Here is a 115,343-nt window from a genome sequence, read left to right as displayed (position 1 = left end):
ATATTTAATCTCCGCGTGTAAGCGAGAGCTCTTCTTTTGCAAATCGCTGATTATTATTGGCTGTGTATTTTATTTTTATGGGTGAGCTATGAAGCTGTGTGGAACTTCTCTAATTGGCAGTAAGGCTGTTGTTGGTAGCGAAGCTGTGTTCAAAGCAATCGATCCAGCTACCGGCGATACACTTGCGCCGGACTACAGGGGGCTTAGCCGTACCGAGGTCGCTCAGGCCTGCCAACTGGCTTGGGCCGCTTTCGCTCGCTATCGCGAGAAGTCGTTGGAGGAGCGCGCGACGTTTCTGGAAACCGTCGCCGTCGAGATCGAGGCTCTGGGCGACGCCCTTGTCAAGCGTGCCATGGCCGAAACCGGTCTGCCCCAGGCGCGCATCGAGGGTGAGCGCACCCGCACTTGTGGCCAGCTGCGACTGTTCGCCTCCACAGTACGCGCCGGCGAGTGGCTCGACGTGCGCATCGATCCGACACTCCCGGACCGCCAGCCTATGCCCCGTGTCGACTTGCGCCAGGGCCATGTGGCCCTGGGGCCGGTGGCGGTGTTCGGCGCCTCCAACTTCCCGTTGGCGTTCAGCGTGGCGGGAGGTGACACCGCCTCGGCGCTGGCCGCCGGCTGCCCCGTAGTGGTTAAGGCGCACTCCGCCCACCCCGGCACCTCTGAGCTGGTGGGTCGCGCCGTGCAAGCTGCCGTCGCCAAATGCCAACTACCCGAAGGGGTGTTCTCTCTGCTGTTCGGGTCAGGCAAGGAGATAGGCCAGGCGCTGGTCGCCGACCCGCGCATCCAAGCGGTGGGCTTCACCGGCTCGCGTTCGGGCGGCCTGGCGCTGCTGCAAACCGCACAGAACCGCCTCCAGCCGATCCCGGTCTACGCCGAGATGAGCTCGATCAACCCAGTGTTCCTGCTGCCCGAGGCGCTCCAGGCTCGCGGCAAGGAGATCGCCGAGGGCTTCATCGGCTCACTGAACATGGGTGCAGGACAGTTCTGCACTAATCCTGGGCTGGTGGTCGCCGTCAAGGGCGAGGCATTGGACATGTTTAACACTGTCGCCGGTGAAGCGGTCAAGAGTAGTGCCGGGCAGACCATGCTCACGCCGGGCATTCACGCCGCCTATGTCGATGGCGTGAGCCAGCTTGCTGGAGAAGCCCGCGAAATCGCTCGCGGGGCATCCAGTGAGGAGCCTCATCAATGCCAGACCGCACTGTTCGCCACTTGCGCCGCCGACTTCCTGGCCAAAGAGGACTTGCAGGCTGAGGTGTTCGGTGCTGCCTCGCTGGTGATCGAGTGCGAAGATATGGCCGAGGTATGCGCCGTGGCCGAGCATCTGGAGGGACAACTTACAGCCACGCTGCAGATGGATGATGGCGACCTGGACGCCGCCCGAGTGCTACTTCCGGTACTTGAGCGCAAGGCCGGCCGTGTCCTTGCCAATGGCTGGCCGACCGGCGTCGAGGTGTGCCACGCCATGGTCCACGGTGGCCCATTCCCCGCGACCTCGGATTGCCGGACTACCTCAGTGGGCAGTGCGGCCATCCACCGCTTCCTGCGACCGGTGTGCTATCAGAACCTGCCTGAAGGCTTGCTACCCTCGGCACTCAAGGAAACCAACCCACTGGGTGTCCCCCGTTTGGTGGATGGCAAGCGGGGTTAATTCCTAATTTCACAGCCGGTTAGGACCCTTTGGCGGCCATCGAGTCGCCATTTTCATCGGGTGAGCCTGGCATTGCGCTTAGCGATACAAACTCGAATGACGCAACGTGCGCACCAAGCAAGGAAGGGTAAATGCGAAGGGGCCGTCACACCCTGGTTCTCAATCTGATTGTCGGCGGTTTCTTGTCCAGATTGACGCGCTACACTTACAGTCTGCGCCGAAGCGGACCGAGCTGCGAGTTCTACTCCAACTAGCTTGACAGTGGGGTCTCCTGGACAACAGGTAATGCTGTTCGACTATGACGCCAGCTGCGCTGGGCGCGCACGGGGCAAGTTCATCGTCGCTCAGAAGGTGCAACCTAAGGGCTAGACCATCAAGGCCGATTTGGCGCTCAACTAGATCACGCCGTGGAACAGCAGGCCAAGGGACTCAACCCCGAGGCACGCCGGACGCTGCGTGAGCAGAAGAGTTGGCCGTTGATCATCCAACTACACACCTAGCTCGATAAATCGATCAAGCAGATGCTGGCCAAGAGTGCCCTGGGCAAGGCCTTGCACTATCTCGATAGTCAGTGGAAACACCTGATACGCTTCCTCGAAGATGACCTGATCCCGCTGGACAACAGCCCGGCGGACAACGCCATCCGCCCCTTCGTAGTCGGTCGCAAGAACGGGCTGTTCAGCCACACGCCGAGCGGTGCCCAAGCCAGCGCGCGATCTAAAGCCTGATCGAAACGGCCAAAGCCAAGTGCCTCTCGCCCTAAAAATACCTGCAGTTCGTATTCGAGACGCTGCCCACCCTCGGCGAGGATAGCGATCTTGACTCCCTCCTGCCCTGGCGCTGGAAGGCCACTCTACCTCTCTGATTCAATTCAGAACAGATGGGGTACGTTGACAGTTTGTGAAAGCATTGGTAGTAAAACTAAGCCGTTACTTGACAAACATAATCCCGTATTCCGCGGGGTTGACCACACCCTCCAGTTTTCCTATTTGCGAGAAATCTTTGGTAGTTAAGACGCTGTCAATGTTTGTGTCTTTAAATGCTAAATTTTTGATGACATGAACTTTTTGTGGCATCCCTTTGGCATCAATATCAATGATCCAAGCCAGGAATCCGCCTGAGAATTTCGAGAGACTTCCGATCGGGTAGAGCCCGTATGTTTGTATATACTCGACGAGCACGGTCTTATCAAATGCCTCAGGGACATCATTGACCCAACGGTATGCATCGAGAGGCGCCCGAGCTGGGATACCGTTGCGCTCATGTGTCAGTTTATTAATTACTTTGATTACCGACACGAGTCTCGCCAGTTCCGAGAGTTGCTTATCTCGTTTGCTGCCTGGATAGCCGGATCCATCAAGGCGCTCGTTGGTATTTTCCAATACATCACGACAGATCGGGCTTGGCGACCAGCCCAGTGCCTGTAACTTGCTCAACAACGTCGCCACATGTCCCTTCAAGATGCTTTTTTGGTAAGGCTTCATATGGGCCTTTAGGGATGGAAGCTCTTCACTGACCAGCAATGGCTTGCCCATATTGTGTAACAGAGCCCCCAGGACGGCCTCACGCACTTGCGGTGAGTGTGGGTCCCTCAGCAGCATCATGTCGGCTAATTGACCGGCCACCTGGACGGCATGACGCACCCAATCCGGCTCGTTGCGCAGGAAGGCCAAAGCGTAGAGAAGGGCCTTGCGGTCCTGTGTCACCAGATACAGCAATGTGTCTGCACAGTCGTAGAGAACTTCCTCGGGGAAGAGATCGCGAGTTTTCATGTACATCAGCCCAACTTGGAGCTGATTGGCAATCTCCAGCACTCCTCGCTGAACGGGGGGTTGATGTGCACGTTTCTGACGCTCCTGGTCTTCGCGTTGCAGAATTTTCTTCTCCTTGGCACCCGGGATGAACAAGGGGGAGTGACTAGCTATCGTGTCATTGACCCCCGCTCGGTAAGCGGCCTCACGCTCCACTTCCGACACGTAGTGAAACAGAGCTTCAGACTGTAGTGTAGTCAAGTTGATGAACTGAAAACCCACGGCCGCATGGCCATGGTTTCCGAATGGGCGCATATGTCGGACACACACTTCTGCAAAGAAGCTCGCACCGTTGGGAAATTCCAACGTGATCCCCGGTAGGGCCTGCTCCACGCTGATTGCAACGCTATCGGCGATGTCAATATCGATCATGCAACCACCTACGGACAGGTTTCGTAGGCGCCCGGATATGCTGAGTTCATGAAGGTACACTTCGACACTGACCCGAGCATGCATCCCTAAAATAAAGGGAATACGAATTGATCCGCGGCTCTCCTGTATGAAAACTGACTCCGGTAGCTGGCACTCCAGACGATAGGACGTGCTGTCCGTTTTCAGGACCCGGGCCACCACGTTGCTGATGCTGTAGACCTCGCGCTCACCGGTATCTGGAGATTTCATGGCCTCGAGATCGAAGTTCAAGCAGCCGTTGCTGATATACTGCTCGATGTCGGAGCCACTGTACTCCGCTTCCAGCACAAGCTGGCCAGCATTGAGGTCTAGCTCAGCAACCTCCGCTGGCAGGGCAAAGGGAGCGATCTTTGAAAACACTGATAGCTGGTGCTTGTGCTGAAGAAGCGAGCGAATCACTTGAGCAGTAGGGTTTTCAGAGCGTGAAGCAGTGGTCATGGACGTTACCAGCGAAGAAATTCATTAGGTGAGTAATAAATACTTCTTTTGATAGGGTCAATAGCGTTTACAGCCTTGGGATCACTTTTTTTGACCTGTCGTAAGGAGCATCGTCTTTCTTTCAATTGACCGGCCAGAAAGCTCGGCTTGCATTCTTGCGGATCAGCCATGTGGAGCATTCTTTTGGCGCGCTTAAGTTATTGTTTTAGATTGACATTTTTTATATGCTCTAACATGCGAGCAAATGCCACCATGTTCAAATGGGTGGGGACCATCTCTGTGATGCCATTACCGTATGCCGACAGGCAGGCGGTCGGGTAGTGTCAGCAGGTCCTTCCACGGCATGGGCCTGGCGAAGAGAAAGCCTTGCAGCATGTCGCAGTCTCGGCGAATCAGATCTTGCTGCTGTTCAGGCTCCTCGACACCTTCGGCGACCACCGCCAGATCCATGTGGTGAGCCATGGCGATGATGCCTTGAACGATGGCGGCATTGCTTTGATTGGTAAGAATGTCACGAATAAAGGCCCGGTCCAGCTTGATCTTGTGGATAGGCAGATCGCGCAAGTAGCTGAGGCTGGAAAAGCCGGTGCCGAAATCATCTATGGTGACCGTAATGTTCATCCCACCTAGCGTATGGATCATCTCGATGGCCTGGTCGGCGCCTCCCAGAAGAATACTCTCGGTCATCTCCAATTCAAGCAGCTCGTGCGGAAGACCTGTCTCGTCCAGAATGCCTCTCACTTCATCAAGGAACCCGTCACGGCGGAACTGCAGCGACGAAATGTTGACGGCCACCGGGAACACTCGCTGGCCTTTGGCGTGCAGGTCAGCCAGGGTTTGGCAAGCCTTCCGAAGCACCCAGCGGCCCAGGGGGATGATCTGACCGGTCTGCTCTGCGATTGGAATGAATACCCCGGGTGACACCAGACCATGTCTTGGATGGTGCCACCGGACGAGAGCTTCGACGCTTCGAATCAGGCCAGTGACAGCATCGACAATAGGCTGGTAATAAAGCTCGAACTGGTCCTCACGCAGTGCGGTAGGAAGATCATGACGCAGCAGCGCGTGCACGTTGCTGTTTCGCCTTTCACGACCTTGATACCATTGCCAGGTGTTGCGTCCCTGTTGCTTTGAGGCTTCCACTGCCATGTCTGCGTACTGCAGCAATTCATGAGCCTGATCAACGCCTTCATCGCTACTGGCAATCCCAATACTGGTGCTGATGTACAAGGCGCGTCCTTCGATCTCGAACGGGCGTTCCAAAGCTGCCAGGATATTCTCAGCGGCGGTTGTCGCTTCATCTCGAAACTTGAAGCCAGGCATCAGGAAGGCGAATTCGTCCCCGGTAATACGGGCCAGGGTGTCGTTAGGGCCAAGCAATTGACGAAGACGGTCGGCCACCGCCATCAGCAGCTGATTGCCAACAGGGTATCCTAAGCCGTCATTGATTGCCTTGAACCCATCGAGGTCGAGATACATCACCACCAGCAAGCTCTGGTTGCGATGACTCAAACGGAAGACCTGTTCGAGGCGCTCTTCCAGCGCCGTCCGGTTGGGCAGGTCAGTGAGCATATCGTGGGTAGCCTGATAGGCGATCCGGGCTTCCTGGCTACGCTCTCGGGTAATATCCACCATGGTGCCAATGAAGTGGGTGCAGCGGTTTGTCTCGTCGAAGACGGGGCTGATAGCCAGCCGATTCCAGAACGGCGTGCCATCCTTGCGGTAATTGAGCAGCGTAACTTGAACGTCAGTACAGGTCGACAGGGCTAGTCGGATCGCCTCGACGTCGTCAGGGTGGGTTTCGTTGCCTTGCAAGAATCGACAGTTCTTACCGAGTACTTGGTCCAAGGTGTATCCCGTCAGGTGGCAGAAGGCCTCATTGGCATAGACGAGTGGCATATCTGGCTGGGTGGCATCGGCCATGAGAACCCCATTGGGGCTGGCCTCGATGCCCCGCTGAAGCAGGCGGAGTTCGGCTTCCTGACGCTTTCGCTGAGTGATGTCATGGCAAACGCCGTAAACACCCACGATTTCTCCATCGACCGTTACTGGGAAGTTGGTAATTTCAAGGTAGTATGAGTGGCCGTCGGCATGGGTGCCCACGGTCTCGTACTGGCGTGATGAGCCCGCCTTGGCTGCATCGAAGGCCTCTTGGGTGAACTCGCGGTAGTCAGCATCGACGAACTCGTTGAAGTGACGGCCAACCAAGGCCTTTTCGGGATAGCCAGTGATCCACTCAAGAGCTGTATTGCCGCGCTGGAATCTACCCTCGAGATCGAACTCGAAAACGCCATGGGGATGGTTCACGAACAGCGAGCGGTGCCACTCGGCCAGCGTGCGGTGATGATGGCTGTCGCGATCCCTGACGATTGCCAGGGCGATCAGGGCTGCGGCTTGGCGAAGTCGCCGCTTGCTCAATTCGCTGGGAGCGCTGGACTCCTCGAAATACGTGCCGAACGTGCCCAGCAACTCGCCCTGTGCGGTGATCACTGGGCTTGACCAGCAGGCACGGAGTCCCTCGGCAAAAGCCGCGCTGCGGAAGGACTCCCAACGTGAATCAGTCTGAATGTCTTCTGTGATGACCTGCCGGCGCAGATAGGCGGCCGCCCCGAAAGATGCTGCCGCCGAGCCGATGGGAACATTCTGGAGCCGCTCGAAATAGTCTTGAGAGAAGCGATGACTGGGGTACAAGCTGAGGGAGCAATGTGCCGGGTCGAAGCGCATGAAGGCCACCACCGCACCAGGGAACTGGATGCCGACCCAATGAGCAATCGCATCCAGGATCTGCTCTAGTGGCGCCTGCTGGGCGATCAGTTCGTGGATGTCTTGCTGAGCTTCCAGCAGGGTAAAGTCGTCAGTCACGCCAAGGTCTCCCTACACCCCCCCACCCTAGATTTGTTAGGAGGCTTAATTTTTTCTTAGGAAATGGTGGAGGATTTGAACTGGCTAGGCAAGATTAATGTTGTTGTCTACGGTAGCTCCATGCAGAGCTTTGCGATGGCTGAAATGGTCCCCGAAACTCGGACCGGAGCTAATGCTACCTCCAACAACGTTCTTTTCTTATGTGGTGGTGCGCCAAGCGGCAATGCCGTGAAAGGTCGTCTGCGCGTTTACCGGACTGTCGATTGCGTGGTGTCTCGTTCGACGACTGGGTGCGAAAGCAAACCAGGAGGATGAGTTGATGCGTAAAGTGATTGTCGGCGCCATGGTTTCACTGGATGGCGTCATGCAGGCACCCGGCGGGCCGCAGGAAGACCCGACCGGTGGCTTCCGCTACGGCGGCTGGGTCGCACCGCTGGTGGACGAGGTGTTCGGAGAAGAGATGGATAAGCTGTTCCGTCAGCCGTTCGACCTGCTGCTTGGCCGCAAGACGTATGAGATCTTCGCCGCGCACTGGCCGTATGCGGAGGAAGGGTCTGATGATTTCATCGCCAGAACCTTCAATTCGATCAAGAAGTACGTGGCGACCCGAAAGGGCCTGGATTTGACCTGGAAGGAGTCGGTGGCCCTCAGTGACGCGGCATCGGATGTCGCCAGGCTGAAGCAGGAAGACGGACCGGCACTTCTCACCCAAGGCAGCACTGCGCTGGTCCAGACGCTGCTGAAGCGCGACCTCGTCGATGAAATCAATACGTTCACGTTCCCCGTCGTCTTAGGGAAGGGCAAGAAGCTGTTCGATGATGGGGTGAAGCCAGCAGCGTTCGAGCTTGCGGCCAGTCGAGTGTCGCCCAACGGCATTGTGATCGCGAAGTATATACGCGAGGGCGCGGTGAAAACGGGGGACTTTGCCATGGACCCGCCAACTGCGGCGGAGGTCGCGCGGCGCGAGAAGGTGCAGCGGGAAGGTTAGCGAGTGATTAGCCAGGCGCGGTCGCCGAAGCGTCGGACCGGAGCTAAAGCTACCTGAAACAGCGCATTTTCCTATGTCGTGGAATTGTTGGGTAATTTTGCGCTAATAAAAAGCCCGGCCGCTGGGGCCGGGCGAATCTTTGACGCTTCCTTATCAAGCCTACCCTGGGAATCCTTCCCAAGCTTCCTTGGTTTCTGAGCGTTCCGTCGCTCGGCCTTCCATGTTGGGGCTTTCCCTTGCCCTGTACATACAAAGTAGCAGCCCCGAGCCGATATCGAGTTAACCTGTGATAAGGAATCATGTAAGAAATCGTCTGTTTAATGCTACGAATGGTTAGCGCCGAGGTCAGCCAGATACGGGGAAACAAAAAAGCCCGGCCTTGCGGCCGGGCTGGATCTTCGCTTCCTTACATCCGCCTCGGGCATCCTTCCGACCCGAGCATCCCTGGATAGTCGAGTCTTCCTGACCCGGTCGTCCCTGGCTGAGCCTCCGTGCTCAGTACACCTTCACTGTGCCTACTGTTTCAGCCTTCCGACGTTAACCTGCGGCAAGTAGCGTGTAAGACATTGCCGATAGAATTTGTAGGAAATGGCCTACAAGGCCCTCGATCCAATTTCCTGTTATTCGGCTCAGGTGCGTCCCAGTGGCTCTCCTATCGGTTGCGGGTGGGCGCGCAGCAGCCAGGAGGCGGCCGCTACGCCGGCCAGGCCGAAGAGGGCGCCGGGCAGGGCGCCGAGGGCCAGGCTGACGATGATACCGCCGAGTAGTGCAGCCCCACCGGCCAGAATCGCCGGAGTGCCGGTGGCGGAGACCACGCCGCGCTTGCGGCTCATCTCGAAGGACACCACGGCGACCAGACCGGGGCGACAGCGACGATGCACAGCAGGAGCCACAACAGGCGGCCGAGCCAGAAGCCGACCTCGCCCGGTATGCCGGCGTCGATGGGCAGGCCGAGTCGCTCGCCCAGCCAGGCTGCCGGCAGCTCGGCCAGCTTGTGCCAGAGGTAGAGCGGCATGCCCAGGGCGCCGAGGATAGTCACCACCCTGTCGACTCGGCGGCGCTCCAGCAGGCGGCGCACGGGACCTTCGCAGGCGAGCACCGTGCCTACCTGGACCCACATCACGCCCACCAGGGCCAGGGTGGGCGGAAGCAGGTTGCTGGGCACGCCGAATTCACCGTCGACCATGGCGACGGGGTAGCCCGAGGCCACCGCGGCTGCCAGCCACAGCAGCCCGAACAGCAGCAGGGCGAGACCGCAGCCCAGGCCGGAGAAGCGGCCGCGCTTCCAGGCGATGCCGAGCTGCTGCGGAAACAGCCAGACGAGAATGGCATTGAGCCAGCCGATGCCGCCGCCGTTGGCGGTGACGCGAGTGCCCAGCTCCAGCAACTCGCCGGGGGCAGTGATACCGGCGCGCAGGAGATCCACCAGGGCGGCAAGCACTAGCAGTCCCGCCACGGCCTTGAGCCCCCAGCGGCGGTCGGCCCAGACGCTGAGCGGCAGCAGCGCCTGCACCCCCAGCAGCATCATCAGAAACCAGAGATGGACGGTCAGCGAGTGGTTGAGGGGGCCGAGCAGGCGCCCCCCGGTGTAGGCGGCGACGATGACGAAGGCCACCAGCACCGCCAGGTAGGTCACGGTGGGGCGCGCCAGGCCAAGCGCCCTGCCTGCCCACCAGTGCAGCTGGCGATGGCCCTGTTCCAGCCGGCGCTGTGCACCGTCGGCACTGACCGCGGCCGAGACGAACACGAACAGGGGGACCACCTGCAATACCCAGGTGAGTACGCCGGCGCCCGTCCACACCAGCAACAGGTGATCGGTGGTGGTCATCAGGCCGTTGTCGAGCCGGGGCAGCGTGGCGATCCAGTGGCCGAACACGACGACCAGCAGCGCACCGGCGCGCAGGGCATCGGGATAGCGATCCCGGGCGGCCTGAGGTTCGCCGTCGTTTATCGTTGTCGAGTCCAATGCCTGAGGCCTCTGTGTCATGACATTTGGTTTCCATTCGATTGGCCCTTGCAAATACAGGGCACTTGGTTAATATGGTTATCGAACAGTGTTTCCTAACATCTTCCACGAAACGCCAGCGCCTTGCAAGAGTGTCGTGAAAGACGCTGAAACAGAGGAATTGCCATGGATACCCACACGCTGCTGATCCATGTCCTGCTCTACGTTTTCCTGCCGCTATGGGGCATTGCCGGCTTCGTCGACTGGTGCTGTCATCGGGCCACGCGCATCCAGGAAACTTCCGGGCTGAAGGAAAGCCTGATGCACTCGGTCATGGGCATTCAGGTGGGCATTCCCATCCTCATCTGCCTGCTTTATCGCATCAATGTCCTGGTCCTGCTGATCTGCCTTCTGGCCTGGGTGCTGCATGAAGCGGTAGCCCACTGGGACGTTCACTTCGCCGCGCCGCGACGGCATATCAGTATCTGGGAAATGCATGCCCACACCTATCTGGGCAGCCTGCCGCTCTACATGCTGGCGATGATCCTGGTGATCAACTGGCCGGTCATGCTGGATCTGATCTCCTTCAACTGGCAGGGCCAGATGCAGCTGGTTCGAGTGGATGTACCCCACGGCGGGGAGCGCTACCTGCCCTATTACCTGACTTTCATGGGGCTGCTGTGCATTGCGCCCTACATGGAAGAGAACCTGCGTTGCCTGCGCCACTACCTGAAGAACAGGGGAGAGCCCGCATGAGTGTCTATATCACCAGCACCGGCCACTACCTGCCGGGCGAGCCCGTGGACAACGAGCGGATCGAGGCGGTTCTCGGCATGGTGCATGGCAAGCCGAGTCGCCTGAAGCGCCGTATCCTGCAGTCCAACGGCATCCTCCAGCGGCACTATGCCATCGACGCCGACCACAACACCCTGATCAGCAACGGCGAGATGGCCGCCCGGGCGGGGCAGGCCTGCCTCGACCAGAGCTACCTGAGCAAGGCGCGGCTCGACATGCTCAGCGTGGCCACCAGCCAGGGCGATCTCGTGCTGCCGGGGTTCGGCAGCATGGTTCAGGCGGAGCTGGGCGTGGCCGGCGTGGAGCTGCACAGCAGCCACGGTATCTGCTCCAGCAGCATGATGGCGCTCAAGGCTGCCTACACCGGCTTGAAGGCCGGGGAGCACGGCAATGCCCTGGTGATCGCCAGCGAGCTGGCGTCACGGCTGTTCAAGGCCAGCCGTTACGAGGCGGTCGCGCAGCAGGTCGATTTCAATGCCGAGTTCCTGCGCTGGATGCTCTCGGACGGCGCCGGGGCGCTGCTGCTGGAAAACGCGCCGCGACGGCGCTGCTTTCGCATCGACTGGATTCGTGGCATTTCCCATGCCGATGCCTATCCGGTGTGCATGAGCGTCGGGCGCTCGCCCGGCGGCGATGAGAGAAACTGGCAGGACTTTGCCACCTATGCCGAGGCGGAGGCCGCCGGTGCCCTGCTGATTCGCCAGGACGTTCGGTTGCTCGACAACATCGTCAAGCTTGGGGTGGATGGGCTGCTGCGCTTGATCGACGAAAAGCGGGTAGAGGTCGAGCGAGTCGATCACGTGCTCTGCCATTACTCGTCGCACTATTTCCGCGGCAGGATATTCGACATGTTGACCCAGGCCGGCGCGGCCATTGCCGAAGAGAAGTGGTACACGAACCTCTATACCCGGGGAAACACCGGCTGCGCCTCGCTGTTCATCATGCTCGACGAATTCCGCCGTACCCAGGCCTACGAGACCGGCGACACCATCCTCTGCATGGTGCCGGAAAGCGGTCGCTTCAATAACGTCTACATGCAACTGACGGTCGTGGAGGAATAGCCATGGAAAGCAAGGTCACTACCCAACTGGGCCAGGAGTGCCTGCAGGGACTGATGCGCGTCTGGTTCGATTTCGAGCGCCAGCTGGGCCGGGTGCCGGTCATTCAGCGCCTGGAGCGCGGCAGGTTTACCCGGGAGGACTATCGCAATCTGCTGCTGCATCTGCGCCAGCAGGTGATCGAAGGGGCGCGCTGGATCACCCGGGGCGCCTCGAGCTTCGAGCGGGACTACGCCGACGTGCGCTCGGAGGTGATCGGCCATGCCAAGGAGGAACACCGCGACTACGAGATGCTGGAGGCGGATTTCGTGGCGGCGGGTGGCGAGCCGGGCGAGATTCGCGAAGCGCAGCGCAATGCCGGCAGCGAAGCGCTGCACGCCTTCATGATGTACCGCGCCAGCCAGCCCAACCCCGTCGACCTGATCGGTGCCATGTGGATCATCGAAGGGCTGGGGCAGAAGATGGCCGGCGACTGGGCCCGGCGGATCGACGAGGCCACCGATGGCGATGGCCGTTACACCCGCTTCATGCGCTATCACGGCGAGAACGACGACGCCCACCTGGACAAGCTCTACTCGCTGATCGACCGGGTGTGTCGCACGCCGGAAGACCAGCAGTCGATCCTGCGCACCGCGCGGGTGGTGGCGCGGCTCTACGCCCTGCAGCTGGAGGAGGTCGACCATGGCTGATGCCCGGCACAGGCCACGCAGCCCCTTTCTTCGCGCGCTGGAGTTCGACGACTCCCTGCCGATTCAGCCCGAGGCGGTGCGGCTATGGCTGAACGACATCGAGAGCCCGACGCGCTGGTCGCTGCGCCCGCTGCTGCAGTTCCTGCTGGCGATGCTGCTGCATCTGATCTGGTTCGTGAAGCGCCTGCCGCTGCCCCAGTTTCGCGCCCATGGCCTGCTGCAGCGGCTGATCTGCTGGTTCTGCACCCACTTCGTCAGCCCCAGCGCCAACCAGCTGATCCTGCGCCACTTCGCCACCGAGTCCAATATCCTCAACTTCCTCATCGACAACAGCCCGGAGGTGACGGTCGAGCCCCTGGGGCTCTACCCCCGGCGTATCGGCGACATGCTCGATGCCAGCTTCGTCAAGCACGACCAGGAGCTGTTCCGGGTGATCGAGGAGATGGGCCACTGGCAGCAGCGCCCGGCACCGCTGGCGCCGGAGGCCATCGACTGGACGCACTGGCGCCCCCTGGAGGATGACGCCTTCGAACTGCCGCGACGGCGCACCCAGGTGCTGGACTTCGAAAGCGCCCATGCCCTGTTCATGTGCCTGTTCTGCCTGCTGCTGACCCGCGAGGAGTATCGCGACGCCATCAACGGCTTCAACCTCGACCAGTCGATCGCCATCCGCATTGGCCAACTGATCGGCGACCCGAGCCTGGCGGAGATGGCCTACAACAAGTATCCCCACTATCTGGTCGGCCCCTGGAACCTGGGCCAGCGTTTCCTGATGCACGGCTTCTTCACCGAATATCTCTATGCACGGCTGGAGCGGCTGCGTTGTCGGGCCTAGCCAGTCGTACAGTTCCCCGGCGTCGGCTACGCTGTTAGCGTCATGCTGTCGGCCTCTTACCAGAAAAGGAGTTTGTTGATGATCACGCTGTATGGCTTCCCCAATTCCCGTTCGCTACGGGCGGTCTGGGTGCTTGAAGAACTGGGGGTCGAGTATGACTACCGCCATGTCGATATGGTGGCGGGCGAGGGGCAGGGCGAGGCGCACCTGGCACGGCATCCCGACGGCAAGGTGCCGGTGCTGGAGGAGGGCGAGCTGACGCTGTTCGAGTCCACGGCAATCTGTCGCTACCTGGCCGAGCGTAATGGCGAGCCGGATGGCCTGCTGCCGGCCTCAATCGAGGGGCGGGCCCGGGTCGACCAGTGGATGAGCTTCGTGGTCAGCGAACTGGAGCAGCCGCTATGGACCCAGGCCAAGCACAAGTTCGCCCTGCCGCAGGAGCAGCGGGTGCCGGCGGTACTGCCTACCGCGGCCTGGGAGTTCCAGCGGGCGCTGGCGGCGGTGCAGCGTCGCTTCGACGGGGAGGGCTGGCTGGTCGGGGATCGGTTCAGCGTGGCGGACGTGCTGCTGGCCCACACCCTGAGCTGGGGCGTGGCGTTCAAGCACCGCCTGCCGGAAGGGCTCAACAACTACCGGCAGCGCTGCATGTCGCGCCCGGCGCTGGCCAGGGCCATCGAGCGCGAGAAGCCGGTGGCCGAGTCAGAGTGAAGGCGCAGTCGTACAGTAGGGAAACGATAAAACGAAAACCGGGCCTGCCAAGGCCCGGTTTTCGTTTGACTTCACTTGATGGCGACTGGGTTCATCGGAGAGCCGGAGCCCTGCATCATCTTGAGCGGCGCGGCCACCGGCTGGACGCAGTGGATCAATCGAACAGTATGATCTGCCGTACCGCCTTGCCTGCCGCCAGCTTCTCGAAGCCGTCGTTGATCTGGTCCAGGGTCAGGGTGTCGCTAAGTAACTTATCCACAGGGAGTCTGCCCTGACGGAACAGGGCAATGTAGCGGGCGACATCGCGGACCGGCACGCAGCTACCGACATAGCTGCCCTTCAGGGTGCGCTCTTCCGCCACCAGGCTGACTTGCTGAATGGCAACCTTCTTGTCGGGGTGTGGCAGGCCGCCGGTCACCGTAATGCCGCCCCGGCGCGTGACCTGATAGGCGAACTCGAGGGCTTTCTCGGAGCCGGCCATCTCGATGGCACAGTCGACGCCACCGTTGGTCAACGCCTTGATCTTGTCGACGCAGCCCTCTTCGCCGCTGTTGAAGGCATGGGTGGCGCCCAGTTCCCTGGCCAGCGCCAGCTTGTCCTCATCGAGATCGATGGCGATCACTTCGGAGGCGCCCGCCACCAGCGCGCCGAGCACGCTATTGAGCCCGACGCCCCCGAGGCCGACGACGGCGACCGTGTGGCCGGCCTTGATCTCGGCCGAGTTGATCGCCGCACCGACCCCGGTCAGCACCGCACAGCCGAACAGCGCGGCGTGATGCAGGGGCAGGTCGGGGTCGACCTTGACCAGGGAGTGGCGGGACAGCACCGCGTGGTCGGCAAAGGCGGAAACGCCGATATGGTGATGGACATCGGTACCGTCCGCCCGGTGCAGGCGGCGCTCGCCGCTGGCCAGGGTGCCGGCATTATTGGTCTTTGCCGCCGGCTCGCAAAGGGCGGGGCGCCCTTCGGCGCAGGGCGAGCAATGACCGCAGCTGGGCACGAAGACGGTCACCACGTGATCGCCGACCTGCAGGTCGTGTACCCCGTTACCCACGGCCTTGACGATGCCGGCGGCCTCGTGGCCCAGCACCATGGGTACAGGGCGCGGTCGGTTGCCGTCGATGACCGAGAGGTCGGAATGACACAGTCCGGCGGCCTTGATCTGCACCAGGACTTCGTTGTCGCCGGGCGGGTCCAGTTCCAGCTCTTCGATCACCAGCGGCTGGTTGCCCTGATAGGGGCGCTTGGCGCCGGTGGCCTGCAGTACCGCAGCACGTATTTTCATGGCTGACTCCTTGTTGTTGTCAGGCTGAGGTGTTCTTGTGCTCAGACAGAGTGTTGGTGGCTCGCAGAGGCGGCGGACGCCTTGCGTCCAAAGGCGACGGCACCCCGCTCGATGCGCCAGGTCTGGTCGACCAGGCCGGCGGAATGGCTGTCGTCGGACTCCGCGATCAGCACCGTCAGGCCTTCGCCGCGCAGGTCGCCGATGACAGAGGTAAGTCGCTGTGCCAGTACCGGCGCCACGCCTTCGAAGGGCTCATCGAGCAGGATCAGTTCACGGCCGGGAATCAGTGCGCGGCCCAGGGCCACCAGCTTTTGCTGGCCGCCGGAGAGCTGTAGCGCCTTGCGCTCACCGAAGTCGGCGATTTCCGGCATCAGCGAATAGACCCATGCCAGCCGTTTCTCGCCGTCGCGGATGTGATTGGCCCATGCCGGCATCAGCAGGTTTTCGGTCACCGTCAGCTCGGGGATGAGCCGGCGGTCCTCGGGCATGTAGCTGATCTGCAGCTTGGCGCGCCGATGGGGAGCCAATTGAGTCAGTTCCTCTCCCTTGAAGCGGATGGAGCCGGATGTTGCCGGCAGCAGGCCCATGATGGCGCGGATCAGGGTCGTCTTGCCGGCACCGTTGTGACCGATCAGGCCGGCCATCTGCCCGGTGGGAATGGTCAGGTTGATATCTCGCAGAATGGCGATGCGATCGATCGAGACATTGAGGTTGGCGATCTCCAGGCTCATGTCAGACGTCTCCCTGTTCGGTTGCCGTGCGGGTGTGGCGCCGCTTGCCGGTGACGAGCGTCTGTACCTGTTCGTCGGCCAGCACCTCCTCGACCGGACCATCCTTGATCACCACGCCGCTGGCGAAGGCCATCACCCGGGTGACGTATTTCTGTACGATCTCCATGTCGTGCTCGACGAAGAGCACCGTCAGGCTGCGCCGCTTGACGATTTCCATCACCGTATCCATCAGCGCATGTTTCTCCTCCATGCTGACCCCGCTGGTGGGCTCATCCAGCAGCAGCATCCTGGGGTTACCGAGCATGGCAATGGCGATGTCGAGCAACTTGCGGGCCCCTTGGGGCATGGCGGTGACCATCTCATCGCGATACCGGGTGATGCCCATCTGCTCGAGGATGTCGTCCGCTGCGGCAAGCCGCTCGGCGGTGCGGACCGGCCGCAGCATTTGCAGGTGGTCGTTCTGGGCGGCCGACAGTGCGATGGCCAGGTTGTCGATCACGGGGAGTTCGAGAAAGAGCTGGGGAATCTGGAAGGAGCGAGCCAGGCCCTCGCGCATCAGCTTGCGCGGCCCCAGGCCCTTGATCGGCCGGCCATTGAAGAAGATGCTGCCTTCCGAGGGCGGCAGGTAGCCGGTGACCATGTTGATGAAGGTGGTCTTGCCGGCGCCGTTGGCACCGATCACGCCGACAATCTCGCCCTGGGTAATGGTCACGTTGATATCTTCTGCGGCCGTCACCGCGCCGAAGTAGCGGGAGAGCCCTTGTGTCTTGAGAATCTCGGTCATGGGGCGGTTCTCCTGTGGCGGGTGAACAGGCTCCAGATCCCCTTGGGCAGGAACAGGATGATCAGCAGCAGCACGATGCCCAGGATCATTTGCCAGGTGTGGGGCATGAACTCCACCGCGTAGGTGCGCACCAGGGCGAAGAGCATGGCGGCGATGAAGGCCGCTGCCACATGGCCGGTACCGCCCAGCAGCGCGATGAAGACGAATTCACCGGAAATCGTCCAGTAGGCCATTTCGGGATCGACGTGGCCGGCAGCCAGTGCCGTCAGCGAACCGCCTATGGCACCGATGGCCGCGGCCAGTACGTAGTTGATGTAGAGCACCTGGCGGCGTGAGATGCCCATGTATTCGACGCGGACCTCGTTCTCGCGGATGGCCTCGCAGGCCAGGCCGATGCTGGACTGGAAGAAGCGATTGAGAAACAGCGCGACCAGCAAGCCGAGGACCAGCGCGAGCCAGAACACGCCCATGCCGGACTGCGGCACCCAGCCGAGCAGGGACCACTGCACCACGCTGAAGCCGTCGGTGCTGCCCAGGTTGTGGCTCTTGACCAGTACGCCGAACAGGATCATCGAGAACGCCATGGTCAGCATGGCGAAGAATATCTCCCGGTAGCGGGTCAGCAGGAGACCGAGAATCATCGCCAGCGCGGTCGAGGCCAGTACGCCCAGGAGAATCAGCAGCAGGGCGTCCTGAATGCCCCAGAAGCGCCCCCCCATGCCTACCGCATAGCCGCCGATACAGAAGAACAGCCCCTGGCCGAAAGAGACCAGCCCGGAGCGCATCAGCATGACCACACCCAGTACCACCAGCGCCTTGGCGACTGCCAGCGTGGTGGTGAAGACCAGCCAGTTCGGGCTCATCAAGCCGGCCAGGCCAATGGCCACGGCGGCGGCAATCATCAGGGCTTCGGATTTCTGGAGACTCATCAGATTTTCCTCGCGATTGCCTGGCCGAACAGGCCGTTGGGCCGAAAGATCAGGACCCCGGCCATGACGGCGTAGATGATGAACAGCTCGAACTGGGGCATGGTGTGGATCGAGGTGGCCCGTGCCAGCCCGACGATGATGGCACCCGCCGCCGCACCGGTAATGCTGCCGAGTCCGCCGGTGACCACCACCGCGAAGGCCAGCACGATCACCTCGATACCGATACCCGGCACCACGGAGATGATCGGCGCGGTGATACCACCGGCGACCGCGCCGAGGGTGGCGCCGATCATGAAGGTGATGGTGAACATGCGGCGCACGTTGACGCCCATGGCTTCCGAGACTTCCCGGTCATGGATGATGGAGCGCAGGATCTTGCCGGTGTTGGTGCGCTCCAGCCAGAACCACAGGCCAAGGCCGATGACGGCGGAAAGGCACAGCACCATGATGTCGTAGCCGGAGACCGTCAGGACGTCGATCTCCACTCGCCCCATGGCGGCGTAGGGCTGCCAGGCGAAATAGGGGGTCGTGCCCCACAGCAGCTTCATCACATCTTCGAGTATCAGCAGGATCGCGAAGGTGACGATCAGCATGAGTATCTCGTCGCGGCCGTACATCAGCCGCAGGATGCCCCGCTCGATCAGCAATCCACTGATGGCGCCGATGAGCAGGGCGCAGCTGGCCAGAATGGCGAAGGCCATCCATAGCTGGCTGCCGCCCCCGGCGTAGTACCAGCCGATGGCCGAAGCCGCTGCATAGGCGCCCAGGGCATAGAGGCTGCCGTGGGCCATGTTCAGAATCCTCATGACGCCATAGATGACGGTCAGGCCTGCCGCCACCAGGAAGAGCCATGAGGCATAGATGAAACCATCAATCAGTATTGCCCAGACCGTTAACATCTCGCGTGCTCCTGTTATCGGTTAGGAAACGCTGCGGGTACCCGGCGCCATGCCTGCCGGTCGTCGGGAACGTGACGAGGCAAGAGTCTGGCGTACCGAGTCGGGTGCAGTGATTCCCGGGGGCCGGCAACCCGAAGGTTGCCGGCAGGGGAGAGTGTCAGTCGCACTGGGCGCCGGGGAACCCGGCTTCGATCCACTCCTGGGCGTTCTGGCCATCCGGCGCGGAGACGCATTCGCCGCGGTAGGAGCGCACGTTACGCAGCTCGGCACCTTCGCCGGGGGTGTAGTGGTACTCGCCGTAGAGCATGTCCTGCATGGCCTGGTGGCCACCGGCCAGGGCCATGCGCACGGTGCCGCTGACGGATTCGAACTCGGCCCCTTTCAGGGTGCTGGCAAGCTGCTCGCTGGTGGGTACCCCGTCGGCACCGGAATTGTCGGCGGCAAACTTCAGGGCAAGGATGGCCTGGGCCATTTTCGAGGAGGGGTAGCTGGGCTTGGTGCCGTGCTCGGCTTCGTAGGCTTCGTTGAACCACTCGCTCAGCGCGTTTTCCGGCATGAAGGCACCGAAGGGGCCACGTCCGCCCAGGATGGTGCCGTTGGGGGCCTGGCCCTGGAACCGGTGCAGGCCGGATTCACCCGTGGTCAGGATGGCGGTTGCCTGGCCCAGCAGGCCACGGGAATTGGCCTGGGAGACGAAGGACTCCATGTCGCCGCCCCACATGCTGGAATGGACGATCTCGGGCCGGCGGGTCTGCAGGGCGGAAATCTCGCTGCCGTAGCTGCCGGAGAAGAGCTGTGGCGTCTGGTTGTTGACGATGTCGGCGTCCGGCATCAGCTGCTCCATGGAGAGCGTGAAGTCGAGCCAGGAGTCCTGCCCCCAGGCGTAGTTCTGCTGGATGCCGGCGACACGGGTGACGTCGGGGTGGAGGTCCAGCAGATAGCGCGCCGCGCCCACGTTGTCGGCGACGGCATCGAGGCCGGTGCGGAAGAAGTAGGTGGGGTTGTCGAGTTCCTCGAACATGCGCGGGGTGCCGCAATCGAAGGCGATGGTGAAGGTCCGCAGCTCTTCTGCCACGGGGCCGACGGCCAGGCAGTCGCCGCTGGAAATATAGCCGATCACCGCATTCACGCTCTGGCGCTGCACCAGGTTGCGGTACTCCTCGACCTGCTGGGTGGGGCCGCCGGCTTCGTCGACGACCACGGATTCCAGTTGCAGGCCGTTGATGCCCGGGGTGTCGTAGGGCGGGGGAAGCTCCCCGGCGTTGATCGCCTTGATCACGGTTTCCGCCGCCTGGGCGGCGGGAACGCCAAAGGGCCCCGAGGCGCCGCCGGAGAGGAAGGTGACCAGGCCGACCTTGAAGGTCTCTTCTGCCTGGACTGTCGCGCTGATACCCATCATCCCCGCCGAGGCGATGGCCGCGGCGGTGGTGGTGCTGAGCAGGGTACGCTTCCAGCGTCCGGGTTGAGTGGCGTGCTTCATGGTTCTACTCCTTGATTGTTGTTGTGTGCCATGTGGCGTTGCTGCGTTCTGCGGTGCGTCGTTGTCTCGCAAGGTGCGGGTGGTACGTGAAGGAAACGGTGGAGGGGCTAGCCACCACCGGGCGTGCCGCGTCGTCTCTCGACGAGAGCCGGCGAGGGTTTCAGGGACTCGGCGTCGTAGACTTTCCAGTTCCCCAGCTCCACCTGGGCGGGGGGATAATCCTGGCTGGGCACCGGCGTGCCGATGGCCTGGGCCTGGATGATCTGGTGGGTCTCGGCGTCGATGTAGGAGACGTAGCCTTCCGGGTCCTTGGGCAAGTGGATCTCCAGGCCTTTCAGCGCCTCGACCATCGCCTCGGTGTCGGTCACGTCACCGGCCAGGGTGATGGCCTTGGCGACGGTGAGGATGCCGGCCCAGGCACCCTGGGCCGAATAGTTGGGGTAGCGGCCGGAGCGCTCGTGGAACCGCTCCACGAACTGGCGGTTCAGCGCCGTCGGGGGCCAGTTGACGTGGTGGCGTGCGGAGAGAATCAGGCCTTCCGGCGGCGTGTCGCCGAGGGCCACCAGGGTCTCGTAGTCGCCGCCGGTATCGAAGTTGGCCACCCGCATCAGGCTGAACAGGCGGGTCGTGCGGGCCTGGTCGATGAAGGCGGTGAAATCCCCGCCCCACAGCGCGACCACCAGCACGTCCGGCGGCGACTCGAGCAGCGACTGGATATAGAGGGAGTAATCCGGTTCGTAGAGTTTCGGCCAGTAGCTGCCGGTGACCTGGTAGTCGACGTCGTAGAGGTCGAAGGCCTCCTGCAGGTCGCGCCAGGCGACTCGGCCATATTCGTAGTCGGGGCCGAGGAAGGCGACCTTGCTCCAGCCTTCCTGCTGCTGGAGTTCCTGCAGGTATCGCGCACCGGCGGCCTGGGAGTGCCAGGTATCGCTGGAGACCCTGAAGTAGTAGCGATGACCCTCTTCCAGCACGGCGCGGGAGGAGGCATGGTCGGTGCCGATGAGGATGGTCTTGCGCTGCCGCGCCAGGCGGCTGACGGCCATGCCGACGCCGGAGCTGACCATGCCGCAGAGAATGTTGGCGCTATCCTGCTCGATGAAGTCCTCGGCCATGCGCACCGCGAAGGAGGCCTTGGAGCGGGAGTCATCGACGATGACCCGCAGGCGGGGCGCCGCCGGGTCGGTGGCCAGCTCGTCGAGGGCCATGCGGATCGCGACGATACTGTCCCGCCCGTAGCTGGCGGAGCGCCCGGTCATCGGATACAGGCAGGCGATGGTGGCGTCGGCGTCTGCGGCGTCCGCACCCAGTTCCACCCGGCCCACCGAGGTCGTCTCGTTCATGGCCTCTGTGCCATGGGCGGCAGGCAGGCCATACAGGGCCAGCATCAGGGTGGTGGCGAAAACGCGAGCGCCCTGTGCGGAGCGCAGGCGGGTTATCAGTCCCGGCAAGGTTGCCTCCTGGACCGGTTCAGTCCGGCGTGTGGTCGTTGATTGTTGTTATAAACCTGCTGGTCTATAGCATGAGCAATAAGCGTGCCATGCCGAGAGTGCCCCATCTCCGGGGCTCTCTCGGTCACAGCGGTACGAGAGGTGAGCGGATAGCGCTCATCGGCGCGAGAAGGTGAGCGGTTACCGCTCGACGAGGATCTTCGGCCAGGCTCCTAGGCCAGGCCCAGGCGTTGCAGGCGGCGCTTGAAGGCGTGGCGCGACAGCCCCAGCTGCTGGGCGGCCTGGCCCTTGTGGCCACCGGTCTTGTCGAGCGCATCGAGTACCAGCTGCCGCTCGGTACTCTGCAGGCGCTCGCCGAGAGAGGGGTCTTGAGCCTGATCGCTCGCTGCCGGGCCTTGATGGAACTCGGTGGGTAGCTGGCCGGGGCGAATCCGCTGGCCGGGATACAGGATGGTCAGGCGCTCGACCAGGTTGCGCAGCTCCCGCACATTGCCCGGCCAGCTATAGGCGATCAGCAGGCCGAGCGTCTCCCTGGGCACGGTGATGGGTCGGCAACCCTCCTCCCGGGCCTGGGCGTCGATGAAGACATGCAGCAGCTCTTCGATATCCGCGCCCCGTTCGCGTAGCGGGGGGATGGAGAGTTCAATGACATTGAGGCGGAAGAACAGGTCCTCCCGGAAGTGCCCGTTGCGGACTTCGGCTTCCAGTGAGCGGTTGGTCGCGGCGATGACACGGGCATCGGCGGTATGGCTGGCAGACCCCCCCACCGGTCGGTAGTCGCCATTCTCGAGGAAATGCAGGAACTTGGCCTGGAGGGGCAGGGGCAACTCGCCGATCTCGTCCAGGAACAGCGTGCCACCATGGGCAAGGGCCACCAGGCCGGATCGCTTCTGATGCGCGCCGGTGTAAGCCCCCTTCTCTGCACCGAACAGCTCCGCCTCGATCAACTGCTCCGGCAGGGCGGCGCAGTTGATCTCCACAAAGGCGTTGTCGCTGCGCGGGCTCTGGTCGTGGATGGCCCTGGCCACCACGGCCTTGCCGGTGCCGGACTCGCCCAGCAGCAGGATGCGGCCGGCACTGCTGCCGGCGATGCGCTGGATGGTCTGCCAGAGCTGCTCCATGGCATCGCTGCTCCCCACAAGCCCCGAGGAGGAGGCGCCACGGCTACGGTGGTAGGCCAGCTCATCGCGCAGCTGAGTGCGCTCGGTGATGGCTCCGACGAGATGCAGCAGCTCGTCCAGGGCAAAGGGCTTGGTGAGATAGTCGGTCGCGCCGGCCTTGACGGCCTGCACGGCGGCTCGCGTATCGCCATGGGCCGACACCATCACCACCGGCAGCGCCGGGTAAAGGCGGGCGGCGGTATCGAGCACTTCCATGCCGCTCATCTTCGGCAGCCGCAGATCCAGCAGCATCAGCCCTGGCTGGGCGTCCGCCAGTGCGGTCAGGGCCGCTTCGCCGGAATGGGCGCTGCGGGTGGTGAAGCCGGCTTCTTCCAGGGCGAATGTCAGCGAACGGACGAAGCTCTTTTCGTCATCGACGATCAGGATATCTGTGTGCATGGCGTTTTCTGATTGTTGCTCTTGTTATGGTAGCGGCGCTACGAATCCTGCGGTGCTGACTCCTGCTGTGCCATGGCGTCGACCGGCACCAGGGGGAGCCTCATGGATACGGTCGTGCCCTTTCCCGGTGTGCTATGGATCTCCAGCCTGCCACCATTCAGTTCTATCAGTTGACGGGTAATGCTCAAGCCGAGCCCCGTGCCTTCCTGGCGGGTGGTGAAGAACGGCTCCATCACCTGGGCCAGGATCGTCTCATCCATGCCGCAGCCGTCGTCGATGATCGCTATCGTCACGCTGTCACCGCTGGGAAAAGCCTTCAGCTGCACCTGGCAGCCCGGTTCGCACGCCTGGATGGCATTGGCGACCAGGTTGACCAGGCACTGGATCACCTGGTCCGGGCTGGCATAGACGGCGAGGCATGGATTGCCACTGACGGTGACGGCAACGCCCCGCCTGTCGGCAAGGCCGGAGGTCAAGATGGAAGCGTGCCTGAATACCTGGCCGATCGCCACGGCTTGCGGCTCACCGGCGACTGGCCGGCCGTAATCCAGCAGGTCGCCGACGACACGATTGAGCCGGTCGATCTCTTCTTCCACGGATATCAGCAGGTCCCGGCGCCGGCTTTCCGGCTCGCCCTTTTCCAGGGCCTGCACCGTCAGTTTGATCGTTGCCAGCGGGTTGCGCACCTCATGGGCCACGCCAGTGGCGAATTCGCCCAGCACCGCCATCTTCTCCGCCTGTACGGTTCGCTCGATCATCTCCTGCAGCCGGTCGGCCATGGCGTTGAAGGCATGGGCGACCACATCGATCTCATCCTTGTCGTTGCGTGGGGTCACCAGCCGGAAGTGCAGGTTGCCGGAGGCGAAGGCTTCGGCCCCTGCGACCAGTCGGCTCACCCGCCGGCGCAGGCTTCTGGCCAACGCCCAGAACAGGGCGACGATGCCGAGCGCCATCACGCCGGCAAGCGCATACAGGCCGAACTGTGCGTTACGTAGCGGGCTGAGAATGTCTCCGGCGGAAACCAGATAGTCAATGCGCCAGCCGGGCAGCACTTCCGGGCCGGTCCGCAGCCCTTCCGGTTCGCTGCTCTTGAGGTTTCCCGTCGGGTCCAGCAGATCGCCGGCGGGCGTTCTCAGGAACGGCCGTAGCACGCCGGCCAGGCTTTCGGTGCGCATCAGCTCGGTCAGGGAAGCCAGGCGCACATGAAGCGCTATCGCACCGTCGGTGCTCTGGCCGGCGATGTCTCTCAGCGGCTGGCGGATGAGCAGCCAGCCGGGGCCGGAGCCCGAGGTCAGGCTCGGGCCGATGATCTCGCTGGTGCCCAGATAGACCGAAGGCAGCTCGCGGATTGACCAGTTATCGCGGCCCCAGTAGGGCTGCCCGGATGCCGCCTGCCCGGGGATCACCTCGGACAGTCTGTCGTTGGCATCGAAGAAGAGAATGCCATAGAGGTCGGGCGCGTCGGCTTCCACCCGTACGAGCTCCTGCAGGCCTTCCGGCACCGCATCGCTGTAGAGCAGGTACAGGGGCATGGAGGGGTGGGTCGAAAGGGTCTCGAGCTGGTAGATGCGGTTCTCGATGAAGTTGGTCAGCCGGTTGGCCGTGCCTGCCACCTGAGCTTCCAGCCGTTCACCGGCCAGGCGCTCCGTGACCGAATCCGCGACCGTTGCATAGAGCGCGCTCAGCACCGCCACCGAACCGATCATCAGTGTCAGCGACAGGAAGGAGTAGCGACCAACCAGACTGAGCCGAGGCTTCATGCAGATCCTTTGTTGTTATTGTGAGCTGTGCTTTCCCCATGTTTTACACGAAAGAAGCCTTATTGATGAAGCGCAATATTTTTCCTGGCGTTTCCTCCCCTGCGCACCAAGATCGCCGCCCGCAAAGAGACAGGGCGCCTGGGCTGAGTCTGGAGACAGGGCTTTGAAACAGGGCTTTGAACAAGGGCCTTGAAACAGGCTTGGGAATGGCACTCAGAAAGCATCTAGCCCCCGAACGGCAGTACCGCGGCGTATACCGCGAAGTAGTGGCAGGTGCTGCCGCCCAGCACGAAAAGATGCCAGATGGCATGGTTGAAGGGGATCGCACTGATGGCGAAGAAGATCACGCCGAGGGTGTAGGTGATACCGCCGGCCGCGAGCAGGGCGATGCCGGCGGTGGGCAGGCTGGCGCTCATCTCGCCGCTGGCGAAGACGATCAGCCAGCCCATGATCAGGTAGATCGTCACCCGCAGTACGGTGAAGCGGTGGGGCCAGGCGAGCTTGCAGGCAATGCCGGCCAGCGCCAGGCCCCAGACGATGGCGAACAGCGTCCAGCCGGTGGTGCCGCGCATGTTGACCAGCAGGAAGGGGGTATAGGTACCGGCGATCAGCAGGTAGATGGCACAGTGGTCCAGGTGCTGGAACACGCGCTTGAGTCGCGGATGGCGAACGCCATGGTAGAGGGTCGAGGCGGTGTAGAGCAGTACCAGGGTGACCCCGTACAGGCTGATGCCGACGAGCTTCCACGGGTCGACGTGGGCGGCCAGGCTGGCCAGCACGATCAGCACCACGACACCGACGAGGCTCAGCACCGCGCCGATACCGTGGCTGATGCTGTTGAGCCACTCCTCGATGGCGCTGTGGCGGTGATTGCCCCGCGGCAGGGAGTGGGGCATGGCTCGAGGCTCGGGGGAAGGCGCAGGTTGTGGCATCGGCAGGTCTCTGTCAGGAGGGCCCGATGCCGGCCAGCGGCTCAGGGCTTGCGTTCGATATCCACGTCGCTGGCTTGGGTGAAGTCGCCCAATGCCATCATGTGGCCGAGCTTGCCGGCCTTGGTCGACAGATAGTGCTCGTTATGAGGGTTGAGACCGGTGGTAAGGGGGACTCGTTCCGTAACGGTAACGCCGGCCTTGGTCAGGGCATCCACCTTGCGCGGGTTGTTGGTCATCAGGCGCAGTCCCTGCACACCCAGGTGATCGAGCATCGGCACGCAGAGATCGTAGCGGCGCATGTCGGCACCGAAGCCCAGCTGTTCGTTGGCCTCGACGGTATCGGCGCCCTGGTCCTGCAGGTGATAGGCGCGGATCTTGTTGAGCAGGCCGATGCCGCGCCCCTCCTGGCGCAGGTAGAAGAGCACGCCGCGCCCCTCGTCGGCGATGCGCTTCAGCGCTTCCTGAAGCTGGTAGCCGCAGTCGCAGCGCATCGAGAACAGGGCGTCCCCGGTCAGGCACTCGGAGTGAACCCGCCCCAGCACAGGCTCGCCATCGGCCACGTCACCCAGCGTCAGGGCGATGTGATCCTTGCCGGTGGCGTCGTCCTCGAAGCCGTGCATGGTGAAGGTGGCCCAGGGTGTGGGCAGCCGGGAGGCGGCGATGAATCGAATCGTCACGGGGTACCTCGGTGAAAGACCACGGCGATGCCGGAAGTGAATCCAGCATTCTAGCAGGAACGCCGCCGGGGCTCACGACTGAGCGACGGGCCGAATCGCGTTCCGTCTTTCCCTTGGCCTCGGTCAAGCCCTGCGCAAGATCATGCGCTACAATGGCCCGACATTTCCTGTGGATGACTGCCTGCATGGAACTCAAGAACGACCGTTTTCTGCGCGCCCTGGCGCGCCAGCCGGTAGACCGCACGCCGGTATGGATGATGCGCCAGGCCGGCCGCTACCTGCCGGAGTATCGCGCCACCCGCGCCGTGGCCGGCGACTTCATGGACCTGTGTCGCAACCAGGAACTGGCCTGTGAGGTGACGCTGCAGCCGCTGGAGCGCTATCCGCTGGATGCCGCCATCCTGTTCTCGGATATCCTCACCATCCCCGATGCCATGGGGCTGGGGCTCTATTTCGAGACCGGCGAGGGGCCGAAATTCCGCAAGCCGGTGCGCACTGCGGCCGATGTGGCAGCGCTGAAGGCGCCGGATGCCGAGCGCGACCTGGACTACGTGATGCGCGCGGTCTCGACCATTCGCCGCGAGCTCAATGGCCGCGTGCCGCTGATCGGCTTCTCCGGCAGCCCCTGGACGCTGGCCACCTACATGGTCGAGGGTAGCTCGAGCAAGGACTTCCGCCATGTGAAGACCATGCTCTACGACAACCCCGATGCCATGCACCAGCTGCTCGATACCCTGGCCTATGCGGTCACCGACTACCTGAACGCCCAGATTCGGGCCGGTGCCCAGGCGGTGCAGATCTTCGACACCTGGGGCGGCGTGCTCTCCACGCCGGCCTACCTGGAGTTCTCGCTGCGCTACATGGAGCAGATCGTCGCCGGCCTGATCCGCGAACACGAGGGCCGGCGCGTACCGGTGATCCTGTTCACCAAGAACGGCGGCCAGTGGCTCGAGGATATCGCCCTTGCCGGGCCAGATGCCGTGGGCATCGACTGGACCACGGAGCTTTCCGACGCCCGCGCCCGGGTCGGGCACAAGGTCGCGCTGCAGGGTAACCTGGACCCCAACGTGCTGTTCGCCCGCCCGGCGGCCATTCGCGCCGAGGTGGGACGGATACTCGACAGCTACGGGCACGGGCCGGGGCATATCTTCAACCTGGGCCACGGTATCAGCCAGTTCACCGATCCGGACAACGTCACCGCCTTCATGGATGCGCTGAACGAGCTGAGCCCGCAGTATCACCGCACCATCCAGTACCAGAATGCCTGACAGAAGCACGCTGCAAGCCTGGCATGACCGGCACCGCCTGTGGGCGGTGCTGGCCATTCTGGCGGCCATTGTCATTGCCATCGGCAGCCTGACCCCGGGTAGCGAGATGCCCAAGACCCTGCCCTGGGACAAGTTCAATCATTTCGTCGGCTATGCGGGCCTGGCTGGCCTGGTTGGGTTGGCCGGGCTGCCGCTGGTGCGCACCTTCGTTTTCGTGGTGCTTTTCGGCATCTGCATCGAATACCTGCAGATACCGGTGCCCGGCCGCAGCGGCGGGGACTGGTGGGATATCCTGGCCAACAGCCTTGGCGCGGCAACTGCCGTGCTGGTATTGCATGCGTTTCGCAAAAGGTTTACCTGATTACTCACCTTGATCAGCCATCGGGCCAATCTTGAGCCGCACTGAAAGAGTCCTCCGCCGAGGCGCCTGACGGCGCCAGTCGCGATGCAGAGCAGCGCTCCGACAGCGATTCTATCCACCAACGGTGCCACGACGCTGTCGGAGGAAGCTTCAGCTCCGGTCCGAGGCTTCATAAAAACACCGGCCTAGGCTTGTAGCACTGATACGCAACGACGCCCCGTCACCGCAAGGTGACGGGGCGTCGTTGTTTTCAGCCTGGCAATCGCGTCAAGGCTAGCGCAGCTCGGCACGCTCGATGATCACCGGCTCGACGGGGACGTCCTGGAACGGCCCCCGGGTGGTGGTGGGCACCGCGCGAATGGCGTCCACCACGTCCATGCCGTCGACGACCTGGCCGAACACCGCATAGCCCCAGGCCTGGCCGGAGTGGGTGCCCTGGTGATCGAGGAAGGCGTTGTCGGACACATTGATGAAGAACTGGGCGGTGGCCGAATGCGGGGCACCGGTACGCGCCATGGCCAGGGTGCCGCGCTCGTTCTTCAGGCCGTTGTCGGCTTCGTTGGTGATCGGATCCCGGGTGGACTTCTGGCGGAAGTCTTCGTCGAAACCGCCGCCCTGGATCATGAAGCCGTCGATCACGCGGTGGAAGACGGTGCCGTCGTAGTGGCCGTCCTGCAGGTAGGTCAGGAAGTTGTTGACGCTTTCGGGGGCCTCTTCCTGGAACAGCTCGATGGCGATCTCGCCGTGGTTGGTATGCAGGATGACATCGGCGTTGGTCGCATCGGCCTGGGCGGCCAGCGGCAGGGTGCCGGCAAGGAGTAGGGTCAACAGAGTTCGTTTCAGCACGGGGGGCTCCTGTATGCAGCACGAAAGGACGCTGTGAGTGTGCCTAGAAAAGGCCCCGATGTCAGGCTTTCGATGCGTGGGGTCGTGGCGCGACATCCCGCCACGCTGGATTGTTTGACGTGGATCACAACAGTCCGGAGTAAAGAAGTACGCAGTATGGCTTTTATGCGCCGATCGCCGGACCATTCGGTTATGCGGGTCGGGGCACCTACCGCTGATCTCTTCCAAGCCGTGATGCCTCGCCCATGAATATCCAGATAGTGACCGGCTGGCAGGGTGATCCTCTCCGAGCCGGGGATAGGCGGGAGGTAGCCAATCCATGGTGGCGGAACTCGGAAACTTCGCACTGATACTGGCGCTATGCCTGGCGGTGGTCCAGAGCATACTGCCCCTGCTGGGCACGTACTTCGACAATGCCCGCCTGATGCGCACGGGGCGCTTCCTGGCCACCGGCCAGTTCGTCTTCCTGTCGATCTCCCTGGCGGTGCTGGTCTGGGCCTTCGTGGTCAGCGACTTCTCGGTACGCTATGTGGCCAGCCACTCCAGCCTCAGCCAGCCGACGATCTACAAGGTCACGGCGGTCTGGGGCGGCCATGAGGGATCGCTGCTGCTGTGGGTGTGGCTGCTGGCTGCCTGGGGTGTCGCCGTGGCGATCTTCAGCCGGTCGCTGCCCCGGGAGATGCTGGCCCGGGTGCTGGCCGTGCTGGGCATGGTCTCGATCGGCTTCCTTGCGTTTACCGTGTTCACCTCCAACCCCTTCGAGCGTATCGTCCCGGGACCCATGGATGGGCGCGGCATGAATCCACTGCTGCAGGACCCGGGCATGATCCTGCATCCGCCGCTGCTCTACATGGGCTATGTGGGAACGGCGGTGGTCTTCGCCTTCGCCATGGCGGCCCTGCTCGGCGGTCGCCTCGATGCCGCCTGGGCACGCTGGTCGCGCCCCTGGACCACGGTGGCCTGGGTCTTCCTCACCCTGGGTATCGCCATCGGCTCCTGGTGGGCCTACTACGAGCTGGGCTGGGGTGGCTGGTGGTTCTGGGACCCGGTCGAAAACGCCTCCTTCCTGCCCTGGCTGACCGCCACCGCGCTGATCCATTCGCTGGCGGTGACGGAGAAGCGCGGCGGCTTCAAGGTCTGGACGCTGATGCTGGCGATCCTTACCTTCGCCCTGACCGTGCTGGGTGCCTTCATCGTGCGCTCGGGCGTCATCACCTCGGTCCACGCCTTCGCCACCGACCCGGAGCGCGGCGTATTCATCCTGGGCATGCTCACCATCACCCTGCTGGGGTCGCTGACCGTCTACGCCTGGCGGGCACCCTGGGTGGGGCTTGGCGGCTCCTTCGCCTGGTACTCCCGCGAGTCATTGATGATGGCCAACAACGTGCTGTTGGCAGTGGCCTGCGCGGCGGTATTCATCGGCACCCTCTATCCGCTGGCGCTGGACGCCTTCGGCCTGGGCAAGATCTCGGTGGGCCCCCCTTACTTCGATACCGTCTTCGCCCCGCTGATGCTGCCGCTGCTGTTCCTGATCGGCCTCGGCCCCGCGGTGATGTGGAAGCAGGCCAACCCCAGCGACACCTTCCGCCAACTGCGCTGGGCCCTGCTGGTGAGCGTCATCGCCGGCGGGCTCTGGCCGCTTACCATGGGCGCCTGGCGGCCGCTGACCGCCCTGTCATTGATGCTCGCCAGCTGGATCATCCTTACTGCGCTGCTGGATATCCACAAGCGCATGGGGTCGGCGCGGCAGCCCTTGGGCACTCGGCTGCGCAAGGTGATGCGTCCCAGCTTCATGGGCATGCACCTGGCCCATGTGGGGCTGGCGCTGATCGTGGTGGCCATCGCCATGGTCAACACCTACGAGGTCGAGCGCGACGTGCGCATGGAGCCGGGCCAGACCACCTCGGCGGCGGGCTTCGATTTCACCCTGCAGCGCATGGAGACGGTGCGCGGCCCCAACTGGGATGCCGACCAGGCGGTCGTCGATGTGACCCGTGATGGCCGGCCGGTGGCGACCCTGCTGCCCCAGCGCCGCTACTACGACACCCAGCCCGGCAACCCCATGAATCAGGCGTCCTTGCACCGTGCGACGACCCGCGATGTCTACGTCTCCCTGGGCGAACGGCTGGTGGGCGACGCCTGGAGCTTCCGCCTCTACTACAAGCCCTACATGTTCTGGATGTGGTCCGGTGCCATCCTGCTCTCCCTGGGCGGACTGCTGGCGGCCAGCGATCGACGCTACCGGCTGGCACGCAATCGCGCCGTCGATAGGCGCCACCGCGCCGGCACCCAGGAAAGCGGCCCTGCGCGGGAGGTGACCACCTGATGAACCTGCGTCTGTTGATTCCGTTGATTGCCATATCGGCCCTGCTCGGCCTGCTGTTCATCGGCCTGGGCATGAACTCACGCGACCTGCCTTCGCCGCTGGTGGGCAAGCCGGCGCCGGCCTTCGAGCTCGAAGCGCTGGAAGACGCCGAGCATATCCTCACCGAGCAGGATTTCATCGGCGAAGTGGCGCTGGTCAACGTCTGGGCCACCTGGTGCAGCACCTGCCGCGCCGAGAAGCCGCTGCTCATGGAGCTGGCCGCCGGCGGCATACCCATTCATGCCTTCAACTATCGCGACGAGCGCGATGCGGCCCTGCGCTATCTCAGTGTCAGCGACAACCCCTATCAGGTCATCGCCTACGACCCCCGCGGCGATGCCGGTATCGACTGGGGCGTCTACGCCACGCCGGAGACCTATGTGCTCGATGCCGAAGGCGTGATCCGCTACAAGCGCATCGGGCCGCTCAACCGGCAGCTGCTGCTCGACGAGGTACTGCCCCTGGTGGAAAAACTGAGAGCGGAGAAGCTAAGAGCGGAAAAACTGAGAGCGGAAAAGCTGAGGGCCGAGCAGCGGGCAAGTGACAGCAGGAGGGTGGCGCAGTCATGAAGCGATTCCTGATCCTGAGCCTGCTTGGCTTGCCGCTCTGGCTGGCGGCGGGGCTTGCCATGGCGCTGGCCATCGGCCAGCCAATCGAGTTCGAAAGCGAAGCCCAGAAGCGCCAGTACGACACCCTGGTGCGCGAGCTGCGCTGCACGGTGTGCCAGAGCGAGACCATCCATGAATCCAACGCCGAACTCGCCGCCGATATGCGTCGCCGGGTCTACGACATGACCCTGGCCGGCCATGACGCCGATGCCATCGTCGACTTCATGGTGCAGCGCTATGGCGATTACGTGCGCTATCGGCCGCCACTGCAGGCCAATACCGCCCTGCTGTGGGCCAGCCCCTTCCTGCTGCTGCTGGTCGGAGGCATCGCCTGGTGGCGAATGATCGTGGGGCGCAAGCGCATGGCGCAGCGCCCGGAATTCACTGAACAGGAGCGCGCGACGCTGCAACGCATACGCAGCGGCGAGTGAACCCGGAGGCGATGATGAACGGAATATTCCTGCTATTTGCCATGGTGCTCTGCGTGATGGCGCTGGCCTTCGTGGTCTATCCGCTGCTGCGCGAGCCGCGTGGGGAGGCGGGCCATTCGCGCCTGGCGATCAACCTGACGGTGCATCGTGATCGCGTCCGCGAACTCGACCAGGACCTGGCGGCCGGCACCCTGACCCAGGCGCAGTACGATACCGCGCTGGCGGATCTCGAGCGTGAACTGCTCGACAGCGGCGCCTTCGAGGCGGATGCCGGCGAGGCATCGGCCGGAGAAGGTCGCGGGCCAAGCCGCATGGCAGGCGTTGCCGCCTTCGCCAGCGTTGCCCTGGTGCCGTTCATGGCCGTGGGCATCTACCTGGGCGTGGGCTATGCCGATGAGGTCTTTGCCACCCAGCTCCCGCCGGGTGAAGTGGCCAGCATGCCGGAGTCCCAGCCGGTCAATGAGGAGGGAATGCAGCGTCAGTTCGAGCTGCTTTCGCAGCAGCTGCAAGGTCGGCTCGCACAGAACCCCGATGATCTCGAGGGCTGGATCCTGCTCGGCCGGACACTGACATTCCTGGATGACCTGGCGGCGGCGGAGCGTGCCTTCCGCGAGGCGATGGTCCACGGCGGCGATCGCGATCCGAACCTGTTGACCCGCTATGCGGATGTGCTGGCGGAGCGGCAGGGCAGCCTGGAGGGGGAGCCCCGTGAGCTGATCGAGCGGGCGCTTTCCATCGACCCCGACCACGCCCAGGGGCTGTGGATGGCCGGCTCCCTGGCGTTCGAGGAGGCGGACTTCGAGGCCGCACGACGCCACTGGGAACATCTGCTCGGGGTGCTGCCGGGCGATTCGCCGGAGGCAGACATCATCCGCGGCAACCTGTCCCAGGTGGGCCTGTCCGCTGCGGAGGGCTGAACGTGAAGCCATATTCGAGGAGGTGGTCATGAGGCCGACATTGAGCCGTGAGGCACTGCAGGCCGTTCGGCGGGTGCCCCTGTTCCGAGGGCTGGGGGACGAGACCCTGGCGCTGTTGACCGGTGGCGCCGTGGAGCGCAGCTATCGACGTGGCACGCTGCTGTTCAGTGAGGGCGAGCCGGCGGATCGCTTCTATGTGGTGCTGGATGGCTGGGTCAAGCTGTTCCGCGAGAGCCCCGACGGCAACGAGTGCATGGTCGGGCTATTCACCCGCGGCGAGTCCTTCGCCGAGGCGGCGATGTTCGACCGCCTCGGCTTCCCGGTGCATGCCGCGGTGGCCGAGGATGCCCGGCTGCTGGTCTTTACCGCCGACCACTTCCTCACCACCCTGGAGCAGAACCACGGCCTGGCGCTCAACCTGCTGGCCAACCTGTCGGGTCTGCTGCGCTACCTGGTGCGCCAGCTCGATCAGCTGACCAACCAGCCCACCTATCAGCGACTGGCGTCCTTCATCGTCTCGCTCTGCCCCTGCGATGCCCATCAGGCCACCGTCTGCCTGCCCTGCGACAAGATGCTGATTGCCGGCCGACTGGGCATGAAGCCCGAGAGCTTTTCCCGGGCCATGGCCCGCCTCCGGGAGGTCGGCGTCAGCTGCGAGCGTAACTGCGTGCAGGTCGATGATGTGGCGGCCCTGCGCGATTTCGCCAATGCCTGCGGCCAGCCATCGGCGGCGCCGGCGGTCCTTGCCGGAGGCTCGAAGGCCTCCGTTCCCGGCATGATCCAGCCCTGTCGCTGAGTGCCGAACCCTTCCCCTGCCGCTGCCTTTCGTCGGCCCGATTCTTTCGGGCCGACGGCCTTTCGGCAAATTTCTTGGCGTCTCTTGTGACATAAGTCAACTCCAGGATGCATCTATTGACAGTGGTCAAGTGAGGGGGGCGGCAAAACTGCTCTACTTGGTCCAGGTGGAGGGTGGCTGATGGCCATGACCGACTGGAACCCAACAAAGGGGTCAGGCTGGGGCACCCGCCAGGTACTACCCGAAGGGGAAACCAAGCGAGGCACGTTATGCACAAGAGAGCATTGAGCAAGGGGATTTTCGCCCTCAGCTTCCCGCTGGCCGCCATGATGGGCACCGCCCACGCCGCGGCCCCGGAAATGACAGCCGAAGAGATGGATCAGGCTGGCGCCATCTACTTCCAGCGCTGCGCCGGTTGCCACGGCACCCTGCGTGGCGGCGCCACCGGCCCGGACCTGCTGCCCGAGACGACCCAGGAACTGGGCCAGCGTCGTCTGGAGAGCATCATCACGCTGGGCACCGAAGGCGGGATGAACAACTTCGACGGCATCCTGGACGAAGAGGAGATCACCCTGATCTCCAAGTACATCCAGCAGACGCCGGAAGAGCCGCCGGAAATGTCGCTCTCCGATATCCGCGACACCTGGAAGATCGTGGTGCCGCAGGAAGAGTGGCCCACCGAGCCCCAGCACGACCGCAACTGGGAAAACTTCATGGTCACCATCCTGCGTGACCGTGGCGCCATGGGCATCATCGATGGTGACACCAAGGAACTCGTCACCGAGGCCGAGACCGGCTATGCCGTGCACGTGGCCAAGGAGAGCTCCGACGGTCGCTTCTGGTACGTCCAGGGCCGTGACGGCCGTCTCTCCAAGATCGACCTGTGGATGGACCCGCCCCAGGTGACCGCCGAGGTGTTCATCGGCATCGACGCCCGCGACGTGGCCGTCTCTCACTACGGCGAGTGGAAGGACAAGTACGTCATCGGTGGCGCCTACTGGCCGCCGCACTTCGTAATCGCCGATGCCGAGACCATGGAGCCGCTCAAGGTCGTCTCCACCCGCGGCTATGACACCGAGGGCAACTACGTCCACGAGGCCCGCGTCGCGGCGCTGTATAACACGCCCAACGCACCGTCCTGGCTGGTCAACGTCAAAGAGACCGGGCAGATCTGGCAGGTCGACTACAGCGACCTGGAAAACCTGCGTATCGATCACATCGAGTCCGCCGAGTTCCTGCATGACGGCTTCTTCGATCCCACCGGCCGCTACTTCCAGATCGCGGCGAACTTCAGCAACCTGATGGTGTTCGTCGACACCGAGACCCGCAAGCGCGTGGGCATGCTCAACACCGGCCAGATCCCCCACCCGGGCCCGGGTGCCAACTGGATCGACTCCGAGTGTGGCCCGGTTGCCGGCACCACCCACCTGGGTGAAGGCCGCATGACCTTCTGGGGCAACGACCCCGAAGGGCATCCCGACCAGGCGTGGGAGATCTGCGGCAGCGTCGAGACCGACGGCCCCGGACTCTTCGTGCGTAGCCACCCCGATTCCGGCAATGTCTGGATCGACCAGGCCATGCACCCGGAAGCCGACGTCAACCAGTGGGTCATGGTCATGGACAAGGAGACCCGCGAGCTGACACCGATCCATGTCGCCGACCGCCCGGTCGAGCATGACGCCGTGGCCGTGCACATGGAGTACGACCAGACCGGTACCGAGGTGTGGGTCTCCATCTGGGCCCGCGGCCGCGGTCACCAGGATGATGGCGCCATCGTGGTCTATGACGACAAGACGCTGGAAGTGAAGGCTGTCATCGAGAACCTGAACACGCCGACCGGCAAGTTCAACGTCTACAACCGCAAGAAGCACATCGGCTGATCACTTGCTGAACCCGCCGGGGCGTCCTTGGGCGTCCCGGCTCCTTCTTCAGTCGTTTCAGGTGCAGGTGAGATGGAGCGACTGAGCAAGGGGCCGGACAACACCACCTCAACCAGGCGGCAAGGCAGGCTAACTCTAGGAGCCTGTCGGACTTAACACTGATCTACTGCGAGATCCGGTATTTCGGCCAATTTCATTCGATCTGATTCGTTAAATAGCGGGCTATTCGCCTCATCAGATCGATAAACTTGTCTCGAAATCCAAATCTCTCGTGACGATCGGTCAAACCCGACAGGCTCCTAGCAAGAACCGTGTCATGACAATTTCGGGAGACTGACATGAAAGGGGAGCGTCTTCGCAACTGGCGCAAGATCACCATCATGGGGGCATCGCTTGGCGCCGCCATGGTTTTCTTCGTTGCCGGCATTCTGTTCTGGGGTGGTTTCAATACGGTGATGGAAGCCACCAACAGCATGAAGTTCTGCAGCACGGCCTGCCACGAGATGAGCTGGGTCTACGAGGAGTACGAGGAGCGGCCACACTTCCAGAATGCCACCGGGGTGGGGGCGACCTGCTCGGACTGTCACGTGCCCGATGCCTGGGGGCCGAAGATGATCCGCAAGATCGAGGCCAGCCGTGAGGTGTGGCACTGGATGCTGGGGACCATCAATACGAAGGAGAAGTTCGAGGGCAAGCGCCTGCACCTGGCCGAGAACGTCTGGCGCTCCATGTTGCGTACCGACTCCCGCGAGTGCCGCAACTGTCATGACTGGTCGGCCATGGATCTCGAGGAGCAGGCGCCACGTGCCGCCCGCGAGCACGCCCGTGGCTTCGAGCAGGGCCAGACCTGCATCGAGTGTCACCAGGGTATCGCCCATGAGCTGCCCCAGGATTGGGACGAGTCCGAGGTTTGGCTGGCCCGTTTCGACCACGACGAGCCCGCTACCGACCTTGCCGAACGCGGCGAACCCGAAATGCCGCTGGAAGCCGAGGAGCGGGGCGAGGCAGTCGCCGCAGAGGGCGATATCGCCGCCACTCTCGACTGGGACGACGTGCCGGCGCTGGACATGACGCTCTTCCTGCCCGGCCAGGCTTCCATCGAGTGGATTCAGGATGGCAGCGAGCATGGCGGCGGCCGCGCCTTCAGCTTTGGCGACCGCTGCATCTGGTGTCACCAGGGCGAAGAAGAGCAGATCGGGCAGCTCGCGGTCAGCGCCGAGAAGATCGAGACCTATGACCTGGGCGACAAGCGCGGCCATGTTCCGATGACCGTGCAGGCCTCCTTCGACGACGACTACCTGTTCATGCGCTTCCAGTGGGAAGCCGGCGAGCACGCGCCGCTGCCCTTCGTCGATGGCGGTATGATGGACCCGGACAACCCCATGAAGCTCACCGTGAGCTTCTCGGACGATCGGGTCGACATGGCGGACCGGGCCGGCTGCTGGGCGAGCTGTCACCATGACTCCACCTATATGCCGGATGCCCCCGAGGCGGAGGCCCTGGCCGAAAGTGAACTGGCGGAGCGCCTCGACCTGATGAGCAATGGGGGCGTCACCAAGTACCTCACCGAGAGCCGTACCGAGATCGAGATTCGCGGTCGTCGCGGTGCAGCACGGGGTGGCTGGGACAAGCTGAAGGAAGAGCAGGAGATTGCCGAGCTTCTCGACGGTGGTGTCTACCTGGATGTGGCGCGCTTCAACAGCGGTGATGGTTCCACCGAGGCGGGCTATATCCTCGATGAGCGTCACTTCGCCGACAGTCAGGCCATCGTGTTCAGCGCCGAAGAAGAAGGCGGCGTCTGGACGGCCTACCTGACCCGCGCGCTGCGTACCGGTGCCGAGGGCGACAAGCCGCTTTCCACCGATGGCAAGTACAGCTTCAACGTGGCGCTGCACGATGACCATGCCGATTCGCGCTTCCATCACGTCTCCTGGCAGTACGGACTGGTGTTCGACGCCGAGATTCCCGGCGACTTCGAGGAAGACATGGTGGAAATCAACGCCACGCGCATTTCACGGTAATACCGGGTCACGGAGGAGGACGTTCACATGGCAAGACGACTTCTGACACCTGTTGCTGTTGTCACCGCCCTGGTTGCCCTGCTGATCAGCGGGGCGGCCCAGGCCGGCGAGGATGTCGTCGAGGTGGAAATGCTCGACTATGGTTTCCACCCGGCCGAGCTGGAGGTGACTGTGGGAACGACGGTGCGCTGGGTGAGTGCAGAGCGACGCACGAGCCACGACGTCTACTTCCCCGACGAGGACACGGGATCGCCCCGGCTGTTCCCCGATGAGAGCTGGGAGCGTACCTTCGAGGAACCGGGGACCTATGAGTATTACTGCCAGCCCCATGAGAATCGCGACATGCGTGGCGTGATCCATGTCATTGAGGCCGAGTAGGTCTTCATCGACAAGTATGTGGCGCCCATGGGCACCGTAAACAGGGCACCGTAAACAGAGGAATTCGCATGGCGACAATCACTCGACCCGCCGCACTGTTCGGCGGACTGCTGGCTTCACTGGCATTGGCGACGGCCGGTAGCGCGGTCGCATCGGAGGGGCCCAGCGGTTATCGCAGCGCCGATTTCGGGATGTCCTCCGAGGCGGTGCTGGAGCGCCTGGAGCAGGATCAGGTCGTCAACGTCTCGGTCCAGGAGACCGAGGACAACGACCTCATCATCGACGGTGAGCTCGCCGCCGAGGATGAGCCGGTCACCGACTTGCGCTATGTCTTTCCGGCCGGGCGAGACCAGCTCGCCCTGGTAGTGGCCTTCCACCCCAATGTGGAGGACTACGCCAGCGTGAAGGCAGAGCTCGAAGCACGCTACGGCCAGCCCTGGGAGGAAGAGATGGCCGAATGGTGGTTCGAGCAGCTGAAGAGCAGTATGCCGGAAGAGCCCGGCAGCCTCACCGTCTGGGGGGGCGATGGTAGCGAGGGCCGCGAAAGGGGACGCTTCGTGCGGCTCTGGTCCTTCGAGGACTACCTGTCGGTGGAGTATCTCGATACCCAGCTGTTTCGCTGAGAGGAGGATTCGCCAAGGGGAGCCTTTGCCAAGAGGAGCACTACCCATGACAGCCGCCCATCAGGGCGGCTGTCTCGTTCTCGGCGCCTCGGATGCTGGCGTCAGGCCTCGATCAGGCCGAGAAAGGGCACCAGCGTCAGCGCCAGCATGGCCACGACGGCCAATGCCACCAGCAGCATCTGCAGGGGATGCTGGCGCAGGCGTTGCCAAAGAGTGGGCGCCTGGCCATGCTCGACCTGGTCCGCATGCTCCTGCTGCACTCGCTCTTGCCGTTCGGCCTGATAGCGGGCGAGCACCTCCCGCGCCGCTTCCAGTTGAGAGGCATCACGCAGCCAGATGGCATCGACGCCCAGCCGCCAGAAGCCGGCGTGGGTCTCGTAGGTGTCGAAGCCCTGCTCTGCGAGCAGCTGGCGAACTTCCCACGCTTCCTCTTCGGAAACATGGGTAAAGCGAAACAGCAGTGTCGCCATCAGCTGGCCGCCTCGCACAGCCGCTCGGCACGGCCGATGGCCGCATCGGCACCGTTCAGCTCGAAGCTCATGAACCAGTAGTCCTCTTCGCCGCGATCGAGACGTAGCAGGAGCGTCTCGCCCGCGCGCATCTCCTCGATCAGCAGCGCCTGTTCGTCGAGATAGAAATTGACATAGAAGCCGCTGTCGCCCCGCTGGGTGACGAACTCCGCCATGCCGTTGTGAATGGTCTCGTGGTCGACCCGCAGATCGCCGGGCACCAGGTTGGCGACCCGGCTTTCGGCCTGGTGCTCGTCGAGCTCCACGCGCAATTCGAGCCAGGGGAGGTCGCAGACACCGGGCGTGAAGTTCAGGCTGAGGATGGAGTCGCTGTAGCTCGTCTCCTGCAAGGCGCGGAAATGGCGCTCGTCACCCAGTGACAGGGTCAGGGAGTGCCAGTTGCCATGCGCTTCGACATCGCTGGTATTGTAGTTGGTGGCCTGGGCCAGCGGGGCGGCAAGCAGGCTGGCAAGCAGTAGCCATAAGGGCGTGTGGCGCAAGGTGGGGCGAGTGATCGGGAGCATGACCGGGTTCCTGGGGCGACAAGCCTCCGATGGTAGCACCCCGAGCACGGCGAGCCGACCCCGCGGCCCCGTGCACGGCCGCGGCTCAGGGGTCCAGGCTGGAGAAATAGGCCGCCAGGTCGGCAATGTCCTCATCGCTCAGGCCCCGGGTCATGCTGGCCATCAGGTGCCCCTTCTCGCCGGCGCGCAGTGCCTTCATGCCCTCGACGATACGCGTTTCGTCCATGCCGGCGAGGCTGGGATAGCGCGAGGTGACGCTGCGGCCCTGGTGGCCGTGGCAGCTGATGCACATCTTGCCCATCTCGGCGCCCTTGTCGGGATCGCCACCGTAGCGGAAATCGTCGCTCTTCGCCGCCTGGGCATCGTTGACGTCGACGCTCTCCTCGCCCAGTACGACGGCGCTGAGGGTGGCCAGTACCACCAAGGCCAACATCCTGGATAAGCCGACCATCATCTGAACCCCCTACCCGAATTGTCACACTATCGACTACAGCATAGCCCCGGATGCCGCGTCCACCATGCCATGTCCCTAATGCTGATGCCCCTCCATGCCGCTGCCATGGGCGCCATCGTCATGGCTCATGCCATTCTGCATGCCGTGATTCTCGCTGTGCCTGTCGGCATCCTGCCGGCCCAGTTTGGCCAGCAGCTCCAGGTCGATATCCTGGAAGGCGAGTACGCGTCCGCCATGGGTTTCCCGGAAGGCGTCGGCATGGTGTTGCTCGCGGAACGAGGCGAGCGTGTGTCCCATGGCGCCGCGGCGCTCATGCTCCACCACGTACCAGGCCTCGCTGGCCAGGATGAAGGCATCATCGGCGGGGCTTGCCCAGGGCGTGACCGCGACATCGTGGACCCAGGCGTGGCTAAGCTGGGTCTCGTTTTCCGGCTGCAGCAGGAAGGCGAACATGTCGGTGGTGGAGCAGAACTTGCGCGCCGCCTCATCCCGGTTCAGGTAGACCTGCCCCTTGGGGCCGGGCAGGTCGCTGATCAGCATGCCGCAGACGTGACAGCTGTCGCCGTCGGTGATCGGCTGGGCCGGGGCCAGCGGTCTCTCCTCGTCACTGCCGCAGCCTGCCAGCAGGGCCAGGGTGAAAGCGAAGGCTAGCGAGCGAACGGCGTGGGTGGCGCGAATCATCGGGGCATCTCCGGTAGGCCCTTCAGGCCGAGTGGTGGCGGAAGCGCAGGATGGCAAGGCCCAGCGGGGCCATGATCCAGCCAAGCAGCACCAGGACCAGCCAGCCGAGGTGGAAGGCACTATCCTGGGCGATGGCGGTAACGCCGGTGTAGGCCTGGGAGGTGTCGAAGCCGACCATGTTGATCAGGCGGAACCCGTCGGTGGGGTTGAGCAGCAGCAGCCAGGGCAGCCAGTCGCCGCCGCCCTGTACGCTGACCAGCAGCGCCAGCAGCCCCAGGTCGAACACCAGCACGAAGAGGAACCAGACACCCAGGGCCAGCCCGGCGGCGCGCGCCTTCTCGGTCACCCAGACGCTGATCAGGTAGGCGAAGGCGATGAAGACCCAGCCCAGCAGCACGCTGCTGAGAATCAGCAGCCCCATGCTGGCGGCGAGCTGGGCGATATCCACGCCCTCGGCCCCCAAGGCGATCACCACGCCGGCAATGCCGAAGCCGAGCGCCGTGGCGGCACCCAGGATCAATCCGTGGCCGAGGAACTTGCCGAGCAGCAGCGACGTGCGGCTCAGCGGGTAGGTGAGCAGCAGCAGCAGGGTGCCCGATTCCTGCTCGCCCACCACTGCATCATAGGCCAGCAGCAGGGCGATCAGCGGGATCAGGAACACCGCCAGGGTCGACAGGCTGACCACGGTGGTGGCCAGCGACGTGAAGCCCATGCCACCGCTGGCGGCGGCGCCGAACCAGGCGATGCCCACCGCCAGGGCGGCCAGGATCAGGGCGATGGCCAGCACCCAGCGGTTGCGCAGGCCGTCCTGGAACTCTTTACGGGCGACGATCAGGGCTGTGTTCATGACGCACCTCGCGAAGCATGGAGCGATGGAGATGGCAATGACGCCACCGGCGCCGAAAAATGGGCGTAGAGATGTTCCAGGGTCGGTGGCATGACGTCGATGTCCTCGACCCCCGGGGCGTCGGCGAGGCGCCGAAGCACCGCCATCTTGGCCGATGGATGAACGTCGAACTCCAGGGCGTGGCCATTGAGATGGCGAGCCGTCACCCGGGTCTCGTCCCAGCCGTTCGACCAGTCGGTACCGGGCCAGCTGCCGCGCGCCTTGACCGTCAGCGGCAGGGAGGCTTCCGCACGCAGCTCCTCGAGGCTGCCCAGTGCCAGCTGGCGGCCGGCGCCGAGGATCAGGGCGCGATCGATATAGGGCTCCACCCCGGGCAGCACGTGGGATGAGAGCAGCACGGTGCAACCCCGCTCGCGCAGCTCCCTGACCGTCTCGTAGAAGTCGCGGGTGGCGGCGGGGTCGAGCCCGGTGGTGGGCTCGTCGAGCAGCAGCAGTCGTGGGTCGCCGAGCAGGGCCTGGGCCAGGCCGAGGCGCTGGCGCATGCCCTTGGAGTAGGTCTTGACGCGCCGACCGGCGGCCTCGATAAGGCCGACACGTTCGAGCAGCATATCCACCTGACGCCTGTCCACCCGCTTGAGGCGGGCGAAGTAGGTCAGTACCTCGCGACCGCTGAGCTGCTCATAGAAACTGACGTTCTCGGGCAGGTAGCCCAGTCGACGACGCAGCGTCTCGGCGTGGGGGCCATCGGGGGCGCCGCCGAGCACCGAGAGCGAGCCGGCGCTGGGCGAGAGCAGCCCCAGGATCAGCTTCATGGTGGTGGTCTTGCCGGCACCGTTATGGCCGAGCAGTGCCAGCACCTCGCCCTCCTTGACGGTCAGGTCCAGTGCATCGAGGCGGGTCAGGTCGCCATTTTTCAGGGTGAGTCCGTGGCATTCGATCACCGGATTCATGGGCGGATGCCTCCTATTTGGGGTTCACGCATCAGGGGGGCGCTGTCGCGTACGCCCTGGGCGCGGAAGATCGGGAACTGCCGCTGCACCCAGCGCAGCGCCACCACCGCGGGGCTGTGCATCAGCAGCCGTGCGCTGGGATAGCGCCACAGCAGGCGGTCCACGGCATCGTTGGGTTCGTAGGCGGTGTCGCCGATGCCGTCACCGGCGAGGTCCCACCCCAGGTAGTCGCTCCAGTAGTTGCCCTTTCCGTCCACCGACCACTCCTGGGTGCGGGTAGAGACGTACATCACCTGCTGGCGGTTATTGATGAAGGCATTGTGGTAGAGGCGATTGTTCTCGGATCCGGCGGTGAGATGAATGCCCAACTCGCTGTCGGCCACGCGATTGTTGTGGATCTCGTTGGCCTGGGAGTTGTAGATGAACAGCGCCTTGCCCTCGGCTCCCAGCGTCACGCCGTGCTCGTCGCCGCCGGCACCCTGCCAGGCGGTGATGCCGCGGATGTCGTTGCCGGCGATGGTGCTGTAGTTGACGTAGTTCATCAGGATGCCGTAGTTCTTGTCGTTCTCGGAGCGATTGTCCAGCACCTCGAGGTCCCGGGACATCATCAGCGCATAGCCCGCCCGGGTACCGCTGGTGTGGTTGTCGACGATGCGGCTGCCGTGGGTGAACATGTAGTGGATGCCGAAACGGGAGTCGCTCAGCCGGTTGCTGCGGAATTCCAGGTCGCGGCTGGTATCCACGTAGATGGCGTCTCGGGAGCCACTAACGACGTTATCGGCGATCAGGCCGCCATCGATGTTGTAGAGCCGGATGGCGTCGCCACGATCCTGGGAGCGCACCTCGGTATTGCCGGTGATGCGGTTGCCGACCAGGGTCGGTGCCTCCGCATGCCACAGCCAGATACCGAAGGCCACATTGTCCATGGTGGTGTCTTCGACATGCAGGCGGTGGGCGCCTCTTTCGCCGTGAATGCCGGCGTTCATGTCGGTCAGGTTGAAACCTGAGTTGCGCAGGGCCAGGCCTTCGATGCGGACATCGGGTGCCATGACGCGAATCACGTCGCCGCGGCCTTCGCCATCGAGGACGGCGCCGGGTTCGCCGCGCAGGGTCAAGGGCTTGTCGATCTGGATACTGCCGACATGGGTACCCTCGGCGAGCGTCAGCTCGCTGCCGGAGGCGGCAGCATCGATATGAAACTGGAGAGGACCGTCGCCGGGTTCGATGCGCAGCTCGCCGAAGGCGAAGGTCGCCGTCAGCAGCAGGGCGCAGCCACCCAGAAAAGAAAGAAGAGTATGTTTCATCACGGTCACCTCAGGTATTACTGTGGCCGGCCCCGAGGGGCCGGCCAGGTTACATCACGCTTCCACCAGCATCCTGCCTGACATCTCCATGTGCAGGGCATGGCAGAACCAGCTGCAGTAGTACCAGTGGACGCCGGGCTTGTCGGCCACGAAGGTCACCGAAGAGGTCTGCTGCGGATGGATCTCGAAGTTGATGCCGTGGTTGACCAGGGCGAAACCGTGGCTGACATCCTCGATGGTATCCATGTTGGTGACCACGATGGTGACTTCGTCGCCCTTCTTTACGCGGAACTCGGTGGTACCGAAGCTCGGCGCCACGGAGGTCATGTAGACGCGCACCTTGTTGCCGTCACGGATGACCTTGTTGTCCGTCTCAAGCGTGACGCCATCGGCCTGGGCCATGGCCACGGTTTCGGCGAAGTAGGGGTCGTCCCTGGTGTAGATCTGCGACGGGTTGAGCTGGTCGGCGCGGATCATCAGCGCATCGTGGGGCTCGGCATAGGTCGGGCCGTCGTGAATCAGCGTCATCTGCTCGCCGGAGATGTCGATCAGCTGATCGTTCTCGGCGTGCATCGGGCCTACCGGCAGGAAGCGGTCCTTGGAGAACTTGCACAGCGCGGTGAGGTACTTGCCGTCGACGTCGCGGCTACAGGCGAGTGATGCCTTGATGTGGCCGATGTTGTAGTGCACGTCGATGCGGTCGCGAATGTAGTTCACCTCCTCGCCGTTGTAGGAGCGAATGGCATCTTCCACGTTCCATTTCACCACCTGGCTGTCCAGGAACAGCGACGTATAGGCGTTGCCGCGGTTGTCATAGGTGGTGTGCAGCGGACCCAGGCCCACTTCCGGCTCGGCCACCACGGTGTCGCGCGGGTCGTCGAGACCACCGTCGAACCACTCACCGACGCGGGACCACTCGATCACGGTACAGGTCGGGGAGAGCTTGCCGCTGACCACGCAGTACTTGCCTTCCGGAGGCATGGTGTTGACGCCGTGCGGGCTGCGCGGGGTCGGCACATAGAGAGCGAAGGTGTTGCGGCCCTCATGGGCCTGCTCGCGGGCGTCAACCACCGGCACCTGAGAGTCGCCGATGGTGGTGTAGTCACCGGCGGCAACGGCCGCTTCGATGGCGGGAACGTCGAAGAAGACCGTCCAGTCGCGCTCCGGCCCCATCATCTCCGGCAGGGTCATGCCGCGGGCCGAGTTGTAGCAGGAAGCGGCGACGAAGCGTCCGGTATAGTCGGTATCGCAGTTGTCGAGGTTGCCGTCGACGATGGCCTGCCACTTGATCTCCATGGTCTCGGCATCGAGACAGGACATCATGGTCCAGTACTGGGACGGGTCGTCCAGGTAGTCGCCGTTGTTGTTCAGCGGCACGATCATTTCACCCGCCGCGAACACCCGCTCGGTGCTGGGCACGCGCTGCAGGGTCAGGCCGTGGATCGACTGGACGTTGGGAATGGTGATGATCTTGTCGGCGCGCATGATATCCAGGCGGACACGCGCGACCCGGGTATTGGCCTTGTCGTTGATAAAGCAGTAGCGGCCGTCGTAGCGGGCGTCGGTATAGCTCACCTTGGGGTGGTGGGTGTCGCCATTGAGCGGGGCGTTCTCGCCCAGCACGCGCTTGGATTCGTTGGTGATGCCCCAACCGGTGGCGCTGTCGACGTTGAAGACCGGAATACGCAGCAGCTCGCGCATGGAAGGCACGCCGAGGATGCGTACCTCGCCGGAGTGGCCGCCGCTCCAGAAGCCGTAGTATTCGTCGAGTTCGCCCGGGGCGACTTCGTGTTCGCTCCCTGCTGCCGCCTCGGCGGGGCGGCTGCCCATCATGGCACCGGCACCGAAACCGCCGGCAAGGCCAGCCCCGGCGACGCCGGTTACTGCGCTGTTGCGCAGGAACTTGCGGCGGCTGAGGTCTTTGATGTTTTCATTGTCACTCATGATTCACTCCTCCTGGAGGGTGGGAATGCGCTGCAGTTTGGCCTGGCTGCCCTGCGCAGCATCGGCCGGGAAGGTTTCGACGCCGCCGTTCTTCGATGAGGCCCTGGCGGCCTTCTCGTAGCGCTTGCGGCGCTTGACCATCGGCGGACATCGCTGGTCGTCGTGGTAGGTCACCTGGCAATCCAGGCAGTAGTGGCACTCGTTGGCGTTGATGCGGCCGTCGGGATGGATAGCGGCGACCTCGCACTCCTTGGCACAGATCTGACAGGGGGTGCCGCAGCTGCCGCGATGGCGCTTGAGCCAATCGAACAGGCGCAGGCGGGCGGGAATGGCGAGCCCGGCGCCCAGCGGGCAGATGTAGCGGCAGTAGGCCTTGTGGGTGAATGCCGAGATGGCGAGCAGTCCCAGGGCGTAGAGCAGGAAGGCCCACTCGCGCTGGAAGCGCATGGTCACGGCGGTCTTGAACGGCTCCACTTCGGCGTAGCGCTCGGCCTGCCCCAGCGAGTGCAGCGATACCGCGAACAGCCCCAGCAGGATGATGTACTTGATCGCCCACAGCCGCTCATGCAGGGCAAAGGGCACTTCGAACTGGGGCACCTTGAGCTTGCGCGCGGCCTTGTTGATCAGCTCCTGCATGGCGCCGAAGGGGCATAGCCAGCCGCAGAACACGCCACGGCCCCACATCAGCAGCGTCACCGCCACGAACGACCAGAGGATGAACATCATCGGGTCGATGAGGAACGAGTCCCAGCTGAAGCCGCCCATCAGTGAATGCACGAAGGTCAGGATGTTGACCACCGAGAGCTGGGCCAGGGAGTACCAGCCGATGAACACCACGGTGTAGACCAGGAAGCCGACGCGCAGCGGGGCAAACACGCGGGGGTAGCGCACCAGCACGTCCTGAAACAGCATGATGGCGGTCAGCACGGTCAGGCCGACGCCCAGGATTGCGATCTGGAAGGTGCGGTCACGCCACACCTGAACCCACAGCGCCTCTTCCACCATGGGCTCGGGGCGCTCGATATAGGCTTCGGGGATGCTGTAGTGGGCGTTGAAGCGTACGAATTCGGTCTCCAGCGGGCCGGCGGCGCGGCGCACCAGCAGGCCGAGCTCCCAGGGCTCGCCGGGGTCGAATGCGACGTCGTCGCGAATGATGAAGATATCGCGCTCGGTCAGCCTGGGGGCGCCGTCGATGCCCATGCGAACGATGCGTCGATGGTCGCTGTCCTGGAAGGCGATGTTGGTGTTGCCCTGGGAGGCCTCGATGCGGTCGAAGATACCGCCGCGAACGTAGCCCGAGCCCTTGAAGGAGTAGTCGCCCTGGGCCATGACGCCGATGGCGTGCTCGCCTTCGTCGAGGCGCTCCATCAACTGCTCGTAGACGATGTCGCCGAGCAGGTTGCGGCCGGCGGTAGGCGCGTTGAGATACGTCACATAGAGATCGATGAAGGTGCTGTCGGCATCCTGGCCGCTGGCGTAATCCTCGGCCGCGGTGCCGACGAAGGCCTCGTCGATCTCGCCGTGGGTCAGGTGCAGGCGGCGAATGGTGCCGTCGCCCACCAGGGTTTCCCAGTCGGCCGGTTCAAACACGTCGTAGCGTACTTCGGCCGGCGGAGTGGCCAGCGGGTCGTCGATCAGGCCTTGCTCGGCGGCGACACGCCGCGCGGAGCGCATCACGGTCTCGGTGAGGACGATTACGGTCACGGTGGCGCCGGAGATGGCATCCAGGTTTTCACCGACGCGCAGCCGCTCGTTGACGTGGTGGGGTGCGTGGGCACCGGCATAGTCGACCAGGCGCTGCTCGGGAATGCCCACCAGCATGATCGGCTCTTCGTGGCCGAGGATGGTGGCCTGGGTGATGTGGGCCTCCAGGTCGATTCCCACCAGCATGCTGATCGGTTTGCCGGAGTACGCCGGAATCGGTGCGATGTCATCGGTCTCGAAGGCATAACCCAGCAGCGTCTCGCCGGCATAGACCGCCTTGGCAGCATGTTCGCCCTCCACATCGGCCAGGCGAGTGGCGTCGGGAAAGCCTGCCTTCACCTGTGACAGCTCGAAGGCCTGAGCAGGCAGGCCGACCAGCATCAACATGCTTAGCAGCCAGGTGAAGGCGAGAGAGGCGAGAGTGCTGCGCCGAGTGGACATGTTGCGATCCTTCTTGCGAACCTGTTGCTGGAGGTGTGACAGATGAAGGCAATGAACAGGTATCTGGAATGAATCTTTATGATGTGTTGCTCATCATGCCAGTACACCACCGGCCCCGAATTGACGTGGGTCATGCCTGGAGCGGACGTCTGTCAGCCTCGAAGGGGTAACCCCAAAGGGGTAGGAGTGCGTTAAGGCACCGAAGAAAGGGCTGGGCTATAGAGGAAGGCGAGGGGGAATGGGAGCGTTTGAAACAGAACAGGGCGCAACGCCGTTAATGGTGTTGCGCCCTGTCGTTGGGAGTGAGCTCGGTCAACCGGCCTGCTGAGAGGGGCTGTTAGAGCACCGGCTCGAGCATGAAGTCGACGGCGGCCTTGACTTCCTCGTCGCTCAGATTCGCGTGCCCGCCCTTGGGGGGCATGGCGCCGATGCCGTCGATGGAGTGGGCATAGAGCGTATCCATGCCTTGCTCCAGACGCTCCGACCAGGCAGCCTCATCGCCCTTGATGGGAGCGCCGGCGGCACCGGTCATATGACAGGCCATGCAGGCCTGATTGTAGATGGCTTCACCGTCGGGCTCGGCCTGGGCGGTTGCAGCAAAGGTAAGGGCGGCAGCGCCGGCCAGCAGGGTAAGGGTAGCAGTCAGCTTCTTCATGGGTTCTCCAGTATTGCGGGTCACGGTTGGTACTTGTTTACAGTGAAGCCAGTTTTACAGTGAAGCCAGTCGTTGCATGGGCCTGGCCCTACGCCTGAATGGCTTCGATGCTATTGCCAATGAAGGCTATGCCAAAAAAATGGATTGGCAAAGCTATTGCTCTTGCGCTGGGATCTGCATCAACCGGGCCAGCTGTGGCTGGCGCCGGCCCAGCATGTCGGCCAGGGTGTAGCCATCGAGCACGGTCATGAAGGCTGTCATTGCCTCGTTGAGGATCGGCTTGAGGCGACAGGCCGGCGTGATGACGCACTCGTTCGAATCGCGAAAGCACTCCACCAGGCCGAGCTCATGTTCGGTATCGCGAATCAGGCCGCCCAGCGAGATGGTCTCGGGCGGACGATTCAGCAGCATGCCGCCGTTCTTGCCGCGGATGGTAACGATATAGCCGCGGTGGCTGAGGTCCTGGACGACCTTCATCAGGTGGTTGCGCGACACGCCGAAGCTTTCGGCGATCTCATGGATGGTGGCGCGCTCCTCGCCCTTGACGGCGAGGTAGATGAGGACACGCAGCGCGTAATCGGTATAGCGGGTCAGGTGCATGGCGGGTCGGCCTTGTCTTGATAAGTATCAAATAAAATATTTTAAAATTTTCTTATCATAACATCGGTTTTATCTTGGCCTTCGCTGCGCAGAGGTGTGGCATCGGGTCGCGTCAGTACGAAGGTGGCCACACCGATGAAGAGCACCGCTGTCAGTGCCAGAACGCCGGATGGCGCCTTACCCAGCCACAGCACCAGCCAACTGAACAGCAACAGCACCACGGCCAGCCGCTTGGCACGACGCGGAACGGCACGCTGCTCCTGCCAGGCGTGCAGGGTAGGGCCGATCCGGGGGTGCTGCCATAGCCAGCGTGCCAGGCGCGGCGAGCCCTTGGGCGCCGCCCAGGCCGCCACCAGCAGGAAGGGAGTGGTGGGCAGCAGCGGCACCACCAGGCCGGCGGTCCCCAGGCCGATACAGCCATAGGCCAGGGTGCGCCAGACGAATCGCGAGAGCATGGAGGTCATGACGGCCTCGTGGATTGGCAGTGGGTGCTTTAAAGAGTATTTTATATGCATGTTTAGGCCCAATGTAAAGCCGCTTGCTCTGCCCACCGGCGAAGATGGCGTGACGGCATCGCCCCGAAGACCGGCCTGGCGCTGGCTCTTCCCGCTGGCGGCGCTTCACGCGGCGCTGATGGTGCCGCTGTCGCTGCTTGCCCTCTACCATGGGTGGGACATCTTGTCGCAGCTGGCATCGCCCGCGGCCCACGCCCGTGAGTTGCTGTTCGGGTTCGCCCTGGCGGTCATCGCCGGCTATCTGCTCGGGCCGCTGTCACAACGTCAGCAGGTGGGCCTGGTCGGGCTGTGGCTGGTGGGGCGGATGGGTATCCTCGATTGGCCCGGCAGCGTGCTGGCGACCCTGGCCGATGCCCTCTTTGCCCTGTGGCTGGCCGGCTTGCTGGTACCCCGGTTTCTTGCCGCCAAGAAGTGGCGCAATCGGGTACTCTCCCCGCTGCTGGGGCTGATCTGCCTGCTGGCGGTCGTGACGCTGACCTGGCGCTACCAGGATGACATGCCGACGACGGCACCCCTGATGCACCAGAGCGTGCTGTGGCTGGTATTGCTGATGACCTTCATGGGGGGACGCATCATCTCGCCGGCCGTCAACGGCTACCTGATGAGTCGCTATCGCATGGCGGGTGCCGGCGTGCAGCCGCAGATCGAGTCGGCGCTGATCGTCCTGCTGGGCCTGGCACCCTTCCTGATGCTGTGGGGCGCCCTGCGGCCGCTGGCGGCATGGCTGGTACTGGCGGCCGGTCTGCTGGTGCTGTGGCGGGTGCTGCGCTGGGGGCCTGGCCAATGCCGCGAGCGCCCCGATCTGCTGGTGTTGATGCTGGGGTACAGCTGGCTCGGGATCGGGCTTCTGCTGCTGGCGCGCACCTGGTGGATGCCGGAGCACGCCAGTTCGGCGCTGCATGTCTTCACCATCGGCGCCCTGGGCACCCTGTCCAGCGCCGTCATGCTGCGCCACGTGATACTGCGCGCCAGGCAGCGTCCCGAGGCAGAGTGGGCCCTGGTCCCCCTGGCCGGGCTATTCGCCACCGCCGCCATCCTGCGACTGTGGGCGCTCGACGCTGGCAGTGGCTGGCTGGCGATCCTGTGGTGCTCGGCGCTGCTCTGGAGCCTGGCCTGGCTGCTGGTGGCCTGGCGGCTGCGCTACTGGCTGGCGCGAATGCCGTCTGGCCGTGCCGTGTCAACTCGCCCCGATAATTGATCACGGACAAGGGTCGGGCGTGCATGCAAAGACGACGCGAAGCGCCGGTGTCATACTGGCGCCATAGGCAATGGCCAGCCCATGCCCCCTTCTCAAGAGGCTGTTTTCGATCATGCAAGACGATCTGCTGTTCAATCGCCCCCTGGTGGAGAAGTACGACCGTCCGGGACCGCGCTATACCTCCTATCCCACGGCGCCCCAGTTCCATGCGGCCTTCGCCGAGGATGACTATCGGGCCGCTGCCGAGCGCAGCAACCGGGTCGCCGCCCCCAAGCCGCTCTCGGTCTACGTGCATATCCCGTTCTGCAAGAGCCTCTGCTACTACTGTGCCTGCAACAAGATCATCACCCACAATACCGACCGGGCGTCGGAGTACCTGGCCTGGCTGAAGCATGAGGTCCAGACGCAGGGGGCACTGTTCGACGAGTCGCGCCGCATGACGCAGTTGCATCTTGGCGGCGGCACACCCACCTACCTGAGCAATACCCAGCTGGGCGAGCTGATGAGGTCGCTGGACGAGGCTTTCCACTTCGCGCCGGTGGAGGAGCGCGAGTTCTCCCTGGAGGTGGACCCGCGCACGGTGACCCCGGAGCAGATCCATGAGCTCCATGACCTTGGCTTCAATCGCCTCAGCTTCGGGGTCCAGGACTTCGACGCGGATGTCCAGCAGGCCGTCAACCGCGTGCAGAGCGAGGAGCAGGTGGTGTCGCTGGTCCAGGCGGCCCGCGATGCCGGCTTCGAATCGATCAGCGTCGACCTGATCTACGGCCTGCCGCTGCAGACCGTGGCAAGCTTCGACACCACCCTGGACAAGATCATCGCGCTGCGCCCGGATCGCATCGCCGCCTACAGCTATGCGCACCTGCCGGAGCTGTTCAAGGCCCAGCGGCTGATCCGCCCCGAGGACATGCCGCCGCCGGAGCGCAAGATGGAGCTGCTGGAGCTGACCATTCGCCGTCTGACCGGGGCCGGCTACGTCTATATCGGCATGGATCACTTCGCCCTGCCCGAGGACGAACTCTCCCTGGCCAGGGAGAACGGCACCCTGCAGCGCAACTTCCAAGGCTACTCCACCCATGCCGACTGCGACATGATCGGCCTGGGCATCACCTCCATCGGCAAGGTGGGCGACAGCTACAGCCAGAACGTCAAGGAGACCGCCCAGTACCAACATCGGCTCGAGGCGGGCCGGCTGCCGGTGATGCGCGGCTATCGTCTCAACGACGACGACCGGCTGCGCCGCGACGTGATCAATGCCCTGATGTGCCACGGCCGAATCGACTTCGCCGACATCGAGGCCAAGCACGACATCGTCTTCCACGACTACTTCGCCGATGCCCTGGCTGAGCTCACCGAAATGCAGCAGGACGGGCTGATCGCCATTGGGGAGTCCGCCATCGACGTGCTGCCGACCGGGCGATTGATGATGCGCAACGTGGCCATGGCCTTCGATGCTTACCTCAAACCCAACGAAGGGCGTTTCTCGCGTACGGTCTAGCGTCCCGGCGAGGAACCACGCAAACGGCGCCCCGCGGGGCGCCGTTTTTCATGAGCCAGTAGCGGTTCAGGCGGTACGTTCGAACAGCAGGTTGTTCTCCAGGTGGATGTGCTGCATCAGGTCCTCGCGGAACTCGTTGAGGCCGGTGTAGAGCGCGCGCCAGGTGGTGCAGGCGCCCTTGGGCGGGGTGATGTTGTCGGTCAGCGCCATGACCTCATCGAGATTCTCGCCGTGGTCGTCGTGCTCCTGGCGCATCACCGCGATCGGCCCCTGGGCCTGGGCGGCCATGCCGCTGCGCAGCATCGGGAACAGGATCTGCTCCTCCTTCTGCATGTGACTCTCCATCTCCTGGAAGATCACCGACAGCAGGTCGGCCAGGCCGTTGGGGCAGGTGTCACGCTCTCCATGGACGAGCTCCACGCGACGCGCCATGCGAATCAGCTCCGGCAGCTGCTGGCGATGCACATCGTGATAGCGGGTCAGGATGTGATCGATCAGCTCATCATTGCTGGCCGATTGCCAGTCACGCTGGTCCGGGTTGCCGGCCGGCAGGGCTTCCAGCGCCGCGACCAGGGCGGCGATATTGGCTCCGGCCTGCTCGGCGGCGGCCTGCAAGCTCAGGCGGCCGCCACAGCAGAAGTCGATACGGTTCTGGTGAAAGATGCGGGTGGCGCCTGGCAAGTTCAGGGCCAGGCGACCGACGGGTTGTTCGAGCAGGCTCATGGCATATCCTCAAGCAGGGTGGGGGTGTCTCGTCTTGCTTAGCTGTACTGGCGTTGCAAACCCTGTGCCAGACTATTATTCGTTTGAAAACAATAGCCTGTATTTTGAGTGGTAAAAAAGACCCTGAAAGAATAGGGTGTAAATAACCCTGTCACGGTAAAATTGACCATGTTGGACGATAGCCTGCTGGCCGATATGGCCGCCGACCTCCCCAGCGCCGTGCGGCTGCAGCGCCTGGTTCGCACCCTGCGCGAGGAGTTTCGCTGTGGTGCAGTGTGCCTGCTGCAACTGCAGCAGGAGATCCTTGCCCCCGTGGCGGTAGAGGGACTGGTGCGCGAGGCGCTGGGCCGTCGCTTCGAGGTGGCGCGGCATCCGCGGCTGGCTGCGATACTCGCCAGTCGAAACACCACCTGCTTTCCTCCCGACTCCACCCTGCCCGACCCCTACGATGGCCTGGTCGAGCAGCGTCCCGGGGAACCGCTGCACGTCCATGACTGCATGGGGATCAGCCTGCACGTGGAGGGCCAGCCCTGGGGCGTGCTGACCCTGGATGCGCTGGTCGCCGGCACCTTCGATGCCAAGGCCCGTCAGGCATTGGCCCGCTATGCATTGCTGGTGGAAGCCGCGGTGCGGGTGACGCGCATGGAGCAGGAGCTGCGAGCCCTGCATATGGCACACCAGGGTGGGGCGGCCCGGGTGGAGCCCAGCGCCGGTGGGGAGATTCTCGGCCACAGCGCCGCACTGCAGCGCTTGCTGCAGGAGCTCGACGTGGTGGCCGAGTCCGGCCTGCCGGTATTGCTCAGTGGCGAGACCGGGGTGGGCAAGGAGCTGTTTGCCCGGCGCCTGCATCAGCGCTCGACACGGCGCCAGCAGCCGCTGGTACAGGTCAACTGTGCGGCACTGCCCGAGTCGTTGGCCGAGAGTGAACTGTTTGGTCACGTGAAGGGGGCCTTTTCCGGTGCCGTCAGCGATCGGGCGGGGCGCTTCGAGGCGGCCCATGAAGGCACCCTGTTTCTCGACGAGGTGGGCGAGCTGCCGCTGGGCATCCAGGCCAAGCTGCTGCGGGCACTGCAGAACGGCGAGGTGCAGCGGTTGGGTGAGGACACGCCACGCCAGGTCGATGTGCGGATCCTCGCCGCCACCAACCGGCACCTGGCCGACGGGGTACGCGAAGGGCACTTTCGCGCCGACCTCTACCATCGGCTGTCGGTCTATCCGGTGGCCATTCCGCCGCTGCGCGAACGCGAAGGGGATGTGCTGGTGCTGGCCGGCCACTTTCTCGAGATCAACCGCACCCGCCTCGGGGTGCGCAGCCTGCGCCTCTCGCCGGAGGCCGAGCGGGCGCTGTGCGGCTATGCCTGGCCGGGAAACGTACGGGAACTCGAGCATGTCATCAGTCGAGCGGCGATCAAGGCGCTGGGGCAGGGGGCGCGACGTGACGAGATCATCACCCTGGTGCCGGAGTGGCTCGATCTGGCCAGCGGTACCGCCGTCGATGCACCGCAACGGGTCCAGGCCGAGCCGGAAGTCTCCGCGACAGGCGAATCGTTGAAAACCCAGGTTGCCGCTGCCCAGCGGCGGGCCATTCGTGATGCCCTGGCCATCAGCGACGGCAACTGGGCCACGGCTGCCCGTCGACTGGGTGTCGATCCCAGCAATCTGCACAAACTTGCGCGTCGCCTAAGGATCAAATAGTTAGCGCAATGCAAGAGCTAGCGTTGAAAATAAACGCTACATCTGGTGCTTGAATAGAGGGAATGAGCTATATATGGTACTCATGCCCCTGGTCGGGGCAGTGCATGAGCTTGACACACATCAGTGCAGACCCGCGGCATCGTGCCTAGGATGGACGGTTCGTCGGCCGCCAAGGCCGCAGCCCGATTCACCGGTTCGATTCCACTGGCTGGTTCGACCCCACTGGAGAGTAGAAATGCTTCCGTTGCCCATGTCACTTCTGCCGCGTCCGCCCGCCCCGACCCGCCTGATACGTGCCATCGACCCACGGGTGCCCCTGACACTGAAGCGCCACGTGATCGAACCGGTGCTCAACCGCACCTTTGCCGAGCCCCTGGAAGAGGGTGAGTTCGACGCCCTGGAGGGGCGGCGCATCACGCTGCACGTGGATGACCTGGGCGTCCTGCTGACCCTGACCCTCGTGAACCAGCGGCTGGTGCTGAGCCGCGAGGCCGGTGAGGCGACCATCCGTGGCGGCTGGCGCGAGTTCCTCTGTCTCGCCACCCGGCGCGAGGACCCCGACGCCCTGTTCTTTCAGCGTCGGCTGCTGATCGAGGGCGACACCGAGCTGGGGCTGATGGTGAAGAACCTGCTGGACAGCCGCGAAGAGGGGCTGGCCCAGGGGCGGCTGGGCGACTGGCTGGCGCGCCTGGAACGCGTGGCGCGTCGCGACGATTGAGTATCCTTTTGTTATTGAGTTTTCTTTTTACGAATACAGCCAACGCAGGCGGAGATAAGCCCACATGAGCACTTCCACCAAGGCCGTCAAGACATCCAAAGAGGTTCCGTTGCAGGTGCCCTCCCGTGATATCTGGGACTCCAAGTACCGCCTCAAGGATCGCCATGGCCGGGCGGTCGACAAGGACGTGACCGAGACCTGGGATCGCGTGGCCCGAGCCCTGGCGGTGGTGGAAGGAGACCAGGCCGACGCCTGGCTGCCGAAGTTTCGCTGGGCCCTGGAAAACGGCGCCATCCCGGCCGGGCGGATCATGTCCAACGCCGGCGCCGAGGACTACAAGCCGGCGGTGAGCCTGATCAACTGTACCGTGTCTCGCACCATCCGCGACTCCATGCACGACATCCTCGACAGCGTGGTGGATGCCGGCATGACGCTCAAGGCGGGCTGCGGCATCGGCTACGAGTTCTCGACCCTGCGCCACAAGGGCGCCTTCGTCTTCGGCGCCGGTGCCGGCACCAACGGCCCGCTGGCGTTCATGGATATCTACGACAAGATGTGCTTCACGGTGGCCTCCGCCGGCGGACGCCGCGGCGCCCAGATGGGTACCTTCGACGTCGGCCATCCCGACGTGCGCAGCTTCATCGAGGCCAAGCGCGAGGCCGGCCGGCTGCGTCAATTCAACCTCTCGCTGCTGATCACCGACGAGTTCATCGAGGCGGTGAAGCAGGACACCGACTGGCCGCTGGCCTTCCCGCTGCACGGCGGTGAGAAGGAGGACGTGGGCCCGGATGAGCTCATCTATCGCGACTGGCCGGTGGTCGAGAAGGACTACACCACCGACGGCGAAGGCCGCGTGGCCTGTCGCATCGTCGAGGTGATCAAGGCCCGCGAGCTGTGGGACACCATCATGAAGTCGACCTACGACTTCGCCGAGCCGGGCTTCATCCTGATCGACCAGGTCAACCGCATGAACAACAACTGGTTCTGCGAGGAGATCCGGGCGACCAACCCCTGCGGTGAGCAACCATTACCGCCGGAGGGTGCCTGCCTGCTGGGCTCGGTGAACCTGACGCGCTTCGTCATCGACCCCTTCGGCAAGAAGCCGCGCTTCGACTGGGATCGCTACCGCAAGGTGGTGGCGATCTTCACGCGCATGCTCGACAACGTGGTGGAGATCAGCGGCCTGCCGCTTGAAGGCCAGCGCAAGGAGATCGAGGCCAAGCGTCGCCACGGCATGGGGTTCCTCGGCCTGGGCTCGACCCTGACCATGCTCAAGATTCCCTACGGTTCGGCGGAGTCGCTGGCCTTCACCGAGGAGGTGAGCCGCAACCTGGCCCTCGAGGGCTGGAAGCAGGCGCTGGAGCTCTCTCGCGAGAAGGGCATGGCGCCGATACTGGCCGAGGACTTCGAAATTACCCCCAAGATGCTGCGCGAGCGGCCGGAACTGGCCAAGGACGGATACGAAGTGGGCGACAAGGTGCCCGGCCGCATCCTTCACGCCCGCTACAGCCGCTACATGCAGAAGATCGCCGAGCTGGAGCCGGAGCTGGTGGCGGCGCTGTCCGAGCACGGCGCGCGCTTCACCCACCATTCGTCCATCGCGCCCACCGGCACCATCAGCCTCTCCCTGGGTAACAATGCCTCCAACGGCATCGAGCCGTCGTTCTCGCACCGCTACTTCCGCAACGTCATCCAGTCGGGCAAGAAGACCAAGGAGCAGGTGGAAGTGTGCTCCTTCGAGCTGGCCGCCTACCGCCACTTCATCGCCGCCGACGCGGTGGAGAGCGACCTGCCCGACTACTTCATCACCGCCGATGCGGTGACTCCGAAGCAGCACGTGGCGGTGCAGGCGGCGGCCCAGGCCTGGGTCGACTCGGCGATCTCCAAGACGGTCAACGTGCCCACCGACTTCCCCTTCGAGCAGTTCCAGGATCTCTACCTTGACGCCTACGAGAGCAAGCTCAAGGGCTGCACCACCTTCCGCTTCAACCCGGAGGCTTTCCAGGGCGTGCTGGTGCGCGAGGACGACCTCAAGAACACGACCTATGTCTTCGAGCTGGAGAACGGTGAGACGCTGGAGCTGGCCGGCGACGAGAAGGTCGTCTACGACGGCGAAGAGCACAACGCGGCGAATCTCTATGACGCGCTGAAGGAAGGCACCTATGGAAAGTGGTAAGCCCGTGCACTTCCAACGGCCGGTAGTGAGGTGTCGCCGGAGCAGCCCCGAGCGAGTGAAGCTGCGCGCCTTTGAATCCTTTTCCGCAGGAGCCTGCTGATGGCCGTCGAGATCAAGTCCAAGATAGTTTCCTACAGTGTAAAGAAGGCGGTGCAAGAGGTGCCGCTGGCCGACGAGAATCCGCTCACGGTGCGTATTCCGTCACGTCCCGAGGGCACCCTGGAGGCGGTGTCCGAGAAGATCTCCTACGTCGGTGCCGAAGGGCGCAAGAAGGTCTACCTGCTGGTCTCCTTCATGCCGGTGGAAGGCGTGCTCGACGGCAAGCGGGTGGTCATCGAGCGCCCGGTGGAGTTCTTCTTCCCCTCCGGCCAGCTCTCCAGCGAACACCAGTGGATCACCGCCACCATGCGTAGCCTGTCGCTGGCCGCCCGCGGTGGCTATGTCACCCAGGCGGTGGCCGACCTGCGCAAGGTAGCCTGGGACAAGGGCCTGGTGCGCTGCGGCATGAACCGCTGGGGCAAGCCGATGTTCCATGACTCGGAAGTGGCGGCCATCGCCTGGTCGATCCAGCAGATCCTCTATCGCCGCGGCTTCCTCGACCAGGACGGCAACCAGGTGCCGGTGGAGGAACTGGTCAGCCGCTACGCCCACCGCCTGACCCATGGCCACCCCTGGCAGCCGCCCACCCTCGAGGAGGAGGCCCGAGCCGAACAGCAGGCCAAGGCTCAAGCCCAGAATAAGGAGAAGGGCGACGGCCCCACGGTGGTGGGACACTGCCCCGAGTGCCGCGGCGAGCTGATCATGATGGATGGGTGTCCGACGTGCTATGCGGGCTGTGGTTGGTCCAAGTGCGGCTAAAACTTACCTGATTTCGCGTAAGACTCAGCAGGCGCCTGGCGTAGGCGCCGACGTTGGCGGTGTCGCCAGCCTTGGTAACACCGCCGGGAGGCCTCTGGCCTCCAGTCGCGAGCTAAAGCTGCTCCAACAGCGGTGTAGCTCCTTCCGTGGAGAAAGCAGCTGTTGGAGCGCTGCTCCGCATCGCGACTGGCGCCGTCAGGCGCCTTGGCGTAGGCGCCGAGGTTGGCGGTGTCGCCAGCCTTGGCAACACCGCCGGGGGCCTCCGGCCTCCAGTCGCGAGCTAAAGCTGCTCCGACAGATGGTTATCTCTCCTTTGATGGAAAGGGTCGCTGTTGGAGCGCTCGGTTCGGCGCTCCGAGTTCCCATCGCGACTGGCGCCGTCAGGCGGCGACGATCCTGGGCCTGCCACTCTCCGGCGACGGCGCCATGTCGCCGTCGGTGATCACGACGTCGAAATCGTCCAGCCGGGCGAAGTAGGCCGGGCGAATCACGCCGATCTTGCTTTCATCGGCCACCAGCAGGCGCTGGGCCGCACAGGCGATGGCGGCCTGCTTGGGCGCGACCTCGTGGAAGTGAAAGCAGCTCACGCCCTTCTGTTCATGGACGCCTGCGGCGGAAAGGAAGGCGCGGTTGATCCCCAGGCGCCGGATGGATTGGCCCATCTCGTCGCTACCGAAGGACTGCGATGCGTCGTGATAGACCCCGCCGAGCAGGATCAGGCGGACATCGGGTAGCGTGCTCACCGCGTTGGCTACATTGAGCGCGTAGGTCACCACCGTCAGCTGCTTGCGACCGGCCAGCAGGCCGATCAGCGGTAGCAGGGTCGTGCCGCAGTCGATGAACAGCGTATCCCCCTCCTCGATGAAACCGGCGGCACGTTCGCACAGGCGGCGCTTGGCCCGGAAGTGGCTGTCTTTCTGCTCGTCGACGCTGTAGACCGGCGCGTAGTGCGGGTTGTCCGCCATCACCAGGCGACCGCCCAGGAACACCATGGCGCCATCGCTGGCCGCCACGTCACGGCGGATGGTCATCTCCGATACCCCGCACAGGCGGGCCGCCTCGCTGAGGTGAATCGTCCCCCCTCCGGCCAGGGCTTCCTGCAGCCGTGCCAGGCGCATGGCGCTTCGGCCGTTCATCGCACCTCCATCGCTTGTCACGTTTCTCACAGGGTTGGCTGGCCTATGCTGAGCTAGCCGGCGGCGATTTTCCACTGTCGGTGACCTGGGCTAACGCTATAGTCGTAACGGGTGGCTTCCCGAGCCCTTCCGCTCTGCTACGGTGAGCCATGGCGTACCTCTACATTGGGAGTATCTAATATCGATGTTCAAGTCCATCCTGGTCGTCTGCCGAGGCAACATCTGTCGCAGTCCCGTGGCCGAGGCCATGCTTCGTCAGCAGCTTCCTCATTGCCGAGTCTCGTCGGCTGGCCTTACTGCCCTGGTCGGGGAGGGCGTCGAGCCCAAGGCCAGGCAACTGGCCGAAGCCGATGGATTCGAGCTTGGCGAGCATCGAGCCCGGCAGCTGGAAGCCGACCTGCTGGCCGAAGCCGACCTGGTACTGGTCATGAGTGATGACCAGCGACGCGAGATCGCCTCACGCTGGCCATCGGTACTGGGCAAGACCATGCGCCTGGGCCATTGGCTGGAGCAGGGCAATGGCCAGGATATTCCCGATCCCTATCGCCGCTCCGAGGCCGTTTTTCTCCAGGTGCATGGCCTCATAGCCCGTGCCACCCGCGAGTGGGCCGGTCGTTTATAACCCCTGAAATTGCCGCCTTTTCGGCGCACATCCAAGCAATTCCCCTTCTTTCTTCGCTCGGCAGGAGCTGCGCTCCTTACATTGGGCGGCTCGCTTTGTCGTGCCTACGACTGAGTTGTCTCACCTCATCAGTAGCGTCTCACCAGGCTTCGCTTGGTGAATTATGACAACGAATTTTCAGCATGTCCTTTCACTAAAAATCAGGCGGTGGGCTCGTCAGGCCAACGTAACCTATGTGTATCTTCCGCTGCTTTTTTATGTAACGGAAGGTATACCCGCCCTGCCGTTCCTTGTGAGCCGCAGCGCGGGTCGACCACAAAGGGACGATCGGGCTTCGGATGGCTGCCAGTGAAATCCGGGGCGGTAGCGTGCCAAGGGCAGTCAAGGGAGAGAATAAAATGATAATGCTAGAAGGTAGTTCAATGTCGTTGGAGGCCTCCGGTAAGGGGCGTACGGGGGGCAGGACAGTCTCGGGAGTCGCGCGGTTTTCTATTGCCTTGGTGCTGGTAGGAGCGGTGCTGATTTCAGCCGGTTGTGCCTTGGCGCCTGGGGGGCATATCAACGAGAACCGGCTCGATGAGTCGCTCGACTCGCGTGTGGATATACGACCGATAACGCCAGAGCTGGTGAGGGACATGCAGCTCATCGAGCCCGCTTCGCGGCCCGTCCCCCCGACGCTTCAGCGCGACATGCAAGAGTACGAGTATCGCATCGGCCCGGGCGACGTGTTGAGTATCATCGTCTACGACCATCCCGAATTGACCATACCGGCAGGCAGTGAGCGTGCCGCTGCGGAAACCGGCAACCGGGTAAGGCCCGACGGCACCATGTTCTATCCCTATGTGGGGCGAGTGCAGGTCGCTGGCATGACCCTGGACGAGGTCAGGGCGTTGATTAGCCGGCGACTCTCGAATGTGATCACCGAGCCTCAGGTCGAGGTGGGCATCGCCGCCTTCCGTTCCCAGAAGGTCTACGTCAGCGGCGCGGTGGCAAACCCAGGCACTCAGCCGCTCACCATCGTACCGATAACGTTATTGGATGCTATCAGCGAGGCCGGCGGTGCCGGTGATAATGCGGATTGGCACAATATCATTCTCTCCCGTGACGGCCGTGAAGAGCGCATATCGCTTTACGCGATGCTGCGCCAGGGTGACATGTCCCAGAACCGTCTGCTGAGGGATGGCGACCTGGTGCATGTGCCTTCGTCGGAGAATCAGAATGTCGTGGTGCTGGGGCATGTCCTGCGTCCCGGCGCCATCCCGCTTGGCAACGAGCGACTCTCCCTGACAGATGCCCTGGCTCGGGCCGGTGGCGTCAACGAGAGTCGAGCGCAGCCTTCCGGCATCTTCGTGGTGCGCGGGAATGCCCCGGACAGCGAAACGCTGGCGACCGTCTATCAACTGGATATCAGCGATGCCACTCGGTTGATGCTCGGCACGCGCTTCCCGCTGGATCCGCAGGATGTGGTGTATGTGACGGCAGCGCCACTGGCTCGCTGGAACAACGTCATCAGCCTGCTGCTGCCTTCGGTCAATCTTCCGGGCGACACCGCCAGATCGGTTGATCGTATCGGTGATCTTTGAGGGCCGGGAATCTTGATACTTCACGAGCGATGAGGTTATGGCAATGACGATCTTTCCCGCCCCCCCTGCTGCATCTCCGGCTCCTCAGGAGAGTAGCGATATCAGCCTGAGAAAGCTGGTGGGCATGCTGTTCGACCACAAGTGGCTGATCATGATGGTCACCCTGGTCGCGATATTGATCGGTTATTTTCACTCCAGCTCCCAACCTCGTATCTATCAGGCCGATGCCCTGATCCAGATCGAGAACCGTGGCGCCATGCTGGGCCTGCTGGAATCCCTGGCCGTGGGGGAGCAGACCGGGAACCCCACGGCGGCAGAACTGGAGATTCTGCAATCAAGAATGGTTTTGGGCGAAACCGCCGACCGGCTCGATCTTGCGATCCGCATCGAGCCGCGTCGGCTGCCTCTCATCGGTGACTTCCTGGTCAACCACGGCTTCACTCATGAGGGGTATGAGGGGTTGGTGCCGGATTTCCTGCGATCCCGCTGGTTCGAGCCCTCGGAGGAGCTGGGGAGTCCCTACGTCTGGTCTCAGGAGTCGTTGAGGGTGTCCCGCTTCGATGTGCCCGAAGGGCGAGAGGGGCGAGGGCACATTCTGAGGGTAACGGAAAATGGTGGTTACGAACTGTTGCACGAGGGGCAACTGGTTCTGACCGGACGCGTCGGTGAAACCGTGCAGGACGAGGTGCGAGGCTATCGACTCTTTGTCAGCCAGTTGGAGGCGCACCCGGGGGCGGAGTTTCATCTTTATCGCGTCTCGCGACTCGCTGCCATCAGGCAGTTGCAGGGTCGATTCCTCATCCAGCCAAGGGGGCAGGATTCCGGTGTCTACCAGTTGACGCTGAGTGGCACGGACCGGGAGCAGATCCAGGAGTCGCTGGACACCTTGACCGGAGTCTTCCTGACCCAGAACGTTCAGCGGCAGTCGGAAGAGGCCGAGAAGCAGATTGCCTTTCTCAACGAACAGATCCCCCAGGTCAATGAGCAGTTGACCGAAGCCGAGAATCAGCTCAACGAGTATCGGTCCCAGCGGGACTCCGTGGACCTTACCTTCGAAACCCAGAACCTTCTGAGCAGCCTGGTAGCGGTGGACAACCAGCTCACCGAACTTGCGCTGGCCGAATCCGACCTGGCCGAGCGCTATCGGCCGACTCACCCCAACTATCAGGCCTTGCTGAGAAAGCGCTCACAGCTACAGGCCGAACGGGAAAGGCTGGATGCGCAGATCGGCGACCTGCCCGAAACCCAGCAGGAAGTGTTACGGCTGACCCGGGATACCCAGGTCAACCAGCAGGTCTATGTCCAATTGCTCAACCAGCGCCAGGAGATGCGACTGGTCAAGGCGGGAACGGTGGGGAACGTACGTATTCTCGATGCGGCCATGCTTCAGCCGGGACTGGTCTCGCCGCGCATCAGCCTGACAACGGCAATCAGTGGGCTGATCGGTGCCCTGCTGGTGTCGATGGTCCTGGTGCTTCGGTTGCTGATGACCCGGGCGATCAAGAGTCCCGATCAGCTCGAGGAGCTGGGGCTGCCGGTCTATGCCGCTTTGCCGGAGTCCGCCGAGCAGAGCAAGCTGACCCGGCGTATTCGGCCGCGCCATGCGAAGAAGTCCCAGGAAATCTTTCGTCGACTGCTGGCGATGGAGAACCCCTCCGAGATTGCCGTGGAATCCCTGCGTGGCCTGCGTACCAGCCTCTATTTCGCCATGCTGGAAGCCGGGGACAATCGGCTGATGATTACCGGGGCTAGCCCTGCGGTGGGCAAGAGCTTCGTTGCTGCCAACCTGGCTGCGGTTTGCGCCCAGGCCGGCCAGCGAGTCCTGCTGGTCGATGCCGACATGCGTCGCGGCCACTTGCATCATGCCTTCGGAGGCCAGAGCGAGGGCGGGCTGTCGGAGCTCCTGGCGCAGCGTATCGAACCGGAGGAGGCGATTCGGCACACCGACCTGGAGGGGCTTCACTATGTCTCCCGGGGCACGGTGCCCCCCAACCCTTCCGAGCTGCTGATGCAGCGCAGTTTCCACGCCTTCCTGGAGTCGATGAGTTCACGCTACGACCTGGTGGTGCTGGATACCCCGCCGGTTCTGGCCGTGACCGATGCCGCCGTGGTGGGCAAGCTGGCCGGGACCAGTCTGTTGGTGGTGCGTTTCGGCACTAATCCGCCGGCTGAGATCAAGGCGGCCAAGCGGCGCCTGGAGAGTGCCGGGGTCAGACTGAAGGGCGCTATCCTGAATGGTGTCGAGAAGCCGACCAAGAATCGCTATGGCCATTATGGCAGCTATCTCTATGCCTATCGGTGAATCGCTATGCTGAAGCAAATGCACGAACTCTATATGTTGCTGACCAAGCCGCAGCGTCGCCGGCTGATTCGGCTCCAGATACTGATCATCATCATGGCCTTCGCCGAGGTTGCCAGTGTGATATCCATCGGCCCCTTCATGGCCGTGGTGGGCGACATGAGCCGGCTGGAAGGGGAGGGCTGGCTGGCCCAGGCTTATACCCTGAGTGGCGTCGATAGCCCGGAACGCTTTCTCACCCTGATGGGCATTGTGGTGCTTGGGGTCCTGATATTGGCCGCCCTCTTCTCGATGTACACCACCTGGCGGCTGTCCCTCTATGGTGCCCATGTGGGCGCCGAGCTATCGAGTCGCCTCTACCTCTACTACCTGCACCAGCCCTGGCTGTTCCATGCGGGGGGAAGTAGCAGTCGCCTGATAAACCGGGTGTCCCAGGAGGTGCAGCGGGTAACCAGCAAGATCATCAATCCCTTCATGCAGTTCAATGCCAAGGTGGTGATGGTCACCTGCATGTCGCTGACCATTCTGATCTACAATCCCGTGGTTGCGATCAGTGGGTTGGTGATCTTCGTCACCACCTACATGCTGCTCTACAAGACGGTGCGGCGTTTCCTGATCGCCAACGGCAGGCGGATTTCCAAGGCCCAGACCAAGCGCTTCAAGCTGATGACCGAAGGCTTCGGTGGCATCAAGGATCTGCTGCTGTTGCGTCGGCAAGATACCTATACCCATCAGTTCGACAAGGCCAGCCACCGAGTGGCGCGTGGCCAGGGAGTCACCCAGGGGCTGAGCGATGCCCCACGCTATGCCATCGAGCTGGTAGCCTTCGGCTCGGTGATCGTTCTGGTTCTCTATCTGCTCAACATTCACCAGGGCAACCTGGGGGCGATCCTGCCGGCGCTGTCGATCTATGCACTGGCCGGTTTCAAGATGCTGCCGGCTTACCAGAAAATCTATTCAGCGATCTCCAATATCCGCGGCAACATGGCGGCCTATGAGGCCATTCGCGGTGACCTTCTGGCAAGTCGCACACCGGAGATGTATGTCCCCGCAGACCAGTCCGATGCGGCGCCGATGGTGCCAGAAGTGTCAATCCAGCTCGAGAACGTGGTTTTCCAGTATCCAGGCAAGGAGGATGCCGCGCTCAATGGCCTGACGCTGACGATCCCGGCTCGTGGCAGGGTGGGATTGGTGGGCGAGTCGGGTTCGGGAAAGTCGACGGCCGTGGATCTGTTGCTGGGATTGATTCTGCCCCAGCAGGGCCGAGTGCTGGTGGATGGTGTGCCGCTGAACGAGGAGAACCTGGCCAATTGGCAGGCCGGCGTCGGCTTCGTGCCGCAACACATCTTCCTGGCAGATGCTTCCATTCTGGAAAACGTCGCCTTCGGCTTGCCCCGTGACCGGATCGACGTGGAGCGGGTGAAGGAGGCACTTCGCATGGCGCAGCTCGATACCTTGATCGACTCCATGCCGGCAGGCGTGGAAACGCAGGTGGGCGAAAGGGGTGTTCAGCTCTCGGGGGGGCAGCGTCAACGCATCGGCATCGCTCGTGCCCTCTACCGCAAAGCCCATGTCCTGGTGCTCGATGAAGCCACCAGCGCCCTGGATGGGATCACCGAGAAACGGGTGATGAGCGATATCGAGCAGGTTGCCGGCGGCAAGACACTGGTGATGATCGCCCACCGCCTTTCCACGGTAAGAGGCTGCGACATCATCTATGTGCTCGATGCGGGCCGGGTGGTGGACAGTGGCACCTATGACGAACTTGCTGAGCGCAACACGACATTTCGCATGATGGCCAACCTCTAGCGCTACCTGGGCGAGAATACTCATGAATCTGATCGCCGCCGTGCTGCTGTTCCTGGGGCTGAGCCTTGCCAGCTTCTATATTTTCCCTAGCGGGCAACCGCAGCCTGCCGACTTCCTGCTGCTCGGTTTCGCCATCATCATGTCGATCATGGCATTGGGTGACGAGCACCTGGAGCTCTCGCCGTTTGTCGTCAGCTGGGGAATGATGGTGCTTTGGGTACTGTTTGTTTGCCTGGGCTGGACCCTGGTCATGGAAACCACGGCGTTCCTGATGTACCCGGCTTTCTTCTTCTTCAACTTTCTCGTGGGAATGGCCACGCTGCGTTTCTTGAGGATCTTCGGCTCCTATGCGCGAGTATTGATTCGTACTGCCGTATCCATTGCGCTGCTGGTCACGGCTGGCTACGTCATGGTGCAGCTGGCAATGGGGGTCAATCGCACCACGGGAAGTTTCAACAATCCCAACCAGTTGGCCTACTTCTCGCTGTGCGGCGTTGTGGTGCTGATGATGCTTGACGATTTTCGTCCTCAGTTGAAGCCGTTGGTACTCAGTGGCCTGGCTGCGGGCATGGTGGGTATCCTGGCCGCATCATCGCTGGCGGCAATGGGGGGAGGTGTCCTGGTCGTGGCCGGCTGGGCCATGGCCAACGCCACGCGGATCAAGCATTTCGCACGCTTGCTGGTGGCGGTGCCGCTCCTGCTCGTCGTGGTTATCGTCATCAACCTTCGCGCCGATGGGCAGGTCATGCACAACCTGCAGTCGCGCATGGACCGGGCGCCGACCAAGGTGGAAAGCATGTATGAGGAGCGCAAGTTCGACCGGCTCGTGCACTTTCCGGAGTATGCGATTCTCGGAGCCGGCGAAGGCGAGCGGCAGCGCTTTGTCCCCTATCACCGCAACGAGATCCATTCGTCCTACATCAACATGCTGTTCGCCTACGGCATACCCGGCCTCGGCCTCTTCCTGGTGGTGATCTTCACCGCACTGCGCCGCGCTCCGGCCTATGTATGGGTGGGCCTGGCGGGCCCGCTCTTCTACTCGGTGACACATAACGGTCTCCGCTCGACGCTGTTCTGGTTAGTGCTGGTGCTCTGCTGGCATCTCTATCGGTGGGGACGCCAGTCGGTTCACCATCCCCTACCCGCTGCGCAAGACGGACTCGTGCCTGGCGAACCTTCGACCAGGCACTGATTCGACCCGGTTCTATCGTCGACGCCTCACGGGAACGAATAATGAAAACCCGACCATTTCTCGATGCATGGTGCTCTGTGCGAGGCCCTCTTGTTTTGCTGGTCATGGCCGTGGCGGTGATTGCCGGAGCGGTCGGGGCGGTGGTGGCAGTTTCGCTGGGAGGCACGGCCTCGGCCGCGCCGCCGTTGGCGATTGTGACGGCCCAGGGGGAAACGACACCGGTCAAGAGCCGCGGCGATGCCGCCGATGACGCTGCTATCTGGTTCAACGTCGCCATGCCCGAGCAGAGCCGCATTCTTGGAACCGACAAGCGGCGCGGGTTGGAGGTGTATGACCTGCAGGGGCAGCGAGTTCAGTCGCTACCGATTGGTCGGCTGAACAACGTGGATCTGCGTCAGGGCGTGATGGTGAATGGACAGGCAAGAGACCTTGCAGTGGCAACGAACCGTGACGAGGAGAGCCTGGCCCTGTTCGAGATAACGCCAGAGGGTGAGGTCATCCTGCTTGGCGCGGTCCCCACCGGCCTCGAGGAAATCTATGGTGCCTGCCTGTATCGACACGGCGATGAGCTGCACGCCTTCGTCAATGCCAAGGACGGTCGCTACATGCAGTACCGGCTGGCCCTTGGTGGGGAAGAGCCGACTATCGTGCCACTGCGCTACTTCCGGCTGGATTCGCAGCCCGAAGGCTGTGTGGCCGACGACAGTCGTTCGCGGCTATTCGTCGGAGAAGAGGATGTCGGGGTCTGGGTGATGGATGCCTCGCCCGATGCGGCATCCACACGCGAGTTGATCATCGAGGCGCGCGACCCGCTGAAGGCGGATATCGAAGGGTTGGCACTCTACGACAACCGCTACCTGGTGATATCCAGCCAGGGCAACCATCGCTTTGCCCTGCTGGAGGCGACGCCGCCCTATCGGCTCCAGGGCATCTTCCGCATTGATGAGGACGAGAGTGATGGTATCGGCCACGTTCGGGAGACGGATGGGCTGGCGGTCAGTGCACATGACTTCGGGCCCGGGTTCGAGGAAGGCCTGGTTGTGGTGCAGGACGGCAGGAATTCGCCGGAGAACCAGAATTTCAAGTATCTCGGCTGGTCGCACATCGCCGCCGCACTGGAGCTAACTGAGCAGGAGTGATAGCTGCTCCGGATAGAAGTGAGGGAATACGTATGCAGAATCTATTGAAACCTTTGTTGTTTCTCCCGCGCTGTGTGAAGCGTCGAGTCCTGGTGGCGATCGACGGGGTCATCGTGATTGCCTCATTGCATCTTGCCATCATGCTACATATGGGAAGCCTGCAGTTATCGCTCGACACCCCCCTGTGGGGCACCAGTGTCCTGTCAGCCGCCGCGAGCCTGCTGCTGTTCAAGTGGCTGGGGCTCTACCGCGTGGTGATTCGTTACATGAACCATACCACCGTACCGGTGGTGGTAGTGGCGGTCGGCGTCTCGGCATTGGTGGTCCTGCTGGCCAGCAGGCTGACGGGCCTCACCCTGGTTGCCCTGCCGGTTCTTGTCAGTTATGCCCTGCTGCTGCTGCTCGGCCTGGGCAGCGTGCGTTTCCTGTTGCGGGAGCTTTATCAGTTCAGCCAGCGGCGGCTACGCCGGCCCGTGGTGATTTATGGTGCGGGGGCGGCAGGCTGCGACCTGGTCGCCGCCCTGCGCCATGGGAGCGAGTTCGAGCCGGTGGCCTTCGTCGATGATTGGCGTGGCCTCGATGGCGCTCTGGTCGAGGGACTGCGCGTGCATCAACCGGTTGCTCTGGCGGCACTGGTCGAGGAGTACAAGGCTGCCATGGTGCTGCTGGCCATTCCGAGTGCGCCACGCTGCCGGCGCAGGGAAATCCTGCGCAACCTGTCGGCATTATCGGTACCGGTGAAGACCATTCCCGGGAGTGCCGATGTCATCGCGGGCCGCGCACATATCAGCGAGCTACGTGATGTGGCACTGGAGGATCTGCTGGGACGTGATCCTGTGCCGCCTTTCCCGGACCTGCTGGAAGCCAATATCCGAGGCAAGTCGGTCATGGTGACCGGGGCGGGAGGCTCCATCGGTAGCGAATTGTGTCGTCAGATCATCGCACTGGGCCCCGTCCGGCTGTTGCTGGTCGATAACTGTGAATTCGCGCTCTATGCCATCGAGCAGGAGCTCGCCAATCACACAGGGGCCGGCAGGACGGGAACCGAGATCAAGCCCTTGATGATATCGGTGCAGTCGCGAGAGGCGCTCGAGACGATCTTCGACGCCTTCGAGGTTCACACCGTCTACCATGCCGCGGCCTACAAGCATGTGCCGCTGGTGGAGTACAACCTCATCGAGGGTATTCGCAACAACGTCTTTGGCACCCTGAACCTTGCCAGAGCGGCGATGGCGGCGAGAGTCGAGTCCTTCGTGGTCGTTTCCACCGACAAGGCGGTACGACCCACCAATGTCATGGGCGCCTCCAAGCGCTTGGCCGAGCTGATCTGCCAGGCCTTCGCCGACACCGGGTGCCGTACGCGCTTCTGCATGGTGCGGTTCGGTAACGTCCTGGGCTCCAGCGGTTCGGTCGTACCGCTGTTCCACAAGCAGATCGAGCAGGGTGGCCCGGTCCAGGTGACGCACCCGGAAATTACCCGCTACTTCATGACCATCCCCGAGGCCGCACAGCTCGTGATCCAGGCCGGTGCCATGGGGCGGGGGGGCGAAGTCTACGTGCTCGACATGGGGGAGCCGGTAAGAATCCAGGACCTGGCAGTCAACATGATTCGTCTTTCCGGCCTGGAAGTGCGGGACGCAGAGCACCCCGATGGTGATATCGAGATCGTCTATACCGGCCTGCGTCCCGGCGAAAAGCTCTATGAGGAGCTCCTTATCGGCAATGCCGTGGAAACGACTCGCCACCATCGCATCATGACCTCCAACGAGCGCTTCTGGGAGTGGCCACGGCTCGAGGCCTTCCTGAGCGAGCTGGATAAGGCCCTCGGGGCGACGAATCACACCCGCGTACGCCAACTGATGCAGGCGGCGCCTCTCGACTATCGTCCCCTCGATGAGATAGCCGACCTGGTCTGGGAAGCCCGTCAGGAAAGGCTACCCGACATACGCCCGAAGCGCGCCAGCGTGATACCGCTACGCGAACCCGGCACCAAGCTCGATACGCTGCTGATCCCCATTCCGAAGGAAAACTGACATGCCTCTGGAACCATTACTGGCAAAGCTGTGGGTGATCCGGCGAGTGGAGCGGGCCGGGTTTCATATTCAGTCGATGAAGCGCTATCGCCCGGTGGACGCTCGGGACTACGAGGGCAACCCTCTGGCACTGACCTACCGCTACCCGGGGCGGCGGCTCCTGCTCAGGGCTCCGGTTGCGTGGGGGTTCGGGCTGCTCAATTTTCCCCACAGCCGGCCGCGCCCGCTGGCCCCAGTGATACCGGAAGCGCTGGCCAATCCCGATCGGGCACGAGCGTTGATCCGCAATGCGCTGTCACGTTTCTATGCCGAGTGGCAGCCGGAAAACGCGGCGGCCTTCTTCGAGCTCACGAGCAGCGAAGCCGGCGAGTTGGTCGAGCTGCCGTCCTGGCTCTCTCCATGGCCGTGGGAACACCTGGATCTGGAGGCGAAACGTGCTCAGCGCCGTCGTTGTGAAGGGCGTGAGAATGCCCGGGTATTGGGCAGCACGCTGGCAATTGAAGATGGATGGAAGTTCTGCGGCCCGGTGAGTGCGCCAAAACTTGAAGTGGAAGTCGAGCGCCTGACGAGGGTGCTGGCGTCGATACGAGCCCGCGGGATTCTTCGCCATGACGGTACCGATGGGGATATTCGTGCCATCGTCTTGAGCCACCCAGATGGGAAGTGGCGCTGGCAGGTATTGGCTGGACAGCATCGCTATGCGGTTATCAGTGCACTGGGAGAGCCCTGTATCGATATCCGGGTGGAACACTTCATCAGGCGCGAGGAAGTGATGTTGTGGCCTGGCGTCGTATCGGGACTGTTTACACCGACCGCGGCGCTCAAGGTCTTCGATGCCTGTTTCGCCAGAGCCGAGAGAGATGCCGGTACGGCCAGAGCCGAGAGAGACGCCGGTACGGCCAGAACCAACGCGATCTCGATGTGTTCAATATGGAACAAGATATGAGCATGCAAAAAAGATTCAAGGCGTTGGGGCGCCGGCTATCGGGCAAGCAACGCTTTCGTCATCGTGGCTATATAGCAGGCGGCGTGGGCTTCGCTGAACTTGCTGACGCCCTGGCGGCCATGCAGGTAGATCATCTTTTCTTCAATTGGCCTGGTGCCGACGTCCCATGGCCCGGTGCCGAGGAGGTGATCCTGCTGGTGTCGGACCATGACCTGGGTCGTGTGACGAAGTTGTTGCGGCCACAGCGACGCAATGGCGACATTGCTTGTCGACTCTTTACCCTGGGTGGCCTGCCGGGTAGCGACCGGAATGGCGTGGCCTGGCTTCCCGTCAGTCGTGCACGTGAGATGCTGGCGGTGGCAGGGCGGTCCGGCACATACCTGGCCAGCGATGAACAGCGTCTGCTCGCCATGTGCCATGAAGCGGTGTATCACCTTGGCACGTCGAGTGGCTTGCCGATACGCGCAGGTTTGCCATCCAGTGCCGGGATGTCGCCTTTTGCCCAAGCTATTCAAGCGCTCAACGAACGGTGTGCACTCTGGCCAAATCCTCAAGCGATGGGGTTGGAGGAGTTGGACGAGCGGTTGGCCGAGTCGGGTTGGCGACCAAGCACGGACACGTTGAGCAAGCTATCCCAGGCCAATCCATGGGTTGCGCAGATTGTGGCCCTGGCCCATCGAGGTTATCCGGACGCAGTGCCTGGCCTGGCTGTAATGTTGGTGAGAGAACAGGGACTGCCCTACCTCGATGCCTTTCGCAGAACGCTCGAACACCATGGCTTTGATGTGCTGTGCGAGCTCGCTATCGACAGTGAGGATCGGCTCCGTGTGGCCGATCGGATCCGGGGAGGAAACTGGGGGCGCGGGCCTTTTCCCTGCAGTGGCGGCTTACCCGCTCATCTGCTGGTCATCCATGATGTTCATCCCGACGTGAGCCGGTCCGAGGCTGCTGGAGCGAACGAGCTGGTCGATAATGCCCGCGTGTTCACTGCAAAGGAGAGCATGCGCAGGCGCATGAACCGTCATCGCCCGGCCCGGCAGCACTGCAATCCCCTGCATTCATCGGACAATGCCGCCCAGGCCGTAGAGTATCTTTCGGTTGTGGCACCCGACCGGATAGACGCGATTCTGGAACAGGCCCGGCAGCGTAACGCCGCATACCGTACGCCTTATCCCGTGCTGGCCGATCTCAGCAAGCATGCTCGGCGCGCCAAGGTGGAACTGGTGGACTTCCATGGTACCCAGGCCATCTGCAAGACCTTTCGCCCTGGCAGAGAGCGTTTCATGGAGCGGGAGATCCAGGCCCGTGAGCTTGGCAAGGCGCTGCCGGAGGTCTCTAGCATTCTCGAGATCGGCCCCCGGCACCTGGTGTTCGAGTGGTATGCCGACAACCTTCAGCGAATCCTGTCACCCAGGGCACCTTTCTATCGGCACGGGATGTTGCCCATCTGGGCCATAGAGCGCCTGAGACATGTGATCCTGCATTATCGCCGGCTTGGCTACGAGTGCATCGACCTCAACCCGCACAACCTGATCTACGACCCCTGTCAGGGATTGAAGATCATCGATTTCGAATTCCTGCAGCCGGGTCCACGTGGCGTCGACACCTTGAAGGGGAACTACGCCTGGTATGCCGTACCGGGTGACTTTGCCGGGGACGTGCCGCAAGCGGCGCGTTACCGGCCTTACCTGCGCCGATGGCTCCCCTATACCGGTCTGCCCCGCCTGCTATGCCTTCATGAGCTGCCACGACCGGTACTGGTAGTGATTCGCTCCTTCTTCCTGGTGCCGCTGACACTAGCTGGCATGAAGCGGGCAGGTCGACGCTATATCAGGCGCCTCAGGCGTCAGGCCGTTGCGAAATAGCGCTGTTTATAAAAGAGTGCTTAGTCAATGAAAATCAAGAGAGCCGTCAAACGACGCATCGATCGGCTGCTGGGCCGTCCCACGTCCCATCGTCGATTTATCAGCAGTGATATCGGCGTTCAGGGGTTTCTGGAGATATTGAAAGATAATAATATTCGCTATGTTGTGCTGCGATGGTTTGAGTCGTTGCCCACAGTGCAGACGGGTGAGGATATCGATATTCTAGTTGCCGATGAAGATGTGAAAAAGCTTACCTCGCTACTCACTGTCGCTGGAAATGAAAACGATACGCCTTGCGATATCTACAGTGTGAGTGGCCTTTCGGGAACGAACTCACACGGGTTGCCTTACTATCCACCAAGTAATGCGAAGTCTATTCTGGATAATGCATTATTGTTGAACGGCATCGCCAGGGTGCCCGGGCCGGATGAGCATTTTCTGTCGCTGTCTTATCATGCCGTCTACAGGAAGGGGTATCTGTCAGGGATACCTTCACGTGACCCGACACTGAACGTTAAGGTTATTTCGCCAAGGGATCATGATTACGTCGGCGAAATCAAGAAACTTCATGAACACTCGAGCTATAGGGAGCGGGCGCTGGATATCACGCTCGAGGGAGTCGATGCGCTATTGGCCGAATGCCGATGGCGTCCCCTGCCTGATGTTCTAAAGGAAATGGCAAGACGCAATGAATGGATTCGCGAAGCGCTTGTAACGTCCCCAGTCGCACAATGACCTTACCATCGAGGAGGTTTGCCATGGTCGAGGATGCAGGTTTGGCTCCCCCGGGCGGCTTGCCGGCTGCCCGGCGTGCAGCACTTGAGCGGCTGGAAGCGAACAACTCTGCGTGGCGGTTGGTCCTGCGTGGTGGTTCCCCCAACGCCGCGCCAGAGGCCTCGACTGGCCCAGACAACCTGTCTTCCATGGGCGATGTGTTGTATCGGGAGTGTTTGCGATTTCCGGCACGAGCACGGAAGAACCTTGCTGAACTGACGGAACTCACCCTGCCGAAAGGTGGCGGTGTATTGGAATTCGCCGTGCTGCTACCGGGAGACTCTTTGAAGATACTTCCGACTTGGGCTTCTGCCAAAACGGGCCAGTGGGGAGGACTTGCTCTGGCTGACTCGATCCGAGTAGGGCGCTGGCTGCTGGATCAGAGTTCACGACATTTTCTACTCCATGCCCGTTATGGTCGTTTCAACGTCACCCGAGCACGGCTTTCCTATTTTTCCTGTTTCGTGGCTTCCAACGGTTATCGTCATGATCAGGTTCTGCTGGACGCAAGCATCGTACTGGAACTCTACGGTCTGCGAAGGGCGCAACGTCTTGATTATCTTGCACTAGAGCCTGAACGGGTAAGTCGTCCCTGTATCCATCGTAACGATGGAGAGCTTATTCATCACGGCGCCAGCTGCCAGGCGTTGCTGGAGGACCCGGATCGTCACTTTCAATTGGGTGAGCTGCGCTATGTCTCCTTTTCCCAACTGGAACGCTTCAAGCGTTCTCGCCGGCATGACGTAGATGACTACGACCTGGGAATGATGCGTGCACTGGAAACGAATAACAGGGCAGCCCTGCTGTGGCACCGAGGGCGCTATGAGTTGAGCCTGGCTGTCCGGCGGGCTCGGCGTGGAATCAGGCGCCTGGCAAGACGCCTTTTCGGAAAGCAGCTGGCTGAGCTCTACCATCGCCGGCATAACAGGCGAAGTCACTAAGTGCCCCTTATCTCAGTAGTGGTCCCTGTCTACAACAAGATTGCGACGCTGTCGGCCTCTCTGGAGTGCCTTTACCAGCAGACCTTCCGCAATTTTGAAATCATCGCCGTGGATGATGGTTCCACCGACGGCTCCCTCGAGCTATTGCAGCGCCATGAAGAGGCCGGCGAATTGCGCCTGTACCGACGGGAAGCGCCTGGCCCGGGTGGTTATGCGGCTCGTAACCATGGCGCGGAGCAGGCAAGGGCCATGTGGCTGGTCTTTTTCGATGCCGATGACCTGCTCCTGTTCGATCATTTATCCTGTTTTGCCGACGGGATATCCCGCTATCCGGAGATAGAACTATTCGTCAATGCCTACCAGAAGATGGAAGATCATCAGCGGCTTCCCCGGGTCGAGGACATACCGGCGGGTGTGCTCAATCGACATGAAGCATTGGCTGCTTTCGCCCGTTGCGATTTCATTCACATGAATGGTGCCTGTATACGTCGAGAACGCTTCCAGGCGTTGGGCGGTTTTCCCGTCGAGCGATACCGCAGGGGGGGAGATGTCTATTTCTGGCTCAAGGCGCTCTGCGCGCTTGAAGCCATTCACTACGACAATACGGTTACCAGCCTGTGGCTGCTGGACCACAGTGGCGTGACACGCGAGAAGAGTAACTTGATGAATGTTCATCCAAGCATTGACGTTCTTAAAGAGTGCGAAAAATCGCTGACATGGCATGACCGTCGACAACTGAGGGCAGCGGTAAACCGCAAGGTGCTTTCCTGGGCGGTGGAAAAGAAGCTGCTTGGACTATCCATCAAGCAGGATCTGGCTTCTCTCAAGTGGGGCAGCATGCGCCTGCGGCACTGGCTTCATGCTGCCATGCTCATGGTGCCTCAGCCGTACTATAGCAGGCTGAGAAAATGGCTTAAGTGAAAGCCTTGATTGAATGAAACATTATCAAGAGGAGGTCGCTGCCTGGAAAGGGAGGAATGGGTTGGAAGGGTTGAGTGGATAAGGGGGGGGGATTTGCGAGGAAAAGTCGATGAGCAAGACGGTAATTACCTACGGCACCTTCGATATGTTTCACATAGGTCATCTACGGTTACTGCGGCGGTTGGCTGAGCTGGGAGATCGTCTTATCGTGGCGGTATCAACCGAGGAGTTCAATGCGGAAAAGGGAAAGAAAACACTGATTCCCTACGATCAGCGTACCGAAATAATCCGGGCTATTCGCTATGTAGATGAGGTTATTCCGGAACATAGTTGGGAGCAGAAGTTGGATGATGTGAGGCGATATGACGTCAGTATCTTCGCCATTGGTGAAGACTGGAAAGGCCGTTTCGATTTCCTTAAACCCTACTGTGACGTGATTTACCTGCCGCGTACCGAGGGAATTTCTTCCACTGAGTTGAAGCGATCCCTCAACCGTTTTTCCAGCATTTCCCGTGAGGACCTGCTGCATGCCTGCGAGGTGCTGGAGGCCTTGCGTAAGGACTTCGCCTGAGATACCCCCTGGACCCCACCAACCGCCACTTCGGCCCCTGGCCGGGAGATAACGATGACGTCGTATCTGGTGCGTCTGGCACAGCAGCTTCTTTGGCTACCTCTGTGCTTGATCGGTTTGATATATCCTCGCAACGAAAAGCTGTGGGTCTTCGGCGCCTGGCATGGCCGTCAATATTCCGATAACACATGCTACCTTTACCGCTATGTCCGAGATAATGTGCCGGAGTTGCGGGCCGTGTGGTTGAGCCGGGACCCGCAGCTGGTGGATCAGGTCAGGGCAGAGGGGGGCGAAGCGGCTTTGGCCTACTCACTGCGCGGTATCCTGATTTCACTGCGAGCAGGCGTCTTCCTGGTGACCCACTCCTCGGAGGACGTCAATGCTCATGCGTCCTTGGGGGGGAGGCTGATTAACCTGACTCACGGCACGCCGCTCAAGCGGTTTGGGCGCGACGCTCGCTCCACGCGCATCGGGAAGCTGACGGTATTTTTCGATCAGTATCTGCGCCGGATCCTGCCGGGGAAGCGTCGCCCCGACCAGGTGCTGGTAGCGTCCGAAGTGGGAAGATTGCGTATGATCTCGGCTTTCGGTCTCCCCCCCGAGCGGGTCAAGGCATTCGGTTTTCCTCGATGGAACGCCTTTCGAGCAAATGCCGCGGAGTTGCTGAGCCGAGAGGGGATTGAGGCCAGTGACTATAAAGGGATCCTTCTCTACGCACCGACCCTGCGCATGCAAGGCAAGGGACGGCTCGATGTGGCCCAAGGCGACAGGTTGATGTCATTGCTGGGTTGGCTTGAACAGAACCGACTGTTGCTGCTGATACGTGGCCACACCTCGCTCAACATGGTGGGCGTAGAGGAGCTGGTTCGTAGCTCCCTGAGTATCAGGGAAGTCCCGATCACACGCATCCCGGATGTCAACGCCTTGCTGCCGGCAATCGATATTCTTATCACCGATTATTCGAGCCTGATGTTCGATTACGCCTGCCTCAAGCGGCCAATCATTCTGATGGCGCCGGATCTCGACGAGTACCAGCATCGAGATGTGGGAATTTATGGGGATTATTTACATGATTCACCAGGGCCTGTCATTTCGTATTGGTCACAGCTGCCGGAAGCCTGGGAGGATATCCAGAAAGGCGAGTATGATGCCAAGCTGGAAAATTTCTTGAATAAACATGGTGTTCTATATGACGACCATGTGTGTAATAGAATAATGAATCATCTGCGTGCTTGAAAGGCTGGAAGTATTAAATTTTCTGTTGTTAATGCGAAAAAGGTAGAGTGGATAATGCCTTTCTTTACTATTGTCGTGCCTGTGCATAACAAAGAAGTCTCTCTCGATGCGGCGTTGTCTTCGGCGTATCAACAGACCTTTCGGGATTTCGAAGTCGTTGCTATTGACGATTGTTCGACGGACCGCTCAGCGGCGCTACTGAAGCGCCATGAGGGAAAGGGGCTTGTGAGAGTCTATAGAAGATCCACTCCAGGCCCTGGTGGTTATGCGGCAAGGAACCACGGCGTCTCTCAGGCAAGAGCGGACTGGGTCGTGTTTCTTGATGCCGACGATCTTCTTTTGCCCAACCACTTGCAGAATTTTCATGAGGCTATTCAGGAAAATCCAGATGTTCAGTTTCTGGTGAATGCTTATGAAAAAATTCATCAGGGAAAAAAGTCAGGTCGTAAAAAAGTCTTTGATACCGGGAGGGTTTCTCGAAAAGAAGCCTTGGCGGCCTTTACCGTTGCAGACTTCATTCATATGAATGGTGTCTGCATGCACAAGCCATTCTTTTTTTCCATTGGAGGGTTTCCGGAAGGCCGGTTTCGGCGGGGGGGCGATGTGTATCTCTGGTTGAAGGCGTTGTGTCAACTCGAAGCCATTTATTATAATGAAGAAGTAACCAGTTTCTGGACAATGGATTCCAGGGAAGTTACCAGGAATACACTGAACTTGCGGGGGGGGCATCCCAGTGTCGAGCTGTTGGTGGAGGAAGTGGGCGAGCTGAATTTCCTCGATCGAACCAGGTTGAAAGCGGCGGTCAACAGGAAGGCCATTGCCTGGGCGGTGGAAAAGAAGAGTTGTGGGCTGCCAGTGGCAGAGGATGTGTGGGGGCTGTCTTTTCTTGGACTTAGGCCTCGTCAGTTTATACCTTTAGTGTCGTTGATTTTGCCTGATCGGCTGTTCAAGGGGTTGCGACTGTTGCGAAAGTCAAGGTGGTCGTGGCTCGGTTGAGTTATTCCTTACTATCGGCCCTGGAATCCTTATGAATTTCAAGACTTACTCAGACTTGAGTGATGATATAAGAAAGAATGTAGGGGCACTTCATGCGCTAGATGTCGACCTGGTTGTTGGTATACCCAGGAGCGGTATGATTCCCGCTTACATGATCGCATTGGGGTTGAATCTGCACTGTATTGATATTGTTTCATTTGCAAAAGGTGGACAGCTTAAGAGTGGTGTGACCAGAAAGGTTTCCAAGGAATTAGATACAGCATGGGATGCCAGGAAGGTATTGCTTGTCGACGATAGTATCTATTCTGGTAAATCCATGAAGTTGGCACGGAAAAGTATTCCAACTTCCTATACTGGCGATATCGTAGAGCTGGCCATTTACTCGTCCATTCGCGGGCGAAATGATATCGATCTCTATCTGGAGTACGTGCCTCACCCACGGGTATTCGAGTGGAACATATTCCATCACCCCATCCTCTCCAGAAGCTGTATCTCCATTGACAGGGAGGTGGCGGGAATCCTGAGCCGGGAGGGAAGAGGTCATGGAGAGACGGATGGAGTGATAACTAATGATTTTTCTCCCCTTCTGGATACCCACGTTCACTCCCTGGTATCAGTAGAAGGAGAGGCGAATAGAGGTGAAATTGAGGCATGGCTAGCAGGTCGTGGTATCAGCTATGACAGCCTGGTCTTTCTCGGTGACAAGCCAGGGAGAGGTTTTTCCAATCGGTTGGAAGCCGCTAAAGAGAAGGCTGCTTATTATAAAAGCAGCAGGCTTGAGTTCTTTATTGAGCCTGATGGGACTCAAGCGCTGGGCATATTCAAGAGAAGCGGGAAGCCTGTTTACTGTTCCAGTCGCAATGTCGTTTATCAAGCTTCAGTAATTCATGGGCTATATTCTCACCCTGCGCCGATAGTCGCAAGAATGAAACACCAAACCAAATTTCTCCCGTCTCCGGTTAAATCTTCATTAAGGTTCATCTACGGGAAGTTGTTTAAATAGAAGGCCTTTCGAATGGTTGCGATGGGAGGTTTCATGAGAGAACCCTTGGTCAGTGTTTATATGAGTGTCCGCAATGGTGGCCCGTACTTGGCTCACGCAATTAACAGTGTGCGAGAACAGGTTTATCAGAACTGGGAGCTTATTATTGTCGACGATGGATCAACAGACGAAACCGTTGACTATTTGAAATGCCTGGCTTTGGAGTGTGATTGGATAAAAGTCGTATTTACCGAAGGCGTCGGGCGTGCGAGGGCGTTGAACTTGGCGGTTTCCCACGCGGCAGGTGAGTATATCGCCAATCTCGATGCGGATGACCTCTACCACCCGATCCGCTTGCGCACACAAATTGCCTTGATGCAGCGCCATGGGTTGGATTTTCTGGGATCGACTGCACTGTATATAAAGGGGGAAGGCTCAGTTCATTGGAAGTGCTGTAATGTGGAAAAATGCACAGTGGATGATCGAAGCAAAAAGTTGCTGAGAAAAAATCCTGTCAATCACTCTTCCATCATGATGAGTAAAGAGCTTTTTTACAGTGTCGGTGGTTATAATGAGGCGTTGCCTTCGCAGATTGATTACGAGCTATGGTACCGGATTTGCTTGGCGGGAAACCCGATTTCCGTCGCCTCAGTGCCATTGATTGCCAAGCGTCTCCACAAAGGACAGTCGTTCGAAAGAGGCAATAGGATAAAATATATCCTGAATAGTTATAAAGTTCAGAGTATGGTTATTTCTGGCCTGAATGGGCAGTGGTATGACAGGTTTTTTATGTTCACCCGTCTCTTGAGAGGCTTGGTGCCTGCCAAAATACGCTTGAGTCAACGATAAGCGTGCCGTTGCATTTTTTATTTCTTTAGTATTCTCCGCTCAGTGTATTTATCCCCTGGTCAGTTTTCTGTCCGTCTAGATTTTCTTGTTTAAATACAATTCTTTCAGTCAAGGTTCGTAAGAATACCCGCCTGACTATTAGGAAACTCCGGCGCAACCGTGCCGTTTTCCCCAGGAGATGGTTGACCATGACAGAACTTGCACTTGCCCATGCGGTTGAAGTGGACGTGCGTGCACGTCGGGTATTGATGATTGGCGGTACGGCGCGCTCATTGACCAACTTTCGTGGTCCGCTGCTCAAGCGCCTGAGTGAGCGTGGCCACCATGTGGTAACGGCAGCACAGCCGGATGGCGCCTCCGATACGGTCAGTCGTGAACTGGCTTCTCTGTCGATTCCCTTTGAACCGCTGACTATCGGACGCGGAGGGCTCAATCCCCTGGAGGATTGGAAGACGGCTCGTTCCATACGTGCATTGATCGAGCGGCATGAGCCGGAGGTGCTAATCGCCTACACCGCGAAGCCGGTGATCTACAGCGGGCTCGCCCTGCGAAACATATCCGGAGTTCGCTTTCATCCGATGATAACCGGTCTCGGTTATGCCTTCTCCGAGGGTGGCGGTATCAAGCGTACCGCTCTGCATGCCCTGCTTTGCCAGCTTTATCGCCGTTCACTCGGACAGGCACATACCACCATTTTTCAGAATCCCGATGACGAAAAGCTGTTTCGCGAGCAGAAGCTTCTCTCTCAAGAGGGGCAATCCACCGTCGTCGATGGCTCCGGTGTGGATGTCGATCTCTTTCCCCCGCGGCCGCTTGCCTCGGCACCTGTCTTCCTAATGCTGGCGCGACTGATGGCCGACAAGGGGGTGCGCGTCTATGTGGAGGCGGCGAGGCGTGTTCGTCAGCGCTACCCTCAGGCACGTTTTCAGTTGGCCGGCGCGCTGGACCCGAATCCTTCGAGCATACGCCCCGAGGAACTCGAAGCCTGGCAGAAAGCCGCGGACATCGAGTACCTGGGAAAGCTGGATGGCGTTCAGCAGGCCTTGGCCGATTGCCGCTACTACGTCCTGCCGTCCTGGTATCGGGAGGGTATTCCCCGCTCCGTTCTGGAAGCGATGGCGACCGGGCGACCGATCATCACCACCGACTCACCGGGCTGTCGCGAAACGGTCGAGGCCGGCATCAACGGCCTGCTGGTCGAACCACGTAATCCCGGGGCTCTGGCTGACGCGATGCTGGCGATGCTGGACGCCGAGCCCGGGGTGGTCGAGGCCATGGCGCAGGCCAGCCTTGCCAAGGTGGCACGCCAATACGACGTACGACGCGTCAATCAGCGGCTGCTCGAGATAACGGACCTGTAGGAGGCCCCATGGAGAAGTGTGTAACGGTTCTGGTGACCCACGGATGGTGCCGCAGCAGCTACTCGGCGCTGCGGGGGCTGGCACAACAGGGTGTGAAGGTCATCGTGGCCGATAGTGCGCGCATTGGTATGTGTCAGGCCTCGCGGCTTGCTCATGCCCGTGCACGGTATCGCTCGCCCTATACCGACCCCGATGGTTTCGTCGCCGATGTCGTTGAAATCTGCAGCCGCCATGGGGTGGGGGTGATCATTCCGGGGCATGAGGAGGGTGAGCTGCTGGTGCGGGCCCGTGAGGAAGGGCGCCTGCCAGGTAGTATCGTCTTGCCGATGGTGGACGCAGCCACTCTCTCGCTGGTCAACGACAAGGATCGAATGAGCCGCCTGGCCCGGAAGGAGGGTGTGCCGGTGGCCAGTATCGTTGACTACGGTACATCTGCCGAGTTGACGGCGGCAACCGACCCCGACCGTTGGTACGTGGCTCGGGCACGTTGTGGCAACAGCTCCAAGGGCGTGCGCTTCTCTCGCGGCGGCAAGACGCTGGCCCTGGAATACGAGAGGATGATGGAGGACTTCCAGCTTGACCGCTCGCGGCCGCCAATCATCCAGGAGCGCGTGAACGGCGATGGCTGGGGGGTTTCCTGCCTGTACTGGCATGGCCAGCGTATCGCTGACTTCACGCATCGACGACTGCAGGAAAAGGTCTCAACCGGTGGAACCAGCACCTTGCGTGTCAGTGCCGTCAACGCGGAGATAGAGGCCGATGCTCACCGGCTCCTGGGGGCGCTGAAATGGCATGGTCTGGCGATGCTGGAGTTCAAGTACGACGCCGAGAGTGGCCGACGGCATTTCATCGAGATCAATCCTCGCCTGTGGGGCTCCATCGACCTGGCATTGAGCGCCGGCGTGAATTTCCCCTGGCTGCTCTACCTGGCTCAGACCCGAGGCCCGGCAGTGGCGCGGGCCCACTTCCGGCCAGCGCGTCAGGGCATAGTGGAGCGCTGGCTGCTGGGCGACATGATCCGGCGGCTCGACTTGCTACGACAAGGCAAGTTGGCGGATGGCTTGCGGATACACGATGGGGTGCGAGCCACAGCGTTCGATGACTTCAAGCTCGACGATCCGATGGTGCTGTTCGGAGAGGCGTTCTACTACCTGGTCAAGGGGGTCAAGAGCCAGAGCATGAACCCGCTTGAAGTCGGGATGGTGCGCTGAGATGGCCCTCCTGGAGCGGCACCTCAACGGGCGGACCCTGAATCGGCAGCCGCTAGGGTTGAGCCCGGGGCAGCGCAGCCTCAAGCGGGCCTTCGACCTGATATTGGCCTTGTTTCTGCTGACGCTGCTGCTGCCGGTGATCCTGGTGACAGCGTGGGCCGCTGCCCGGGATACCGGTGCTTCAGGCTTTTTCATGCAGGAGCGAATCGGCCGGGGCGGGCGTCCGTTTCGTGTGGTCAAGATCCGTACCATGAGGCCCGTGGGAGGAACCATGGTCACCACGCTTGGCGATTCACGCATCACCCCGCTAGGCCGCTTGCTGCGCAGGTCGAAGCTCGATGAACTACCCCAGCTCTTCAACGTGCTGGCAGGCCAGATGAGTTTCGTGGGCCCTCGCCCCGACGTGCCGGGCTTTGCGGACACGCTCGGCGAGGAGGGCAAGGTGATTCTAGCGGTTCGTCCTGGCATCACCGGCCCGGCCACGTTGAAGTACCGCGATGAAGAAACCCTGCTGGCTGGCGTCTCGGACCCTGAGCGGTACAACCGTGAGGTGATCTACCCCGACAAGGTAAGACTCAACCGCGATTATGTTCTGACCTGGTCCTTCGACAAGGATCTGATCTACCTGTGGCGAACGGCCTTCCCGGCCCGACATCACGACGAGAGAAGCGCCTGATGGGAAAGTGGTTCACAGGAAGTGGTTCAGAGGAAAGAACCGAAGGAGAGAGAAATGGAAGCAGGCAAGCAGGGCTGGCCCCGCTACGAGCAGGACGAGCTGGATGCCGTGAGCGAGGTGCTGCGCTCCGGTCGCGTCAACTACTGGAATGGCGAGGAGGGGAGGGCCTTCGAACGGGAGTTCGCTGCGTTCCATGACATGCCCCATGCCATCGCCGTGGCCAACGGTACCCTGGCGTTGGAGCTGGCGCTGGAGGCGCTGTGCATCGGTGCCGGTGACGAGGTGGTGGTGACGCCACGAAGCTTCATGGCGTCGGTCTCCTGTGTGGTGGCGCGGGGGGCGCGGCCGGTATTTGCGGATGTCGACCCGGATTCCGGCAACCTCACCGTCGAGAGCGTGGCCAGCGTATTGACGCCCCAGACCCGAGCCATCATCGCCGTGCACCTGGCGGGCTGGCCCTGTGAACTGGATGCCTTGCGTGCCCTGGCCGATCAGTGTGGCCTATGGCTGATCGAGGATTGCGCCCAGGCCCATGGCGCGAGCTGGCATGGCCGCCGGGTCGGCAGCGTCGGTGACGCGGCTGCCTTTTCATTCTGCACCGACAAGATCATGTCGACCGGCGGCGAGGGAGGCATGCTCCTGCTGCGAAATGAGTGGGCCTGGCGAAGGGCCTGGAGCTACAAGGACCATGGCAAGGACTGGAGTGCGGTCCAGGCCGCCCACCCGCCGGGCTTTCGTTGGCTGCACGGAAGCTTCGGCACCAACTGGCGGCTTACCGAAATGCAGGCCGCCATCGGGCGCTGCCAGCTGCGAAAGTTGCCGGAATGGCTTCAGCGGCGGAGTGAGAACGCCGCCGTGCTTGTCGAGGCGTTGAAGCGCCTGCCGGGACTTCGGGTACCCGTTCCGTTGCCCGGTGTGACACACGCCTACTACAAATTCTACGCCTTCGTTGAGCCGGACGTACTCCTGCCGGATTGGAGTCGAGATGCTGTTGTCGAGGCAATCCAGGCAAGAGGCGGCACCTGCCTGCATGGCGGCTGCAGTGAGATCTATCGAGAAAAGGCCTTCGACGACACCGGCTATCGGCCCGCCGAGCGGCTGCCGGTAGCGAAGTGGCTTGGCGAAACCAGCCTGATGTTCGAGGTCGATCACACGTTGAACCAGAGGGACATGAAGGGGCTTGCATCAACCGTGGCCGCGACGATGAGAGAGGCCGTGGGCGGGTAGCATTCAGCCCAGATTCTTCCCCACTGACCCCTTGCCAGGGAATAGTCACACCTGAGTTCACATGGACGCATGGATTTGCGTAGAGTGCAAAATGGAGTCGAACCATGAGCCAAGGCTATAGACCTGAAATCGATGGGTTGAGGGCGGTTGCCGTGGTGCCGGTAGTCCTCTTCCATGCCGGCTTCGCCCTTTTTGCCGGGGGCTATGTGGGGGTGGATGTCTTTTTCGTCATCAGCGGCTACCTGATTACCGGTATCCTGTATGACGAGATAAGAAGGGGCGAGTTTTCCCTCATTACCTTTTACGAAAGACGAGCAAGGCGCATACTCCCCGCGCTTCTGTTTGTCAGCCTCGCTTGTATTCCTTTTGCCTGGCTGTGGTTATTACCCGAGGATTTCAGGCTGTTCAGCCAAAGCCTGGTGGCTGTGAACCTCTTTTCTTCCAATATCTTCTTCTGGCGGGAGATCGATTACTTCTCGCTCCCAGCGGAACAAATGCCGCTCCTTCATACCTGGAGCCTGGCGGTAGAGGAGCAGTTCTACTTCTTCTATCCTCTCCTGCTGCTTTCGCTAGCGTGGGCCACAAAGCGATCTCTCCTGCTGATCCTGGCAGCAATTTTTCTAGCCAGCCTGGGGTTGGCCGAGTGGGGTAGCAGAAACCATGCCGGGGCCAGCTTCTACCTGCTGCCAACCCGTGCCTGGGAGTTGATGGCCGGTGCGATGATTGCGATCGTGCTCCATGAAAATACATTGCGGTTCAGGCGACTGATCCATGAGGCGGGCAGTGTCCTTGGTTTGGCCCTGATCCTGGTTGCCATTCTCTTCTTCGACGAAAACACTCCCTTTCCGAGCGTGTGGACCCTGGTGCCGGTTGCCGGAACGGCAATGGTGATCCTGTTCTCCCGTGCCGATACGCTGTCAGGAAGAATTCTGGGGTGGAAGCCCATCGTGGTCGTGGGGTTGCTGAGCTATAGCATCTATCTGTGGCATCAGCCGGTTTTTGCCTTTGCCAGGGAGAGGAGTCTGCACAGCCTGACGCCGATGGACTTTCTCTTGCTGTGCGTACTCGTCCTGGTGCTTTCGACGCTTTCATGGCGATACGTGGAGCAGCCATTCAGAAGCAGAAAGCGGGTAAGCCGAGCGAAGATATTCTCTGCCGGCCTGGGAACCTCGGCCGCGCTTCTCTTGTTCGGCGTCTATGGCACGCTAACCCAGGGGGTACCGGAAAGAATGGATCAACGTGTCGTGCAACTGGCCAGTATGAAGCACGATCGATATGAGATGGCCGGCGGTTGTCAGGTCTACCCTGGACGCTATGTCCGTCCCGTTCGGGCCTGTGAGTTCAATGGGGAGCATGACAGGATGATCGCCGTCTGGGGAGACAGCCATGCCGCAACCCTGGTAGAAGCGCTCGAAACGGAGCTTGATGAGTATGGTTACGGCGTCAAGCAGCTGGTGCATACGAATTGTCTGCCGATCGTGGGCTACAAAAGAAGCGATGGCCAGAGCAGTTGCACGCGCTATAACGAGGAGGCCTTCGACTATCTGTTGGGGAGCGACGATATTGATATCGTCGTGATGCTGGCAAGATACCCGCTGCAGATCGAAGGCGAGAGGTTCGATAACCGCGAGGGGGGAGTGGAGTCAGGGCATCGGCTGTATGCCATGCCGTTGGATGAGGGCATGGAAGGCCGTGACCGGATAGAGAGTGTCGGTTTGCTGCTGCGCGACACGATCGACCGGTTGAGGGAAAGCGGCAAGCGAGTGGTGCTGGTCTACCCTGTGCCGGAGGTGGGCTGGGATGTGCCGAACTTCCTCGCCAAGGAAGTTCTCTACGGCATCGAGAGGGAGGCCCCGCTTTCCACCAGCCATGAGGTCTTCCAAGAAAGAGTGGCCGCCACCTACGACCAGTTGGCACTCTCCGAGCCAGGCGATGACCTGATACGGATCAAGCCCGAACGCCTCTTCTGCAACACCTATCGTCCAGGCCGCTGTGTTGCCGAGATGGAGGGCGAGCTTCTCTACTATGATACCGACCACCTCAATACTCTTGGCTCCTCCCTGGTGGTGAGGAAGACCATGCGGCAACTGCTGGACGCTGGCTGGATAGAGATGGAGGAGGGATAGCCCGGAATTCGTGATTGGCCTGCCAGACCCGACGAGATCGCCACGCACCTGCGTGGCGATCTCGTTTTCGTTCCAGCCCGCCCGCCAGCCCGGTGGGCGTACCGGGCTGCCTCGATAGCCAGTGGCCGTGCCAGGGACCTGTGCTTGGAATGAGGAAATGTTGGAAAAGTAACATTTTCTGTTATAAGTTTCCCATGGGCAATCTCTCCTTGACGCTCGGCCTGCTCAGGCGAGCCTACTCCCAGCGCGGCTGGAAGGACTTCCCATGACACTCATCATGAGCCTGGTCGGAATGGTGACGCTCATCGCCATTGCCCTGCTTTTTTCCACCGAGCGCCGGTCGATCCGGCTGCGAACCGTGGGGGGTGCCTTCGCCATCCAGGCGGGCATCGGTGCCTTCGTGCTCTACGTACCCTTCGGCCAGGCGGTACTGGCGGCAATCTCGGCGGGCGTCAGCCAGGTGGTGCTCTACGCCAACGACGGCATCGACTTCCTCTTCGGCGGCCTGGCTGACGCCGACAATGTCGGCTTCGTGTTCGCCATCAAGGTGCTGCCGGTCATCGTCTTCTTTTCTTCGCTGATCGCCGTGCTCTACTACATCGGCATCATGCAGTGGGTGATCCGCATCATCGGCGGGGCCCTGCAGAAGGCGCTGGGTACGTCGCGCACCGAATCGCTCTCGGCCACCGCCAATATCTTCGTCGGCCAGACCGAGGCACCGCTGGTGGTGCGCCCCTTCATTGCCCGCATGACGCCATCGCAGCTGTTTGCGGTGATGTGCGGGGGGCTGGCCTCGGTGGCCGGCGCGGTGCTGGCGGGCTATGCGGCGCTGGGCATTCCCATGGAGTACCTGGTGGCGGCCTCCTTCATGGCTGCGCCGGGGGGGCTGCTCTTCGCCAAGCTGATCATGCCCGAAACCCAGGAGCCCGAGGACAGTATTTCCGAGGCCGAGGCGCGCCTGGAAGAGGAGGAGGACCACCCCACCAACGTGCTCGACGCGGCGGCCGCCGGCGCCACCTCGGGCCTCAAGCTTGCCGCCAATGTGGGCGCCATGCTGGTGGCCTTCATCGGGCTGATTGCGCTGATCAACGGCATGCTGGGCGGCGTGGGCGGCTGGTTCGGTATGGAAACGCTGAGCCTGGAGCTGATCCTCGGCTGGCTGTTCGCCCCGCTCGCCTTCCTGCTTGGGGTGCCCTGGGAGGAAGCTACGCTGGCCGGCTCCTTCATCGGCCAGAAGCTGGTGGTCAACGAGTTCGTGGCCTACATCAACCTGGCCCCCTACCTCGATGGTGAACAGGTGGTCGCCGCCACCGGCCAGGTGATGACGCCTTACACCATGGCGGTGCTCTCCTTCGCCCTGTGCGGCTTCGCCAATCTCTCCTCCATCGCCATCCTGCTGGGCGGGCTGGGCAGCATCGCCCCGAGCCGGCGCCACGACATCGCCCGCTTCGGTCTCAAGGCGGTGCTGGCGGGTACGCTCTCCAACCTGATGTCGGCCGCCATCGCCGGCTTCTTCCTCTCCCTGGGAGCGATGACCTGATGCCGAGTGCACCCCTTTATTCGACGAGCTTGCATTCGACGAACGCGTATTCGATGAACCCGATTTCACAGGTGGCGACATGACTGAACTCGAGCAGGCGGCACGCCAGGCCCTGGCGCTGATGGACCTGACCAGCCTCAACGACGACGACAGCGATGCCGTCATCCGCGGACTGTGCGCCCGTGCCAAGACCCCGGCGGGGCATCCGGCGGCGGTGTGTATCTATCCCCGTTTCATTGCCACCGCCCGTGAGGCGCTGGCCGAGCAGGGCCTGGCCGGAAAGGTGAAGGTGGCAACCGTGACCAACTTTCCCCACGGCGAGGCCGACGTCGAACGCGCCGCGTCCGAGACCCGCGCGGCCATCGCCGCGGGGGCCGATGAGGTCGACGTGGTGTTTCCCTACCGAGCGCTGATGGCGGGTGACGCCGAGGTCGGCCGCGAGCTGGTCGCCGCCTGCAAGCGCGAGTGCGGCGACGCCGTGCTCAAAGTCATATTAGAAACCGGCGAGCTCAAGGAGGCGGGCTTGATCAGTCGTGCCGCCAAACTTGCCATCGAGGGCGGCGCCGACTTCCTCAAGACCTCCACCGGCAAGGTGACGATCAATGCCACCCTGGAGTCAGCCGAGCTCCTGCTCAACGCGATCAAGGAGAGCGGCAGGGACCTGGGCTTCAAGGCCGCCGGCGGCGTACGCACCGCCGAGGATGCCGCCGCCTACCTGCAGCTCGCCGAACGCATCCTGGGGGCAGAGTGGTTGACCCCTCAGCACTTCCGCTTCGGCGCCTCGGGGCTGCTTGATAACCTGTTGGCGACACTAGGCGTCGAGACACCCGGTGCGGCGCCGTCTGGAGGCTATTGATGAGCTCTCGAGCCCTGCCCCAGGAGCTGATCCGCGCCAAGCGCGACGGCCAGGCGCTCTCGCCCGAGGCGATCCGCGAACTGGTGGGCGGCATTGCTGACGGCAACCTCTCCGATGCCCAGGTGGGGGCGCTGGCCATGGCGATCTTTCTCAATGGCATGGATGCCGCCGAGACAGTAGCGCTGACCGAGGCGGTGCGCGACTCCGGCGAGGTATTGGCGTGGAGCGACCTCGACCTGCCGGGACCGGTGCTCGACAAGCACTCCACCGGCGGGGTGGGGGATCTCGTCTCGCTGGTGCTGGGGCCGTGGATCGCCGCCTGCGGCGGCCATGTGCCGATGGTCTCCGGCCGCGGCCTGGGCCACACCGGCGGCACCCTGGACAAGCTCGAGGCGATTCCCGGCTACGACATCGCCCCCACGCGGGAGCGCTTTCGCGCCCTGGTGCGCGAGGCAGGCGTGGCCATCGTCGGCCAGACCGCCCAGCTGGCCCCGGCCGACCGGCGGCTCTATGCCATCCGTGACGTCACCGCCACGGTGGAGTCGCTACCGCTGATCGTCAGCTCCATCCTCGGCAAGAAGCTCGCCTGCGGCCTCGACGCCCTGGTGATGGACGTCAAGACCGGCAGCGGCGCCTTTATGCCCACCCATGAGGCTTCGTTCGAGCTGGCCAGCACCATTGCCGAGGTGGCGAGTCGAGCCGGCACACCGACCACCACGCTGCTCACCGACATGAGCCAGCCGCTGGCGCCCTGCGCCGGCAACGCCGTCGAGGTGTACGAGGCAATCCGCCTGCTCACGGGAGAGGTGCGCGAAGGCCGCCTGCTGGAGGTGACCCGAGGACTCGCCGCCGAGCTGCTGCTGGCCGGCCGCCTGGCCGAGAGCCGTGATGCAGCCCTGGCCCTGCTGGATGAACGGCTCGCCAGCGGCGCCGCCGCCGAGCGCTTCGCCCGCATGGTGACGGGCCTGGGCGGCCCCGCCGACCTGCTCGAACGCCACGACCGCTATCTCCCCCAGGCGCCCATCGTGCGCCCCGTGCATGCCGAGCGCCGCGGTCGCGTCACGCGCATGGACACCCGCGCCGTGGGCCTCGCCGTGGTGGAACTGGGCGGCGGACGCCGCGCGCCGCAGGATGCCATCGACCATGGCGTCGGGCTGACCGGCATCGCCGCCATCGGCGAGACGGTCGACGGCGAGCGCCCGCTGGCCTGGGTGCATGCACGAAGCGTAGCCGACGCCGAGCGTGCCGCCACGCGGCTGCTTGCCGCCATCGAAGTGAACGACGTCGCCGCCGTCAGATTGCCTACACTCATTCAAGACGTGATTCGTCGGGAGGGGCCATGAGCCGCGCCATCGTACTGGTACTCGACTCCTTCGGCATCGGCGGCGCGCCGGATGCCGACCGCTTCCATGATGCCGGTGCCGACACCCTGGGCCATATCGCCGCTGCCTGTGCCAAGGGGGAGTGCGACGGCTTTTTACAGGGCCCCGAACCCGGCCCGCGACAGGGCCCCGAAGCCGGCCCGGCGGCGCGGCAAGGTCCCCTTGCACTACCCAACCTGTCGCGGTTGGGGTTGTTCCACGCCCACCGTGAAAGCACGGGCGCCTGGGCGGAGGGCGTCGAGGTGCCTGCCGAGGTGATCGGCGCCTACGGCAACGCCCGGGAGATCTCCTCGGGCAAGGACACCCCTTCCGGCCATTGGGAGATCGCGGGTGTCCCGGTGCGCTTCGACTGGGGCTACTTCCTCGACCGCGAGGAGAGCTTCCCGACCGAGCTGCTCGAAGCGCTGATTCGGCAGGGGGATCTGCCCGGCGTGCTGGGCAACTGCCACGCCTCGGGCACCGAGATCATCGCCCGGCTCGGCGAGGAGCACGCCGCCAGCGGCAAGCCCATCGTCTACACCTCCGGCGACTCGGTGTTCCAGATCGCCGCCCACGAGGAGGCCTTCGGCCTCGAGCGGCTCTACGCCCTGTGCGAGACCACCCGGCGACTGCTCGAGCCCTACAACATCGGTCGGGTCATCGCGCGGCCCTTCGTCGGCCGAAGCGCCGATGACTTCGCCCGCACCGCCAACCGGCGCGACTACAGCGTCGAGCCGCCCGCGGCCACGGTGCTGCAGAAGCTCGCCGACGACGGCGGCGAAGTCATCGCCATCGGCAAGATCGCCGATATCTATGCCCACTGCGGCGTGACGCGCACGGTCAAGGCCAGCGGTCACGACGCGCTGATGGACGCCACCCTGGCCGCCCTGGATGAGGCCGGCGACCGCTCGCTGGTCATGACCAACTTCGTCGACTTCGACACTCTCTACGGTCACCGCCGCGACGTGGCCGGCTATGCCGCCGCACTCGAAGCCTTCGACGCGCGGCTACCCGAGCTGCTGGCCAAGCTGGGCGACGACGACCTGTTGGTCCTTACCGCCGACCACGGCTGCGACCCCACCTGGCACGGCACGGATCACACCCGCGAACGGGTGCCGGTACTGGCGCTGGGTGCGGGGCTTCCTGCCGGCTCCCTCGGCGCGCGCAATACCTTCGCCGATATCGGCCAGAGCCTGGCAGCCCATCTGGGGCTTGCGCCCATGGCCGACGGCACAAGCTTTCTTTCCAAGCCACTCCCTACCGACCCTCTCGCTGCATAGGAGCCTCGACATGGCGACTCCCCACATCCAGGGCGAACGCGGCATCTTCGCCGACACCGTGCTGATGCCCGGCGACCCGCTGCGCGCCAAGTACATCGCCGAGACCTTCCTCGAGGGTGCGCGCGAGGTGAACAGCGTGCGCAACATGCTCGGCTACACCGGCCGCTACCGGGGCCGCGAGATCTCGGTGATGGGTCACGGCATGGGCATTCCCTCGGTCTCCATCTACGCCAAGGAGTTGATCACCGACTATGGCGTCGAGCGGCTGATCCGGGTCGGTTCCTGCGGCGCGGTGCGCGACGACGTGGCGGTGCGCGACGTGGTGATCGGCCTGGGCGCGAGCACCGACTCGGCGGTCAACCGCACCCGCTTCATGGGCCACGATTTCGCCGCCATCGCCGACTTCGAGTTGACCCGCCACGCGGTGGACGCCGCCGCGGCCCAGGGCGTGGCGGTGAAGGTGGGCAACCTGTTCTCGGCGGACCTGTTCTACAACCCCCAGGGCGAGCTGTTCGAATTGATGAAGCGCTACGGCATCGTCGGCGTGGAGATGGAGGCGGCGGGGCTCTATGGCGTGGCGGCGGAGTTTGGCGCCAGGGCGATGACCATCTGCACGGTGTCGGACCATATTCTCAAGGGCGAGTCGCTGCCCAGCGAAGAACGCGAGCGCAGCTTCAACGAGATGGTCGAGGTGGCGCTGGAAGCGGTACTGCGCGACGACGCTGGGGCTTCGGCATGAGCGATGCCGTCGACCCGGCCATCGTCGAGGCGCTGATCGCGGTGCGTGGTCGCGCCTACGCGCCCTATTCGCAGCACCCGGTGGGGGCGCTGGTGGAGAGCGAGAGCGGGGCTCGCTACTTCGGCGCCAACGTCGAGGTGGCCCACTACAAGGGGCTGTGCGCCGAGGCCTCGGCCATCGCCGCCATGGTCAGCGCCGGCGAGCGTCGCCTGCGCACTGTCTATGTCATCGGCCCCGCCGAGCACCTCTGCTCCCCCTGTGGCGATTGTCGCCAGCGCATCCGCGAGTTCGCCGACGCCGAGACCCGCATCCAGGTGCTCGACGCCCAAGGTGTGCTGCTCAAGCGCTACACCATCGACGAGCTGCTGCCCGATGCCTTCGGGCCGGAGAATCTGGGGCTTTGAAGCTTTAGCGGGAAGCTGATTCAGGGGTGGTCTCCCGCCCCTGAATGCCAATTGGTACTTGGTTTCTGCGCTAGTGCGCATGCGCAGTGTTGCCGACGATGACGTTGTGCACGTCTTCGAGATAATGCACGTAATGCACGTAGTGATCGACGTACTCACGACCCAATTCGGGGTTTTCGCCCGCATGGAGCTTTGCCGCTAGGGTGGTTTCGAAGGCAGAGCGGGCGTTCTGTTCGAATTTTTCTACGATGCGAGCCAGAAATGCATCGATCTCGCCTTCTTCCAGTGCCCTATCGGCCAGTTGGACTGCCGGATCGATTTCACCGGCAGGCTTGATACCGGTGAAGGGAGCGCCTTCATAGGCGCGGTGAATCTTCACCAGGGTGGCGAAGAACTGCCGGTCGGCCAGTTCCTGTGCGGTATCGCCGAGCGCGCGGACTTCGAGCGTCTTGTCGAAGGCGCTCATCAGGGACGGTTCGTCCGCGGCCGGTACCCACTTGAGCAGCGGGGTGATATCGCCCGAGTCGAGTGCCAGCTGCGCTTCCGTGATCACCGGGCCGTCCATGGCATCGCAGTGGGCGAATGCCGGCGTGGCTAGGGGCAGGGCAAGGGCGGAGGCGGTAACGATGGCCAGCAGGTGCTTGCGAAGGGGGAGTGTCATGGTGTCTTGCTCCGAAATCGTGGATGGGCCAGTCGAGCTGCATGCCGACTGTGCTTCCATAATAGGGAGCCGAGATGCCTTGGTCGTTCGATAGCCTGCGCTCGAACCCCATTGAAAATACATAAATATCAGTAGGTTGCTGGTTCTTCTTCGGGTTTCGGAAAGTAGAACGCCGAAGGGGCGGGTTAGCCAGCGTGCCGAGCGACTATGAGCGGGTGCGATAGGCGCTGGGGGTCATGCCGGTGGCCTTCTTGAAGGCCGTGTTGAACACTGACTTGGAGTTGAAGCCCGAGTCGTACATCACCTGCAGGATGGTGGTGCCGGCCTCGGCGGCTTGCAGCTGTCGACAGGCCTCGGCGATACGGTAATCGCTGATGAACTCGAAGAAATTCTTGCCAAGGCCCTGGTTGATGGTTCGTGAAATCTCCCGGGCGGGCACATTGAGCTGTCGTGCGAGCTGGTTCACTGTCAGGTTGGCGTCGAGGTAGGGCCTGGTCTGCTGCATATGGCGTTTGAGCCGCCCCAGCAGGGCGGTATTGGCCGGCGGATTGGTTGTTTCCATGCTGATGGCAAGTAGCCGCGATTCCTCTGCGCTGAGTCCCGAGAACACGATGGGTTGTCGCAGGGCATGAATGAGCAAGTAGTTGATGAAAAGAAAGCCTGTCACGCCGCCTATTGTCGATACCCACTGCACGCTGGCACTGCTCTTGAAGACATGAGCCGACAGGCAGTAGACCAGGCTGACGCTCCATACAACCGAATAGCCCAGCAATAGAATGCGTAGCCAGGCCAACTGCTTGTTTTCGATGTTGGAGAATATCTGCCTCACGCCCATGCCAAATGCCTGGATCTCACGGATGGTGGCGATGAGGTAGCCGAGAAAGACCAGGTGGATCGCAGACGCCATGAGCGGAGAGGTCAACACTCCTGGGTGATCCCGCTCCATGAGTATCTGGCGTTTCAGGTCGTCCGGTTGGAGATAATACTCGACCAGGAATATGGCTCCGACGACCCAGAACAGAAGAGTGTGGATCCAATGTCCTTTGACGAGCCGAAAGTCCTGGTACATCAGTGCCTTGGCATAAAGAAATAACAGTCCAGCCTGCAGCAGGCCGATCAGCGTGCCGAGGTAGGCCAGGTTGAGGAAGCGCTGGGCCAGCCCCGTGCTGTAAAGGAAGACTTCGGCCAGCCCTGCAGCAAAGGCAAGCACTGTCGCCAACAGCAGGCGATTGCTGAGTAGACGCATGTTATCCGGCATCAGCAGGAAGCCCGCAAGGACCAACGACTGCAGAATACTCGTCAGCAGTAGGATGTCGGCCAGGCTCAGGTACATCGTGGCTCTCCTGTCAGTCTATTCACGCAGTTCGATCCGTGCGAAGTGGGGGGCCAGACGCTTGACCAGCCCGGCGAGCATGGCCCGCGGCGGGGCGTTCTCCACCGGCTGGCAGTAGGCCGGGTCGAGGCACTGGCGAATGCGGGCTACCTGGATGGCGTAGCGGCGTACGCCGCAGTCGGCCAGGGTCAATGCCAGGCGTTCCACGTCGGCCAGGTCGAAGTCGCGCCAGTGCACGGTGGTGCGACACTCGAAGTCGATACCGCTGTCGAGCAGCGTCATCAGGCTCTGGCTGTGGCGCTGCCAGATGCCGGGCCGCCCGCAGATGCGGTCGAAGTCGCGCCCGCGCCCCTTCACGTCGAGCCCCACCCAGTCGAGATTCGGCAGCAGGCGAGAGAGCCTGCCCGGGTAGGGGCCGGCGGTGTGCAGTCCCACCTTGAAGCCCATCGCCTTCACTTCGCTGACGGCGGCCGGCAGGGCGTGGTGCAGGGTGGGTTCCCCGCCGCTGAACACCACCGCCTCGAGCAAGCCTCGACGACTCTCCAGGAATTCCTGCAGCGCCTGCCACTCCCGCTCGTCACCGCGGCGCGGCGCCATCATGTGGCCGTTGTGGCAGTAGCCGCAGCGCAGCGGGCAGCCCTGCAGGAACACCACGCAGGCCAGGTGATCCGGATAGTCCAGGGTGGTCATCTGGGTCAGGCCGGCGATGGGTAGCCGAATGCCATCGAGAGGCACAGGTGAGGGTGAATCGAGGTCGGTGGCGATCATCGAGGGCTCCTTTACCAAGCTGATGGCTTCTTTCACCAAGCTGGAGGCTCTGTTACCACGCTGAAGGCTCTGCCGGACCTGGGGCCCGGCAGCTCAGGCAGTGGTATGTCAGGGCGCAAGGGCCGCGGCCCGTTCGGTGAAGTGGCGACGCTCGCGGTGCTCGGCGCGCTTGCCGATGTTGAACTGGCTGACCGGGCGGTGGTAGCCCATCACGCGGGTCCAGACCTCGCAGCGCTGGCGTTCTTCGGTGGGCAGGGTGTCGATGTTCGTCATCTTCTTGGTTCCTTCCAGTGGGTTGAAAATCGCTTAGGCCGGAATGGCCGCGGCGCGTCTTGCCAGCAGTGCCTCGTCGCACTTCGGGCAGAATTCGTGTTCGCCGGCCAGGTAGCCGTGCACCGGGCAGATCGAGAAGGTCGGCGTCACGGTGATGTAGGGCAGGCGGAAGCGCGACAGGGCGGTACGCACCAGCTTGCGGCAGGCGTCGGGGCTGGAGAGCTTCTCACGCATATAGAGATGCAGCACGGTGCCACCGGTGTAGCGGGTCTGCAGCGGGTCCTGGTGAATCAGCGCCTCGAAGGGGTCGTCGGTGTGCCCCACCGGCAGCTGGCTGGAATTGGTGTAGTAGGGCGCCTCCGGCGTGCCCGCCTGCAGAATGCCGGGGAAGCACTCGGCGTCGGCGCGGGCGAAGCGGTAGGTGGTGCCCTCCGCCGGGGTCGCCTCCAGGTTGTAGAGGTGGCCAGTCTCGGCCTGGAATGCCTGCATTCGCCCGCGCACGTGATCGAGCACCTCCAGGGCGAGCTGGCGCCCTTCAGGGGCGGTGATGTCGTAGCGGTCGTCGGAGAAGTTGCGCACCATCTCGTTGAGCCCGTTCACACCCAGGGTCGAGAAGTGGTTGCGCAGCGTGCCCAGGTAGCGCTGGGTATAGGGGTAGAGCCCGTCATCCATCCACTGCTGGATGCATCCGCGCTTGAGCTCCAGGCTGTCGCGGCCCAGCGCCAGCAGCCGGTCGAGCTCGGCAAGAAGCCCCGCCCGATCACCGGCGAAGCGATAGCCTAGCCGCGCACAGTTGAGCGTCACCACGCCCAGCGAGCCGGTCTGCTCGGCGCTGCCGAACAGGCCGTTGCCGCGCTTGAGCAGCTCCGAGAGATCGAGCTGCAGGCGGCAGCACATGGAGCGCACCATGTGCGGCTCCAGGTCCGAGTTGAGGAAGTTCTGGAAGTAGGGCAGGCCGTACTTGGCGGTCAGCGCGAACAGCCGCTCGGCGTTGTCGCTCTCCCAGTCGAAGTCGGTGGTGATGTTGTAGGTGGGTATGGGGAAGGTGAAGACCCGCCCCTGGCGATCGCCGGTCTCCATCACCTCCAGGTAGGCGCGGTTGATCAGGTCCATCTCCGCCTGCAGCTCGCCGTAGGTGAAGGGCTGCTCCTCGCCGCCGATGATCGGCACCTGATCGCGCAGGTCCGCCGGGCACACCCAGTCGAAGGTGAGGTTGGTGAAGGGCGTCTGGCTGCCCCAGCGCGACGGCACGTTGAGGTTATAGATGAACTCCTGGACCGCCTGCTTCACCGCTTGGTAGTCCAGCCCATCCTTGCGCACGTAGGGCGCCAGGTAGGTATCGAAGGAGCTGAAGGCCTGGGCGCCGGCCCACTCGTTCTGCAGGGTGCCGAGGAAGTTGACCATCTGCCCCAGGGCGCTGGAGAGGTGCCGCGGCGGGTCGCTCTCGGCGCGCCCGGGCACGCCGTTGAAGCCCTCGATCAATAGCTGGCGCAGCGACCAGCCGGCGCAGTAGCCGCACAGCATGTCGAGGTCGTGGATATGCAGGTCGCCCTCGCGGTGGGCGGCGCCGACCTCCGCCGGGTAGACCTCGTCGAGCCAGTAGTTGGCGATCAGCTTGCCCGAGACGTTGAGGATCAGCCCGCCCAGGGAGTAGCCCTGGTTGGCGTTGGCGTGCACGCGCCAGTCGGCGCGTTCGAGGTATTCGTTGACGGTCGAGGCGACGTCGATGCGGCGCGGGCCGGCCTGGCGGATGGGGGCGTTCACCGTAATCTCCCTATATGTGCTGCCGATTGGTGTTTCTATACACAACATATGGTGTGTGAAGGCTAGTGCCTTCGGCAGCAGGAGAACATGACCCAGATCAGAAAAAGGTCTATCGAGATAAACGGTAGTGCTTGCCATTGGCTGTACCGCGCCGCCGCAAGGTCTACGAGGAGGCGCTGTAAACCCATCCATGGGCGCTACATTTGCCATCCATGGCAAATGACCTCCTCTTCGACCTGCCCCGGCGCCTCACTCTGCTCCGTCGAGGCTCCATAGAAGAGTGAGCTGTGGTGCTGTTGGTTTCAGCCGGCCGGCAGGCGGGTGTTATCCATGCCCGGGCGGCCGTGCCAGTAGCCGTCGCAGACTTCGGCCTCGACCAGCGCCAGCGGGTCGGCAGTGGGCAGCTCGCCGCGGCGGGCGGCGTCGAAGCCGGCGACGACTTCGGCCATGCCCTTGGCGCGGGGGCTCAGGCGCGCCACGGCCACCCCCATCGCGGCCATGTCTCTCACCTCGTGGCGCAGGTCCTGGCAGGCGCCGGAGAGGGTCTGGATGCCGTTGAGGGTAAACACTTCCTTCGACTCCTGGGAGCGCAGCGGGAGGCCTTCGGGATACTTCTGGCAGACGAACTGGCAGCGATCCTTGGGCTTCTGGTGACGCCGGGCGGTGAAGCAGCGCGACGACCAGGCCAGCGGCAGGTGGCCGTAGGCGAACACCTCGCAGGGCTGGTTTAGTCCCTCAGTGGCGCAGTCGGCAAGCAGCCGGGTGAGATCGTCGCGGGACATCTCCACCGGCGCTTGCCAGCGCTGCATGCCGGCTCGGGCCATCACGGCGATGGAAGCGGGGTTGTAGAGGTTCAGCGCGGCGCCGGCGACGAAGGGCAGGCCGGCGGCGGATAGGCGCTGCAGCGCGCTCTGGTCGTTGGCCTCGACGATGAACTCGCCGTTGTCGCACAGCTTGCGCAGGTCGCGCAGGTCGGCTTCGGACTCGATCAGGGTCTGGCTGGCGATGACGACCTGCTTGCCGCTCTGGGCCAGCTCGCGGCCGATGCCGAGCCAGTCGTCGAGCTTCATGTCGCGGCGGCGCGAGCAGACGGACTCGCCGAGATAGACGATTTCCACCGGCCAGTCGGCGGCCTCGCGGTAGAAGGCGGCATAGCGCTCGCGGGTCCAGTAGAACAGCACCGGGCCCAGCGACAGCTGCAGGGTAGGGGAAGTCGACATGACGTTTCTGCTCCTATTTCCAGCGGCGTTCGTAGGCGCCCAGGGTGGTGGTGGCGCCTTCGGAGACCTCGCCGAGGCCGGCCATCCAGGCGGGCTCGGGGTGGAAGCGCTCGGGGGCTCGTTCGAGGCGGTCCAGCGCCTGGCGCCAGATCTCGGCCACCTTGGACACGTAGGCCGGGCTGCGCTGGCGGCCCTCGATCTTCACCGCGCTGATGCCGAGTTCGCGCAGCTCAGGCAGCAGTTCCAGGGTGTTGAGGCTGGTGGGCTCCTCGATGGCGTGATAGGTCTCGCCGCCGACCTCGAAGCGCCCCTTGCACAGGGTGGGGTAGCCGGCCCGCTCGCCCTCGCCGTAGCGGTCGATCAGCACGCCGTTGAGGCGTGATTCCAGCCCCTCGGGAGTCTCCTCCCAGCGAACATGGGCCGCCGGCGAGCAGACGCCGCGGGTATTGGGCGACTCGCCGGTGAGGTAGGAGGAGAGGTAGCAGCGCCCTTCGGCCATGATGCACAGGCTGCCGAAGGCGAACACTTCGAGCTCCACCGGGCTCTGCTTGGCCAGGTCGCGCACCTGGGTGATGGAGAGCACCCGCGGCAGCACGGCGCGCTTGATGCCGAAATGGTCGTGGTAGAAACGTAGCGCCTCGTGGCTGGTGGCCGAGCCCTGCACCGAGAGGTGGCGGGCGAGGTCGGGATGGCGCCGTGCCGCGTAGTCGAGCAGGCCCATGTCGGCCATGATCAGGGCGTCCACGCCGAGGTCCGCGGCCTGGTCCACGGCGCGGGTCCACTGGGCCCAGCCGTCGGGCTGCGGGTAGGTGTTGATGGCGCAGAACACCCGCTTGCCGCGGGCGTGGGCGTAGTCGATGCCTTCGCGGGCACGCTTGTCGGTGAAGTTGAGGCCGGCGAACTGCCGGGCATTGGTGGAATTCTGGAAGCCGAAGTAGACGGCATCGGCTCCCTCATCCACGGCTCGCTTCAGGGCAGGCAGGTTGCCGGCCGGGCAGACAAGCTCCATGACGCTCTCCTCGCAGTCTGGGTAAATCCGACCATGCTAGTCGACTACTCGTGACCCGCCTTTGATTCGGGTCATGGCGAAGTGGTTTTTCGGCTGGCGGTTTCATTCCCAAGATCATAAGATAGTAATCGATTACTATCTTATGGCGAGAGACATGACCACCAAACGCAACCTTTCCGCTGAGGCCCGCCGCGAGCGGACCGTTGAGACGGTCATTGAGTTGAGTGCTCAGGATGATCCGGCCAACATCACCACCGGCAATATCGCCAAGCACATGCGGGTCACCCAGGGTGCACTGTTTCGCCATTTTCCCAGTAAGGATGCGATCTGGGAGGCGGTGATCGGCTGGGTGGCGGAGCGGGTGATGCAACGGCTGGATGCGGCCGCTGCCGGGGCCGCTAGCCCGCTGGCCGCGCTGGAGGCGATGTTCCATGCCCATATCGCCTTCATCGTCGAGCATCCGGGGGTTCCCCGACTGATGATGGGCCAACTGCAGCATGCCCGGCCGACGCCGGCTCGGCGCATGGTGCGCTCACTGCTGTTCCTCTACCGTGAACGAGTCGAGCAACAGCTGGTTCAGGCCCAGGCGGCCGGTGAGCTGCGTCAGGGGGTGGACATCGAAGCGGCGGCCACCCAGTTCATCGGCACCATTCAGGGGCTGGTCATGCAATCGCTGATGATTGGGAACATGAGCCATATTGCCCAGCATGCTCAAGGCGCCTTCGAGCTCTACTGCCATGGCATCCACGACGAGGGTGGGTCCGAACCGGAGCAGGCCCAATGACTCTTCGAAAAGGCATTGGGCGGGGGCTGGTGGTGTTGGGTGGCCTGGCGGCGGGTCTTGCCGTGTTTCTGCTCTTCGTGGCCAACCGCCAGGAGCCGGAGCGCCTCGAGGCGGCAGTGATGCCCACGCCGGTCACGGTGATCGAGGCGCAACTTACCGAACTGCGCCTCGAGGCTCGTGGCCACGGCGTGGCGCGCCCCACCGAAACGTGGCAGGCGGTGGCCAACGTGTCGGGTCGGGTGGTGGAGCGCCACCCTGAGCTGGAGAGCGGTACTCTACTGCCGGAGGGGACCCTGCTGGTGGCGCTGGACCCCAGTCGCTATGAGCTGGCCATCGCCGAGGCCGAAGCCGAGCTGGCCAGCCTGGCCGGCGAGCGGTCCCAGCTCGAGGTCGAGGAGGCGAACACCGGTCGTTTGCTGGCGCTGGAGCGCGAACGCCTGGCCCTGGCCGAACAGGAGCTGGCGCGCATCGAACGCCTGGCCGGCAGCGGCGCCGTGGCCCGCTCCCAACTCGACGAACAGCGGCGTGCCGCCCTGGCCCAGCGGCAGGCGGTGGCCTCGCTGGAGAACACCCTGGCGCTGCTGCCGGCGCAGCGTCAGTCGCTGGAGGCCCAGCAGGCCCGGGCCGCCACTCGCCTGGCCCAGGCCCGACGTGACCTGGAGGATACCCGCTTCGTGGCGCCCTACGACCTGCGGCTCGGCGAGGTTGGGGTGGAGCGCCACCAGTTCGTTGCCGCAGGGCAGCGGCTCTTCGAGGCGGACAGCCTGGCCGCCGCCGAGGTCGAAGCGCGTATCCCGTTCAGCATGATGCGACGCCTGCTGGGCGCCATGGCCCCCGATGACCTGCCGCTCGGCAGCCTGGACCTGAGCGAGCGAATCGACCTCGGCGCCATCGAGGCCGAGCTGACCCTGGTGGGGGCTCCCGGCGTGGGCTGGAGCGGAAGGGTCGTGCGCATCGCCAGTGGCCTGGACCCGGCGACCCGCGCCGTGCGGGTGGTGGTGCGGGTCGATCACCCCTACCGGGATGCGCGGCCACCGGACCGCCCCCCGCTGCAGCGCGACATGTATACCCGGGTACACCTCTCGGCGTCGAGTCCCGAGCCGCGAATGGTGGTCCCGGCGTCTGCGATTCATCACGGCGAGCTCTACCTGGCCGATAGTGAGGATCGCCTGGTGCGGCGTGAAGTATCGGTGGCCTTCGAACAGGGCGACCTGGCGGTGATCGAGCTGGGCCTGGCACCGGGCGAGCGGGTCGTCGTCGACGACCTGCAGCCCGCGCTGGCCGGCATGACGCTGGCGCCGCGGCGTGACGAGGCCCTCGAGGCTCGCCTCGCCGCCCAGGCGCGGGGGGAGACGTTCCGGAGCGCACCTGTCGGGGACGAACCTGGAAAGAGAGCGCAGCCATGATCCGCTGGTTCGCCGCGCACCCCACGGCCGCCAATCTGCTGCTGATACTGCTGCTGGCCGCCGGGCTGTTCGCCGCCCCCCACCTCAAGCGCGAGACCTTCCCCGACTACCGCCCCACGGAGGTAGCCATAGAGGTGGTCTATCGCGGCGCCAGCGCCGCCGACGTCGAGGATGATGTGTGCCGGCGTCTCCATCAGGCAGTCAAGGGCGTCGAGTTTCTCGACGAGTTCGCCTGCGTAGCTCAGGACAACCTGGCCAGTGCCACTGCGACCATGGCGCCGGGTGGCGATGCCATCCGCTTCCTCACCCAGATCGATACCGAGGTCAGCGCCATCACCGAGCTGCCGGCCCGCGCCGAGGCGCCGGCGGTCCGCGAGCTGCATCGCAGCGACCTGGTGGCGGCGGTCGCGGTCTCGGGCGACATGCCGGCTCGCCAGCTCGAGGATTACGCCTTGCGCCTCGAGGACCGCATCATGGCGCTGCCCGGCGTGGCCGGAGTGGCGATTCATGGCATGTCTCAGCGCCAGTGGCAGGTGGAGGTGCCCCGCGAGGTGCTGGGCCAGTACGGGCTTTCCGCACGGGAGTTGGCTAGCCGGTTGGCCAGCCAGAGCATCGACCTGCCACTGGGCACCCTGGAGACCCGCGACCGTGACATCCTGCTGCGCTTCACCGACCAGCGCCGCACGCTCTCGGAACTGGCCTCGTTGGTGATCGTCTCCAGCCCCGAGGGCGGCGAGCTGACCTTGGGCGAGATCGCGTCCCTGCGCGAGGTGGGAGAGCGAGCGGAGGAGCGGATACGCTTCAACGGCGAGTCGGCGCTGGTGCTGGAGGTGAGCAAGAACCTGCGTGACGATGCTCTGTCGGTGAAGGCGCGGCTCGATCAGTTGATCGAGACGGAGCGTGGTCGCTTCGACGGGCGTATTGCTCTCACGGTCACCCAGGACATGACCAGCATCGTGAGTGACCGCCTGCGCATGCTGGCGGGTAACGGCCTCATGGGCCTTGTCCTGGTCGTGCTGGTGATGAGCCTGTTCTTCCGGCCTCGGCTGGCGCTGTGGGCGGTGCTCGGTCTGCCCGCTGCCTTCATGGGCGCCTTTGTGGTCATGAGTTTGACCGGCCTGTCCATGAACATGATCACTCTGGTGGCGCTGTTGATGACCATCGGCATCGTCATGGATGACGCCATCGTCATCACCGACAACATCGCCGCCCACGCCCGGGAGGCCACGACGCCGCTTGAGGCGGTGGTGGCGGGTACGCGTCAGGTGCTGCCGGGAGTACTCTCCTCCTTTCTCACCACGGCGGCGGTCTTCGTCCCGCTCTCTTTCCTGGCCGGCGAGCTCGGTGCCGTGCTTCAGGTGCTTCCCGTGGTGCTGATCGCCGCCCTGGCGGCCAGCCTGATCGAGGCCTTCTGGATACTGCCCCATCATCTCAAGGGCAGTCTCAAGGACAGCGTGCCGACGCTGCAGGAGGGTCAGGATTCTCGCTTCAGGGCCGCCTTCGAACGGCGTTTCGAGAACTTTCGCGAAGGCGTGGGAAGGCTGGCCGACGGTGCGATCCGCTTTCGGCATGCGGTATTGGGTGCCGTGCTGGCGATCATGCTGGGATCCGCTGGCTTCATGGCCGGTGGCCATGTCGGCAGCGAGGCGATGCCCGACATCGACGGTGACGTGCTGGAGGCACGCATCCTGATGCCACAGGGTACCCCGCTGGCGCGCACCGAGGCGGTAGCCGAACGGGTCGAGGCGGCGCTACACGAACTCGATGCCCGCTTTTCACCGGATCAGCCGGGAGGTGCTCGCCTGGTAGAGGCGGTCCAGGTGCGCTTCAACCACAACCCCAGTGCACGCGAAGCCGGGCCCCATGTCGCTACCGTCATCGTCGACCTGCTCACCGCCGAGCGCCGCCGGGTGACGTTGGACGAGCTGACCGAGGCCTGGCGTGAGGCCATCGGCGAGGTTGAGGGCGTGCAGCGGCTGATCATCCAGGAGCCGGGCTTCGGCCCCGCCGGGGTGCCCGTGGAGGTGCGACTGAGCGGCGAGGATCTGACGGCCATGCAGGCGGCGGCGCGGGAGCTGACCGAGCACCTCGAGGGGTACGCCGCTGTTTACAACGTCATCGACGACCTGAGGCTGGGCAAGCCCCAGCGGGCCTTTTCGCTGATCGAGGGCGCCCATGGCCTGGGCCTGACCGCGGAGGAGGTGGCCAGCCAGATGCGTGCCGCCCTGCTCGGGGAGATTGCCGATACCCTGCGCATCGGTGAGCAGGAGGTCGAAGTGCTGGTACGCCAAGCCGCGGATGATCGGGATGGCCTGGATGATCTCGCCGACCTGACCATCGCCCTGCCTGATGGTCGAAGGGTGCCGCTGGAGGTGGTCGCCGAGGCGATCGAGCGCCGCGAGTGGGCACGCATCACGCGTATCGACGGACGGCGTACGGTGATCGTGGAAGCCAACGTCGACGCCCGCCAGGCCAGCGGCCAGGCCATCGTCAATGCCTTGGTGGGCAGTGGATGGCTGGAGGATTTTCGAGCTCGCCATGCCGAGGTGGAAGTGGCCTTCGAAGGACAGGTGGCCAGTTCCGCCGAAACCGGCGGCTCGATCCGCCGCGGTTTGATGATCGGGCTGGTCGGCATCTTCGTGATCCTCTCCTTTCAGTTCCGCAGCTACGTGGAGCCGCTGATCGTCATGCTCTCGATCCCCCTGGCCTTCATCGGGGCAATCTGGGGGCATGTACTCATGGGTTACTACCTTTCCATGCCTTCCTTGATCGGTGCGGCATCGCTGGCGGGTATCGTGGTCAACAACGCCATCCTGCTGATCCACTTTATCAAGGGACACCGGGCGCAGGGGCTTGCCGCGGTGGAGGCCGCCGGCCAGGCCAGCCGCGACCGGCTGCGAGCTATCCTGATCTCGTCTACGACTACCATTGCCGGACTGCTGCCGCTGTTGGCCGAAACCAGCACCCAGGCGGCGGCCATCAAGCCGCTGGTGATTTCGGTGGTGTTTGGCCTATTGACGTCGACGGTGCTGGTACTGCTCGTCATCCCAGCGCTTTATGTGCTGTTCGATGACTGGGGATGGATTCGATCCCCATCGGGCAGGGTGGTGGATCTCACGCGATAGCGACCTCGCCCCTGGAGAGCGAGGTCGGAGAGGCTCAGGCGGCGTCGAGGGGGCGCGACGGGCCGAAGTGCTCGAAATGGCGGCGGCTCTCGTCGATGCCAAGGTCCGCCAGGGCCTGGTTCACCGCGCTCATGAATCCCTGAGGGCCGACGAAGTAGCAGCGCGGCTTGCCCGTCGGCAGGTAGTGCTCGAGGAGCGCCCGATCGATGCGCCCGATATGGTCGGCCTCCTCGCCTTGCTCGTGAATCGTCACCGCCTTGAGCCGGTTGGTGTGTTCCGTCTGCAGCAGGGTGATTTCGTCGCGGAAGGCGTGATGCTCGGCATCCAGGGCGGCGTGCAGGTAGACCACCTGGCGCTGCTGTTCCAGCGCCTGGCGTGCCAGCGACAGCATGGGGGTCTGGCCCACGCCACCGCTGACCAGGACCACCGGCTCGTCGCCCGGATGGAGCGTCAGGTCGCCGGCGGGAGGCAGCAGGTCCAGGCTGTCGCCCACCGTCAGCACATCATGGAAGTATCGGCTGACACGGCCGTCGGGCTCACGCTTGATGGAGATCCGGTAACCGCGGCCGTTGGCTGTAGCCGAGAGACTGTAGTGGCGATAGACCGGCTCGCCCTCGATGCTGAGGCGTACGCCGATGTACTGGCCGGGCTGGTGTTCGGCGACGGCGCCGCCATCCTCGGGCTCGAGTACGAAGGAGCGGATCACCGCGCTCTCCTGGCGGGTGGCCGCGATACGAAAACGCCTCAGGCCACGCCAGCCACCGGGCTGCTGGGCGAAGGCGTGGTAGCGCCGCTCCTCGAGCTCGATCAGCAGGCCGGCCAGCTCCTCGTAGAGGGCGCCCCAGGCGTCCGCAATTTCCGGCGTCAGGGCATCGCCCAGCTCCTCGCCGATGGCCGCCATCAGGCATTCGCCGACGATGGGATACTGGTCCGGCTGGATGCCCAGCGAGACGTGTTTCTCGACCACGGTGCCCAGCACGGACCTGGCCCTGGCGGGGTCCTGGCGCAGCTGCACATAGGCCAGCACGGCGCCGGCCAGGGCGCGCTGCTGAGCACCGCTCTGCTGGTGTGCGGCATTGAACAGCGAGGCCACGCCGGGATAGCGCGCAAACATCAGCGGGTAGAAGCGCTGGGCGATGGCATCGAGGTGCTCCGCGACCACCGGGGCGGTGGCTTCAATCAACCTTTCTTGCTCGTGGGTGAGCATGGGGCGTCTCCTTCGTCAGGGATGACTTTATAAAGAAGTATGTAAAATACCTCTTTCAGGGGGCGATGGCGTGAGACCTAATGTCGCGGGCAGGACCAAAAAAGCCGGGGAGGATATCCCCGGCTTTCGCTTTTCCGCTCTTCCCTAAAGCCCGATGCGATGGGCTCGGTGGGTAAAGAAAATGCCGCTGGGCGATTCGGCCGGCAGGGTCGCCAGCACCTCGAAGGTGCGGGTGTCGTAGACGGTGATCTGGTTGCTGTCGCGAGCCGAGATCCAGATATGCTCGCCCCGGGGCGTGAACTCCTTGTGCAGGATCGACTCGCCGGGCGACAGGGTCTCGATCACCTCAAGGGTGCGGGTATCGATCACCTGTACCTTGTCGTTGAGGGGATGGGCAAAGGTGACCCATACCTGCTGCTCGTCGGGGCGGCTCATGACGAAGATCGGCTGGCCGTGCACCTCGATGCGCTCGGTCAGCGACCAGTCGCGGGTATTGGCCACCAGCACCTCGTTGCGGCCCACGGCGGGGAAGAAGGCCTGGTCGCCCGCCATGGCCCAGCCCTCCAGGTGGGGCATCTTGTAGACCGGCAGGCGCTCCTCGCCGCGGCCGTAGTCGGGCAGGATGCGCTGCACGCCGTTTTCCGGTTGCCACAGGTCGAGCAGGGCCATGCCATCTTCGCCGAACAGGCCGGCGATATAGTAGCGACCGTTGGGGGTGATCAGCGCGTCGTAGGGCATGCTGCCGACGTCGCGGTACTTGGTCAGCTCGGGCTCGTCGGTGGACATGTCCAGGGTCCATATCTCGCCCGCCTCGAACAGGCTGAAGACGAAGAGATTGCCCGGTACGTCCACCACGCCCACCACCTTGGCCTGGTCGGTGGTGCCATCCGGCTTTTCGTAGGTGGCCGGCACGTCGATCACCAGTTCCATGGTCTCGACGTCGAAGACCTTCACCCCGCCCGGTTCGTAGTTGCCCACCGCCACGAAGCGGCCGTCCTGGGAGATGGCGCCGCCGATGCTGTTACCGCCCTGGATGATGCGCCCGTCGATCTCACCGGTGAGCAGGTCGAGCCGAGTCAGGCCGCCGTCACGGCCGAAGACGAAGGCGTGGCGGGCGTCGCGGGTGAACTTCACCGAGGCGTGGGAGAGATCGCCGAAGCCATTGATATGGCGCAACACCGTCTTTTCGGTCGTGTCGACCAGGGCCACGCTGCCGGTGGCGCGCTCGATGACCACGCCGAGATCCCCCGTGCCGCGAAGCTCCGGCCCCGTGGCGGGTGCCTCGGCCAGGGCCTGACCGGTGGAGAACAGGGCCAGGGCGCCGGCGGCGAGCAGTGTCTTCAGCGGGTACGGGATAGGCATGGCAGGTCTCCGGGGTCAGTCTTGTTGCAGCGTTTCAAGGCGGTTGTCGGTACGCAGATGTTCAGCCAGCCAGCGCGCCTCATCGTCACTGAGCAGGGCCTTCCAGCCCGGCATGGCGCTGCCGGGAATGCCGTGCTGGATGATGTGCGCGAGCGCTTCGACGCTGAAGCCTTCCATGCGATCGCGGGGCAGCGCCGGCCCCAGCCCGCCGCGCAGCGTCATGCCGTGGCAGGAGCCGCAGTCCTGGTAGAGCAGGGTCTCTAGCTCGGCCTGGCGCTGTGGATCGAGTCCATCCTCATGGCTTTCCGCCATGGCGGTGGCCGAGAGCAGTAGGCCTAGGAGCATGAAGAGGGCCGGCAGTTGCATGGGAAAGCCTCGCAGGACGACGGAACGGGAAAGGCCGTGAAAGGACGTGGCCGTCAGCGAAGTGTCTCCCCGTTGCAGATTCGCTGCTTTGACGGATATCAAGGTCGGGCGAGTAAAAATTCCTCTTTTGACCTGTGTCAACGGCAGCGCCGATGACCGCTTTCAGACGTGATGAGGCATGTAAGATGCGTCTTAACATCATGCTTTCCCTCTAACGGCCCGGTACCTGCCCATGGCTGCACTTGACCTACTCGACCGCCGCCTCATCGACGCCTACCAGCGCGGCCTGCCGATCTGTGAACGGCCCTACGCCGCCATGGCAGAGCAGCTGGGGGTGAGCGAAGCCGAGGTGGTCGCGCGGCTTCAGTCGCTGCAGAACGAGCAGGTGCTGAGCCGGGTGGGCCCGGTTTTCGATCATGCCCGGGCCGGCGCCAGCCTGCTGGCGGCGGTGGCGGTGCCGGAAGCAGAGCGTGACGAGGTGGCGGCGGTGATCAATCGCTCTGCCGGCGTCAATCACAACTACGCTCGCGAGCACCGCTACAACCTTTGGTTCGTTATGACCGCCGCCGACGAGGGCGAGCTCGAGGCGCGCCTCGATGCGCTGGAGGCCGAGCTGGGCAAGCCGCTGCTGCGCCTGCCGATGCTCGAGGGTTTCCATATCGACCTGGGCTTTCCCATACCCTGGGCCGAGCTGGAGGTGCCATGAGCCGTTCACTGTCCATAACCGCCCCCGAGACCCAGGCCGAACACCGCCTGCGCGCGCTGCTGGAGACCGGCCTGCCGCTGACTCCCCGGCCCTGGCGCACGCTCGCCGAACAGTGCGGGATGAGCGAGGGCGAGGTCATGGCCTGCGTACAGCGCTGGCAGGACGTGGGCCTGATCAAGCGCATGGGCCTGGTGGTCAGGCACCACGCCCTGGGGGTCTGCGCCAATGCCATGGTGGTCTGGAACGTCCCCGACGATGTTGTTGGAGAGCTGGGCAGGCGCCTGGCGGCCGAGCCCGCCGTGACACTCTGCTACCGCCGTCCGCGGCGCCTGCCCGACTGGCCCTACAACCTGTTCTGCATGATTCATGGCACTCGCCGCGACCGGGTGCTGGCCGCGCTGGACGAGATCGTCGAGCGCCAGGCGTTGCAGGCCATTCCCCACCGCGTGCTGTTCAGCCTGAAGGCCTACAAGCAGCGCGGGGGTCGCTACACCCGAGAGGATGACAGCCATGATCGCAGAACGCCTCAGCCGGCCTGAGCCGGCGGCGCTGGACGCCGCCGACCGGCGCATCATCAATCGCCTGCAGGATGGCCTGCCGCTGGTCGAGTCGCCCTTTGCCGCCGTGGCGGCGGAAATCGACCTGAGCGAGGGCGAGCTGCTCTATCGGCTCGAGCGACTGCGGGACAGCGGCGTGCTCAGCCGCTTCGGCCCCATGTACCACGCAGAACGGCTCGGTGGCGGCCTCACCCTGGCGGCGCTGGAAGTCCCGGAAACCGACTTTGAACGCGTCACCGCGGCGGTCAACGCCTTTCCCGAGGTGGCTCACAACTACCGCCGCGAGCACCGTCTCAACATGTGGTTCGTGCTGGCCACCGAGACGCCGGAAGGTATCGCCGAGGCGATCGCTGCTATCGAGGCGGCCACCGGCCTGCCGGTCTTCAACATGCCCAAGCAGGAGGAATTCCATGTCCGTCTCCACCTGCCCGTCTGACGCGAACGCCGCCACTACTGCGCCGGGTGGCCTGGACGCCGTCGACCGCGCCATCGTACTGGCCACCCAGGCCGGCCTGCCGCTGGTACCCGACCCCTGGAGTGCCGTGGGCAAGCCGCTGGGTATCGACGGGGCAGAGGTGCGCCAGCGCATGCAGCGCATGCAGGCGGCCGGCATCATCCGCCGCATTGCCGCGGTACCCAATCACTACCGGCTGGGCTACCTGGCCAACGGCATGACCGTATGGGACGTGGACGACGCCCATATCGACCGCCTGGGACGCGCGGTGGCGGCGTTGCCGGGGGTCAGCCACTGCTACCGTCGGCCGCGCCACCTGCCGGAATGGCCCTATAACCTGTTCGCCATGCTGCATGGCCAGACCCACGCCGACGTCGAGCGCCAGGCCGATGAGCTTCGCTCCCTGCTGGGTGACGCCTGCCGGGATCATCGCATTCTCTACAGCTCGCGCATTCTCAAGAAGACCGGCCTGCGACTGGCCGGCCGGTCCGACAGGCAGGCCTAGGCTGAGCCAGAGCCAGAGGCCTGTCGCAAGAGGAGTTTCCCATGTTCAGAGTCACCCGCTACATCAAGTCCCTGGTCGAGCCAACTCCGGTTCCACCGGCGCGCAAGCCGCCGGGTCCGGTGGTGATCTGGAACCTGATCCGCCGCTGCAACCTGACCTGCAAGCACTGCTATACCACCTCGGCCGACATCGACTTCGCCGGTGAGCTCTCCAACGCCGAGGCGCATGCGGTGCTCGAAGACCTGCAGGGATTCCGGGTGCCGGCGCTGATCCTCTCCGGGGGCGAGCCGCTGATGCGACCCGATATCTTCGAGCTGTCGCGGCGGGCGCGGGAGCTGGGCATCTATACCGGCCTGTCCACCAACGGCACCCTGATCGATGAGTCCAACATCGACGAGATCGCCGACATCGGCTACGACTACGTCGGCATCAGCATCGATGGCCTGGAGGAGACCCACGACGTGATCCGCCAGCGCAAGGGCGCCTTCCGCGAGTCGATGCACGCGGTGAAGCTGTGCAAGGAGCGCGGCATCAAGGTGGGGCTGCGCTTCACCCTGACCCAGCAGAACTATGAGCAGCTCGGTGACATCCTGGCGCTGATCGACGAACACGACGTCGACAAGTTCTATCTCTCGCACCTCAACTACGGCGGGCGCGGCCACCGTCACGGCAAGCACGATGCCTGGCACCAGATGACCCGCGACGCCATGACCCAGCTGTTCGACCACTGCCGGGCGGAGCTTGCCCGCGGCGTCGAGCGCGAGTATGTCACCGGCAACAACGACGCCGACGGCCCCTTCCTGCTGATGTGGGCCCGGGAGCACTTCCCCGACCAGGCCGAGGCACTGGAGCGGCGACTGACCCACTGGGGGGGCAACGCCTCCGGGGAGCACATCGCCAACATCGACAACCTCGGCAATGTCCACCCGGATACCTTCTGGTGGGACCATACCCTCGGCAACGTCCGCGAGCGGCCCTTCTCCGAGATCTGGCGCGACACCCAGGACCCGCTGATGCTGGGCTTCCGCCAGCGGCCGCGGCCGCTCAAGGGGCGCTGCGGCGAATGCCGCTATCTTCCGATCTGCAACGGCAACACCCGGGTGCGGGCCTGGAAGGTCACCGGCGACCCCTGGGAAGAGGATCCCGGCTGCTACCTGAGCAACGAGGAAATCGGCGTCGAAGAAAACCGCCAGCGCCGCGTAGCAGCCCCCTACGATGCCATCCAGAGCATCGAGCTGTAGGCCTTCACACAGAATCAGAAAGATGACCGTTGACGCTTCGGGGAGAGGCCGACCATGATCACACATCGCCATTCGCGAAACCTGAGCTTCGACCTCGATGAGGCGCCATTGGCGTCCGGCGAGGTTGCCATCGTGGGTGCCGGGCCCGGCGACCCCGGCCTGTTGACCCTGCGCGCCCTGTCGCTGCTGCAGCAGGCCGACTGCCTGGTCTTCGACCGGCTGGTGTCCCAGGAAGTGCTGGCCATGGCGTCGGCCTCTGCGCGCCGCTACTACGTCGGCAAGGCCTCGCGCTGCCATGCCCTGACCCAGGACGAGACCAACGCGCTGCTGGTGCGGCTGGCGAGCGAGGGCAAGCGGGTCCTGCGCCTTAAGGGCGGCGACCCCTACATCTTCGGCCGTGGCGGCGAGGAAGCCGAGTACCTGATCGAGCATGGCGTCGGTTTTCGCGTAGTGCCGGGCATCACCTCGGCGTCGGGCTGCTCTACTTACTCCGGTTTCCCGCTCACCCACCGGGACTTCGCCCAGAGCGTCACCTTCGTCACCGGCCACTGCAAGGCGGACGGCGCACTGGACCTCAACTGGGCGGCCCTGGCGGTGCCCAACCACACCGCCGTCTTCTACATGGGCCTGGCCAATGCCGAGCTGATCAGCCGCGAGCTGCAGCGCCACGGCCTGCCGGCCACGCATCCTGTCGCCCTGGTCGAGCGCGGCACCACCCCCGAACAGCGTCATGTGCTGGCCACGCTGGGCGACGTGGTCGAGGTCATCGAGCGGGAAGGCTTCCAGCCGCCGACCCTGATCGTGGTGGGCGAGGTGGTGCGCCTGGCCGACACCCTGGCACCGGCCATGACGCGGATGACGCGACGCGATGCCGATGCGGATACCGGTGCTGAGAGCGATAGCGCCGATACGCCGGTGGCGATGGGGAGGATGGCGCTGTGATACGACCCTCGCTGCTGCTCGGCGCCCTGCTGGGCCTGGGTATTCCGGCCCTGTCGGCCGTGGCCGACGAACCCGATGCCAATGTGCTCTACAACCACCACTGCGCGATCTGCCATGGCGTCAGCCGGTTGGGCGGCATCGGCCCCGCGTTGCTGCCGGATAATCTCTCGCGGCTCAAGCACGACGAGGCCTTCGAGGTGATCCGCGACGGCCGCATTGCCACCCAGATGCCCGCCTACGGCGAATTGCTGGACGAGGCCGAGATCGCCGCCCTGGCCGAATGGATCTTCGAGGCCCCGGAGGTGGAGCCAAGCTGGACCGAGGAGGATATCCTGGCCAGCCACGTGGTCAACCACGCCTACGGTACCCTGCCCGACGAGCCGGTGTTCGAGGTCGAGGATCTCAAGAACCTCTTTCTCGTGGTGGAGATCGGCGATCACCACGTCAGCCTGCTCGATGGCGACAAGTTCGAGCGCATCACCCGCTTCCCCAGCCGCTATGCGCTGCACGGCGGGCCCAAGTACACGCCGGACGGCCGCTACGTCTACTTCGGCTCCCGGGATGGCTGGGTGACCAAGTACGACATCTACAACCTCGAGGTCACCGCCGAGGTGCGTGCCGGCATCAATATGCGCAACATCGCGGTGTCGGCCGACGGCAACTATGTGCTGGCCGGCAACTACCTGCCCCACTCGCTGGTGCTGCTGGATGCCCGTGATCTCGAGCTGATCGCCACCATCCCGGTGGAAGGCCTCAACGGCGACACGTCACGGGTCAGCGCCGTCTATACCGCGCCGCCGCGCAACAGCTTCGTCGCCGCCCTGCGCGATATTCCCGAGGTGTGGGAGATCCGCTGGCCGGAGGAGCGGGCCGACGGCGACGAGACCATCGTCGGTGACTTCGCCCTGCACCGCATGGAGGCGCCGGACTACCTGGACGACTTCTTCTTCGACATGGAGTACCGCTATATCGTGGGTGCGGCTCGCGGCGGCCAGGGTGGCCAGGTGTTCGACATGGACGAGGAGGTCAAGGTCGCCGACCTGCCGCTGGAAGGCATGCCGCACCTGGGCGCCGGCATCACCTGGGAGCTGGACGGGCGCCGCGTCATGGCGATCCCCCACATCGACAAGGGCCAGGTCTCGGTGTTCGACATGACCGACTGGTCGCTGATCACCCATATCGAGACCGACGGCCCCGGCTTCTTCATGCGCAGCCACGAGAACTCGCCCTACGCCTGGGTGGACGTCTTCTTCGGCCCCAACCACGATCGCATCCATGTGATCGACAAGCAGAGCCTGGAGATCGTCGAGACGCTGATCCCCGAGCCGGGCAAGACCGCCGCCCACGTGGAGTTCGACCGCCGCGGCGAGACGCTGCTATTGAGCATCTGGGACGACGACGGCTACCTGCTGTGGCTCGACGCCAACACCCTGGAGGAACTGGGCCGCATGCCGATGAAGCGCCCCTCGGGCAAGTACAACGTGTGGAACAAGACACAGTACGAGGAAGGCACGAGCCATTAGGAGTCATTAAAAAGACCTGATTACGCATAAGGCTCAGCAGGCGCCTGGTGGAGGCCGCCGCGTTAGCGGTGATCGTTGGCGTCGGCAACACCGCCGGGAGGCCTGCGGCCTCCAGTCGTGAGCTGAAGCTACTCCTACAGCGGCGTGGCACCGTCGGTGGAGAGGATCGCTGTTGGAGCGCTCGGTTCGGCGCTCCGAGTCCCCATCGCGACTGGCGCCGATAGGCGCCTCGGCGGAGGCTGAAAGGTTGGTTGTCGTCGCGAATACCGGCAACACCGCCGGGAGGCCTGCGG

The 115,343-nt window shown here is 63.1% G+C and carries 101 protein-coding genes and 1 pseudogene; 63 read left to right on the top strand and 39 right to left on the bottom strand.

Annotation, left to right across the window (positions count from 1 at the left end; translation table 11 throughout):
- Positions 1-88: 88 nt before the first annotated feature.
- Positions 89-1,657 (top strand): aldehyde dehydrogenase (NADP(+)), encoded by a 1,569-nt coding sequence (locus LY622_RS05135; RefSeq protein ID WP_234289905.1) that lies wholly within the window; start codon positions 89-91, stop codon positions 1,655-1,657.
- A gap of 521 nt (positions 1,658-2,178) precedes the next feature.
- On the top strand, positions 2,179-2,385 hold the full coding sequence (locus tag LY622_RS22710; protein ID WP_439649575.1) for an IS66 family transposase: 207 nt from the start codon (positions 2,179-2,181) through the stop codon (positions 2,383-2,385).
- A gap of 201 nt (positions 2,386-2,586) precedes the next feature.
- Here LY622_RS22710 and LY622_RS05125 read toward each other — a convergent pair whose 3' ends face one another.
- Both LY622_RS05125 and LY622_RS05120 read right to left on the bottom strand, forming a co-directional pair.
- On the bottom strand, positions 2,587-4,317 hold the full coding sequence (locus tag LY622_RS05125) for an HD domain-containing phosphohydrolase (protein WP_234289904.1): 1,731 nt from the start codon (positions 4,315-4,317) through the stop codon (positions 2,587-2,589).
- A gap of 288 nt (positions 4,318-4,605) precedes the next feature.
- Positions 4,606-7,179, bottom strand: a complete 2,574-nt coding sequence (locus LY622_RS05120; RefSeq protein WP_234289903.1) for an EAL domain-containing protein — start codon at positions 7,177-7,179, stop codon at positions 4,606-4,608.
- 319 nt (positions 7,180-7,498) lie between these two features.
- Here LY622_RS05120 and LY622_RS05115 point away from each other — a divergent pair, with 319 nt between their 5' ends.
- A complete protein-coding gene (locus LY622_RS05115; protein ID WP_234289902.1) occupies positions 7,499-8,167 on the top strand; it encodes a dihydrofolate reductase family protein in 669 nt (222 codons plus the stop codon).
- Positions 8,168-8,796: 629 nt separating this feature from the next.
- Here the strand turns inward: LY622_RS05115 and LY622_RS05110 are convergent.
- Positions 8,797-9,000 carry a hypothetical protein gene (locus LY622_RS05110; protein ID WP_234289901.1) on the bottom strand — a complete coding sequence of 68 codons (204 nt, stop codon included), beginning with the start codon at positions 8,998-9,000 and terminating at the stop codon, positions 8,797-8,799.
- On the bottom strand, positions 8,997-10,154 hold the full coding sequence (locus LY622_RS05105; protein ID WP_234289900.1) for an acyltransferase family protein: 1,158 nt from the start codon (positions 10,152-10,154) through the stop codon (positions 8,997-8,999). Before LY622_RS05105 ends, LY622_RS05110 begins: the two co-directional genes overlap by 4 nt.
- Before the next feature lie 144 nt (positions 10,155-10,298).
- Between LY622_RS05105 and LY622_RS05100 the strand changes: the two genes are divergently transcribed.
- From LY622_RS05100 to LY622_RS05080, 5 genes are all read left to right on the top strand, one after another.
- A complete protein-coding gene (locus tag LY622_RS05100) occupies positions 10,299-10,868 on the top strand; it encodes a diguanylate cyclase (RefSeq protein WP_234289899.1) in 570 nt (189 codons plus the stop codon).
- A complete protein-coding gene (locus tag LY622_RS05095) occupies positions 10,865-11,968 on the top strand; it encodes a beta-ketoacyl-ACP synthase III (RefSeq protein ID WP_234289898.1) in 1,104 nt (367 codons plus the stop codon). The genes LY622_RS05100 and LY622_RS05095 overlap by 4 nt, the downstream gene beginning before the upstream one ends.
- A gap of 2 nt (positions 11,969-11,970) precedes the next feature.
- Positions 11,971-12,654 carry an iron-containing redox enzyme family protein gene (locus LY622_RS05090; protein WP_234289897.1) on the top strand — a complete coding sequence of 228 codons (684 nt, stop codon included), beginning with the start codon at positions 11,971-11,973 and terminating at the stop codon, positions 12,652-12,654.
- On the top strand, positions 12,647-13,489 hold the full coding sequence (locus LY622_RS05085; RefSeq protein WP_234289896.1) for a DUF6999 family protein: 843 nt from the start codon (positions 12,647-12,649) through the stop codon (positions 13,487-13,489). The genes LY622_RS05090 and LY622_RS05085 overlap by 8 nt, the downstream gene beginning before the upstream one ends.
- 78 nt (positions 13,490-13,567) lie before the next feature.
- On the top strand, positions 13,568-14,197 hold the full coding sequence (locus LY622_RS05080) for a glutathione S-transferase family protein (RefSeq protein ID WP_234289895.1): 630 nt from the start codon (positions 13,568-13,570) through the stop codon (positions 14,195-14,197).
- A gap of 154 nt (positions 14,198-14,351) precedes the next feature.
- On the opposite strand, the gene LY622_RS05075 is transcribed toward LY622_RS05080, so the two are convergent.
- From LY622_RS05075 to ribA, 11 genes are all read right to left on the bottom strand, one after another.
- Positions 14,352-15,482 carry a zinc-dependent alcohol dehydrogenase family protein gene (locus LY622_RS05075; protein ID WP_234280335.1) on the bottom strand — a complete coding sequence of 377 codons (1,131 nt, stop codon included), beginning with the start codon at positions 15,480-15,482 and terminating at the stop codon, positions 14,352-14,354.
- Between the two features lie 41 nt (positions 15,483-15,523).
- On the bottom strand, positions 15,524-16,213 hold the full coding sequence (locus tag LY622_RS05070) for an ATP-binding cassette domain-containing protein (protein ID WP_234289894.1): 690 nt from the start codon (positions 16,211-16,213) through the stop codon (positions 15,524-15,526).
- A 1-nt stretch (position 16,214) separates the two neighbouring features.
- Positions 16,215-16,997, bottom strand: coding sequence for an ABC transporter ATP-binding protein (locus tag LY622_RS05065; protein ID WP_234289893.1), 783 nt, complete (start codon positions 16,995-16,997; stop codon positions 16,215-16,217).
- Positions 16,994-17,926, bottom strand: a complete 933-nt coding sequence (locus LY622_RS05060; RefSeq protein WP_234289892.1) for a branched-chain amino acid ABC transporter permease — start codon at positions 17,924-17,926, stop codon at positions 16,994-16,996. Before LY622_RS05060 ends, LY622_RS05065 begins: the two co-directional genes overlap by 4 nt.
- Positions 17,926-18,825, bottom strand: coding sequence for a branched-chain amino acid ABC transporter permease (locus LY622_RS05055; RefSeq protein ID WP_095620656.1), 900 nt, complete (start codon positions 18,823-18,825; stop codon positions 17,926-17,928). The genes LY622_RS05060 and LY622_RS05055 overlap by 1 nt, the downstream gene beginning before the upstream one ends.
- A 157-nt stretch (positions 18,826-18,982) precedes the next feature.
- Positions 18,983-20,305, bottom strand: a complete 1,323-nt coding sequence (locus LY622_RS05050; protein WP_234289891.1) for an ABC transporter substrate-binding protein — start codon at positions 20,303-20,305, stop codon at positions 18,983-18,985.
- Positions 20,306-20,412: 107 nt separating this feature from the next.
- Positions 20,413-21,753, bottom strand: a complete 1,341-nt coding sequence (locus LY622_RS05045) for an ABC transporter substrate-binding protein (protein ID WP_234289890.1) — start codon at positions 21,751-21,753, stop codon at positions 20,413-20,415.
- Positions 21,754-21,965: 212 nt separating this feature from the next.
- Complete coding sequence (locus LY622_RS05040; RefSeq protein ID WP_234289889.1) at positions 21,966-23,312, bottom strand: sigma-54-dependent transcriptional regulator; 1,347 nt, start codon at positions 23,310-23,312, stop codon at positions 21,966-21,968.
- A gap of 38 nt (positions 23,313-23,350) precedes the next feature.
- Entirely contained in the window at positions 23,351-25,072 is a 1,722-nt protein-coding gene (locus tag LY622_RS05035) for a sensor histidine kinase (protein ID WP_234289888.1), read from the bottom strand.
- A gap of 224 nt (positions 25,073-25,296) precedes the next feature.
- The gene (gene trhA, locus LY622_RS05030) at positions 25,297-25,968 is read right to left on the bottom strand and encodes a PAQR family membrane homeostasis protein TrhA (RefSeq protein ID WP_234289887.1); all 672 of its coding nucleotides are present in this window, start codon (positions 25,966-25,968) and stop codon (positions 25,297-25,299) included.
- A gap of 77 nt (positions 25,969-26,045) precedes the next feature.
- Positions 26,046-26,681, bottom strand: coding sequence for a GTP cyclohydrolase II (gene ribA / locus LY622_RS05025; protein WP_234289886.1), 636 nt, complete (start codon positions 26,679-26,681; stop codon positions 26,046-26,048).
- 185 nt (positions 26,682-26,866) lie between these two features.
- Here ribA and hemE point away from each other — a divergent pair, with 185 nt between their 5' ends.
- Both hemE and LY622_RS05015 read left to right on the top strand, forming a co-directional pair.
- Entirely contained in the window at positions 26,867-27,949 is a 1,083-nt protein-coding gene (hemE, locus tag LY622_RS05020) for a uroporphyrinogen decarboxylase (RefSeq protein WP_234289885.1), read from the top strand.
- Positions 27,942-28,310 (top strand): VanZ family protein, encoded by a 369-nt coding sequence (locus tag LY622_RS05015; RefSeq protein ID WP_234289884.1) that lies wholly within the window; start codon positions 27,942-27,944, stop codon positions 28,308-28,310. Before hemE ends, LY622_RS05015 begins: the two co-directional genes overlap by 8 nt.
- A 273-nt stretch (positions 28,311-28,583) precedes the next feature.
- Here LY622_RS05015 and LY622_RS05010 read toward each other — a convergent pair whose 3' ends face one another.
- A complete protein-coding gene (locus LY622_RS05010) occupies positions 28,584-29,108 on the bottom strand; it encodes a peptidylprolyl isomerase (protein WP_305038561.1) in 525 nt (174 codons plus the stop codon).
- A gap of 367 nt (positions 29,109-29,475) precedes the next feature.
- Here LY622_RS05010 and LY622_RS05005 point away from each other — a divergent pair, with 367 nt between their 5' ends.
- From LY622_RS05005 to LY622_RS04965, 9 genes are all read left to right on the top strand, one after another.
- Positions 29,476-31,482, top strand: a complete 2,007-nt coding sequence (locus LY622_RS05005; RefSeq protein WP_234289883.1) for a heme lyase CcmF/NrfE family subunit — start codon at positions 29,476-29,478, stop codon at positions 31,480-31,482.
- The gene (locus LY622_RS05000; protein WP_234289882.1) at positions 31,482-32,090 is read left to right on the top strand and encodes a DsbE family thiol:disulfide interchange protein; all 609 of its coding nucleotides are present in this window, start codon (positions 31,482-31,484) and stop codon (positions 32,088-32,090) included. The genes LY622_RS05005 and LY622_RS05000 overlap by 1 nt, the downstream gene beginning before the upstream one ends.
- Positions 32,087-32,560, top strand: coding sequence for a cytochrome c-type biogenesis protein (locus tag LY622_RS04995; protein WP_234289881.1), 474 nt, complete (start codon positions 32,087-32,089; stop codon positions 32,558-32,560). The genes LY622_RS05000 and LY622_RS04995 overlap by 4 nt, the downstream gene beginning before the upstream one ends.
- Before the next feature lie 14 nt (positions 32,561-32,574).
- Positions 32,575-33,477 carry a c-type cytochrome biogenesis protein CcmI gene (gene ccmI, locus LY622_RS04990; protein ID WP_234289880.1) on the top strand — a complete coding sequence of 301 codons (903 nt, stop codon included), beginning with the start codon at positions 32,575-32,577 and terminating at the stop codon, positions 33,475-33,477.
- Between the two features lie 28 nt (positions 33,478-33,505).
- Positions 33,506-34,273, top strand: a complete 768-nt coding sequence (locus LY622_RS04985; RefSeq protein ID WP_234289879.1) for a Crp/Fnr family transcriptional regulator — start codon at positions 33,506-33,508, stop codon at positions 34,271-34,273.
- Between the two features lie 269 nt (positions 34,274-34,542).
- Positions 34,543-36,153: a cytochrome D1 domain-containing protein gene (locus LY622_RS04980; RefSeq protein ID WP_234289878.1), complete on the top strand. Its 1,611-nt coding sequence runs from the start codon at positions 34,543-34,545 to the stop codon at positions 36,151-36,153.
- Between the two features lie 338 nt (positions 36,154-36,491).
- Positions 36,492-38,174 (top strand): NapC/NirT family cytochrome c, encoded by a 1,683-nt coding sequence (locus LY622_RS04975; RefSeq protein ID WP_234289877.1) that lies wholly within the window; start codon positions 36,492-36,494, stop codon positions 38,172-38,174.
- Between the two features lie 27 nt (positions 38,175-38,201).
- Positions 38,202-38,552, top strand: a complete 351-nt coding sequence (locus tag LY622_RS04970) for a cupredoxin domain-containing protein (RefSeq protein ID WP_234289876.1) — start codon at positions 38,202-38,204, stop codon at positions 38,550-38,552.
- Positions 38,553-38,620: 68 nt separating this feature from the next.
- Positions 38,621-39,175, top strand: coding sequence for a hypothetical protein (locus LY622_RS04965; RefSeq protein WP_234289875.1), 555 nt, complete (start codon positions 38,621-38,623; stop codon positions 39,173-39,175).
- Positions 39,176-39,276: 101 nt separating this feature from the next.
- Here LY622_RS04965 and LY622_RS04960 read toward each other — a convergent pair whose 3' ends face one another.
- The 12 genes from LY622_RS04960 to LY622_RS04905 all read right to left on the bottom strand — a co-directional run bounded on the left by LY622_RS04960 (position 39,277) and on the right by LY622_RS04905 (position 50,252).
- Complete coding sequence (locus LY622_RS04960; protein ID WP_234289874.1) at positions 39,277-39,645, bottom strand: DUF6164 family protein; 369 nt, start codon at positions 39,643-39,645, stop codon at positions 39,277-39,279.
- On the bottom strand, positions 39,645-40,208 hold the full coding sequence (locus LY622_RS04955) for a hypothetical protein (protein ID WP_234289873.1): 564 nt from the start codon (positions 40,206-40,208) through the stop codon (positions 39,645-39,647). Before LY622_RS04955 ends, LY622_RS04960 begins: the two co-directional genes overlap by 1 nt.
- Positions 40,209-40,293: 85 nt before the next feature.
- Positions 40,294-40,662 carry a c-type cytochrome gene (locus LY622_RS04950; protein WP_234289872.1) on the bottom strand — a complete coding sequence of 123 codons (369 nt, stop codon included), beginning with the start codon at positions 40,660-40,662 and terminating at the stop codon, positions 40,294-40,296.
- A 75-nt stretch (positions 40,663-40,737) separates the two neighbouring features.
- A complete protein-coding gene (locus LY622_RS04945; protein ID WP_234289871.1) occupies positions 40,738-41,343 on the bottom strand; it encodes a nitrous oxide reductase accessory protein NosL in 606 nt (201 codons plus the stop codon).
- A gap of 22 nt (positions 41,344-41,365) precedes the next feature.
- Positions 41,366-42,190 (bottom strand): ABC transporter permease, encoded by an 825-nt coding sequence (locus tag LY622_RS04940; RefSeq protein WP_234289870.1) that lies wholly within the window; start codon positions 42,188-42,190, stop codon positions 41,366-41,368.
- Positions 42,187-43,140, bottom strand: a complete 954-nt coding sequence (locus tag LY622_RS04935; RefSeq protein ID WP_234289869.1) for an ABC transporter ATP-binding protein — start codon at positions 43,138-43,140, stop codon at positions 42,187-42,189. The genes LY622_RS04940 and LY622_RS04935 overlap by 4 nt, the downstream gene beginning before the upstream one ends.
- Positions 43,137-44,444, bottom strand: a complete 1,308-nt coding sequence (locus LY622_RS04930) for a nitrous oxide reductase family maturation protein NosD (RefSeq protein ID WP_234289868.1) — start codon at positions 44,442-44,444, stop codon at positions 43,137-43,139. The genes LY622_RS04935 and LY622_RS04930 overlap by 4 nt, the downstream gene beginning before the upstream one ends.
- Positions 44,445-44,498: 54 nt before the next feature.
- Positions 44,499-46,388: a TAT-dependent nitrous-oxide reductase gene (gene nosZ, locus LY622_RS04925; protein WP_234289867.1), complete on the bottom strand. Its 1,890-nt coding sequence runs from the start codon at positions 46,386-46,388 to the stop codon at positions 44,499-44,501.
- Positions 46,389-46,391: 3 nt separating this feature from the next.
- Positions 46,392-48,533, bottom strand: a complete 2,142-nt coding sequence (gene nosR, locus LY622_RS04920) for a transcriptional regulator NosR (RefSeq protein ID WP_234289866.1) — start codon at positions 48,531-48,533, stop codon at positions 46,392-46,394.
- Positions 48,534-48,870: 337 nt separating this feature from the next.
- Entirely contained in the window at positions 48,871-49,188 is a 318-nt protein-coding gene (locus LY622_RS04915; protein ID WP_234289865.1) for a c-type cytochrome, read from the bottom strand.
- A gap of 153 nt (positions 49,189-49,341) precedes the next feature.
- Entirely contained in the window at positions 49,342-49,788 is a 447-nt protein-coding gene (locus LY622_RS04910; protein ID WP_234289864.1) for an Rrf2 family transcriptional regulator, read from the bottom strand.
- Positions 49,789-49,829: 41 nt separating this feature from the next.
- On the bottom strand, positions 49,830-50,252 hold the full coding sequence (locus tag LY622_RS04905; protein WP_234289863.1) for a YbaN family protein: 423 nt from the start codon (positions 50,250-50,252) through the stop codon (positions 49,830-49,832).
- Between the two features lie 49 nt (positions 50,253-50,301).
- Here LY622_RS04905 and LY622_RS04900 point away from each other — a divergent pair, with 49 nt between their 5' ends.
- Positions 50,302-51,501, top strand: coding sequence for an NnrS family protein (locus LY622_RS04900; protein ID WP_234289862.1), 1,200 nt, complete (start codon positions 50,302-50,304; stop codon positions 51,499-51,501).
- A 112-nt stretch (positions 51,502-51,613) separates the two neighbouring features.
- Complete coding sequence (gene hemN, locus LY622_RS04895) at positions 51,614-52,999, top strand: oxygen-independent coproporphyrinogen III oxidase (protein ID WP_234289861.1); 1,386 nt, start codon at positions 51,614-51,616, stop codon at positions 52,997-52,999.
- Between the two features lie 66 nt (positions 53,000-53,065).
- Here the strand turns inward: hemN and ytfE are convergent, their stop codons facing one another.
- Positions 53,066-53,722, bottom strand: coding sequence for an iron-sulfur cluster repair protein YtfE (gene ytfE / locus LY622_RS04890; protein WP_234289860.1), 657 nt, complete (start codon positions 53,720-53,722; stop codon positions 53,066-53,068).
- Positions 53,723-53,890: 168 nt separating this feature from the next.
- Here ytfE and norR point away from each other — a divergent pair, with 168 nt between their 5' ends.
- From norR to LY622_RS04870, 4 genes are all read left to right on the top strand, one after another.
- The gene (gene norR, locus LY622_RS04885) at positions 53,891-55,417 is read left to right on the top strand and encodes a nitric oxide reductase transcriptional regulator NorR (protein WP_234289859.1); all 1,527 of its coding nucleotides are present in this window, start codon (positions 53,891-53,893) and stop codon (positions 55,415-55,417) included.
- Positions 55,418-55,652: 235 nt separating this feature from the next.
- Positions 55,653-56,135: a ubiquinone anaerobic biosynthesis accessory factor UbiT gene (gene ubiT / locus LY622_RS04880; protein WP_234289858.1), complete on the top strand. Its 483-nt coding sequence runs from the start codon at positions 55,653-55,655 to the stop codon at positions 56,133-56,135.
- A gap of 64 nt (positions 56,136-56,199) precedes the next feature.
- Positions 56,200-58,311, top strand: coding sequence for an adenosylcobalamin-dependent ribonucleoside-diphosphate reductase (locus LY622_RS04875; RefSeq protein WP_234289857.1), 2,112 nt, complete (start codon positions 56,200-56,202; stop codon positions 58,309-58,311).
- A gap of 99 nt (positions 58,312-58,410) precedes the next feature.
- Positions 58,411-59,169, top strand: a complete 759-nt coding sequence (locus LY622_RS04870) for a ribonucleoside-diphosphate reductase (protein ID WP_234289856.1) — start codon at positions 58,411-58,413, stop codon at positions 59,167-59,169.
- Positions 59,170-59,549: 380 nt separating this feature from the next.
- On the opposite strand, the gene LY622_RS04865 is transcribed toward LY622_RS04870, so the two are convergent.
- Positions 59,550-60,305 (bottom strand): DeoR/GlpR family DNA-binding transcription regulator, encoded by a 756-nt coding sequence (locus LY622_RS04865; protein WP_234289855.1) that lies wholly within the window; start codon positions 60,303-60,305, stop codon positions 59,550-59,552.
- A 184-nt stretch (positions 60,306-60,489) separates the two neighbouring features.
- Between LY622_RS04865 and LY622_RS04860 the strand changes: the two genes are divergently transcribed.
- The 28 genes from LY622_RS04860 (at position 60,490) to cdd (ending at position 93,844) form a co-directional block, all read left to right on the top strand.
- A complete protein-coding gene (locus LY622_RS04860) occupies positions 60,490-60,927 on the top strand; it encodes a low molecular weight protein-tyrosine-phosphatase (protein ID WP_234289854.1) in 438 nt (145 codons plus the stop codon).
- Between the two features lie 422 nt (positions 60,928-61,349).
- The gene (locus LY622_RS04855; protein ID WP_234289853.1) at positions 61,350-62,510 is read left to right on the top strand and encodes a polysaccharide export protein; all 1,161 of its coding nucleotides are present in this window, start codon (positions 61,350-61,352) and stop codon (positions 62,508-62,510) included.
- 43 nt (positions 62,511-62,553) lie between these two features.
- The gene (locus LY622_RS04850; RefSeq protein WP_234289852.1) at positions 62,554-64,812 is read left to right on the top strand and encodes a polysaccharide biosynthesis tyrosine autokinase; all 2,259 of its coding nucleotides are present in this window, start codon (positions 62,554-62,556) and stop codon (positions 64,810-64,812) included.
- A 6-nt stretch (positions 64,813-64,818) separates the two neighbouring features.
- The gene (locus tag LY622_RS04845) at positions 64,819-66,618 is read left to right on the top strand and encodes an ABC transporter ATP-binding protein (protein WP_234289851.1); all 1,800 of its coding nucleotides are present in this window, start codon (positions 64,819-64,821) and stop codon (positions 66,616-66,618) included.
- 22 nt (positions 66,619-66,640) lie between these two features.
- Positions 66,641-67,810 (top strand): O-antigen ligase family protein, encoded by a 1,170-nt coding sequence (locus tag LY622_RS04840; protein WP_234289850.1) that lies wholly within the window; start codon positions 66,641-66,643, stop codon positions 67,808-67,810.
- Positions 67,811-67,851: 41 nt separating this feature from the next.
- A complete protein-coding gene (locus tag LY622_RS04835; RefSeq protein ID WP_234289849.1) occupies positions 67,852-68,949 on the top strand; it encodes a phytase in 1,098 nt (365 codons plus the stop codon).
- Positions 68,950-68,981: 32 nt separating this feature from the next.
- Entirely contained in the window at positions 68,982-70,982 is a 2,001-nt protein-coding gene (locus tag LY622_RS04830; protein WP_234289848.1) for a polysaccharide biosynthesis protein, read from the top strand.
- Position 70,983: 1 nt separating this feature from the next.
- A complete protein-coding gene (locus LY622_RS04825) occupies positions 70,984-71,928 on the top strand; it encodes a ParB N-terminal domain-containing protein (RefSeq protein WP_234289847.1) in 945 nt (314 codons plus the stop codon).
- Positions 71,925-73,793, top strand: coding sequence for an aminoglycoside phosphotransferase/kinase family protein (locus LY622_RS04820; protein WP_234289846.1), 1,869 nt, complete (start codon positions 71,925-71,927; stop codon positions 73,791-73,793). The genes LY622_RS04825 and LY622_RS04820 overlap by 4 nt, the downstream gene beginning before the upstream one ends.
- A 27-nt stretch (positions 73,794-73,820) precedes the next feature.
- Complete coding sequence (locus LY622_RS04815) at positions 73,821-74,528, top strand: hypothetical protein (protein WP_234289845.1); 708 nt, start codon at positions 73,821-73,823, stop codon at positions 74,526-74,528.
- A 23-nt stretch (positions 74,529-74,551) separates the two neighbouring features.
- A complete protein-coding gene (locus LY622_RS04810) occupies positions 74,552-75,508 on the top strand; it encodes a hypothetical protein (RefSeq protein ID WP_234289844.1) in 957 nt (318 codons plus the stop codon).
- Positions 75,509-76,429 (top strand): glycosyltransferase family 2 protein, encoded by a 921-nt coding sequence (locus tag LY622_RS04805; protein ID WP_234289843.1) that lies wholly within the window; start codon positions 75,509-75,511, stop codon positions 76,427-76,429.
- Between the two features lie 109 nt (positions 76,430-76,538).
- Entirely contained in the window at positions 76,539-77,000 is a 462-nt protein-coding gene (tagD, locus tag LY622_RS04800) for a glycerol-3-phosphate cytidylyltransferase (protein WP_369413773.1), read from the top strand.
- A gap of 54 nt (positions 77,001-77,054) precedes the next feature.
- Complete coding sequence (locus LY622_RS04795) at positions 77,055-78,236, top strand: CDP-glycerol glycerophosphotransferase family protein (RefSeq protein WP_234289842.1); 1,182 nt, start codon at positions 77,055-77,057, stop codon at positions 78,234-78,236.
- A 54-nt stretch (positions 78,237-78,290) separates the two neighbouring features.
- A complete protein-coding gene (locus tag LY622_RS04790) occupies positions 78,291-79,232 on the top strand; it encodes a glycosyltransferase family A protein (protein ID WP_234289841.1) in 942 nt (313 codons plus the stop codon).
- Between the two features lie 31 nt (positions 79,233-79,263).
- Positions 79,264-80,235, top strand: coding sequence for a phosphoribosyltransferase (locus LY622_RS04785; RefSeq protein WP_234289840.1), 972 nt, complete (start codon positions 79,264-79,266; stop codon positions 80,233-80,235).
- A 33-nt stretch (positions 80,236-80,268) separates the two neighbouring features.
- A complete protein-coding gene (locus LY622_RS04780; RefSeq protein ID WP_234289839.1) occupies positions 80,269-81,063 on the top strand; it encodes a glycosyltransferase family 2 protein in 795 nt (264 codons plus the stop codon).
- Positions 81,064-81,251: 188 nt separating this feature from the next.
- Positions 81,252-82,424, top strand: coding sequence for a glycosyltransferase family 4 protein (locus LY622_RS04775; RefSeq protein WP_234289838.1), 1,173 nt, complete (start codon positions 81,252-81,254; stop codon positions 82,422-82,424).
- A gap of 8 nt (positions 82,425-82,432) precedes the next feature.
- The gene (locus tag LY622_RS04770) at positions 82,433-83,635 is read left to right on the top strand and encodes a carboxylate--amine ligase (RefSeq protein WP_234289837.1); all 1,203 of its coding nucleotides are present in this window, start codon (positions 82,433-82,435) and stop codon (positions 83,633-83,635) included.
- 1 nt (position 83,636) lies between these two features.
- Positions 83,637-84,311, top strand: a complete 675-nt coding sequence (locus tag LY622_RS04765; protein ID WP_234289836.1) for a sugar transferase — start codon at positions 83,637-83,639, stop codon at positions 84,309-84,311.
- A 54-nt stretch (positions 84,312-84,365) separates the two neighbouring features.
- Entirely contained in the window at positions 84,366-85,538 is a 1,173-nt protein-coding gene (locus LY622_RS04760; protein WP_234289835.1) for a DegT/DnrJ/EryC1/StrS family aminotransferase, read from the top strand.
- Between the two features lie 104 nt (positions 85,539-85,642).
- A complete protein-coding gene (locus LY622_RS04755) occupies positions 85,643-87,664 on the top strand; it encodes an acyltransferase family protein (RefSeq protein WP_234289834.1) in 2,022 nt (673 codons plus the stop codon).
- Between the two features lie 265 nt (positions 87,665-87,929).
- Positions 87,930-89,204, top strand: a complete 1,275-nt coding sequence (locus LY622_RS04750) for a NupC/NupG family nucleoside CNT transporter (RefSeq protein WP_234280371.1) — start codon at positions 87,930-87,932, stop codon at positions 89,202-89,204.
- 79 nt (positions 89,205-89,283) lie between these two features.
- A complete protein-coding gene (deoC, locus tag LY622_RS04745; protein ID WP_234289833.1) occupies positions 89,284-90,060 on the top strand; it encodes a deoxyribose-phosphate aldolase in 777 nt (258 codons plus the stop codon).
- Positions 90,060-91,403, top strand: a complete 1,344-nt coding sequence (gene deoA, locus LY622_RS04740; RefSeq protein WP_234289832.1) for a thymidine phosphorylase — start codon at positions 90,060-90,062, stop codon at positions 91,401-91,403. The genes deoC and deoA overlap by 1 nt, the downstream gene beginning before the upstream one ends.
- The gene (locus LY622_RS04735; RefSeq protein ID WP_234289831.1) at positions 91,400-92,701 is read left to right on the top strand and encodes a phosphopentomutase; all 1,302 of its coding nucleotides are present in this window, start codon (positions 91,400-91,402) and stop codon (positions 92,699-92,701) included. The genes deoA and LY622_RS04735 overlap by 4 nt, the downstream gene beginning before the upstream one ends.
- Before the next feature lie 10 nt (positions 92,702-92,711).
- Entirely contained in the window at positions 92,712-93,440 is a 729-nt protein-coding gene (gene deoD, locus LY622_RS04730; RefSeq protein ID WP_114479330.1) for a purine-nucleoside phosphorylase, read from the top strand.
- On the top strand, positions 93,437-93,844 hold the full coding sequence (gene cdd, locus LY622_RS04725; RefSeq protein ID WP_234289830.1) for a cytidine deaminase: 408 nt from the start codon (positions 93,437-93,439) through the stop codon (positions 93,842-93,844). Before deoD ends, cdd begins: the two co-directional genes overlap by 4 nt.
- Before the next feature lie 70 nt (positions 93,845-93,914).
- Here the strand turns inward: cdd and LY622_RS04720 are convergent, their stop codons facing one another.
- From LY622_RS04720 to ubiU, 6 genes and pseudogenes are all read right to left on the bottom strand, one after another.
- Positions 93,915-94,505 carry a DUF6448 family protein gene (locus LY622_RS04720; RefSeq protein WP_234289829.1) on the bottom strand — a complete coding sequence of 197 codons (591 nt, stop codon included), beginning with the start codon at positions 94,503-94,505 and terminating at the stop codon, positions 93,915-93,917.
- 205 nt (positions 94,506-94,710) lie between these two features.
- Positions 94,711-95,838 (bottom strand): helix-turn-helix domain-containing protein, encoded by a 1,128-nt coding sequence (locus LY622_RS04715; RefSeq protein ID WP_234289828.1) that lies wholly within the window; start codon positions 95,836-95,838, stop codon positions 94,711-94,713.
- Between the two features lie 18 nt (positions 95,839-95,856).
- On the bottom strand, positions 95,857-96,606 hold the full coding sequence (locus LY622_RS04710; RefSeq protein WP_234289827.1) for an anaerobic ribonucleoside-triphosphate reductase activating protein: 750 nt from the start codon (positions 96,604-96,606) through the stop codon (positions 95,857-95,859).
- 108 nt (positions 96,607-96,714) lie between these two features.
- Positions 96,715-98,691: pseudogene (locus LY622_RS04700) on the bottom strand (ribonucleoside triphosphate reductase).
- A gap of 254 nt (positions 98,692-98,945) precedes the next feature.
- Positions 98,946-99,863, bottom strand: a complete 918-nt coding sequence (locus LY622_RS04695) for a U32 family peptidase (RefSeq protein ID WP_234289824.1) — start codon at positions 99,861-99,863, stop codon at positions 98,946-98,948.
- A 13-nt stretch (positions 99,864-99,876) separates the two neighbouring features.
- Positions 99,877-100,872 carry a ubiquinone anaerobic biosynthesis protein UbiU gene (ubiU, locus tag LY622_RS04690; protein WP_234289823.1) on the bottom strand — a complete coding sequence of 332 codons (996 nt, stop codon included), beginning with the start codon at positions 100,870-100,872 and terminating at the stop codon, positions 99,877-99,879.
- Positions 100,873-101,026: 154 nt separating this feature from the next.
- Here ubiU and LY622_RS04685 point away from each other — a divergent pair, with 154 nt between their 5' ends.
- Genes LY622_RS04685 through LY622_RS04675 form a run of 3 tightly spaced genes read left to right on the top strand, consistent with a single transcriptional unit; the run spans position 101,027 to position 106,187 of the window.
- Positions 101,027-101,656, top strand: coding sequence for a TetR/AcrR family transcriptional regulator (locus LY622_RS04685; protein ID WP_234289822.1), 630 nt, complete (start codon positions 101,027-101,029; stop codon positions 101,654-101,656).
- Complete coding sequence (locus LY622_RS04680; RefSeq protein WP_234289821.1) at positions 101,653-103,062, top strand: efflux RND transporter periplasmic adaptor subunit; 1,410 nt, start codon at positions 101,653-101,655, stop codon at positions 103,060-103,062. Before LY622_RS04685 ends, LY622_RS04680 begins: the two co-directional genes overlap by 4 nt.
- The gene (locus tag LY622_RS04675; protein ID WP_234289820.1) at positions 103,059-106,187 is read left to right on the top strand and encodes an efflux RND transporter permease subunit; all 3,129 of its coding nucleotides are present in this window, start codon (positions 103,059-103,061) and stop codon (positions 106,185-106,187) included. Before LY622_RS04680 ends, LY622_RS04675 begins: the two co-directional genes overlap by 4 nt.
- 34 nt (positions 106,188-106,221) lie before the next feature.
- On the opposite strand, the gene hmpA is transcribed toward LY622_RS04675, so the two are convergent.
- The 3 genes from hmpA to LY622_RS04660 form a co-directional block, all read right to left on the bottom strand.
- Positions 106,222-107,394, bottom strand: coding sequence for an NO-inducible flavohemoprotein (gene hmpA, locus LY622_RS04670; protein ID WP_234289819.1), 1,173 nt, complete (start codon positions 107,392-107,394; stop codon positions 106,222-106,224).
- 144 nt (positions 107,395-107,538) lie between these two features.
- A complete protein-coding gene (locus LY622_RS04665) occupies positions 107,539-108,756 on the bottom strand; it encodes a cytochrome D1 domain-containing protein (protein WP_234289818.1) in 1,218 nt (405 codons plus the stop codon).
- Positions 108,757-108,771: 15 nt separating this feature from the next.
- Positions 108,772-109,122 carry a c-type cytochrome gene (locus tag LY622_RS04660; RefSeq protein WP_234289817.1) on the bottom strand — a complete coding sequence of 117 codons (351 nt, stop codon included), beginning with the start codon at positions 109,120-109,122 and terminating at the stop codon, positions 108,772-108,774.
- A 232-nt stretch (positions 109,123-109,354) separates the two neighbouring features.
- Here LY622_RS04660 and LY622_RS04655 point away from each other — a divergent pair, with 232 nt between their 5' ends.
- Genes LY622_RS04655 through LY622_RS04625 form a run of 7 tightly spaced genes read left to right on the top strand, consistent with a single transcriptional unit; the run spans position 109,355 to position 115,050 of the window.
- Positions 109,355-109,828: an AsnC family transcriptional regulator gene (locus tag LY622_RS04655; RefSeq protein ID WP_234289816.1), complete on the top strand. Its 474-nt coding sequence runs from the start codon at positions 109,355-109,357 to the stop codon at positions 109,826-109,828.
- Positions 109,825-110,367: a siroheme decarboxylase subunit beta gene (gene ahbB, locus LY622_RS04650; protein WP_234289815.1), complete on the top strand. Its 543-nt coding sequence runs from the start codon at positions 109,825-109,827 to the stop codon at positions 110,365-110,367. Before LY622_RS04655 ends, ahbB (LY622_RS04650) begins: the two co-directional genes overlap by 4 nt.
- On the top strand, positions 110,339-110,821 hold the full coding sequence (locus tag LY622_RS04645; RefSeq protein WP_234289814.1) for an Lrp/AsnC family transcriptional regulator: 483 nt from the start codon (positions 110,339-110,341) through the stop codon (positions 110,819-110,821). The genes ahbB (LY622_RS04650) and LY622_RS04645 overlap by 29 nt, the downstream gene beginning before the upstream one ends.
- Complete coding sequence (gene ahbB / locus LY622_RS04640) at positions 110,796-111,344, top strand: siroheme decarboxylase subunit beta (protein ID WP_234289813.1); 549 nt, start codon at positions 110,796-110,798, stop codon at positions 111,342-111,344. The genes LY622_RS04645 and ahbB (LY622_RS04640) overlap by 26 nt, the downstream gene beginning before the upstream one ends.
- Before the next feature lie 41 nt (positions 111,345-111,385).
- The gene (gene nirJ, locus LY622_RS04635; protein ID WP_234289812.1) at positions 111,386-112,585 is read left to right on the top strand and encodes a heme d1 biosynthesis radical SAM protein NirJ; all 1,200 of its coding nucleotides are present in this window, start codon (positions 111,386-111,388) and stop codon (positions 112,583-112,585) included.
- A 54-nt stretch (positions 112,586-112,639) separates the two neighbouring features.
- Positions 112,640-113,527, top strand: a complete 888-nt coding sequence (cobA, locus tag LY622_RS04630; RefSeq protein WP_234289811.1) for a uroporphyrinogen-III C-methyltransferase — start codon at positions 112,640-112,642, stop codon at positions 113,525-113,527.
- The gene (locus LY622_RS04625) at positions 113,524-115,050 is read left to right on the top strand and encodes a cytochrome D1 domain-containing protein (RefSeq protein WP_234289810.1); all 1,527 of its coding nucleotides are present in this window, start codon (positions 113,524-113,526) and stop codon (positions 115,048-115,050) included. Before cobA ends, LY622_RS04625 begins: the two co-directional genes overlap by 4 nt.
- Positions 115,051-115,343 lie beyond the last annotated feature (293 nt).

Source organism: Halomonas alkalisoli (assembly GCF_021412585.1).
Lineage (GTDB): Bacteria > Pseudomonadota > Gammaproteobacteria > Pseudomonadales > Halomonadaceae > Halomonas > Halomonas alkalisoli.
This window is presented reverse-complemented; position numbering and strand designations above follow the sequence as displayed.

Coding starts and splice junctions, on each gene's coding strand:
- LY622_RS05135 (WP_234289905.1), top strand. CDS start 89: ATGAAGCTGTGTGGAACTTCTCTAATTGGCAGTAAGGCTGTTGTTGGT.
- LY622_RS22710 (WP_439649575.1), top strand. CDS start 2,179: ATGCTGGCCAAGAGTGCCCTGGGCAAGGCCTTGCACTATCTCGATAGT.
- LY622_RS05125 (WP_234289904.1), bottom strand. CDS start 4,317: ATGACCACTGCTTCACGCTCTGAAAACCCTACTGCTCAAGTGATTCGC.
- LY622_RS05115 (WP_234289902.1), top strand. CDS start 7,499: ATGCGTAAAGTGATTGTCGGCGCCATGGTTTCACTGGATGGCGTCATG.
- LY622_RS05110 (WP_234289901.1), bottom strand. CDS start 9,000: ATGAGCCGCAAGCGCGGCGTGGTCTCCGCCACCGGCACTCCGGCGATT.
- LY622_RS05105 (WP_234289900.1), bottom strand. CDS start 10,154: ATGACACAGAGGCCTCAGGCATTGGACTCGACAACGATAAACGACGGC.
- LY622_RS05100 (WP_234289899.1), top strand. CDS start 10,299: ATGGATACCCACACGCTGCTGATCCATGTCCTGCTCTACGTTTTCCTG.
- LY622_RS05095 (WP_234289898.1), top strand. CDS start 10,865: ATGAGTGTCTATATCACCAGCACCGGCCACTACCTGCCGGGCGAGCCC.
- LY622_RS05090 (WP_234289897.1), top strand. CDS start 11,971: ATGGAAAGCAAGGTCACTACCCAACTGGGCCAGGAGTGCCTGCAGGGA.
- LY622_RS05085 (WP_234289896.1), top strand. CDS start 12,647: ATGGCTGATGCCCGGCACAGGCCACGCAGCCCCTTTCTTCGCGCGCTG.
- LY622_RS05080 (WP_234289895.1), top strand. CDS start 13,568: ATGATCACGCTGTATGGCTTCCCCAATTCCCGTTCGCTACGGGCGGTC.
- LY622_RS05075 (WP_234280335.1), bottom strand. CDS start 15,482: ATGAAAATACGTGCTGCGGTACTGCAGGCCACCGGCGCCAAGCGCCCC.
- LY622_RS05070 (WP_234289894.1), bottom strand. CDS start 16,213: ATGAGCCTGGAGATCGCCAACCTCAATGTCTCGATCGATCGCATCGCC.
- LY622_RS05065 (WP_234289893.1), bottom strand. CDS start 16,997: ATGACCGAGATTCTCAAGACACAAGGGCTCTCCCGCTACTTCGGCGCG.
- LY622_RS05060 (WP_234289892.1), bottom strand. CDS start 17,926: ATGAGTCTCCAGAAATCCGAAGCCCTGATGATTGCCGCCGCCGTGGCC.
- LY622_RS05055 (WP_095620656.1), bottom strand. CDS start 18,825: ATGTTAACGGTCTGGGCAATACTGATTGATGGTTTCATCTATGCCTCA.
- LY622_RS05050 (WP_234289891.1), bottom strand. CDS start 20,305: ATGAAGCACGCCACTCAACCCGGACGCTGGAAGCGTACCCTGCTCAGC.
- LY622_RS05040 (WP_234289889.1), bottom strand. CDS start 23,312: ATGCACACAGATATCCTGATCGTCGATGACGAAAAGAGCTTCGTCCGT.
- LY622_RS05035 (WP_234289888.1), bottom strand. CDS start 25,072: ATGAAGCCTCGGCTCAGTCTGGTTGGTCGCTACTCCTTCCTGTCGCTG.
- trhA (WP_234289887.1), bottom strand. CDS start 25,968: ATGCCCCACTCCCTGCCGCGGGGCAATCACCGCCACAGCGCCATCGAG.
- hemE (WP_234289885.1), top strand. CDS start 26,867: ATGGAACTCAAGAACGACCGTTTTCTGCGCGCCCTGGCGCGCCAGCCG.
- LY622_RS05015 (WP_234289884.1), top strand. CDS start 27,942: ATGCCTGACAGAAGCACGCTGCAAGCCTGGCATGACCGGCACCGCCTG.
- LY622_RS05005 (WP_234289883.1), top strand. CDS start 29,476: ATGGTGGCGGAACTCGGAAACTTCGCACTGATACTGGCGCTATGCCTG.
- LY622_RS05000 (WP_234289882.1), top strand. CDS start 31,482: ATGAACCTGCGTCTGTTGATTCCGTTGATTGCCATATCGGCCCTGCTC.
- LY622_RS04995 (WP_234289881.1), top strand. CDS start 32,087: ATGAAGCGATTCCTGATCCTGAGCCTGCTTGGCTTGCCGCTCTGGCTG.
- ccmI (WP_234289880.1), top strand. CDS start 32,575: ATGAACGGAATATTCCTGCTATTTGCCATGGTGCTCTGCGTGATGGCG.
- LY622_RS04985 (WP_234289879.1), top strand. CDS start 33,506: ATGAGGCCGACATTGAGCCGTGAGGCACTGCAGGCCGTTCGGCGGGTG.
- LY622_RS04980 (WP_234289878.1), top strand. CDS start 34,543: ATGCACAAGAGAGCATTGAGCAAGGGGATTTTCGCCCTCAGCTTCCCG.
- LY622_RS04975 (WP_234289877.1), top strand. CDS start 36,492: ATGAAAGGGGAGCGTCTTCGCAACTGGCGCAAGATCACCATCATGGGG.
- LY622_RS04970 (WP_234289876.1), top strand. CDS start 38,202: ATGGCAAGACGACTTCTGACACCTGTTGCTGTTGTCACCGCCCTGGTT.
- LY622_RS04965 (WP_234289875.1), top strand. CDS start 38,621: ATGGCGACAATCACTCGACCCGCCGCACTGTTCGGCGGACTGCTGGCT.
- LY622_RS04960 (WP_234289874.1), bottom strand. CDS start 39,645: ATGGCGACACTGCTGTTTCGCTTTACCCATGTTTCCGAAGAGGAAGCG.
- LY622_RS04955 (WP_234289873.1), bottom strand. CDS start 40,208: ATGCTCCCGATCACTCGCCCCACCTTGCGCCACACGCCCTTATGGCTA.
- LY622_RS04950 (WP_234289872.1), bottom strand. CDS start 40,662: ATGATGGTCGGCTTATCCAGGATGTTGGCCTTGGTGGTACTGGCCACC.
- LY622_RS04945 (WP_234289871.1), bottom strand. CDS start 41,343: ATGATTCGCGCCACCCACGCCGTTCGCTCGCTAGCCTTCGCTTTCACC.
- LY622_RS04940 (WP_234289870.1), bottom strand. CDS start 42,190: ATGAACACAGCCCTGATCGTCGCCCGTAAAGAGTTCCAGGACGGCCTG.
- LY622_RS04935 (WP_234289869.1), bottom strand. CDS start 43,140: ATGAATCCGGTGATCGAATGCCACGGACTCACCCTGAAAAATGGCGAC.
- LY622_RS04930 (WP_234289868.1), bottom strand. CDS start 44,444: ATGAAACATACTCTTCTTTCTTTTCTGGGTGGCTGCGCCCTGCTGCTG.
- nosZ (WP_234289867.1), bottom strand. CDS start 46,388: ATGAGTGACAATGAAAACATCAAAGACCTCAGCCGCCGCAAGTTCCTG.
- nosR (WP_234289866.1), bottom strand. CDS start 48,533: ATGTCCACTCGGCGCAGCACTCTCGCCTCTCTCGCCTTCACCTGGCTG.
- LY622_RS04915 (WP_234289865.1), bottom strand. CDS start 49,188: ATGAAGAAGCTGACTGCTACCCTTACCCTGCTGGCCGGCGCTGCCGCC.
- LY622_RS04910 (WP_234289864.1), bottom strand. CDS start 49,788: ATGCACCTGACCCGCTATACCGATTACGCGCTGCGTGTCCTCATCTAC.
- LY622_RS04905 (WP_234289863.1), bottom strand. CDS start 50,252: ATGACCTCCATGCTCTCGCGATTCGTCTGGCGCACCCTGGCCTATGGC.
- LY622_RS04900 (WP_234289862.1), top strand. CDS start 50,302: ATGTTTAGGCCCAATGTAAAGCCGCTTGCTCTGCCCACCGGCGAAGAT.
- hemN (WP_234289861.1), top strand. CDS start 51,614: ATGCAAGACGATCTGCTGTTCAATCGCCCCCTGGTGGAGAAGTACGAC.
- ytfE (WP_234289860.1), bottom strand. CDS start 53,722: ATGAGCCTGCTCGAACAACCCGTCGGTCGCCTGGCCCTGAACTTGCCA.
- norR (WP_234289859.1), top strand. CDS start 53,891: ATGTTGGACGATAGCCTGCTGGCCGATATGGCCGCCGACCTCCCCAGC.
- ubiT (WP_234289858.1), top strand. CDS start 55,653: ATGCTTCCGTTGCCCATGTCACTTCTGCCGCGTCCGCCCGCCCCGACC.
- LY622_RS04875 (WP_234289857.1), top strand. CDS start 56,200: ATGAGCACTTCCACCAAGGCCGTCAAGACATCCAAAGAGGTTCCGTTG.
- LY622_RS04870 (WP_234289856.1), top strand. CDS start 58,411: ATGGCCGTCGAGATCAAGTCCAAGATAGTTTCCTACAGTGTAAAGAAG.
- LY622_RS04865 (WP_234289855.1), bottom strand. CDS start 60,305: ATGAACGGCCGAAGCGCCATGCGCCTGGCACGGCTGCAGGAAGCCCTG.
- LY622_RS04860 (WP_234289854.1), top strand. CDS start 60,490: ATGTTCAAGTCCATCCTGGTCGTCTGCCGAGGCAACATCTGTCGCAGT.
- LY622_RS04855 (WP_234289853.1), top strand. CDS start 61,350: ATGTCGTTGGAGGCCTCCGGTAAGGGGCGTACGGGGGGCAGGACAGTC.
- LY622_RS04850 (WP_234289852.1), top strand. CDS start 62,554: ATGACGATCTTTCCCGCCCCCCCTGCTGCATCTCCGGCTCCTCAGGAG.
- LY622_RS04845 (WP_234289851.1), top strand. CDS start 64,819: ATGCTGAAGCAAATGCACGAACTCTATATGTTGCTGACCAAGCCGCAG.
- LY622_RS04840 (WP_234289850.1), top strand. CDS start 66,641: ATGAATCTGATCGCCGCCGTGCTGCTGTTCCTGGGGCTGAGCCTTGCC.
- LY622_RS04835 (WP_234289849.1), top strand. CDS start 67,852: ATGAAAACCCGACCATTTCTCGATGCATGGTGCTCTGTGCGAGGCCCT.
- LY622_RS04830 (WP_234289848.1), top strand. CDS start 68,982: ATGCAGAATCTATTGAAACCTTTGTTGTTTCTCCCGCGCTGTGTGAAG.
- LY622_RS04825 (WP_234289847.1), top strand. CDS start 70,984: ATGCCTCTGGAACCATTACTGGCAAAGCTGTGGGTGATCCGGCGAGTG.
- LY622_RS04820 (WP_234289846.1), top strand. CDS start 71,925: ATGAGCATGCAAAAAAGATTCAAGGCGTTGGGGCGCCGGCTATCGGGC.
- LY622_RS04815 (WP_234289845.1), top strand. CDS start 73,821: ATGAAAATCAAGAGAGCCGTCAAACGACGCATCGATCGGCTGCTGGGC.
- LY622_RS04810 (WP_234289844.1), top strand. CDS start 74,552: ATGGTCGAGGATGCAGGTTTGGCTCCCCCGGGCGGCTTGCCGGCTGCC.
- tagD (WP_369413773.1), top strand. CDS start 76,539: ATGAGCAAGACGGTAATTACCTACGGCACCTTCGATATGTTTCACATA.
- LY622_RS04795 (WP_234289842.1), top strand. CDS start 77,055: ATGACGTCGTATCTGGTGCGTCTGGCACAGCAGCTTCTTTGGCTACCT.
- LY622_RS04790 (WP_234289841.1), top strand. CDS start 78,291: ATGCCTTTCTTTACTATTGTCGTGCCTGTGCATAACAAAGAAGTCTCT.
- LY622_RS04785 (WP_234289840.1), top strand. CDS start 79,264: ATGAATTTCAAGACTTACTCAGACTTGAGTGATGATATAAGAAAGAAT.
- LY622_RS04780 (WP_234289839.1), top strand. CDS start 80,269: ATGAGAGAACCCTTGGTCAGTGTTTATATGAGTGTCCGCAATGGTGGC.
- LY622_RS04775 (WP_234289838.1), top strand. CDS start 81,252: ATGACAGAACTTGCACTTGCCCATGCGGTTGAAGTGGACGTGCGTGCA.
- LY622_RS04770 (WP_234289837.1), top strand. CDS start 82,433: ATGGAGAAGTGTGTAACGGTTCTGGTGACCCACGGATGGTGCCGCAGC.
- LY622_RS04765 (WP_234289836.1), top strand. CDS start 83,637: ATGGCCCTCCTGGAGCGGCACCTCAACGGGCGGACCCTGAATCGGCAG.
- LY622_RS04760 (WP_234289835.1), top strand. CDS start 84,366: ATGGAAGCAGGCAAGCAGGGCTGGCCCCGCTACGAGCAGGACGAGCTG.
- LY622_RS04755 (WP_234289834.1), top strand. CDS start 85,643: ATGAGCCAAGGCTATAGACCTGAAATCGATGGGTTGAGGGCGGTTGCC.
- LY622_RS04750 (WP_234280371.1), top strand. CDS start 87,930: ATGACACTCATCATGAGCCTGGTCGGAATGGTGACGCTCATCGCCATT.
- deoC (WP_234289833.1), top strand. CDS start 89,284: ATGACTGAACTCGAGCAGGCGGCACGCCAGGCCCTGGCGCTGATGGAC.
- deoA (WP_234289832.1), top strand. CDS start 90,060: ATGAGCTCTCGAGCCCTGCCCCAGGAGCTGATCCGCGCCAAGCGCGAC.
- LY622_RS04735 (WP_234289831.1), top strand. CDS start 91,400: ATGAGCCGCGCCATCGTACTGGTACTCGACTCCTTCGGCATCGGCGGC.
- deoD (WP_114479330.1), top strand. CDS start 92,712: ATGGCGACTCCCCACATCCAGGGCGAACGCGGCATCTTCGCCGACACC.
- cdd (WP_234289830.1), top strand. CDS start 93,437: ATGAGCGATGCCGTCGACCCGGCCATCGTCGAGGCGCTGATCGCGGTG.
- LY622_RS04720 (WP_234289829.1), bottom strand. CDS start 94,505: ATGACACTCCCCCTTCGCAAGCACCTGCTGGCCATCGTTACCGCCTCC.
- LY622_RS04715 (WP_234289828.1), bottom strand. CDS start 95,838: ATGTACCTGAGCCTGGCCGACATCCTACTGCTGACGAGTATTCTGCAG.
- LY622_RS04710 (WP_234289827.1), bottom strand. CDS start 96,606: ATGATCGCCACCGACCTCGATTCACCCTCACCTGTGCCTCTCGATGGC.
- LY622_RS04695 (WP_234289824.1), bottom strand. CDS start 99,863: ATGTCGACTTCCCCTACCCTGCAGCTGTCGCTGGGCCCGGTGCTGTTC.
- ubiU (WP_234289823.1), bottom strand. CDS start 100,872: ATGGAGCTTGTCTGCCCGGCCGGCAACCTGCCTGCCCTGAAGCGAGCC.
- LY622_RS04685 (WP_234289822.1), top strand. CDS start 101,027: ATGACCACCAAACGCAACCTTTCCGCTGAGGCCCGCCGCGAGCGGACC.
- LY622_RS04680 (WP_234289821.1), top strand. CDS start 101,653: ATGACTCTTCGAAAAGGCATTGGGCGGGGGCTGGTGGTGTTGGGTGGC.
- LY622_RS04675 (WP_234289820.1), top strand. CDS start 103,059: ATGATCCGCTGGTTCGCCGCGCACCCCACGGCCGCCAATCTGCTGCTG.
- hmpA (WP_234289819.1), bottom strand. CDS start 107,394: ATGCTCACCCACGAGCAAGAAAGGTTGATTGAAGCCACCGCCCCGGTG.
- LY622_RS04665 (WP_234289818.1), bottom strand. CDS start 108,756: ATGCCTATCCCGTACCCGCTGAAGACACTGCTCGCCGCCGGCGCCCTG.
- LY622_RS04660 (WP_234289817.1), bottom strand. CDS start 109,122: ATGCAACTGCCGGCCCTCTTCATGCTCCTAGGCCTACTGCTCTCGGCC.
- LY622_RS04655 (WP_234289816.1), top strand. CDS start 109,355: ATGGCTGCACTTGACCTACTCGACCGCCGCCTCATCGACGCCTACCAG.
- ahbB (WP_234289815.1), top strand. CDS start 109,825: ATGAGCCGTTCACTGTCCATAACCGCCCCCGAGACCCAGGCCGAACAC.
- LY622_RS04645 (WP_234289814.1), top strand. CDS start 110,339: ATGATCGCAGAACGCCTCAGCCGGCCTGAGCCGGCGGCGCTGGACGCC.
- ahbB (WP_234289813.1), top strand. CDS start 110,796: ATGTCCGTCTCCACCTGCCCGTCTGACGCGAACGCCGCCACTACTGCG.
- nirJ (WP_234289812.1), top strand. CDS start 111,386: ATGTTCAGAGTCACCCGCTACATCAAGTCCCTGGTCGAGCCAACTCCG.
- cobA (WP_234289811.1), top strand. CDS start 112,640: ATGATCACACATCGCCATTCGCGAAACCTGAGCTTCGACCTCGATGAG.